Genomic DNA, 115343 nt, shown 5'->3' with positions numbered 1-115343 from the left:
CATTTGTGGCAGATTTCGATGCCGCGAAGATCGCAAGTTTCGACGATATGCACGAGATCGTCCAGGAGGGCACGAGGCAGATAGCCGATGCCCGGGCCGCTGCGCGCTTTACCGGAGTTCAGGCGGAGCCACGGGCGGGATTGCGATCCGGCCATATGCCAAATGCACGCAATGTTCCCTCATCAGTTCTGGTCGATAATGGATACTTAAAAGATATCAATGGGTTAAAGCAAGTGCTCGATGATGCGGGTGTTGATCTGTCGCGCCCCATCGTGACCACTTGCGGCTCAGGTATTACCGCTGCTGTCATTACGCTTGCGCTCGAATCTTTAGGGCACGAGAATAACGTGCTTTATGACGGGTCATGGACGGAATGGGGCGGTGCCAAGGATACTCCCGTAGCCACCGGCGAAGCTTAACAATGCCTACGCTCAAGACACGCGTTACCCATCTCGAAATGACGGATCGCCCCACCGCTGCGATCCCGACGCCAGCCAGCTACAAGCTGGCAATTATGCGGGCAACGAAGATCTCGCTGCCCTTCTATCGATTTTTGTATGAACAAGTGGGCAAGCCACACCATTGGTCAGTCCACCGCAAGCTTGATGACGAAGCGCTTTCTGCAATCATCCATAGAGACAATGTCGAGATCCATGTTCTGTATGTCGAAGGTTCCCCTGCGGGGTTTTTCGAGCTGGTACTAGATCAGGAGCGGGGTGTCGCTGAAATTCTCTATTTTGGCCTTGTAGCAGAGTTTCAAGGGCTTGGACTTGCGAAGTTCTTCCTGAATGAAGCCATCTCCACAGCTTGGATGAGCAGCCCGCAGAAGGTGATTATCGAAACAAATACGCTTGATAGTCCACGAGCGTTGCAAATGTATCAAAAAATGGGGTTCAGGCCAGTGAGCTTTGCTGAGGCTGAAATCGAAACCTGGGATTGATTGCATATTCTGCCGCGAGCATGAATCGGGTGGTTTGACGCTAATCTAATGTGTTTTCTTTGGCATCAAAGGAGACAGTTATGATCACAATTCGATTTATTGCAATGACGACAACAATGGCGCGGCACTATCAAGCCGGTGGTGCCGACGCCAATGGCCAAAAGCCTGAAACCCACCTATCGGATGGGGATGGAGTGCCTTGCAGGCATTGTTTGCATAATGTGAGGGCCGGCGACAAATATCTCATCCTTTCGCTTCGGCCGTTTCCTTCGCCGCAACCCTATGCGGAAACCGGGCCGATATTTCTGCATGCGGATGAATGCGAGCGATATGCGCAGACAGATCAGCTGCCTGAAATGTTCAATAAAAGCAGTGACTTCATCCTTCGCGGCTATTCTTGTCAGGACCGGATTGTTTACGGCACCGGCGGGGTAGTCAAAACTGGCGGGATCGCTGACCGGGCTGCGGAATTATTGAAAAGGGACGATGTCGCCTATGTTCATATGCGCTCGGCGAAAAATAACTGCTTCCAGTGCCGGATAGAAATGGCATGAAAAAATCCCGGGTCACTGACCCGGGATTTTCATTATAATCAATAAAATCAAGCTGCTAGAACGGCTTTTGCTTCGAACATTTCAAGACCGAGCGCCTCGGCAACAGCACTGTTTGTAATGCGGCCCTTATGCACGTTCAAACCATTGCGCAGGTGCGGGTTGTCGATCAAAGCCTTGACGCCACGATCAGCCAATTGCAGTCCATATTGCAGGGTCGCATTGTTGAGCGCGTGGGCAGAAGTCACGGGAACTGCACCCGGCATGTTGGCGACGCAATAATGGATGACGCCATCCACTTCGTAAGTTGGCTCGGAATGTGTAGTGGCATGGGAGGTTTCAAAGCAGCCGCCCTGATCAATGGCAACGTCAACGATAACAGCACCTTTTTTCATGCCGGAAAGCATTTCGCGGGTTACCAGTTTGGGCGCAGCAGCGCCTGGAATGAGAACGGCGCCAACGACGATATCGGCAGAAAACACTTCTTCATCAAGGGCTTCGATGGTGGAGTAGCGTGTATGGATACGCCCGCGGAACAGATCGTCGAGCTGACGCAGGCGGGGAATCGAGCGATCCAGAATTGTAACGTCTGCACCAAGTCCAGCAGCCATTTGCGCCGCATTGATGCCGACAACACCTCCGCCAATGATGGTAACTTTGCCGGGCAGAACGCCGGGAACACCGCCGAGAAGTATACCGCGACCGCCATTTGCTTTCTGCAAAGCAGTAGAGCCAGCCTGAATGGCAAGGCGGCCAGCAACTTCTGACATAGGTGCAAGCAGCGGCAACCCACCACGCTCGTCTGTCACAGTTTCATAAGCAATAGCCGTCACACCGGAATTCAGAAGACCTTTGGTTTGCTCGGGGTCGGGAGCAAGGTGAAGATAAGTATAAAGAAGCTGACCTTCACGAAGCTGACTCCATTCGGATGGCTGTGGCTCTTTAACCTTTACGATCATGTCAGACTGCTGAAATACTTCTTCTGCAGTCTTTACTACTTTGGCACCGGCGGCCTGATAGGCTCCATCATCTGCGCCAATTCCTGTACCAGCTCCGGACTGGATTATGACCTGATGGCCATGGGCAACATATTCGCGTACGGCACCCGGAGTCAGGCCGACGCGATATTCATGGTTTTTAATTTCCTTAGGGCAACCAACGCGCATAATGCCTCCTCATTGTTCTGCTTTGCTTATTGGGGAGCAATATAACACCACATCTCCCATCGCATGTCCTTGCCAAATGGCCTCGACGGTTGGTGGTTATTCGCGTATTCTTGCGTAGTAATTGCTATAAGTAATGGATTATTCGAACAATGTCGCTGGACAGGATTGATATCGCTATACTTGATAATTTGCAGAAAGACGGACGCATGTCGAATGCGACGTTGGCGGAAAAAATTGGCCTGTCGCAATCTGCCTGTTCGCGGCGCTTGGACATACTGGAAAAGTCCGGCGTTATTCGTGGATATCATGCACGTTTATCCAACAAATTGCTCGGTCATCCCGTCACGGTAATCGTCAATATTTCGCTTTCTGGACAGGCGGATAATCAACTTCGCGAATTCGAGACTGCAGTGCGGCGATGTCCGAATGTTCTGGTTTGCTATCTCATGTCAGGTGAATACGATTATCTGCTTCGTATTGCTGCGAAAGACCTTGAAGATTATGAGCGTATTCATAAATTTTGGCTCTCGGCCATGCCGCATGTCACCAAAATCAACTCATCTTTTGCTCTTCGTGAAGTCGCAGACCGAACCGGATTGGGAGTGGAGACGGGCTTGATAGAAATCTCATCGAACCCGTAACTCGCGTCATCACAACCATTTTTCTCTCCATGGTTGAAAATCTTCGGCAAAAATCGGAGGTTTTTCGGCAAAAGTTGCGGAAATTTCTGTGTTGGAGATGATTATTCGTCAAAACTCCCTCAAGATTCCATTGTTCCTGACCGTGGTGGTCCAAGAGGGCTTAAATTGACGTAATCGACTTTTTGAGTTTGGCAGGAGCCTTTGTGTGCCAAGCCAGTTTTATCCGATGGCTGAGCTCTTCGTCGGAAATGGCATCAAGGTGAATTAGTATATATGGCCATCCCTTATAATGGTCGGTTTCGAAATAGATGCTGGGTGCACTTTCCATAAGGAGAGGCTTTTCCTCCAGCGGACAATAAATTGCAAAGCTCGATTCATCCTTCAAGCGCCCCATGAATGAGGTTTTGACCTTCAACGAGGGCGTGCCGTGAGTTGTGCTTTTTATGAGCTCTGGTAAATGCAGGGCATCAGCCAGTTTCCAGATACGCTCAAACGCACGCTCGAGATTTTCGTCGGTCACGATTTATAGAAGACCTGGCGTACATCGATATATTCGGAGCGGAAGCCTGCCTCGCAATAGAACAGGTAAAATTCCCAAAGCTTTTTGAAACGACCGTCAAAGCCGAGATGGCGCAGCCGATCCCATGATCCCCAGAAACGCTCCCGCCACTCAGCTAAAGTTCGGGCGTAATCCTGCGGGAAGATATTTTCGCGGTACATGTCGAGACCAAAGTCCTTGCCGAGACTTTTCAGCTTTGTGGGCGTTGGCAGCATACCGCCCGGAAAAACATAACGCTGGATGAAATCCGGACGCTTACGGTAGCGCTCAAAGGATTTGTCATTGATGGTAATGATCTGAAGTCCAGCGCTGCCACCGGGATTCAAGCAATCCTTGACCTTTGAAAAGAATACGGGCCAGTATTTTTCGCCGACCGCCTCAAACATTTCTATAGAGGCAATGTGATCATACTTGCCGGTCTCATCGCGATAATCCTGAAATCGGATATCAACCTTTTCGGAAAGACCGGCTCGTTGAATGCGTTGGCTTGCATAGTCGAATTGCTCGCGGCTGATTGTCAGACCGGTGATCTTGGCTCCAATTTCGCGGGCGGCAAATTCGGCAAAACCACCCCAGCCGCAACCGATCTCCAAAACGCGCGAATCAGCAGTGATTCCAATATTGCGGGCGAGGGCGCTGTACTTTGCCGTTTGGGCGCTCTCCAGATCGTTTGCGCCTTCAGCAAACAAGGCGGATGAATAGGTCATGGTGGGATCCAGCCACTCACGGTAGAAGGCGTTGCCGAGATCGTAATGGGCAGAGATATTCTTGCGCGAACGGCTTCGGGTATTTTCGTTTAGCCAGTGACGTAAGCGCTGCACCGTATTGACGAACCAGCTTGAACCGCCGGCAATGTCTTCGCCAACCTGTTCATTGACAACAAAAAGTTCAAGAAAAGTGGTGACATCAGGACTGTCCCAATCGCCGTCCATATAGGATTCGGCAACCCCAATTGTTCCGCTGGATAGAGCGCGGCGGGGCAGGTTCCAATTGTGCAGAACCAACGAAGCATCAGGACCTGTCTGTTTGCCGCCTACCTTGAATATCTGCTTGTCGGGCGTTGTTATGGTCAATGTACCACGGGGCAGATGGACCGCAGCCCGCAGTGCAGCCTGTACTTTTAACGGGAATCCCTTCAAAGCCGCGCCGACATTTTCCGGTGTCAGCAACTTCAATTGGGCTAGACTATCGGTGGAAAGGGTCTTTTTAATATTGGTCATCGGTCCAGACTTTCCGTTCGCTGACTTAATATTTCCCCCAAAGGACAATAGTTCAAGAGAATTTTCTCATCGTAGCTTGCGCGGGATGATTGCATTTCTCTGATCGGCAACTCTCAGCCTAGGACAAGAATTATGGGTGTCGGGCAAGCTGCACCAGGCAAAAAGGATTGGCTTCCAGCGTAGACCATCTGGCCTTTGAAAATAGACAAAAAACGACAAAAATACATGAAGTTTAGACAGGAAGCGTCAATTGTATACATATGCGTGTGATAAGTAACATCTGTACATGCGATGATTCTGTTAAGCATTTACGGCAGTTTGGTTTTTATATGTGCAGTAAGTATTTAAAAATTTACGGAAGTTTTTTGCTCCAGTCTGTAAATTATGAAACTATCATTTGCAAATAAATGCCTGATAAACAACATCAATAACCAATATTATGAATTCTGGCTTTCCGCTAAGTAAAATTAAAGGTATAAGAATTATCGTAATGGAATGTGGTCCGGGGGATCAGTTCGTGAAAACTGCAGGTTGTATTTTTTAATACGATCATGAGGAGGATGAATGAGTTCTGGGAATCGAGTAAACCAAGTCGTTGCGGCATCGATTTTTGCTGCGCTTGGGTTCAGCGCTCCAGCGGTTGCCGCTGTGGCGAACGGCAATCTTGGAGTGCAGATTCAGATAACGGCGGAATGCCGTGTCGTCTCAGCCAGCACGCTGGACTTCGGCTCTCACGGTCTTCTCGTAGCAAATGTTGATTCGAGCAGCGTCCTCACGGTTCAATGCACCAATGGCACACCTTATACAGTCGGGCTCGGCCTTGGCGCGGGTTCAGGTGCTACATTGGCATCACGCAAAATGACGGGCCCAGCCGGAGCAACCGTTAATTACTCGCTTTATAAGGATGCGGCCTATACCACGCTCTGGGGCAATGCGGTGCCGGCAGATCTGGTTTCAGGTACGGGGAATGGTGCGAGCCAAGCCATAACGGTCTATGGCCGTGTGACGGCTCAAACGACACCGGCCATCGGAACATACACCGATACAGTCGCGATCGAAGTTACCTACTGACCTTTTCACAAAGGAGAACAAAGTGCGATCCATGCTTTACAGCATTGGCGTCATGAGCCTCTGTGTGCTTTTTTCTGGCCCAGTCCATGCCGCTTCACTGCGTGTTTCCCCGACAAACATTGATTTGGTTGCGCCGGGCAGCGCGGGTGTATTGACGCTCACCAATGAGGCCAAACGGCCTATCAATGTGCAGATACGTATTTTCCGCTGGACACAGGCCAATGGCGTGGAGCGGCTTGAGCCGACGAATGATGTTGTGGTCAGTCCGCCTTCAACAAAACTCACCGGCGGCAAGGACTATGCTGTTCGTATTGTCCGCGTTTCGAAACAGCCTGTTGCTGCAGAGGAAAGCTACAGGGTTGTTGTTGATGAACTGCCCGACCCATCGCGCAAGCAAGGGGGCACGGTGACTTTGGTGGTACGATATTCGATCCCGGTATTCTTCAGAGGCCAGGACGCGTCTCCGCCGAAGGTCGCATGGGGGGTTGCAAAAACAAAAGGATCTTTGATGCTGACCGCCCGAAATACGGGTGATACGCGACTTCGATTGGCCGAAGTGCAATTGTCACAAGGCGGACGTGTCCTTGGCTCGCGCGGGGGGCTCGTTGGATATGTCCTTGGCGGCGCCAGCATGCAATGGCCCATTGGCGCAAGCAAATCAATCTCATCCGGTCGGGTAGCGCTTAAGGCTCTCAGCGACGCCGGACCTGTCAATGCAGATGTTGCGATCAGCGGCCGCTAAACTCGGCGGCATCCTTTGCATAAGTCTGTGCATGGTATCAATTGGACAGTCTCAACAACCAGAAGTTGATCCTGTTGACTTGTCTGTGTCCCCGAGCGGGGAAGCGCAGGATCTACATCTTGAAGTCTACATCAATGATGAACCGACGGGGTTGATCGGTAGCTTCAGACAATTGCCCGATGGTGATTTGTCAGCACAACCCGAGGAATTGCGGGAGGTTGGTCTGAAGCCGATGGACAATGCGCGGGATCAGGATGGATCAATTCGAATCAATCGTCTCGCCAATGTCGAATTTCGTGTCGAGGTCGAAACACAGCGCCTCTATATCTACACTGACAATGGAGCGCGATCCGCCAAAATTATCGATGCCAATCCACGGCCTGAAAGGGACACCCCCAAACCTCAATCGGGCTATGGCGCTGTTCTGAATTATTCTCTGTTTGCCAGCACAGATGATTTGATGTCGAGTAATGTAAAACCGTTTCAAGGCGTGTCAGGCGGGTTTGATGCTCGGTTCTTCAGTCCCTATGGGACGCTCAGCCAGTCATTCACCGCAAACTTATCGCAAGGAGAACTGGAAGGAGTTCGGCGGTTAAATACCACGTGGAGCTTTTCTGATCCTGAACGGCTCATTACTTACCGTGCGGGTGACTTTATTTCCGGCGGATTGCCATGGACACGCCCCGTTTTCCTTGGCGGCATGCAGATTCAGCGTAATTTTACCCTGCGCTCAGATTTGGTAACGCTGCCGGTGCCGGTACTTTCAGGAACCGCCGCGGTGCCTTCCACATTGGAAGTCTATACGCAGAACGTTCGAACCTATAGTGGCGACGTGGCTTCCGGTCCTTTTGAGGTCACCAATTTCCCGGTCTTTTCCGGACAAGGCGAGGCGCAGATTGTGTTGCGGGACACCTTGGGGCGAGAGACACGTACAACCGTACCATTCTATTCGTCGAGCTCGCTGCTCCGCAAAGGATTATGGGATTTTTCAGCCGATGTGGGCGTGGCACGGCGTAACTTTGGCACGGAATCGAACGATTACGATGATGATGTCATGGGCGCTCTTACCACGCGTTACGGCTTGACCAACTGGCTGACGTTGGAAGGCCATCTTGAAGGGGGGGCCGATCTGATGAATGGCGGACTAGGCGTTGCGTTTCCGCTGGGTGCATATGGTGTCACCTCATTGGCAGCTGCCGGCAGCCACCATGACGGCGATACGGGATTGTTGCTCAACGGCTCAATCGAAATGACCTACAAGAACAGATACACGATTTATGGCCGCGTCCAGCACACATTCGGAAACTACGACGATATCGCTTCGGTGACGGCGAGCGACCAGTTCAATTATATTTACGGCGTTTCCGGACTGCCTGCTATCAGCACACGGGTGCCGAAATCACTGGTGCAAGCCACGCTTTCAATGCCTGGACCGTTTGAAGGCAGCAGTATGAACTTTTCCTATACACAGCAAACGCTGGAATCCCGAGATAAGAGTACTATTGTCAGTGCCTCCTACAACCAGCAGCTCTTCAAGAGCAGCTCGTTTTTTGCCACTGCTTTCACTGATCTGGAGGATAGCGGCAGTTTCGGTATTTTCGCCGGGCTGACCATTCCGTTTGACAATAATATCTCCGTTTCGACCGGCTACGAACAAACAAATGATGGCCCATCAGGATTTGCCGAGATTGCCAAGTCGGAGCAGCGCGTGGAAGGCGGTTATGGCTGGCGTTTGCGCACGAGAGAGGGCGAAACACCGGATCGCTATGCCTCTGCCAGCTATCGTGGCAGGCATGCTCGCGTTGAAGGCAGCGTACAGCAATATGATGACAATGTGCGCGCCACGGCTCAGATCGAAGGCGCGATTGCAGTTGCCGGTGGCGGCGTATTTGCCACTAACCGCATTGATGATGCTTTTGCGGTGGTCGATGCGGGCGCGCCCGGCGTCGATGTCAGCTATGAGAATCGCCCGGTCGGCCGTACCAATGGACGGGGCAGAATATTGGTGCCTGACCTTCGGGCTTATGAGCCCAACACGCTTGCTATTGATCCTGCGAATTTGCCCGTCGATGCCAGTATAGGCTCTACGCGCGATATTGTGGTTCCCGACGATCGCAGCGGCGTTGTGGTGAACTTCAACGTGGCGCAGACCACGGCCTCAGCGCTTGTCAGCCTGATGGACGCAGCTGGCAAGCCGCTGGATGCCGGATTGAGCGGGCGGGTCGGCGATGCGGGAGAGGAATTCGTCGTCGGCTATGATGGCGAGGCCTATATTTCAGGTCTGGAAGCGAAAAACAGCGTTTCCGTCGAACTTGCCGACGGCAGCACCTGCACTGCCAGATTTGCCTATCAAGCTGCGCGCGGGACACAGGTCAAAATAAAGAATGTGGTGTGCCAATGAAGATTTTCGTTTTGAGAATGCTATTTGTCTTCGGCTTGGGACTGGCTCCGGCTTCCGCACTAGCGCAGTCCTGTACATTCACCACCACGGCCATGACATTTTCCGGATCGCCTTTGCAAGGCGGTGCGATCGATGCCACTGCAACCCTCACATCAACCTGTACGGCCGTGCTGGGTTTGTTTCGAGAAGTTTTGGTCTGCCCAAATATTAATGCCGGAACGGGTGGCACGGTTGCTTCCGGTGCCCGCACAATGACAGGGCCAACTGCATTGCAGTTCCAGCTCTATCAGGACTCAGCGCGACAAGTTGTTTGGGGTTCGTATAATTGGGCATTCGCCACCAGACCGCCTGCCATCCTGGTCGGTATTTTTCCGATCTTGGGCACTGGCACCACTACGACGACGATCTATGGACGAATATTGCCCAACCAGACGACAACACCACCCGGCGCTTACAGTTCTGTGTTTTCCGGGGCGCAAACGCCATTCCGATATCGGTTTGATGATGGCAACGGATGCGGAAGTGGTGCAGGAACAACTGCAGCGACAAGCTTTACCGCCAGCCTGAATGTTGCCAAGGATTGCCTAGTCTCTGCCACTAATGTCAATTTTGGCTCACGGGGTATTTTGAGCTCGAACGTTGATGCAACCGGCGCAGTGAACGTAACCTGTTCAGCAACAACGCCTTACTCCGTCTCTCTAGGAAATGGTTTGAATGGCACTGCTCCGACCGCGCGGCGCATGAGGAAGGGCGTGGGGACAGAATATGTAACTTACGGGCTTTATCGCGATGTAAACCGACTTTTGCCGTGGGGTGAGACTATTCCTACCAATACGGTCGCCGGTACCGGAAATGGCTTGGCACAAAACATCCCCGTTTATGCAACGGTTCCACCACAGAACACGCCATCACCGGGGACTTATACAGATACGGTGGTTATTACTGTAACCTATTGAGCAGTGGGAGCCTTGAAAAAGCAAAAGGCCGGGAGCTACCCGACCTTCCTAAACTTATCTCAACATCAGTGCCAGTACATCCGTGGTCAAAAATGGAAATAAGCTATTCGCTATACATAACCATTACCCTCTCATTGCGACAGAATAATGACATTCTCCAAGAAACTTGAGCGCGTACGCAGTACAAATCGCGCTTGAGACCAAGGTGGACGATCAAGGTAAAGACAGGGTTAATGGAAATCAGAAAGTGGTCTGGTTTGCGAGCAACTTGCCAATAATTTTCCCCGCGGCAGCCGGGAGATCCTCGGCGATAAGGCCAAAGCCGAGATGATGGGCGGCCGCACCATGAATGAAGACTGCGACACAGGCTGCCTCAAAGGCTGGCATGCCTTGCGCCATCAAGCCCGCAGTCAGGCCAGCAAGCACATCGCCTGAGCCTGCCGTCGCCAAAAGCGGCGTGCCATTTGTGTTGATTGCAGCACGACCGTCAGGCGATGCAATAATTGTGTCGGCTCCCTTATAGATGACGATTGCACAAGCGAGCTTTGCCGCAGCACGGGCACGCTCGACCTTGGACGGCATGCTGGTTTCCGTTAGCTCTGGAAAGAGGCGCTTGAACTCGCCTTCGTGCGGTGTTAGCACCAGTCTGATGGCACCGGGTCCAGCTGCAGCATTAAACAGTGTTTCGCGCTCATCCTTGAACGATGTGATCACGTCTGCATCGAAGACGACACCGGCCTTGGTTTCGCTGAGAAGAGCCAGTGCAAATTCCCGGGCTTTCCGCCCTACACCGAAAGCTGGCCCGAGTACAAACGCCGCAACTTTGCGGGTTTCCGTGAAAGTTGCGAGATCGCGCCGGTTCTCGCATTTATGCAGCATAATCGATGTGAGGTGCGCGGCATTGGCCGCAAGCGCTTCTTCTGGTGCGAGCAATGTGACAGCACCAGCTCCACTGCGTGCCGCTGCCAAGGCCGACAAACGCGCGGCGCCTGTCGACGTGGCATTGCCGGAAAACACGGCGACATGACCACGGGCATATTTATGGGTGTTTTCTTCCAGAACCGGCAGCCGCGCTTTCCATAAGGCGGGCGTGTTTTCAAAACACTGAGGCCTGATGGCGGTCAAAACATTATCGGCGATACCGATATCAGCGACAATAACTTCTCCACACAGAGTGCGTCCGGGATAAAGCAGATGGGCGGGTTTCTTGCGGAAGAACGTGATCGTCGTGTCTGCCTGAAAAGCCGTACCAAGAACCTGACCGGTCAACCCGTCCAACCCTGAGGGTATGTCGATGGCAACGCGATGGCAGGTGGAGCCGTTTGCAGTGCTGATGGCAGTGGCGGCCGGGCCGCTCACCGCGCGATTGAGGCCCGCGCCGAAGAGGGCATCGACAATCACGCCAGAAGGTGCGGATTTGAAATCGGCAATGTCCTGCACTTTGATCGGACAATGCTTCGCAGCTTGCGCGGCATCGGTTCCGTTCTTTGGCTCGCCATGCGTCCAAAGGTTTACCGAGGCACCGCTTGCGCCGAGAATGCTGGCCACGACATAGCCGTCACCGCCATTGTTGCCCGGCCCGCAAAGAATATGAAACGCGCTGGCATCGCCATGATGGCGCAGGAGATGGCGTGCAACAGCGTTGCCGGCATTGAGCATCAGGTGATAGCCGTCATGAATACCGGCCTTGATCGTCGATTGATCGGCCTGGGCCATTTCGGCGGGAGTTAAAATCTCATTTGCCATGTCGCGCGCGTTTCCTGCCGTTGTCATTCGAGCTTAATCGCTAAATTTTTATGGTGAAAGACTTTGCCGTGACAATGCATCCAAACTGCGCGTCGCGCGTTAGTGATCTATCACGCCAGGAGTAAATCATGACAACAAGTATCAAAGAACACATGGAAGTCATCGGTGCCGATGGGATTCACGTTGGAACGGTGGACCGCGTAGAGGGTGGCCGCATTAAACTGACCAAGAAAGACAGCGGTGAGGGCTCCCATAAAGGCCATCATCACTATATTTCAACAGCACTCGTAGCGGAGGTCGAAGGCGACAAGGTACGTCTTTCCGCAAATTCCGATGTTGCGGTCATGTTCGAAGAAGAGGCTTCGGACGACAGGTAAACCAGAAACCGACTGTATTTTTCGCAAGGAGAATCGCTTTGGGTGATCCACCGCAAATTCCCGATCCGGGTCCGGATACGAACCGGCCCGTTGATCCGGTGCCTGGTCCGGGTCCGGACGAAACACCGCCGCTACCGAATCCGCTGCCCGGCGAAATTCCGATAGAAGAACCGCCACCGCCGGAGCAATTGCCGGATGAGTTGCCTTTGCCCAATCCGGACGAAGTACGCGAGCCGCCTCAGCACGTATGAGAAAAAAGCAAAACGGTCGCTCAATGAGCGACCGTTGCATTTGTGCTGAGCGGATCAACCTTTCGAAGGCATGTTCTTGTCATGATGTCTTTGGCCATGGTGCTTCTTGTGGCCATGGCGCATTTCGCTTTTGTCAATTTTCCCGTCTTCATTGCGATCCATGAGGGCGAAGCGTTTGGCCTTCTGCTTTTCGACTTCGGCAATCGTAACCACGCCGTCGCCATTTACATCAAGGCGCTTGGTCATGCGCTGAGCTTGCCGCTCAACCAGACGTTTCATCGCCATGGCTTCAATTTCCTGTTTGGAAAGGGTGCCGTCCTTATCGGTGTCTGCTTCCTTCAGGCGATCAATATTGGTAAATTCTGCCTGATCCAAGGCGCCGTCGTCGTTCGCATCGAGCCGGGCATTTCTCTTATGTTCATGGCCCGGAGTTTTAGTCGCTTCTTTGGCCACGGGAGGCTGGTCGGGTGTTTGCGTCTGGGCAAACGCGCCGCCGAGAGCAAAGACCGTCAAAAAGGTTCCGGACAAAGCGAGAGCGATAATTCGTTTCATTTTTTTCTCTCCTGTAGCGCGAGCGGATTGTCCGCTCCGTGTACAGACCGTAGCGTTGCCAAAATGAACGGGAGATGATCGACGAATTAATATTTTGTAATGCAAAGGCTGTGGCACAGCGGAAATAATAAAGACGGCCACGTTACTTCGCGGCGGCAGGAGAGACGTCAATCAGCCCGCCCGACCCTATCCTCAATTTGATAGCAGTCGCGCCTTGCCCTTGCGGGCAGATGGCTTGTGACAGATTTCAAAGGGAATTGATATCGTAATCTCAGGCTATTTAAGCGGCCAAAACAGCATCAGAGCAGGAACGGCGGTCAGCACGATGATCAGCGACAGGGGCAAGCCAAGCTTGGGGTAATCGTTGAACTTATAGCCGCCTGGGCCCATGACCAGCGTATTGCACTGATGCCCGATAGGGGTGAGAAAATCGCACCCGGCGCCAATTGCCACCGCCATTAAAAAAGCCTCTGGCCGGAAGCCAAGGCCGGTTGCAAAGCTTGTCGCAATGGGAGCCATGACCAGCACTGTCGCCGCATTATTGAGAAATGGCGTCACGGCCATTGCGGCAATAAGGATCAGCGCCAATGCCGCGAAGGGCGGTAATTGATGAGCGATCTGCGTGAGGAAATGTCCGATCAAATCTGTTCCGCCGGTCGTTCTCAAAGCGTCGCTGACGGGAATAAGCGCTGCGAGCATAACGAGGATCGGACCGTCAATTGCCGTATATAAATCGCGCAGCGGTATGGCCTTGAACAAGACCATGGCAACCGCAGCCGCAAAGAAGGCTATAGATACGGGCAGGAGGCTAAAAGCCGTAACGCCAATAGCTGCCAGCAGAATGAGCAGCGGCACTAGCCCGCGGCGGACGCTTCCCAGCAATATGGTTCGCTTTGCCAGGGGAAGGCAGCCAAATTCACGCAGCAGATTGGGAAGCACGCTATCGCGGCCTTGAAGCACAATGACATCGCCTAGTTGAAATCTGACTTCGCCCAAGCGATCCTTGATCCTTTCACCCTGCCTGCTGATGGCAAGAAGATTGACATCATAGCGATCAAACAAGGCCAGTTCCCGCGCCGAAACACCAATCAATGGCGACGTGTCTCCCACGACGGCTTCGATGGAATCGATTTCGGCCAAACCGCCCGACTCCGAATGGGATCGGTCGCGCGATAGCTGGAGCTTTCCACTCGTGACGATAGCGTGGAGGGCTTTCGGATCTCCCTGCAAGATGAGTACGTCTTCCTGGGCAAGCTTTGTATCGGGCAGGGGGGTAACGCGCCGCTCGCCGCGAATAATGGAGGTGACGATCGCCCCACCTTCGGCTGGCTTTACAACATCCGTCATGCTCTTGCCTATGACGGTCGATTCCTTGGAAACGGTTGCTTCCGACACATAATTCAATATTTCAATTGCCTCTTCGGCTGAAACATCTTCGCGGGTTCGCGTTGGTACTAACCAATAAAACAAAACCAGATAGACTATACCGACCGCAGCAAGCGTTGCTCCGACGGGCGTAAAATCAAACATGGTAAAGCTTTCGCCAACCATTTCGGCGCGGATGCGCGAGACCACAATATTTGGCGATGTGCCGATCTGGGTCATCAAGCCGCCAAGCAGTGCACCAAATGACATAGGCATCAGAAATACCGAAGGCGATACGTTGGAGCGGCGGGCAAACTGGAAGGCGATAGGAATCATGATTGCCAGAGCGCCGATATTTTTAACAAAAGCTGCCAGAATGGTGACGACAATCACGAGAATGGCAAGCTGCGCCCGGACCGATGATAGGCTTGGCACAAAGCGCTGAACCGCTGCTTCCATGAGTCCGGACCGTGCTACCCCCGCGCTGACCACCAATGCGCTGCCAACAATAATCACAATCTCGTCGCTGAAGCCGCGAAACGCATCTTTATAAGGCACGACACCGACAAGCACAGCCACAAGCAGCGAACACATTGCCACGACGTCATAGCGGAAGCGTCCCGATATGAAGGCAGCCATCATGAGAGCGATGACCGTAAAGGACAGGATTTGTTGAGTGGTCATAAGAGTCTCGTTTTGTACCGAATTCGCGATAAGGCAAATTTGTTCCGCCCCAGCTCGGAAAACAGGAAAAATCGTTCTGCATTCGTAGGAGAACTAAGAGCGTGATTCCCTGGCGGAGTAAAACAGTGTCTGACAAGTTTGAACAATGCGCCGTGTATCGCACCCATGCAGGACCACAAACTGCATCTGAGCGACAGCCACGCAAAGTTGGGCACGCGCACCAGCTAAGCGTTATTTCGACGGAGGTATCGGGGCAGAAAGACTGTCGGTTTGAGATTGAACCGGGGAAACATCGTCTTTGGAAAGGAGGGCCACAGCGCCTAAAAGGCAAAATAAACCGATAAGAACGGCAGTTACAATACACTGATGTCTCATTAAACAGTCCCGTATGCGAAGGAAATATAAGCTAACCAATTTTTTTGACCATAATCGGGCCGTTTAAAAAAAGCGACATTCGAATGTCTTATTAAACAGATTTGATCGCTATACATATAGTTTAAAAGTAATTCTAAAATATTCCATGCGATGAACGATTCTAGTCTTGCGAAACCTTGCTGATGCGTTCTTGACTATAGCGGTGAGGGGATAACGGGCGCTTGCGCCCGTTATCCCCTTTTCATTAATCCATCTGGACGTTGGCGTCTTTAACGACCGGCGTCCATTTGGTGATCTCAGCCTTGACGTGGGCGGCCAGTTCTTCTGGAGTGGAGCCAACGATATCGGCGCTGAATTCCTTCATTTTACCGACCACGACAGGGTCTTTCATGGCCTCCACAGCTGCCTTGTTTAAGGTTGCGACCACTTCCGGTGGTGTTCCGGCCGGAGCAAACAGAGCATTCCAGCTATAGGTTTCATAGCCGGGGATTGTCTCGGCAATGGTTGGTACATCGGGGAAGGAAGCTGCTCGCTTAGTCGTTGTCACGCCGAGCGCCCGTAGAGTGCCACCCTTCATATGGGAAGAAGAAGAAGGAAGATTGTCAAACATGATCGGCACCTGATTGCCAACCACGTCGTTCAGAGCGGGGCCAGCACCTTTATACGGAATGTGCTGCAGGGAGACACCGGCCATTTTCTTGAACAACTCTCCGGAAAGATGCAGCGGCGTTCCGTTGCCCGAAGAGGCATAGCTGTACTTATCCGGATTGGCCTTCAAGAGGTCGACCAGTTCCTTGACATTCTTTACAGGCAGCTCCGGATTGACGACCAGGACATTCGGCACGATGACCAACAGCGAAATCGGCGTGAAGTCCTTTTCAGCATCATATGGCTTGGTTTTCAGGATGAGCGGATTGAGCGCGTGCGTTGCAACCGTTCCCATAAGGATCGTATAGCCATCCGGATCAGCGCGAACCACATTGCCTGTACCGAGGCTGCCGCCAGCGCCGCCGACATTCTGAACCACGATCTGCTGCCCAAGTATGTCGGACATTTTATTGGCGATCACGCGTCCGACCACGTCGGTCGACCCGCCGGCTGCGAAAGGAATCACCAATGTTACGGGGCGATCGGGGAAGGCCTGTGCCTGGGCGGAGCCTCCAAGAGCTGTTGCTGCCAGCAGTGAAAGGCCGAGGGCGAGACTAGCACGCCGGGTGATCGCAGATAGTGACATTCATTTTCCTCCCTGATGTCGCTTAGGTGATGAGGTTAGTAAAGCACGCGAAGCTGCCTGACGGAAGCACGTTAGGTCGAATGTTCGATTGGAGGCGCAGCATTGTTGAATCAAGTAAACGCAATCAGCATTTTTTTGGCGTCGTCATTTGCCACACGGGCCGCTGATGCCACGACACAATCAGGTGTCTTACTCAAAATCCGAATCGTCGATAGGAGCCTTGCGTCCCGGGACCGTAGCCCCGGTCGTCAACTCATTGCCAAGTTCACGATCAGCGGCAAGGGAAGCAATTTCCTCCGGATCGCGTAATCCTTGCGCAAAAAGCGTCATGACGATTCTGGCGAGCCTGCTTGAATCGGGATGAAGCCGGCGATCCCGGCCAAGAATAGTGGAGGCTGTTTCATGAGCGCGGTCCATAATGTCCCACTCATGCGGCGTGAACTGCGTTTCTTTGCGTGATCCGAATGGCATCGGCCTCTCTCAGAGCGGAGCTTAAGATGACACAAGCTTATATTGGTTTTTCTCTATGTCCACGTGATTATGAGGTGGTTTTCCCGCGGCAGAACGCCAGAAAAGCAAAAGGCTTAGCGATTTCTCGCCAAGCCTTTGAAGTGACTGGCTCCCCGGGCCGGATTCGAACCAGCGACCAACCGGTTAACAGCCGGTTGCTCTACCACTGAGCTACCGGGGAATAGCTTTTCAGTCATCAGCGAGGTGGCCTATAGCAAAAGGGTTTCGCTTTTGCAAAGGACCATTTCACTTTTTTTCACTTAATGTGCACAACAAAACGCTGGCATCAGCAAAAACACTTCCTACATCAGAGCTATCCCGTCCAATGAAGCAGAAGGATTTTGAGTGTCCTACGGACCTAAACAGACCGATAACCTTGGCGATCACGCCGAAAAGCCTCACAGGCGACGGCATATCCGCATTCTCGGACGGCACATACCCGTGCCGCAATCGGTGGCAATGCGTCGCACGCTTGGCGGAGGGTTGGTTGCGGGGGGCATATTGGGCTTTTTGCCCGTGCTTGGATTTTGGATGGTTCCTTTAGGCCTCGTTGTGCTCTCGCAGGATTCGGCCATCGTCAGGCGCAAACGCCGCCAGCTCGAAGTCAAAATTCTGCGCCGCTGGAAAGCCAGCCGGTTTGGCACAGACAAAGACAAAAATTGATGCTGCTTACGGGCACTCTGTGCCGAAGTTGTGCTGTGTGACAATTTCCATTTGTTAAGCAGAATGCGGCCTGTCTGTGAATGAGTGATTTTAGCTGTTGCAGCACAAAACAAAAACGACTATTCAGAACGCCGCGAGTGACCGAGTTCAGAATGAAAATGCGTCACTTTTATAAGTAGTTAATTTCATTAGCTATTTGCAGTTGAGGCCTCGTGGCGGAGTGGTTACGCAGAGGACTGCAAATCCTTGCACCCCGGTTCGATTCCGGGCGAGGCCTCCAAAATCAAATCCACCCACCATAATTGGTTGTTTTTTATTAGCTTCCGCAGATTCGTCTCCGAATCTACAGCAGTCCATGATTTGCGGTGTGACGCAAATGTGCCGGAGAACAGGACGCGGTGTGCGGCCTGTTCTCCTTGACGCAAATCAGCTTTTTAGCCGTGAATTGCAGAGGCTGTAATATCCTCCGCCTTTCTGTATCCATTTCAGGCTGCCAAGAGAATTTCTCTGCTTGTTGGCGTAATATTGGTCCAGACAGGTATGCATACGTGCCTTGCCTGGGCTTTCCGTAGAATATTTCGTGGAAACGGCGCTCGGAAAAGCCACGCCGCGCGGAGCCCTTGTCGTTGGGGCGGGCGGATCATCTGTATAGGTGGCATTGTCCACGGATGGCGCAGAATCATCGTCATCATCATTGGCTGCGGTTGCTCCGGCGGCGCATTGTGCCTTGCGGAAGTCGTTCCACTTCAGGCCGCCCAGCGTTCCAGCGTCTTTGGCAGCCTGATATTTCACGCTGCATTCCTTCATCGTCAGGCCGCTACCTGAATCATCATTGTCGTTGGCTTGTGACTTTGCCGTCTTGGTTTTTGTGACCGGCGCTGCAGCAGCACCTGCGCTGCATTGCGATTTGCGGAAATCATTCCATTTGACATCGCCAAGTGTGCCGGCGCTCTTTGCCGCCTGATACTTGGCGCTGCATTCTTTCATCGTCAGTCCGCCACCGGAATCATCGTCGTCATTGGCTTGCGACTTCGCTGTCTTGGTCTTTGTAACCGGCGCAGCAGCAGCGTCCGCACTGCATTGCGTTTTGCGGAAATCGTTCCATTTGACATCGCCAAGTGTACCCGCGCTCTTTGCTGCCTGGTACTTGGCGCTGCATTCCTTCATGGTCAATCCGCTGTCGTCATTACTGGCTGCAGCGGTCGTTTTTGCTTTTTTCGCGGTTGTTGTCTTTGTACTAGCCGCAGGCGAATCGTCCGAAGCGCACTCCGCCTTGCGGAAGTCGTTCCACTTCAGGCCGCCCAGCGTTCCTGCGTCTTTGGCAGCCTGATATTTCACGCTGCATTCCTTCGCCGTCAAGGCATAGGCAGGCGCAACGGCAAACGATGCCGAAGCCAGCACACCCGCATATAAAAGATTTCGCATCATTGACATGCTTCGCTCCCTCAAGTGGTTGAATATTTGCAACCATACAACCTTGAGTACATTCCATTCATCATGCCGGGTCAATTGAAATCTGCCGGTGCAAATATGGCTGGGTGGGACAAAAGCCCCTGGGATCAGTGAAATGACCAATCGGTGAGGCATGAAGGCGTAGGGGTGCCGATGACCGTGATTGATGACGGTAAGCGGATTTGGCCATACTGGAACCAAGCTATAGTATTGATTTAATTTGGCTCTTTGGATCAATATGCCGGGTTCTATCGTGAAAATAATACTCTTGGTAGCCGGCATATTGCAGGTAAATTACGAATTCATGTTGCATGCCGGTGCAATATGATATCGTTGGTACAATTTGGAAAACAGCTTTCCAATCGGCTGATTTCTTCACATAAAACACTTCATGGCCAATCTATAAGAGATTGGTTTATTTGGGATTTTCTTGCTTCATGTTTGAATTGGCTGTCGTCGGGTTTCTTATTATCCTCAATGGCGTATTTGCGCTTTCGGAACTGGCGGTCGTTTCGGCCAGGAAGGCCCGTCTTGAGATGTTGGCAGACCGTGGTATTGCCGGAGCCCGTGCGGCGATTGCCCTTTCGGAAAACCCCGGAAAGTTCCTGTCCACCGTGCAGATCGGCATTACGCTTGTTGGCATTGTTGCTGGTGCGTTTTCGGGCGCCACGCTAGGCGCGCGCATGAGCGGTTTTCTGGTTGGCATCGGCGTTCGCCCGGATATTGCCGATATAGGCGGCTATGCGTTGGTTATTGGCATCATTACCTATCTGTCAGTCATCATCGGGGAACTTGTGCCAAAACATTTGGCGCTGAAAAACCCTGAACGCATCGCCTGTTTCATCGCGCGGCCCATGAATATCCTGTCACGGGTGGCGGCACCTGCCGTCTGGGCGCTGGACGCATCGACAAGGGGTGTGTTCCGGCTGCTCGGTATTTCCACCGCATCGGAAAGCTCAATTACCGATGAGGAGATACTGACAATTGTAGCAGAGGCGGGAAATACCGGCGTGATCGAAGAGGCCGAGAGGTCCATGATTTCCGGCGTTATCCGGCTGGGCGATCGAAGCGTGCGGGCCGTCATGACCCCGCGCACGGAAGTTGAAATGGTTGATATCGATGAAGATGCCATAGCGCTGAAGCGCAAATTGATATCCGCAAACCATTCCTGTCTTCCAGCTTTTGAAGGCGACCGCGACAATGTCATTGGCGTCATCATGCTCAGAGACATGATCGAACCCATGCTTGCCTCGTCAATAGTCGTGATCCGCGAGCATGTCAGGCACGCGCCCATCATCCCGGATACGCTTGATGCGCTGGCTGCGCTCAAAGTCTTGCGTGACTCTGACGTTCCCATGGCACTCGTCCATGATGAGTACGGCCATTTTGAAGGCCTGCTGACGCCCGCCGATATTCTTGATGCCATCGCAGGCGCGTTCGCCTCGGATGAAGATCAATCAGAGCCGGAAGCGGTGAGGCGGGAGGATGGTTCCTGGCTTCTTGCAGGCTGGATGCCGGTTGATGAGATGGCGGATCTCTTGGGAATAGACCTGCCCGCGACAAGGCCATATGAAACGGTGGCCGGTTTTGTCATTGACCGTTTGCAGCGAATTCCAATGACGGGCGAATCCATGGAGTTTGATGATTGGCGTTTCGAGGTTGTCGATCTTGATCATCGCCGCGTCGACAAGGTTTTGGCGTCGCGCCTCTCCTAGCCAGAAATTGCTCCCAATTCGAGGCCTCACCAGATGACTGATCAAGATTACGCTATGCCATCCGTATGGGAGGAGCGGCTAGCGAAGTACAATTGGATAACGCAAACCATCGGAGAATCCGGAGCGCTGGTATTTCGTCTCGAAGCGGCAGAGCTTCCGACCTTATTCGTAAAAAGCGAGCGGATTGGAGAGTTCACCGAACTATTCGATGAGATAAAGCGGCTTCAATGGTTGGCAGGGCAAGCTATTGCAGCACCGCGCGTTCTGGATCAGGCAGAACAGGGCGATCGCCTCTGGTTGCTGATGAGCGCGGTGCCGGGGCGCGATCTTGCATCAAATCCGGAGATTCTCGCCGAAGCTGTCATCAGAATTGTTGTCCGGTCGCTTAAAGCTTTACACCAGCTTGATATAACGGGCTGTCCGTTTAACCATAGTCTTGAAGATCGAATTCCAATTGCCCTTTCCCGAGTGATTGGCAATCAGGTGGACGAAACTGATTTCGATGAGGTTGGACCCACTGCTGCTGAACTTTTCGAGAGACTTGTAGCAACACGTCCAAGCAATGAGGATTTGGTGGTAACGCACGGCGACGCGTGCCTGCCGAATATATTGTGCGATGGCTCGCAATTTACCGGTTTTGTTGATTGCGCACGCCTTGGGATCGCAGATCGGTATCAGGATCTTGCTCTGGCCAGCAGGAGCATTGAGGATAATCTGGGCGCTGAATGGGTCGAACCATTTTTCAAGCTATATGGTGTTGAGGCGGATTCTACACGCGTAACTTATTACCGGCTGCTTGATGAGTTCTTTTAGCTGGAACGACGCTCGGAATAACGACGATAGATGCCTTTGCCTGCCTTCTTGGCAATATAAAGGGCTGCATCTCCGCACCAAAGCAAGCTTTCCGGCGTATCGCCATCACGTGGCGCAAGAGCTGCTCCAATGGTAACCGTGATAGCTGCCGAATCCGCATTGGCAAGATCATAGGGCTGAGAAACGCTGCCGATGATACGGTCTGCCACGCTTGCAACTTCATTGGCAGTGACCTGAAGCAACACGACGGCAAATTCGTCACCATCAATGCGGTAGACGACATCATTCTTGCGCATGCATGTTTGAAGGCGGTCAGCGACAAGCTTTAAGACAAGATCACCTTCGGCGCGTCCGTATTTTTCGTTGAATTGCTTGAAGCCGTCCAGATCAATGCAGAGAATCGCAAATTGCAGCCGGTCGTCAAAGTCGCTATCAGCGTAGGAGCCGAACAGACTATCGAGATGTTCTTCCAGTGCAGCGCGGTCGGCGAGTCCCGTGAGCTCGTCCTGGCTGACAGGAAAATCACCAAATCCCTTGGTTTCAATCATTCGCCTAAAGTTCCCATCGTTCACTTGAACGACTCCATTTTTGCTGTGTGTAGAATGACAGGTGCCGACATTGGATACAATACAGGAAGATTCATAGGGTTAAGAAGGTTTTATCACAAACCGAAAGTAACCGGTACTGGAAAGTCAGTAGAAATATTTTGCACTGTCGCGCTCAATTGACGTGCCCTTCATTTTTTGACACACCCCTTGTGGGTTGGCGTTCTGGTTCCAATATGCTTTCGAGTTCACCGGATCCGTGCCCAACTGGCATAAACATGTTTTGCATGGTCGAAGTGTTCTGCATAACCTCATACTGGAATCGCTTTCCGGAAAAGGTTATACGGAGTCTCATAATGCTTTTGCGCATTGCGCCTTTGTTGGATGCATAACGCGATCGCACTGCTCGTGCTGTTAGGAAAGCTTGGAATATGGTGCTGAATTTCGAAGATCTGCGGACCAAGATGGTCGATAACCAGTTGCGGACAACTGATGTGACGGACAAGCCTCTGTTGCAGGCGTTTCTGGATGTCCCACGCGAGAAATTCGTACCAAGTGTTCGTGCACCGCTCGCTTATATTGATGACGATGTCATGGTCTCAACGCCGACGGCCGAGGCAGGCGCGCGCTACATCATGCAAGCTTCGCCTTTTGCCAAGCTCGTTCAGCTTGCCAATATCCAGCCTGAAGATGTTGTTCTCGATATCGGTTGCGCGACAGGATATTCGGCAGCCATTCTCTCGCGAATCTCCAGCTCGGTTATCGCCGTGGAGGCTGATGCAAATCTCGCCGGTCAGGCTACTTCAATCCTGTCGTCCCTGGGCTATGATAATGTCGTGGTCTTAACCGGGCCGCTGGAAAAGGGCTACGCGTCTGAAGCACCTTTTGATGTAATCATAATTGAGGGTAGCGTTGACCACGTTCCTGTTACATTATTCGATCAGTTGAAGGATGGGGGGCGACTCGTTGCCGTTGAAGGCAGCGGAAACTCCGGAAAATCAATGATTTACGTGAAGAACGAGGGAATCGTATCAGGACGTCGCGCTTTCAATTCGGCGGTAAAGCCTCTCCCAGGCTTCGGCAAAGTTCCTGAATTCGAATTCTGAGCGTGTCGCACGTGAGACATAAGTGCAACGGTTGACCACTTTGTTTGCGAATTGGGGTTTGCAACTGTGGTCAATTCGGAAATTGGCTTGTATTGAAGTTACAACGTCGAACCGATTGGTTCGGTCTGAATATTGAGACATGAAGGGGTTTATAGTGTTCATAGCGGGTAAGCGATTACTGACCGCAGCGCTGATGTCAGCCACGGTACTAGCCTCTACGCCTTCAATGGCTGAGACGATCTTTGGCGCAATGGCCAAAGCCTACAACAACAACTCCACTCTTAACGCCACAAGGGCAGGCGTTCGCGTTACTGATGAAGGCGTGGCGATTGCCAAGTCGGGCTACCGGCCGACTATCTCTGCTTCCGCAAACCTCACATCGACCTATACCAGACTGGATGGACGGGGCCGATCGACAGGCACGGGGTTTGTGAATGACGGCACCTCAAATACCGCCGTGTTCGGCGTTACTGTCAATCAGATGCTCTTTGACGGGTTCACCACCAAGAACACGGTCTCAGCCTCAAAAACCCAGGTTCTGGCCGCCCGTGAAAACCTGCGCAACACGGAGCAGAATCAGCTTTTCGCTGCGGTGCAAGCCTATATGGATGTCTATCTGACCCGTCAGATCGTCGTTCTTCGCCAGCGGAATATCGAAGCGCTTGACGAACAGCTTCGTGCTGCGCGCGCTCGTTTTGACGTGGGTGAGGGTACGCGTACCGACGTTGCACAGGCAGATGCCCAGAAAGCAACGGCCATTGCGCAGCTGAACCTTGCCAAATCAAACGAAAAAACCGCCGAGGCAACCTATATTCAGGTGGTCGGCGAAGCACCGGGACGACTTGAGCGCGCACCAGCTGCCAAAAAGTCATTGCCGCGCAATATGGACGAAGCCTATGCCATAGCCGAGAATACGCATCCTGCTATTCTGTCGACACGCTATGCCGTGGATGCCGCTGGCTATACGGTCAAGGCAACAGAAGGCGAATTGCTTCCTCAGGTGAATTTGAGAGGCGAGATCAGCCGCGACGAAATATGGGGCGAGCCAAGCGATCTTTCTACCAGCAGCAATAATTCGACAAGCGCGTCGGCTGGGATTCAGGTTACCGTTCCGATTTACAGCGGTGGCCGCACATCGGCTCGTGTTCGCCAAGGCAAGGAAACCGTGGCGCAGCGCCGGATCGAAGTTGACGTAGCGCGTGACGATGTTCGTCAGGCTATCGCCAGCGCTTTTGCCGAAATGGAAGCCGCCAAGGCATCCATTGTTGCTCAAAGGACTGCTGTCGCCGCTGCTCAGCTCGCATTGAACGGCGTTATTGAAGAACGTAAAGTTGGTCAGCGCACGACACTCGACGTATTGAACGAGCAGACCAATGTTCTGACAGCGCAAATCAATCTTGTGCAGGCTGAGCGCGATGCGGTTGTTACCAGCTATGCTGCTCTGTCGGGAACTGGCCGTTTGACGGCAGCTCAACTTGGATTGCAGGTGGCTGAGCACCGGCCGGAAGAGCATTACGAAGCGGTCAAGGACAAGTGGATCGGCCTTCGCACGCCTGATAGCCGCTGATCGATCCTGCTACGATAAAATAGAAATTTGGCCGCTGGATAAATCCGGCGGCCAATTCATTTCAGCGGGGCGAATCAAAAGTCTGTGGGTTAGCCCGAAACATTGCTCTGAGGGATTCTCAAATAGACAACCAGCCTCTACACTGCATGCAGATTCGTTGCACCGCACCGAAACAAGATGTAGTAGGCAAGTTGATCATGGCACAATCACCAATCGGGGCATCCGCAGGCTTATCAAGCGCGACGCGCGAACCTTCCATGGAAGAGATTCTGGCCTCGATACGCCGCATCATTGAAGAGAGCGACACGGCACGGCCTGATGATGTGCCGCCAACGGCTGTAAATTCCGATATGCCAGCTCAAACTACTTCCAATTTACAGGTCGAAGATAATCTGGAAAGCGACGAGGCCGAACTTGCTCCGCGGCAAGGTATTGCTGTTACGCCGCCTGTCCAGAAAATGCCTGAGGCGATGTTTTCGCCTCGTTTGCCCGACGTGGAATCAAAGCCGCTTGAGACGAGCAAGCCTGAGGCGGAATCGCCCGCCGAAGCTGTTGCCCCAGCTCCACAGATTCTTGCCGAGGAAGAATTGCTCGTTGCGGAGCAGGTTGCCGAAAAGCCGGCAGCACCCTCGCAACCTGATACAAGCGCTTATATGCGCTTTGCTGAGCCAGCGAGCGTCCCGGAATCTGGTCCGGCAGTAAAGTCATCGACGCCTATAGCTCTCGATGAATTCGAGACGAATATGGAGGAAGAAGTGTCGCTTGATCTGACGCAGGCGCTGGAGCCGATTCTTTCTGAGAGCACTGAGCGCCAGGTTAGTGCTGCGTTTGACGATCTGTCATTTGCCGTCCGCAGCGAGCAGCGGCGTTCCTTTGATGAAATCGCACAGGAAATCATGCGGCCTTTGCTGCAGGATTGGCTGGACAATAATTTACCGACCTTGGTGGAGCGCCTTGTTCGCGAAGAAATTGAACGCGTTGCGCGCGGCGGCAAGCGTTAGAGCTCAGAAATACCTCGTCGAGCTTGTAGGGCCGCCAGATGGCGGTCTTTTCGTTTCAGGCGTACGATATCATTGACTTGAGCCTCGCCATTGGGTTTACACCCTAACAATCCTTTTTTTCCGCAAAATGACGGACAGTTTTATGCTTGAGAAGACTTATGACGCCGCGGCCGTAGAGCCAGAGATTGCAAAACGCTGGGAAGAGGCGGGTGCCTTTAAGGCCGGTGCCGGTTCCAAGCCGGGCGCAGATCCCTTTGCGATTGTCATACCGCCGCCAAATGTGACTGGCTCTCTGCATATGGGACATGCACTGAATAATACCATTCAGGACATTATGGTCCGCTTTGAGCGGATGCGTGGCAAGAATGTCTTGTGGCAGCCGGGCATGGATCATGCCGGTATTGCAACGCAAATGGTTGTCGAGCGGCAATTGATGGAGCGTCAACAGCCGGGTCGCCGTGAGATGGGCCGTGAGAAGTTTGTCGAGCGTGTGTGGGAGTGGAAGGCGGAGTCTGGCGGGATTATTGCCGGACAGCTGAAACGCCTGGGTGCGTCCTGCGATTGGTCGCGCGAACGCTTTACCATGGATGAAGGCTTGTCGAAGGCCGTTCTTGAGGTTTTCGTTACACTTTACAAGCAGGGGCTCATTTACAAAGACAAACGTCTGGTCAATTGGGACCCCAAGCTGCTGACTGCGATTTCGGATATTGAGGTCGAGTCGCGCGAGATGAAGGGGCATTTGTGGCATTTCCGCTATCCGCTGGAGAATGTCGCCTTCGATCCGGAAAATCCGCATACATATATTGTTGTCGCAACAACCCGGCCAGAGACAATGCTTGGCGATACGGGCGTTGCCGTCAATCCTGACGATGCCCGCTATCATGCGCTTATTGGCAATAATGTTGTTCTGCCGCTCATCGGTCGTCATATTCCTATCGTTGCCGATGATTATGCTGATCCTGAAGCCGGATCCGGCGCTGTGAAGATTACGCCTGCGCACGATTTCAACGATTTTGAAGTGGGCAAGCGCAATGATCTCCGGCAGATCAACATTCTTAATACGAATGCATCGATTTTCCTCAAGGAAAACAATGATTTCCTGGAGGGTTTGGAGAAATCGAGTCATCTGGATCAGTTTATCCACGCACTGGACGGCAAGGATCGTTTTGCAGCACGCAAGCTGATTGTCGCTATGATGGACGATGGCGGTTATCTTGAGAAGATCGAGGACCACACCCATTCCGTACCCCATGGCGATCGCGGTGATGTGCCGATTGAGCCTTATCTGACAGATCAGTGGTATGTGAATGCGGGCGAGCTCGCCAAGCCAGCCATTGCCAGTGTTCGTGAGGGCCGGACCAATTTTGTGCCGAAAAACTGGGAAAAAACCTATTATGACTGGATGGAAAACATCCAGCCTTGGGCGATTTCACGGCAATTGTGGTGGGGGCATCAAATTCCCGCCTGGTATGGACCGGATGGTCAGGTTTTCGTCGAGCGCACAGAAGAAGAAGCGCTCAGCGCAGCCGTTCAGCATTATCTCGCCCATGAAGGACCTATGAAGGCGCATGTGCAGAACCTTCTGGAGAACCTGAAGCCCGGAGAAATCCTGACGCGCGATGAAGATGTGCTCGATACATGGTTCTCTTCGGCGCTCTGGCCGTTTTCAACGCTTGGCTGGCCCGACAAGACACCGGAGCTTTCGACCTATTATCCAACCAGCGTTCTGGTGAGCGGCTTTGATATCATATTTTTCTGGGTTGCCCGGATGATGATGATGGGCCTGCACTTTATGGATAAGGAGCCGTTTCACACCGTCTATATGCACGCGCTTGTTCGCGACAAGAACGGTGCGAAGATGTCGAAGTCCAAAGGCAACGTTATTGATCCGCTGGAACTGATGGATGAATACGGCGCTGATGCGTTGCGGTTTACCCTTGCCATCATGGCCGCTCAGGGCCGCGACGTGAAACTGGATACCAGCCGTATTGCCGGATATCGCAATTTTGGTACCAAGCTTTGGAACTCAACGCGCTTTGCTGAAATGAATGGTGTTGCGCGCAACCCGTCTTTCAAGCCGGACGATGCCAAGCTGACGGTTAACCGCTGGATTCTGACAGAGCTCACCAATGCTGTGCGTGAAGTTACCGACGGTATCGCCACTTATCGCTTCAATGAAGCTGCAAGCGCGGCCTATCGTTTTGTATGGAACCAGTTCTGCGACTGGTACATCGAGCTTTTGAAGCCTGTATTCAATGGTGACGATGCCGAGGCAAAGGCGGAAGCACAAGCCTGTGCAGCCTATGTGCTTGATGAGATCTACAAGCTTCTGCATCCGTTCATGCCATTCATGACGGAGGAGCTCTGGGCGCATACGGCGGGCGAGGGTGCGAAGCGTGAAACCCTGCTGTGCCATGCTGAATGGCCAGTGTCATCATTCGTTGATACCGATGCCGCCTCAGAGATCAATTGGTTGATCGATCTGGTAACCGGTATCCGTTCCGTTCGGGCCGAGATGAATGTCCCTGCTTCCGCTGTGGCTCCGCTCGTCGTCATCGGTGCCAATGAAGCCACCGAGGCGCGCTTGCAGCGTCACGAAGCTGCGATCAAGTGGCGGGCGCGCGTAGACACGATTACGCTGGAAAGCGAGGCCCCTAAGGGTTCGGCACAATTTGTCATCGGCGAAGCTACAGCCTGCCTGCCACTGGGCAGCCTTATTGACGTCAATGCTGAAATTGCGCGACTGACCAAGGAGGCCGGTAAGATCGCCGATGAAAGCGACAAGATCGGTAAAAAGCTCGGCAATGAGAAATTCGTTGCCAATGCCAAACCGGAGATCGTGCAGGCAGAACGCGAACGACTGGCCGAGCTTCAGGAGGCCGCTGGTAAAATCGAAGTGGCGATACGGCGCGTTCGCGAGGCGAGCTGATTCCGGAGTTTTATTGCCGATAATGAAATTTGGAGTGGCTCGTCCCTTGAAATATGCGGCGAGCCACCCCATTTTCGTCGATCAAAAGCCCCAATTTTGTCATTTTTGAAGTGCGTTGCATTTGCGCAACAATGACGTTTTTTGGCTAAAAAACCGCTATTTCCCCCATAATGCTTTGTGACTAGTGGGAAACCCGCGATAATTTTGAACTGATTTTCGAAAAAAGTCAGTTTTTGAAGAATCTCCCGTTTTTCTCCCATAACGGGGCGCAATCAAAGATATTGCACTCAATAAGATTGCTTTGTTACCTATTACGTATTGGTAATATTTCCCGAATTAGGCTGACATTCGGGGCACATTATAAAGCTTTCGGGGAGGAATTAATGTCTAAAGCTATTTCGACAATGTTGGGCGGGGCACTATTGTTGACTGGTGTGGCCTCTGCTGCGCAAGCCGGGGGGCTTGAGCGCGGAGGCTACAATTACGATCTGCTGTTCAGCGAAGATCGTTTCGCCTCTGAAGCTGGCGTGATCTATGTCATGCCTGATCGCAAGATCAAGAATGCACAGGGTCTTAATGCAGGTGGCAAATCTTCTGTCAGCGAGACCGAAAATTACACCATTCCTCGCGTCGGCGTTAAAGTTGGCATCACTGAGGATTTCGATTGCTTGGCTCAGTATAGCCAGCCATGGGGAGTTCATACCAACCCAGGTGACGATTGGAAGGGCTCCAACCAGAACATCGAAACCAAGATCGAAAGCCATGATTATGGTTTGACTTGCTCTTACAAGTTCGATGTTGGCAAAGGCTTCCTCCGCGCACTCGGCGGTGTTTCTTACCAAAAGGTCGAAGGTTTCAAAGAGCGGATGGTTACACCCGCGTTCCGGCGGCTTGGTTTTGACGGTAACGGCCTGCTTGAACTCGAAGGTGATGGTGTAGGCTGGCGTATCGGTGCTGCTTACGAAATTCCAGAAATCGCATTGCGCGCAAGCTTGATCTACAATGCCGAAGTTGATCTCGGTGACGTTGAAGGCACTCTCGATCTTACTGATCTGCCAGCAGGAATTCCTGGCACCCCGGCACTCTTTGGCCGTGTGACCGATGTTTACGGCACGGCAACCATGCCGCAATCTTTGGAATTCAAAATCCAAACAGGTATTGCGCCCGATTGGCTGGCTTTCGGTTCGGTTAAGTGGGTTGACTGGAGCGTTCTCGAAGTCGTGTCATTCTGCCCAATATCCACAAGGGGTGCAGTTTCCTGCGGACCTAACTCACCTGCCAAGGCGACATCGATCGATCTTATGTTCCGGGATGGCTGGACGGTTGCTGCAGGTGTTGGTCACAAGTTCAACGACCAATGGAGCGGTCAGGTTCAGGTTTCCTGGGACCGTGGAACTTCGACAGGCTTGACCACTCAGACAGACACATGGTTGCTGTCGAGCGGCGTTTCCTGGTCGCCTAACAAGAATGTTGAACTGCGCGTAGGCGGTGCAGTTGGTATGCTCACTTCCGGTTCGTACGGTCCGACAAAGTGCACCGTCAACACTGGCTGCGGCAATGATGCCAAGTATGATTTCGGCGATGACTTCGTGTCAGCGCTGTCGATCTCAGGCAAGCTGAAGTTCTGATCACTGCTTAACGAAATAGCGAAAGAGCCCGGCAAAGATGCCGGGCTTTTTTATTGGTACCGTGGCTTCCTTGGTCAATGCCTGCATTTGATCGATGGCCACCTGTGCCCGGGGGAAACCGTAGCGGCAGACAGCGTCCGGCATCCATGCCGGTTTGTGTTTAGGCATCACTTTTTGTGACGATTCGGCAACAGTGTGGCCAGGATGATTCACACAGCGCTTTCGGCAGCCAAATTTGCCCATTTTGCGCCACAAACCCGGAGCACCTCGATAAGGCGGTAACCTTTTAGAGGTATAACGTCAGGCAATATTGCTGGCGTACCGTTTTGGGGTAATGATGGACGCGACACTACTTTCGCATGAAGCTTCGAAAAGCCACCACGCAGTGGCATATCGCAATTCTATTTTAGAGTTGCGATCATCGGCCATTAATCCAGACCTTGAATACTGGAACAATTCTGCAAAGCGCAGCCGCACTATTGCCGGAAATCTGCCCAACCATGGCTCAAATGATCTGAAATATTCTACAATTCCGTTGCGAGCCGCCATAAGGGTGTTGACTGGCGGTGTTGAAATCCGGTCTGCCGTTACGGCGCGCCTAGCGGCTGCGACAATGGCGAGCCCGAGCGAAGGAATTAAGCTGCCATGCTGATTGCTGATCGTTTTCTCGCTCCCATTGTGGGAATTGGTCTTTTTCTGAGCGCCATGACTCTGCCCTGCATGGCTTTTGATACCAAGAATGAGATGAACGAGGATTCCAGCCCTTTTGCTCTCTTCAAGTTTGGTTTTTCTGCCTACAAAAACGGTCACAAGGATGAGGCAGTCAAAGCCTTGCGTTTTGCCGCTGAAAAAGGCCATCAGGGCGCAAACTGGAAACTCGGACGGATGTATGCCGAAGGCGACGGCGTAAAAGAAGACGATTACGAAGCCTATAAGATGTTTGAGCAAGTCATCCAGGAAGGCGCTGATCAAGGCACCGAGAATGAGAGTTATGTTGCAGATGCGCTTGTAGCTCTTGCCGGATATGTAAAACGCGGCATCCCAAATTCACCCATCAATTCCAACCCAAGTGCCGCCCGCGACCTTTATCTGCAGGCAGCGTCGAATTTTGGTGATCCGGACGCACAGTTCGAACTCGGCAAAATGCTGATGCGCGGCGAGGGTGGCAGTGCAAGCCCCAATCAGGCAGCACGCTGGTTCCGGCTCTCAGCACAAAAGGGCCATGCCGGTGCTCAAGCGATGCTTGGCAATCTGTTGTTTCAGGCTGGCAAGACCGTTCGCGGGCTGGCAATGATGACGGCAGCGCTTGAACACGCAACCGGCAAGGATCGCATCTGGATCGGTGATATTCAGGAACAGGCATTTTCGATTGCGGATGAAGCGGATCGCCGCACGGCCATGGTTCTGGCTGGCGATATCGTAAAGACTGGCGATTTCTAATAGCTGTCAGCGCAAACCAAGTTCGATGAACTTGGCTTGAACCCATCGCCGTATCCGCATAGCGTTAAAATCCGCTCTAGACGATAATTATCGCGACCGGGACGTGATCCGAAGGCTTTTCCCAGGCACGGACATGTTTTTCTATGCTGGCAGATTCCAGACGATTGGCCGCTTCCGGTGACAGCATGAGATGGTCAATCCGAATGCCATTGTTCTTTTGCCAGGCGCCCGCCTGATAATCCCAGAATGTATAAGTTCCAGCCGCATCGGTCACGCTGCGCACCGCATCGGTGAAACCCAGATTTTCCAAACGGCGGAAAGCCTGTCGCGTTTCAGGTTGAAAGAGCGCATCATTTACCCAGGCTTCGGGATTGCGCGCATCGATAGGCTCAGCGATGACATTATAATCGCCGGCCAGGATCAGCGGCTCTTCGAGGCTCAAACGCTCCTCAGCCCATTTTTCCAAACGGGCCATCCAGCGCAGCTTGTAGGGGAATTTTTCCGTATCGATCGGATTGCCATTGGGCAGATAGAGCGAGACGACGCGCAACATGCCCTTTTCCGTTGAGAAAACCGCCTCGATAAAACGCGCATGGTCGTCCTCGTCTTCGCCGGGAAGTCCTCGCGTTACTTCTTCGGGCGAGGTTTTCGACAAGATAGCGACGCCATTGAAGCCCTTTTGTCCATTCGTCTCCACATGGTAGCCAAGCGCTTCAATTTCTTCGCGGGGAAAACCCTCGTCGACAGATTTGATTTCCTGCAAACAAACAATATCCGGATCGGACTCCCGCAACCAAGCCTTGAGAACCTCGATGCGAGCTTTGACGCCGTTGATGTTCCAGGTGACAATTTTCATGGGAAACACTTGGCTTTGCTGAGTTTTCGGTTGCGCAACGACCAATATAGGTCATTCTCATTAGTGGGGAAAACGATACTCGTCCGGTCATCAACCGGTCAAGCCATTGGGGGTATTTATGAGCAGTCCTTCACATATTCATGATGTTGATGCGGGCTTGCCCGTGCCCCGTCTTGCAGCCTTGGGCATTCAGCACGTCCTCGTCATGTATGCGGGGGCGATTGCGGTGCCTTTGATCGTAGGCCGCGCCTTGCAGTTAGCGCCTGCAGACGTTGCTTTTCTGATCTCCGCCGATCTCTTTGTCTGCGGGATCGTGACGATCATCCAGTCGCTTGGCGCAACCCAGTGGTTTGGGATAAAGCTGCCGGTGATGATGGGCGTAACATTCGCTGCCGTAGGTCCCATGGTCGCCATGGCCAATGCCGATACGGGGCCGGACGGAGCGCGGCTGATTTTCGGCGCCATTATCGGTGCAGGGTTTGTAGCAATGCTGCTGGCACCGCTTATGAGCCGTCTGCTGCGTTTCTTTCCGCCGGTGGTGACAGGCACGATTATCCTGGTCATCGGGGTTTCGCTGATGCGGGTCGGTATCAATTGGGTTTTCGGTAATCCCTTTGGCCCCACGGCTCCTAAAATTGTTTCTCCCGAACATGCGGCATGGCTTAAAACGATTACCGAGCTGGCCGCCGCGCCGGGTTCTGCTTTACCGGCATTGCCGCAAAAGCTGGCGCTTGCACCTTCGCTGCAAAATCCTGCTTATGCGCCGCTTTCAAATATTGCGATCTCCGCTGTTGTGCTTGTCTCGATCCTGCTCATTGCGCGCTTCGGCAAGGGGTTCATCTCAAACATTGCCGTGCTCCTCGGTATCGTCATTGGAGCGCTCGTGGCAACAAGTCTGGGCATGATGGGTTTCGAGAAAGTTGCTTCCGCCGGCTGGTTTGCAATCATCACGCCGTTTCATTTCGGCATGCCGATTTTCGATCCTGTGCTGATCATCACCATGAGTCTTGTCATGATCGTTGTGATGATCGAATCTACGGGCATGTTTCTGGCGCTTGGCGATCTGACGGGAAAGAAAATAACGCGGCCAATGCTATCAGCCGGACTTCGCACAGATGGTCTGGGAACAGTCATTGGGGGTATCTTTAACACGTTTCCCTATACGAGCTTCTCGCAAAATGTCGGGCTCGTAGGCGTGACCGGCGTCAAAAGCCGCTTCGTATGCGTGGCGGCCGGTCTGATACTGCTCATACTCGGGCTGATGCCCAAAATGGGCGCTCTTGTTGAATCATTGCCGCAATTTGTTCTTGGCGGGGCAGGGCTGGTGATGTTCGGCATGGTGGCAGCGACGGGCATACGCATATTGTCGAAGGTGGAATTCCAATCAAGCCGCAACAACCTTTTCATTGTGGCAGTGTCGTTGGCTTTGGGAATGATCCCGCTGGTGGCCCCCGACTTCAAAATGTGGATGCCGCACGCCGTTCATCCCTTGATCGAATCCGGCATTCTTCTGGCATCGGTCTCGTCAGTTTTGCTGAATTGGTATTTCAATGGGGCTTTGGGGAGTGCCGACGATTTGCGTGAGGCGGCAAAAGGCGCTGAAGCTTGAGGGGAAATAAAAAAGGCTGTCGCGAGACAGCCTTTTGAAACAGCTTGAGAAGAGGCGAGCAGCCTAGACGGAGAAACTCGTGCCGCAACCGCATGAGGATGTGGCATTCGGGTTGCGGATTTGAAAAGACTGGCCCATCAGGTCATCGACAAAATCAATCTCCGACCCGCCAATATAGGGCAGTGAAATCGAATCGATCAAAACCTTTGCTCCCAATTTTTCGATTACGATGTCATCTGCATCCTGTGCATCGACCAGATCGTACTTATAGGAAAAGCCTGAGCAGCCGCCACCTTCGACAGAGATGCGCAGGGCGGTTTTGTCAGGGTCGGATTTCAAAATTGCCGAGATGCGCTTGGCCGCAGCGTCGGAGACAGAAACATTTACAACTTCGGTCATTCTTCACATTCCTTCGCGGGAAACATCCGCCCGGCTCCAAAGACAGAACATCATCATGTCACGCCTTGCCATTCATTATACACCATAGCTAAGAATTGGCGACGGTGAAGTCAACGGCATGCGTGTTAATGGGTGGTACTGCCGTGCTCGCATGTTCCGAAGCATGCACAAGAAGGCGGGAAGTGAAATAATGTCGATGCAGGATGTGGGTTTTGGTTACAGGGAACGGGCATCTTATGCCAGCGATCCACAGCATAGCCGTGGGCGGCTCGTAGCTGAGAGCGAAAGTCCAACGCGCACCGTATTTCAGCGCGATCGCGACAGAATTATTCACTCGACGGCGTTTCGCCGTCTGAAACATAAAACTCAGGTTTTTATTGCCCATGAGGGCGACCATTACCGCACGAGGCTCACGCACACGATTGAGGTGGCGCAGATTGCCCGAGCCCTGGCTCGCTCAATGCGTCTTGATGAGGATTTGGCTGAAGCGATTGCCCTGGTACATGATTTTGGTCACACGCCCTTTGGCCATACCGGCGAAGACGCGTTGGATGAAAAGATGCGCGATTTTGGCGGCTTTGATCATAATGCGCAATCGCTGCGGATCGTAACCAGTCTTGAAAGGCGATATGCCGAGTTTGATGGTCTAAACCTGACCTGGGAGACGCTGGAGGGGCTTGCCAAACATAATGGCCCGCTAATGGATACCCAAGGGCGAGGCATTGGTCATCCTGTTCCGGCGGCGATCCTTGAGTATAATGCCCAGTTTAATCTGGAACTTGGGCATCATGCCTCTCTTGAAGCGCAATGCGCCGCAATAGCAGACGATATCGCTTATAATGCTCACGACATTGACGATGGGCTTCGTTCGGGCCTCCTATCCTTGGACGCTCTGGAAGATGTGGCAATAATCGGCGATATTTTGCGGGCTGTAAGGACAAAATATCCCAAACTTGATGAAGTTCGCACGACACATGAGATTGTCAGACGCCAGATAACCCTGATGGTTGAGAACGTTATAAATCAGTCACAAGCCAATCTTGATCGCATCCAACCTCAAAAGATCGAAGACATACACAATGCTGGGCAAAACATTGTTGCCTTCACCGAGGCTATGAGATTGCAAGAGAAGGCCCTGAAGACATTTCTCTACGACAATCTGTATTTTCACGAAAGTGTTCTAAGAGTGCGCAAATCGGCTGACAAGATTGTGAGAGATCTTTTTGAAGCCTATATGAATGACGCTCAAGCAATGCCGGAAGGCTGGAGGAACGAGCAAGTTCAGGCAGATATGCCCGCCCGCGCTCGCCTGGTTGCCGATTTCCTGAGTGGTATGACCGACACTTATGCTGTGCGCGAGCATCGCAGGCTGTTTGACCATACGCCCGAATTGTCCTAGAGCAGGCTCAACTTTGGCCATGAGGCCCCAGACTTTTCTATAAACCTCGAATGAGAATTACGTCATGAACATCTTCGCGGACTTCGATGCGCGGATTAAGAACGCCCTGCAAGCACTTGATTTGAAAACAACTGATGGTGCAGCAGTCGATCTGTCGCGCGTTGGCGTCGAGCCACCTCGCGATGCAAGTCATGGCGATATTGCAACCAATGCAGCGATGGTGTTGTCGAAAGCCGTCGGTCAGAATCCACGCGAACTTGCCGTTAAAATCGGTGATGCGCTGAAGAATGATCCTGATGTCGGCTCAGTCGATGTTGCAGGTCCGGGCTTTATCAATTTGAGGCTGAAAGACAGTTACTGGCAACAGCAACTCTCCACCATGCTTGATGCCGGACTCGATTATGGCCGGTCAAAGCTCGGCTATGGCCATAGGGTCAATGTTGAGTATGTTTCAGCCAATCCGACAGGTCCAATGCATGTCGGGCACTGCCGCGGCGCAGTGGTGGGTGATGCGCTGGCCAATCTTCTATCTTTTGCCGGTTACGAAGTTGGCAAGGAATATTACATCAACGATGCCGGCGCGCAGATCGACGTGTTGGCAAATTCTGTCATGCTCCGGTACCGCGAGGCTTTGGGAGAACAGATCGGTGAGATTCCTGCCGGTTTATATCCGGGCGACTATCTCGTTCCTGTCGGCAAGGCGCTGGCCGACGATTACGGTACGAAATTGCTCGAAATGCCGGAAGAAAAAAGCCTTGCGATCGTCAAGGACCGGACTATCGACGCAATGATGGCAATGATCCGTGACGATCTGGCTTCGCTCAACGTTCATCACGACATCTTTTTCTCCGAGCGGACGCTGCACGCCAATAATGCCAAGCTCATCCGCTCGGCCATCAATGATCTGACGCTGAAGGGGCATGTCTACAAGGGTAAGCTTCCTCCACCCAAAGGCCAAGTGCCGGAAGATTGGGAAGACAGGGAACAAACCCTGTTTCGGTCCACAGATGTGGGTGATGATATCGATCGGCCATTGGTGAAGTCGGATGGTCAGTTCACTTATTTTGCGGCGGACGTTGCCTATTTCAAAGACAAGTATGACCGGCATTTCGATGAGATGATCTATGTGCTTGGTGCAGACCATGGCGGCTACGTCAAGCGGCTGGAATCACTGGCGCGCGCAGTTTCGGGCGGCACGGCAAAGCTGACGGTACTGATTTGCCAGCTCGTCAAGCTTTACCGCAATGGCGAGCCGGTGCGAATGTCGAAGCGGTCCGGCGAATTTGTGACCCTGCGGGATGTGGTTGAGGAAGTTGGCCGCGATCCCGTCCGGTTCATGATGCTGTACCGGAAGAATGATGCACCCCTTGATTTCGATTTTGCCAAAGTAACGGAACATTCGAAAGATAATCCTGTGTTCTACGTTCAATATGCGTCCGCACGGTGCCATTCGGTGTTCCGGCAGGCGATTGAGCAGCTTGGCATTGGCGAAGTGGATCTGGCGGCGAGCGCGAAGCATTTCAATTTGCTGACCGACGAGAGTGAAATTGCGCTTATCCGCAAGCTTGCCGAATATCCGCGCATGATCGAAACAGCTGCGCTTCATCAGGAGCCGCACCGGGTCGCATTTTACCTTTATGACCTTGCAAGTTCGCTGCATGGACAGTGGAATAAAGGCACTGAAAATCCGGACTTACGTTTTATTAAGGTTAACGATCCAAACTTGTCCCAAGCCAGGCTAGGGCTGGTTCAGGTTGTTTCGAAGGTTTTGGCGTCCGGTTTGTCAATTATTGGTGCGGACGCTCCGACTGAAATGCGCTAATAAGCGTAGAAATCCTGTCAACTTTTGCCCACATTGCGCTGGTATGGCCAATGCGTGACGTTTTCGGACGTCCCACAGTTGAGAGTACAGGATTAACGCCATGGCGGAAAACTATCTTCAGCGTTCTAACCGGCAGGATGATTCGCGATTCGGTATTGATGATCCTCTGATGGAGCTATCCCGCATTATGGGAACTCCGGAGCAGGATGAGTCACCTTCCGGGTCCAATGATGATTTTGCTCTGGATCTTGAACGCGAACTGATGGGAGGCTTCGATGACGAAGTCACCTCACAGTCCGCTTCGGCTGAATCAGATCGCAATCAGCAGAATGACGAGCCTGACGCTAGCGAATTTCAGGAGTCAATCGAGCGCGAGCTTTCGGCCATGCAGCCTGAGCAGCCTTACGACATTCCTGCGCAACCCGTCGCCGCTTACGAAGAGCCTGACTATGCGGATTATGAGCCGGAGACGGCTTATGCCGACAATGAAGCAGGCGAGGGTGTAATTTCAAATACAGGCGTTGAAGCTCCCGCTGCGCCAGTTGCAGCCGCGCCGGCGATCAGCCTTGAAGATGAATTAGAAACACTGCTTGCCGGATCGGCAAGGCCAGTTGTGCAGAGGTCTGCGAATGCATCCTGGGGATACGGTTCCCGTTCCAATGTAGCCGGTCGCACGGAGGCAGCGCCGATTATCAGCCGCTCAACTGCCTACCAGCAGCCAGAAGCAGCGCCAGCGCCTGCTTCGGTCGCTTATGCACCAGCATCGCCCGCTGCTGCGTATGAGCCGCCTGTGGAGGAGATTGCTGCGCCGGTTGCTTATGCTGCACCAGAGCCTTCTTATGAGCCGCAGGTTTCCTATGCCGAGCAGGAAAATTCCGACACGGAAATCGAAGATGCTTTCGATGATCAGGAGCTGATGGCAGCGCTTGATGATTTTGAAGTGCCGATGGATGCCGAGCAAGAGCTTGCGCCAGTGCGGGAACAGATCGCCGTTCCAGTTGCTGCTCCTATTGCCGGGGTGCCTAAGGTTCCAGAAGTTCATGCCTTGAGCGATTATGCGGATGAACTCGATCGCGCCGCCAAGCCGGTTCAAGCACCTGATGTGGATACTATCGCCGTTACCGAAAGTCGGGTTGACTACACCGAGTCACTCGATCTTCCGATGGTGAACTACGAAGATGATGCTCCCCAGAACAATGGTCTCAACGAGCTGGAGAGCGAGTTTGCCGAAGTATTCGGCTCGATCGAATCCGACACACAGCACAATGATTTTGCTGCAACGCCCAAGGAACAGGCACAGCCGGAACCTGCAAAGGACGAGTTTGCTGAAATCTATGCCGATGTCTTTGGCAATGAAGCCGAACAAAGCCGTTACAATGAAGCTGGCTATGCGGCTGCCGGTGTCGCTGCGGCAGGTATAGCCGGAGCAGCATTGCAGGCTCCTGCTGCCTCGGCCCGTTATCAGCACGGTCCTGAGGACGATGCTAATTTCGGTTATGATCCGCGTCAGGATGATGTCGACATTGCTGCTGGAGCCTATGCGCAGAACGAAAACAGGCCGCGCCGTAATCCTCTGTTCGTTCCGGGTGTGGCTGCTGCTGTGGTTCTGGTCGCTGTTGCGGGTGCGCTCGCATATAAGTGGACTGGCTCGACGGGTGGTGAACCCGTGGTCATCATGGCCGATAAGACGCCGATGAAGGTTCAGCCAGAAGCAACGGCGAGCGCTGTCGTTCCCAATCAGGACAAGGCTGTTTTCGATAAGGACGCAACCGCTGCTCCGGTAACGCCTAAACAGGAGCAATTGGTAACAACGCGCCAGGATCCTGTTGATCTTGCAGCCGATGAAGACGATGAAGTGCCAATCGCCGACAAGGTTGATGCGCGTATCGACCCTGCGGATCAAGATCTGGCGGCAAATGAGCCAGCTCCGGAACGCAATGGTGCACTTGCACCGCGTAAGGTTCAGACAATGGTCGTCAAGCCGGACGGAACGATGGTTGCCTCCATTACTCCTGACGCGCCGCCGGCAGGCACTGGTGCCGCCGCTGCTCCCGTGGAACGTCCCGGCAACACAGCAACGGGGCCTGTCTCAGCGGATGATCCTGTTGCTGCACTTGCAGGAGGAGATCCGGTTGAGCCGGAACCAGCGCTTGCGCCAGAAGCGCCAGCCGCTGCGGCACCTGCTGCTCCAAAAGCTCAAGTTGCGGCCAAGCCGGTAGAAACGAAGAAGATCACACAGGACACAGTCGCCTCGGTTGCGCCGAAAAACGTTCCCGTGGTGGAGTCGCGTCCTGCGGAACAGCCGCTCGATATTGTTGATCGCGTGCCAGCCAAAAATGCTCCTGCACAACAGGTGGCTTCGGCTGCACCTGCTGCTGGAAGCTATTTCATCCAGGTTGCTTCGCAGCCAAGCGTTGAGGGTGCGCAGAAGACCTATGCATCGCTGTCGCAGAAACATGCGGGCGTTATTGGCGGACGCGGTGTCGATATCAAGCAGGCCGAGATTGCAGGAAAGGGCACATTCTATCGTGTACGTATCCCTGCCGGCTCGAAGAGCGACGCGGTGAATTTGTGCTCCAAGTACAAATCCGCAGGCGGAAGCTGCTTTGTGACGCAATAGACCGAACAGACAAAAATAAGAGAAAAGGCGGCCAGTGGCCGCCTTTTCTTTTTGTGCATTGAAGCAGTAGACTCCCAATATGAGCGAATCAAAAGCATGGATTGCCGGTACCACCGGCCTGAAACTGACTCCGGATGAGATTGCGTTTTTTCGCGATGAACGTCCTTGGGGTTTTATTCTTTTTGCACGCAATGTGAGCGAAGCTGCACAGATCGAAGATTTGTGCGCGCATTTGCGTGATCTGGTCGGGCGCAATGATGCGCCTGTGCTAATCGACCAGGAGGGTGGACGTGTGCAACGTTTACGCCCGCCATTGGCCCCTGATTATCCATCGGGTTCGGCGCTGGGCGCTCTCTACCGCGAAAATGAGGAGAAGGGGCTGCGGGCGGCTTGGCTTTTGTCCCGCCTGCATGCGTTTGATCTATTGAAGCTTGGCATTGACGTGGATTGCCTGCCAGTGCTGGACGTGCCGGTGGAAGGTGCCAATGATGTGATCGGTACGCGCGCCTATGGCAAGCATCCGGACATTGTAACAGCCATGGGCAGTGCGGCAGCAGAAGGATTGCTGGCGGGCGGTATGCTGCCGGTCATGAAACATATTCCCGGTCACGGCAGGGCCTTTGCTGATACGCATCACGAGCTACCGACCGTTGCGACCGGGCTGGATGAACTGGCTGAGCATGATTTTGCGCCCTTCAAAGCGCTATCGCATCTGCCAATGGCCATGAGCGCTCATGTGATCTTTTCGGCAGTCGACCCTAAATATCCGGCTACGACGTCTGGTAAGGTGGTCGAAGAGATTATCCGTGACTATATAGGCTTTGACGGGCTTTTGATGAGCGATGACGTCTCCATGAATGCACTTTCTGGGGATTACTTCGACCGAACCAAAGCAATCTTTGCGGCAGGATTGGATATGGTGCTTCATTGTCACGGGATTATGGAGCAAATGACGGCGGTTGCCTCATGCACTCCGGAGCTGCAAGGCAAGGCACTTGAACGGGCGGTAAAGGCCATAAAATACAAACGGAAACCCGACGCTTCCAGTGAAGAAGAGCTCAGGGACGAATTCCGCAGCATGTTCGAGGCGGTTGCATAAAGTGCGATAACAGGGAAGCGAGACAGGTTTGGCAGTTAGCGAAAAAAACATGAATGGCAACAAAGCAGCTCCAATGGAGGCGCTTTGGGAGAGCCAGGTTGATCGCGCTGCCAGCGAGCCTTCCCTTGTCATCGACATTCAAGGGTTTGAGGGGCCGCTTGATCTTTTGCTGCATCTTGCGCGAAATCAGCGTGTCGATCTGGCGCGAATCTCTGTTGTTGCCCTTGTTGAACAATATCTCGTGTTTATCCGGCAGGCACAGGCCCTTCGCCTTGAACTGGCGGCTGATTATCTGGTCATGGCCGCCTGGCTAACATATTTGAAATCGAAGCTGCTCATCCCGAAAGCTCCAGGCGAAGAAGGTGAAAGCGGCGAAGAACTGGCCGCCACTTTGCAATTCAGGCTGAAACGGCTTGAGGCAATGCGCGACGCGGCGATGAAGCTTATCAACTGCAATCGTCTTGGCCGCGATGTCTTTCCCCGTGGCATGCCGGAAGCTGTTATTGTTGATCAGACAAATGCTTACTCAGCGACGCTATATGAGCTTCTGACTGCCTATGCCTCACAAAGGCAAAAGCGCGCGACCTCGCATGTGCAGATTGCGCGGCGTTCCGTCTGGTCGCTCAAGGATGCTCGGGAAATATTGATGCGTCTCGTTGGCGAGATGAAAGACTGGACCGCGCTGGACCAATATTTGCTGGAATTTATTACGACTCCGGCAGAACGTGCTTCGGCAATAGCAAGTTCTTTTGCTGCAAGTCTTGAAATGGTCCGCGAGGGACATCTGGAAATCCGCCAGACGGGCGCTTTCAAACCGATCTACCTCCGCAACCGGCCGGAAGAACCAATGAAGGATGTGGTCAATGGCTGATCCTGCAACTGACGATGTCAAAATTGACAGGCAAGAGGCTGAGGACAACTGGAATACGGCAGTCAAAACATCAGACGCGTTGCGAATGGTTGAGGCGATCCTGTTTGCATCGGCGCAGCCTGTAACAGAAAAAGCCCTCAAAGAGCGCCTGCCATCGGATGTTGACGTTGCGATGTTGCTGGGAGAGTTGCAGGAAATATACTCCAATCGCGGTATAAATCTGCGGCAGGTTGGTGGTGCGTGGGCATTCCGCACTGCCGCAGATCTTGCATTCCTGATGAATCGCGAGGCTGTACAGCTCAAGAAATTGTCGCGGGCAGCTCTCGAAGTGCTTGCTATCATTGCCTATCACCAGCCGGTAACGCGTGCGGAACTCGAAGATATTCGCGGTGTTGAAACCTCCAAGGGCACGCTTGATGTGCTGATGGAAACGGGCTGGATCAAATTCCGGGGGCGTCGCCGCACGCCCGGTCGCCCCATAACTTATGGAACAACAGCCTCGTTCCTCGATCACTTCGGGTTACAGGAAGTACGCGATCTGCCCGGCATAGATGAGCTGCGCGGGGCAGGGCTGCTTTCCGCCCGCATGCCAACCAATTTTGCAATTCCTGTGCCTTTCAACGATCCGGACGAACTGACCGAGGATGAAGATCCTTTGACAGATATCGATCTGGAAGAACTGGGCCTTTTGACACCTAAGGTTGAGCAGGAGTGACATTATTTCTCGCCACATTTGCGGCGGATAGTCCCTTAAGGCAAAATTCGTACCTCGCAAATCAATTCGGGCTTGCGCTGGGTTTACGCGAATGTGAAAGAACAAAAGCGACTTGTGTTTGAAAAGCACGGGGAAAAAGCTTAGATCAGCTCAAACCACTGGGCGAATGTGAGGGTAAAATGGGTAGTTTTTCAATCTGGCACTGGCTTATCGTGCTTGCGGTCGTGTTGCTTCTCTTCGGACGCGGCAAAATTCCTGAGCTGATGGGCGATGTTGCCAAGGGTATCAAGAACTTCAAAAGCGGCATGAGCGACGAAGATGCTGCGGACGCCAATAATTCCAAGACCATTGACAACACGACAAGTGAGCCAGTGAATTCAGTCAAGGAAAAGACCAAGAAGTCTTGAACGGTAAGGGCGGGAGCCTTGCCCTGCGCGTGGCTGAATGGCCGCGTTGTGGCTGGAGCATGATAAATGTTTGATGTTGGTTGGTCGGAAATACTGGTCATCGCGGTCGTTCTGATTGTGGTTGTAGGTCCGAAAGACTTGCCCAAAATGCTGCGTGCGTTCGGCAAAGCGACGACTAAGTTTCGGGCAACTGCAGGTGAGTTTCGCAAGCAGTTTGATGAAGCTCTGAAAGAAGCCGAACTTGATGATGTTCGTGGCATTATAAATGATGCAAAGAGCCTCGACCCGCGCAATGACATACGCAAAGTATTCGATCCCGTCAGAACAATAGGCGAGGAAATACGCTCTACATTGAAAGATGCGACGGATACGGCGAAGGATAATGTGGCCATTCCCGACCCATCAGCGCCTGGTGCCACGCAGGCGCAACCTGTGGTGATGGAGCCATTGCCGCCTGTTGACGAGCCAAAGAAAAAGCCGAGGGCTGCGGCCAAGCCAAAGGCAGCCCCCAAAACCACGACGACCGCTAAACCCGCCAGCGCGGGGCCTGCAAAGGCAGTCGCTGTTAAGCCAGGCACAACAAAACAGACTGTCACAAAACAGACTGCTGCCAAAGCAGCCGCAGCGCCGGTCAAAAAGACGGCTAAGCCACGTGCCAAGAGCAGTGATACGGGGACGAAATCTTGAGCAATACCGACGATGAAATCGACAAGAGTTCAGCGCCGCTGATAGAGCATCTGATTGAGCTGCGCCGTCGTCTTATCTGGGCTCTGCTGGCTTTTTTCGTCGCGTTCCTGGGGTGCTTCCATTTTGGCAAGCAGCTTTTCAACCTGCTGGTTATTCCCTATCAATGGGCAGTGGGCTGGGCAGGATTTGATCCGGCAAAGGCGCAGCTGATTTACACCGCGCCACAGGAGTTTTTCTTCACGCAGGTCAAGATTGCCATGTTTGGCGGTATCGTCATTGCCTTCCCTGTTATTGCTTCCCAGATTTATAAATTTGTTGCGCCCGGGCTCTACAAGAATGAGCGCATGGCCTTCTTGCCGTTTTTGATCGCCTCGCCAATTCTGTTTCTCATGGGCGGCGCTCTGGTCTACTTTTTCTTCACTCCGATGGTTATGTGGTTTTTCCTTGCCATGCAGCAGACCGGCGGGGCCGGTGAAGTGCAAATTTCCTTGCTGCCCAAGGTTTCCGAATATCTCAGCCTTATCATGACGCTGATATTCGCGTTCGGACTCGTTTTTCAATTGCCGGTCGTGACAACCCTTTTGGCCCGGGTTGGGTTGGTCGGCTATGAAGGTCTCAGATCAAAGCGCAAATATGCGATTGTGATTGCTTTCATCGTTGCCGCGGTGATCACGCCGCCCGATCCTGTCAGCCAGATCGGTCTTGCGCTTCCCACCATCCTTCTCTACGAGATTTCCATCTGGATGGCGCGTCTGATCGAGAAAAAGCGTGCGGCTGAGACAGAAGCACAGTCGAGCGAAATCTCGTCCTGACACTCTCCAGTTCGCCGGGGTTCGCCCCATAAGATATAATTATTCCAGTACGGCTTTACTCTCATGCATGACATTAAATGGATCGTCCAGAATCCGCAGGCTTTCGACGCCGCAATGGCCAAGCGCGGAATGGAGCCGATTTCGTCGCGCTTGATAGAGCTAGACGAAAAGCGGCGGCAATCCATTGCAAAATCTCAAGGACTGCAGGAGCGTCGCAATGCCGCTTCCAAGGAAATTGGCAAGGCGATGGCCGCCAAAGATCAGGTAGCGGCCGATCAGTTGAAGGCGGAAGTCGCCGACATCAAGCAAGCACTAACTTCCGCCGAAGAGGAAGAGCGCCAGCTAGAGCGCGCGCTCAATGAGGCGCTTGAAGTGCTGCCCAATATTCCGCTGGATAGTGTGCCTCTGGGCAAGGATGAAAGCGGCAATGTGGAAACGCGCCGCGTCGGCCATCTGAAGAACTTTTCGTTTGAACCGAAAGAACATTTCGAAATAGGCGAGAAGCTGGGATATATGGATTTCGAGCGGGCTGCGCGCCTGTCCGGCAGCCGTTTTACCGTATTGAAGAGCCAGCTTGCGCGGCTGGAACGGGCTCTTGGTCAGTTCATGTTGGACATGCACACGACGGAGCACGGCTATATGGAGGTCAATCCGCCGCTATTGGTCAATGACGATACGCTTTATGGCACCGGGCAATTGCCGAAATTTGCCGAAGATCTCTTCAAGACCACTGACGGCCGCTATCTCATCCCCACTGCCGAGGTGCCGCTGACCAATCTGGTGCGCGACGAGATTCTCGATATTCGTGATCTGCCAATCCGTATGACCGCGCTGACCGCTTGTTTCCGTTCCGAGGCAGGTTCCGCTGGACGCGATACGCGCGGCATGCTGCGCCAGCACCAATTCATGAAGGTGGAACTGGTTTCGATCACCGATGCGGAACGCGCTGTCGAAGAGCATGAACGCATGACTGCCTGCGCGGAAGAGGTGCTTAAGCGCCTTGATCTGTCATTCCGCACCATGACGCTTTGCACCGGCGATATGGGGTTCGGTGCGCAAAAGACCTACGATCTGGAAGTTTGGCTTCCGGGACAGAAATCTTACCGCGAAATTTCAAGCTGTTCTGTTTGCGGTGATTTTCAAGGCCGGCGGATGAATGCCCGTTACCGGCCAGAGGGCGAGAAATCCACGCGTTTTGTCCACACATTGAATGGTTCGGGCACTGCTGTTGGCCGCGCTTTGATTGCAGTTGTCGAAAATTATCAGAATGAAGACGGCAGCGTTACAGTTCCTCAAGCACTTGTGCCTTATATGGGTGGGCTGACACGGATCGAAAAAGCGGCTTAAACAAACGGGGTAGGGCGATGCGGATTCTCTTGACCAACGATGACGGAATTCATGCGGAAGGTCTGAGTGTTCTTGAACGTGTCGCCCGCCAGCTTTCTGACGATGTTTGGGTCATTGCGCCTGAGACGGACCAGAGTGGACTTGCTCACTCGCTGACGCTTTCCAACCCATTACGGCTGCGCAAGATTGATGACCGCCATTTTGCAGTGAGCGGCACGCCGACCGATTGCGTCATCATGGGCGTCAAGCATGTGATGCCCGAGCCACCTGATCTTGTGCTTTCCGGCGTCAACTCCGGATCAAATACTGCAGATGACGTAACTTATTCGGGTACGATCGCCGCAGCCATTGAAGGCACTTTGCTGGGGATCAAATCCATCGCTTTATCACAAGAGTATAATCTCAACGGTGGCGCTCGCGTCCTGCCATGGGAGATTGTGGAAGAGCGCGCTCCGGATGTGCTTCGAAAAGTGCTTGGTGTTGAATTGAACAAGGGCGTTCTCGTCAACATCAATTTCCCCAGTTGCCAGGCTTCCGAGATCGCAGGCACCCGCGTGACGGTACAGGGAAAGCTTTCGCACGGGTTGACGATTGAAGAGCGTCACGATGGGCGCGGTTTGCCCTATTACTGGCTTCGATATGGACGGGGTAAGGATGTGCCTGCCGAAAACAGCGATGTCGCTGCGATCCGCAACAACTACATTTCCATTACGCCATTGCAGCTTGATCTGACCGCGCATGAGATGCGAGCCGTTCTTGAGGAAACATTTATATGAAACCGGCCATGTCCGAGCGTGAAGGTTTTGCGGCTTTTGTGCTGCGTATGCGCAGGTTGGGCCTAAGCGACCAGAGATTGATGAGCGCTCTTGAAGCCACGCCTCGCATGAGTTTCGTGAGCGGTAACCTTGGCAATGTCGCTTATAGTAAGGGTGTATTGCCTATTGAGTGCGGAGAATTCATTGAAGGCCTGGACCTCCAGGCTCAGTTGATCAAGGCGCTCGAGCTGGAACCATCGCACCGGGTTTTGGAAATTGGAACGGGTTCCGGTTTTACCGCCGCAGTCATGGCCCGGCTTTCAGGACGTGTCCTATCACTTGAACGCTATCGCACACTGGTTGAGCTTGCGCAGCAGCGTCTTCAGGCTTTGAAAATTGAAAACTGTATTATCAAACATGCAGACGGCCGGTTGGGGCTCGCAAGCGATGGCCCCTTTGACCGGATCATCGTCTGGTCTGCGTTCGACGCTATGCCAAGGCATTTTGTCGATCTCCTTTCGTCCAACGGTATTCTGGTGGCGCCTATCGGCCCTGTTGACGGGGAGCAGACAGTTGCACGTCTAACAAAGATTGGCAGCCGTTTTGACCAGCAGGAGTTGATGCGCGTAAGGTTCCTGCCCTTGGCCGAAGGGGTTTCCTCGGCGCTTTAACCTGACTGCGACCGAGCCAAGCGTTTACGAGCTTGGTGAATTTTTTGCAAATTTTCGAAAGTTTTAACGGTCGGGTAACATTAACGCGATCTAATGCGTCTAATATTCTTGTATGAGTACGGGCGGGATTAAGCGATGCGTTTGAGTACACTAGACAAAGCGTCACGGCGGTTGGCTCTCAATGCCGCCATTCTCACAGTTGCCGGCATTGCTGCCGGTTGCAGCTCCGGGGTGTCACGTTTCTCCAGTGCAGATTTCAGCTCTGGTTACAGTGATAACCAGAGATCGATCATGCAGACCCAGAACAGTGGTTCGGTGGCGCCGGTCGATTCAACCTACACTGCTTCGGTCAATAATGCGCCGATCCGCTCATCGGGCGGTGTTCAGCGCGGTAGTCTGCCGCCCGTTGGCAGCCAAAGCGCTTCTTCATTGCCGCCGGTTTCCTCGCAGCCTTCGCGCCCGGCTCTCGCTCCCGTTGCGAACAATGCGCCAGTACGTCAGCAGCAGGTCGCCATGGCGGCACCCATGCAGACAGCGCCCGCAGGGTCTGCAACTTTGAAGACACCAGATGGACGCGAAGCCAGAATGCCTGCCGCTACTGCGCCGGCGCAGGCCGCAGCAAAACCCATCGCGACTTCAACGGTAAGCGGCACCTATAAGGTTCAATCCGGCGATACGCTTCATGCCATTTCGCGCAAGACAGGCGCGAATGTCGATGCGATCAAGCAAGCCAATAATATGCAGGACGGAACAGTCCGTCTCGGGCAATCGCTGATCATTCCGCCGTCCAATTCATCGCTGGCACAAAATGTTGCCAATACGATGAAGCCCAAGGGCGGCACTGACCAGGTGAAAACTGCTGCTACACCGCCTGTCGAACAGCCTAAGGTTGTTGCAAGCGTACCTGCTGCGCCTGCGCCTGCTACAGCCGCCGCCGGATCGGAAGCCAAGCCCTATACCCCGCCGCAAGCGAGTGAAAAGGCTGCAGGCGAAGCGGAGAAGGAAGTCGCATCAATTCCATCGGCTTCGGGTGCATCGCAATTGCGCTGGCCTGTGCGTGGCCGCGTTGTCGCCAATTACGGCAAAGGTAGTGACGGCATAGACATTTCGGTTCCGGAAGGCACCCCAATCAAGGCCGCCGAAAGCGGTGTCGTGATCTATTCGGGCGATGGACTGAAGGAATTCGGCAATACGGTTCTGGTCCGCCACGATAATGGCTTGGTCACCGTTTACGGCAATGCGAGCAAGCTGAACGTTCAGCGCGGCCAGAAGGTCAAGCGTGGCGAAGAGCTGGGCGCATCCGGCATGACTGGCAATGCTACAACGCCGAAGCTTCACTTCGAAGTTCGCAAGAATTCGACGCCTGTCGATCCTACAAAATATCTCGAACTATAGTCAGTTCATTGATTTCCAAAAAAGCCCGTATTGTTTCGATACGGGCTTTTTTATTTTAAAGCTTTTTGCCAAGGCGCCCGGCAAGATCCTGTATGAACTGCCACGCAACGCGACCGGAGCGCGCGCCACGCGTGGTTGACCATTCAAGTGCCTGCGCATGAAGCTGATCTTTTTCCATAGCCAGATCAAAATGTGCGGCGTAGCCGTCGATCATTGCAAGATAATCATCTTGGCTACACTTGTGAAATCCAAGCCAAAGACCAAAGCGGTCCGATAGAGACACCTTTTCTTCTACGGCTTCCGATGGATTGATGGCTGTTGAACGCTCGTTCTCGATCATATCCCGCGGGAGCAGATGGCGGCGGTTCGATGTCGCATAAAAAATCACATTGTCCGGGCGGCCTTCGACACCGCCCTCGAGCGCGGCTTTCAATGATTTGTACGACGTATCATCATGGTCGAAAGAAAGATCATCGCAGAACAGGATAAACAGGTAGGGCGTATTCTTGATGATGCCCATCAAGGCTGGCAGGCTATCAATGTCTTCGCGGTGAATTTCAATGAGTTTGAGCGGGTGAGCGATGGCCGGAGCTTCAGCATTTACCGAAGCGTGCACGGCTTTCACAAGCGAAGACTTGCCCATGCCACGCGCACCCCAAAGCAGAACATTATTTGCCTGCATGCCATCGGCAAACCGTTTGGTATTATCAAAGAGAATGTCGCGAACCGTATCAACACCTCTGATCAAGGAAATGTCGACGCGATTGACCTTATTGACGGGATCGAAACCGAGACGGGAAGGGTTCCATACAAAACAATCGGCAATTTCCAGATTGACAGGCTGCGGGGTTGGCGGCGCCATGCGCTCTAGCACAGCAATCAAACGGTCAAGTTTTTCGCTCAGTAATTCCTCAGTCATACCAGACATGCCCTTACATTCTTCAGTTTGAACGTCACTATCATGTTGACTGATAATGGAAAAGCAGTCGTGGTGGTTTTGTACTGTTGCTTTTGCCAGCTTAAACATTGTATTGCGCTGGTTCTGACTGTTTCAAATTTGATCTATCTGGAGGTTCTATGTTCGTAACTCCCGCATATGCACAGGCAACGGGTGCCGGTGGCGCTCCGGAAATGCTGATGAGCATTCTTCCCTTCATTTTGATCTTCGTGATCATGTATTTCCTGATCATCCGCCCGCAGCGTACAGCCGCGAAGAAGCGTGAAGAGCAGCTGAAGAATATTCGCCGCGGCGACACCATTATTACCGGTGGTGGTTTTATCGCCAAGGTTACGAAAGTTTATGAAGACACTGGTGAGCTCGACGTTGAAATCGGTGATGGCGTAAAGGCTCGTGTTCTTCGTGGCATGGTTGCAGATGTTCGCGTTAAAGGCGAACCGGTTGCCGACAACAAGAAATAAAGCTTAAGTGATGGGCGGCCCTGGAGCCGCCCTTCTGATTCTTGAGGTTGCGACCGTATGCTTTACTTTAGCCGCTGGAAGACTGTTCTCATCTGGACTGTGGTCCTTGCCGGACTGATACTTTCGCTTCCCAATGCCTTTACGCAGAGCCAGCTGGACAGTTTGCCGGACTGGCTACCCAAGAAACAGCTTGCTCTCGGGCTTGATCTTGAAGGCGGCTCACGCATGCGCCTGCAGGTGGATAAAGAACATCTGCCTGATACCGATGCCACCGTTGCAGTTCTTACGCGCCGTCTCAGCGAGCTTGGCTACGCCAACCCGCATGTTGTGACTGAACGCAATGGCCGGGTGTTGATTGAAGTGCCTGGTCTTTACGATTCCCAGCTACTCAAGGACATTCTAAGTCTCACAGGCGAATTAAGTTTCCGCATGGTCGATTCTTCCGTGCCCGTGCAGCAGGCGATAGACGGCACGCCGCCCGAAGGCGATGAGGTAGTCTACTCTTTTGACGATCCGCCTGTTGCCTATCTCGTCAAAAAAGAGCCGCTCGTTACCAACGAGAATTTTGTCGATGCACAAGCGGGAATTGACACGGCCACGCAGCAGCCGGTGATTACATTCCACCTCGACAGTGTCGGTGCGGATCGCTTCTCCAAGGCGACAAAAGCCGGTATCGGACAGTCATTCGCCATTGTTCTCGATAATCAGGTTCTCTCGGCTCCTGTTATTCAGGAAGCGATACCCGGAAATACGGGGCAAATTGCCGGAAATTTTGATCTTTCAGGTGCCAGCAATCTCGCACTCGTCATGCGCGCCGGTTCGCTGCCTGCCAGTGTAACTGTCATTGAAGAGCGCACCGTGGGTACTGACCTTGGTGCTGCCTCCGTCTCCTACGGGAAAATCGCTGCCCTTGTTGGTGCAGCATTGGTTATCCTGTTCATGCTTTTGACTTATGGGTTGCTGGGTGTGATCGCCAGCATTGCTCTGGTTGTGAACGTCATTCTCATCTTGGCCGTCCTGACATTGTTCGGTGCGCCGCTCACGCTTGCCGGCGTTGCCGGTATCGTTCTCACCATCGGAATGGCTGTCGATTCCAATGTACTTATTTATGAGCGTATTCGCGAGGACAGGCGGGCTGGTTTCTCGGTTATCCAGGCTATAGATTCGGGCTTCGCCCGTGCTCTTGCGACTATTGTCGATGCCAATGTCACGACATTGATCGCAGCTCTGGTCCTCTTCACACTTGGCAGCGGCCCCGTGCATGGATTTGCGCTGACGGTTACCATCGGCATTGTCACGACATTGTTCACCACGTTCACTTTGACCCGATTGCTTGTTTCGGTTTGGGTGCAACGCTCCAAGCCAAAAGAAGTACCTGGCGCGCTGCTCAAGCTTGTTCCTTACAATACCAAGATCGCCTTCATGAAGCTGCGGAGTTTGACGCTGGGCTTTTCCGCCCTTTCAAGCATTGCAGCGATTGCGCTTTTCCTGATCATCGGGATGAATTTCGGCATTGATTTCAAGGGTGGAACGATGGTCGAAATGCAATCGTCGGAAGGTGCAATCGATCTTGATGACGTCTACAGCCGCCTCGATGAACTCAATATCGGTGACGTGAAGATCGAACGCTTCAAATCCGACGACCGGGCGTTGATTACTGTGGGAAGTCAGGGCGAGGGCGAAGATGCGGAACAGACCGTGGGCGTCAAAATCCGCGGCGAGTTTCAGGACGAGTATAATCTTCCACGGGTAGACGTCATTGGGCCGTCCGTATCATCGGAATTGTCTCAAGCAGGCATTTTGGCTGTGGGCCTTTGCCTCGTCTTGATCTTTGCCTATGTCTGGTTCCGATTTGAGTGGCACTTTGCTCTCGGTGCTATTCTCGCAACGATCCACGATGTGCTGCTTCTGCTTTTGATGTTCATTGTCTTCAAGATGGAATTCAATCTCTGGAGCATTGCCGCCTTGCTGGCGATTGTTGGCTATTCGCTGAACGATACAGTGGTCATTTATGATCGGGTACGCGAGAATTTGCGCAAATATGGCAGCAATGTTTCGCTGTCCAGCATATTGGATGCGTCTATTAATCAAACGCTATCACGTACCATTCTCACGTCTCTGGCGACCTTTCTGGCCCTCATTGTGCTTTACCTCTATGGCGGCGATGACGTGCGTTCCTTCGCGTTGACCATCGGTGTGGGCATTATTGTTGCGACATACTCCTCGATCTTCGTTGCTGGCCCGCTATTGATGCTCTTCGGGCTGAAGGGCCGCGACGTCATGGATGAGCAGCATCCTGCGCCAATTACCGACGAAAGCAGGATTTAAAAGTGGCAAAAGGCATAGAGATTAGGGATGCGCATTTTCCAGGGCGCGCACCCATTGACGCTTATGGCAATGGCGGTTTTCGGTTTGCCGATATGTCACATCGCGGCTCGATCCTGTGCCTTCCTTCCGGGATACATGGCTGGGAGCCAAAAACACCGCCCGTACCGACTGCGACTGATTTGGCCCTAGTTCTCGAACAATCTGCGGAAATTGAAATCCTGCTGGTCGGCACTGGTACAGAACTGCGCCGTTTGCCGGAAGAGTTGCGGGAAATATTGCGCAAGCACCGTATTTCATCCGATCCGATGAGCACCGGCGCGGCGGTGCGTACCTATAACGTGCTCTTGGCTGAAAACCGCGCCGTGGCTGCGGCGTTGTTTGCGGTGGATTAATTCTCCGGTCCGGCTATATCTCACCCCATGAATGTCAATGAAACTCACTGCATCCAGTTGCTGCGGGACGCCGATCCTGATCGCTATCTGTCTGTCTTATATGCACCGGAAGTCAAGCGGGGCGCTTTAGCGGCTCTTTACGCGTTTAATGTCGAAATCGCGCGGATTCGCGATTTGATTCACGATCCTTTGCCGGGCGAAGTGCGGCTGCAATGGTGGCGCGATCTGATCAATGGCACAGAGCATGGTGCAGCAGCAGGTAACCCGGTTGCCGCCGCCCTTGTGGATACTATTCAAACATACAATCTGCCCCATGCGGCTTTCGACAATTATTGCGAAGCGCGGATTTTTGACTTTTACGATGATCCCATGCCGAGCCGAAATGATCTGGAAGGTTATTGCGGAGAAACGGCTTCAGCTATGATCCAGCTTGCATCGCTGATCCTTGACACGGAGCAGGCGGCAAAGCATGCCGATCTTGCAGGACATGCCGGTGTTGCCCAAGCCATCACAGGACTTTTGCGGAGTTTGCCGCTACACCGCCGTCGCGGCCAAGTTTATATACCTGCTGATGTACTTAGCGCTGTGGGGTGTACCTCGCAGGTCCTGCTGGATGGCACTGACCGGCAAGCGACCGAGCGTGCTGTCGCGGCCATGATCGCGCTGGCTGAGGATCATTTTTCCAAATTTCAGGCAGGTTCTGAAGGGTTGCCGAAATCTTTGCGCCCCGCTTACCTGCCCGTTTGGCTGACGCCGGTCTACTTGAAGCGGTTGAAAGCGAAGGGTTTCAATGCGTCGACCGAGATCGCAGAAATCTCACCTCTGCGCCGCCAATGGACGGCGTTTAGAGCATCGATAGGTTAGATTATTCGACTTGGCTGCAAGACTATTCTGCGTGATTCGACAAGCTCACCATGAGGAAGGTTGAAGTTTGCAGGGAGTAGTTCTGCTAACTCACAGCTATCTATGCAGCCAAACCACCTTCCTCATGGTAAGCATTCCTGAGCTTGTCGAAGGGCGAACCACGCATGAAGCTCATGCCACCTTGCTCTAAATATCCAGCTCTTCAACAAAGGCAGCGCGATCCTGAATGAACCGGAAGCGCGCGTCAGGACGCGTTCCCATCAGATCGTCGACTGCAAGGCGCGTTTCATTGGCCCACTCTTCATCAATCTGAACGCGAAGCAGCGTGCGCTTCTTGCGATCCATCGTGGTTTCTTTGAGCTGATCGGCGCGCATCTCGCCCAGTCCCTTGAACCGGCCGATTTCGATCTTTCCACGACCCGTGAAAAGCGTCTTCATCAACTCGTCCTTATGCGCGTCGTTGCGCGCATAGGCCACTGTTCCGCCTTGAGCGATGCGGTAAAGTGGCGGGACGCCAAGGAACAAATGGCCATTGCGGATAAGGTCGGGCATTTCCTGATAAAAGAATGTGATCAAGAGCGATGCGATATGAGCGCCGTCAACGTCAGCATCGGTCATGATGATGATGCGATCATAGCGCAGATCTTCATCGCGATATTTTGACCGGGTACCGCAGCCAAGCGCTTGTATAAGATCGCTAATCTGCTGGTTGGCCGTCATTTTTTCCCGGCCGGCGCTGACAACATTCAAAATCTTGCCGCGCAACGGCAGAACAGCCTGCGTCGCACGATCCCGCGCCTGCTTTGCGGAACCGCCAGCGGAATCACCCTCAACGATAAAGAGTTCTGCACCGAGCGCTCCGGTTTGACTGCAATCAGCCAGTTTGCCCGGCAGACGCAGTTTTTTCACCGCTGATTTACGGTTGACCTCTTTTTCCTGACGGCGTTTTACCCGCTCTTCCGCGCGGTCCACCACCCAATCGAGCAGTTTCGATGCTTCTTGCGGCGATGCAGCAAGCCAATGGTCGAACGGGTCGCGAATGGCGTTTTCGACAAGGCGCTGTGCTTCCACCGTTGCAAGCTTATCCTTGGTTTGGCCGACAAATTCAGGTTCGCGAATAAAGACGGAAAGCATGGCAGCAGATGAAATCATCACGTCGTCAGTGGTGATGATCGATGCCCGCTTGTTGTTCGTCAGTTCCGCATAGGCTTTCAACCCACGGGTGAGGGCGATGCGGAGTCCCGCTTCATGCGTTCCACCTTCGCCTGTGGGAATGGTGTTGCAATAGGAGTTGACGAACCCATCGCCGCCATACCAGGCAACCGCCCATTCCATTGATCCATGCCCGCCGGATTTTTCCGTCTTACCCGCAAACATTTCGCGGGTAACTTGAAAATCCTTGCCCAGCGAAGCGGCCAGATATTCTTTCAGACCTCCGGGAAAATGGAAAACTGCTTTGTCCGGTGTCGGATCCTTGGGATCGAGCAGCGAGGGAGCGCAACTCCAACGAATCTCAACGCCGCCGAACAAATAAGCCTTGGAACGGGCCATCTTGTACAGGCGCGCGGGATCGAACTTTGCTTCCTGCCCGAAGATTTCTGCATCCGGATGGAAAGTTATGCGCGTGCCACGACGGTTTTGCACTTCACCCACTTCTTCAAGCGGGCCAAGCGCTATGCCGCGTGAGAAACGTTGGCGATAAAGGCGTCGATTTCGCGCAACTTCTACCTCAAGATGGTCGGAAAGCGCGTTGACCACTGATACGCCGACACCATGCAGACCGCCGGATGTTTCATAGACTTTGGAATCAAACTTACCGCCCGCATGCAATGTCGTCATGATGACTTCGAGGGCGGACTTATCCTTGAACTTCGGGTGAGCATCGACCGGGATACCACGACCATTATCCGTTACTGACAGATAGCCGTTTTCATCCAGATCAATGTCAATAAAATTGGCATGACCGGCAACGGCCTCATCCATGGAATTGTCGATGACTTCAGCAAAAAGGTGATGCAGCGCCCGCTCATCCGTGCCACCGATATACATGCCGGGGCGACGCCGAACCGGCTCTAGACCTTCGAGAACCTCAATGTCCGACGCGTTATAATTACCGCTCGTTTCCGGAACGGCACGCGCAGGAGCGCGAGCCGGAACTGGCTTGGTCGGCGTAACAGGCAAAGCCGCAGCAACCTGTGAAGGTGCTTCGGTTTTTTGGGCCGGTGCTATTGCTTCCTGCCGCTCGCGTGCAGTCTTCACGATTGCTGAAAATAGGTCGTTAGTATCATCCATGGCAGGCCAGTATTTTATGGTTTCGAATCACTTTTAATCTTTGCATGGTTCCGGTTTAAACGCGATGGGCGTTCGCCATATGTTCCAAGGTTCGCCGCTGAACATAACGGTGAATCCCCATATTTTACGCAGCTTTGAGCGCTGCTATACGATCTTCCAGATTGGAAATCCGATTGCCGAGTTTTTCATGATGGTTCTTGAGTATGCTTATTTCGGCATTGATGGTCGCCGCATCTTCAGCGGTATCCACAGGGGCCTGACCAATACCGTGCATCAACCATGTTGGCGTAACACCGAGAAACCCGGCAAGCATGACAAGCCTATTGGCCCGCGGCTCTGACCGGTCCGACTCCCATGCAAGGATTGTCTGGGTCTTGACGCCAATGCGCTCGGCAACTTGCGAAACACTCATGGATTTGGCATCGCGAGCCCGTAGCAGCCGTCCACCCATGGTGTCCATGTCAGGCGTTTCGGTCATGATATTCGAGCGAAAATTCATGGAATTCTCCAGTTTTTCTTATTTTTTCAGTCTTGGGAGGGCTCGTTGCACCATTTACGGCCCCAAAAGTCAAATTTTGCAGCTATTGCGCGAGATTGTTTAGGCGCCGAGATTGCTTTTTCTGGTGGAGCAGATATGCCAAAATTCCTACCAGCGGACTTTCTTCAGAAAGGTATTGGCGATGGAAAATACGACCTCACAACAGGTGCGGGGCGTTTCTGCGATGGCTGCCGCCATGTTCTTCCTGCCTATGATGGACGCTATAGCCAAATGGCTTTCGGTCTTTGACGGCCTGCCGCCTGCAACAGCTACGCTTTTCAGGTTTGTTGTCCAAACCATTTTGACCATGATGATCATTGTGCCCATGACGGGCTTCAAATCCCTGATACCTGTGAAACTGTGGGGAAATCTGTTTCGCGGCTTCCTTATGGGTATTGGCAGCCTGTGCTTTTATGCAGCCGTCAAATATATGCCGCTCGCAGACGCAATGGCGGTGTTTTTCGTTGAGCCACTGATGTTGACCGTCTTGTCGGCGCTTATTCTAAAGGAGCAAGTTGGTTGGCGACGCCGGGTTGCAGTGGCAATCGGCTTCATTGGAACATTGATCGTCATACAGCCAAGCTGGGAGCTGTTTGGGTGGGTATCGTTGCTGCCGCTTGGAACAGCAGCGGTCTTTGCAATCTACCTTATCCTCAATCGCCGCTATGGCACTGTCGATACGCCGCTTGTGATGCAGCTTTATGCCGGGATTGGCGGAACGATTACCGTTTTGATTGCCCTCATACCTGCTGCATTTCTGGGTATTCAAGACATGACATTCGCCATGCCAGGAAATGCCATGTCGTGGTTTTTGCTGTTCATGATGGGATTGATAGCCACAATCGGACATCTCCTGATCACACATGCCTCACGACTTGCACCGGCTTCCCTGCTGGCATCATTCCAATATCTCGAAATTGTCATGGCAGTTCTCATCGGCTTATTGGTTTTCGGTGATTTTCCAACGCCGTCTAAATGGGTCGGGATCATCATCATCGTTGCATCAGGCGCCTATCTGATCTGGCGCGAGGGCAAGAAGCGAGAGACCACGGAACCGGCGTACAATTAATTGACAGCTGTTGAGCAAAGTTGTGTTTCACAATAGAAACAAAGATCTGTTGGGAGGTCTAAGTGTTTAAAAAAATTCTGATTGCCAATCGTGGTGAGATTGCGTGCCGCGTTATCAAGTCTGCACGGAAAATGGGAATTGCAACAGTAGCGGTCTATTCTGACGCTGATCGTGATGCTGTGCATGTTGAGATGGCGGATGAGGCCGTGCATATCGGACCAGCTGCGGCATCCGAAAGCTATCTCGTCCCTGAAAAGATTATCGCTGCTTGCAAGGAAACCGGGGCAGAGGCTGTCCATCCCGGTTATGGCTTTCTTTCCGAACGCGCCTCTTTTTGCGAAGAGCTGGAAAAGCAGGGCATTATATTCATTGGTCCGAAGCCCCGCGCGATCATCGCGATGGGCGACAAAATCGAATCGAAAAAATTTGCCAATGAGGCAAAGGTCAGCACTGTGCCCGGTTCACCCGATGTGATTATTGACGTTGCACATGCTGAACGGATCGCCGGAGAAATCGGCTATCCCGTCATGATCAAGGCTTCCGCTGGCGGCGGCGGTAAGGGCATGCGCATAGCCTGGAACAAGGCTGAAGTGCGCGACGGATTTGAACGCGCGACCTCGGAAGCGCGTAATTCCTTCGGAGATGATCGCATCTTCATCGAAAAGTTCATTGTCGATCCGCGCCACATCGAAATTCAGGTTCTTGCAGATAGCTTTGGCAATTGCATTTATCTTGGCGAACGGGAATGTTCCGTACAACGGCGCAACCAGAAGGTCGTCGAAGAGGCACCATCACCATTTTTGGATGAGGCAACTCGCAAAGCAATGGGCGAACAGGCTGTGGCACTGTCCAAAGCCGTTGATTATCAGAGCGCCGGCACCGTCGAATTTATCGTAGACAAGGACCGCAACTTTTATTTCCTTGAGATGAATACACGCTTGCAGGTGGAGCATCCTGTAACCGAGCTGATTACCGGCATCGATCTGGTTGAACAGATGATCCGCATTGCCGCTGGGGAAAGGCTTGCAATCAAACAAAACGAGGTGAAGCTCAATGGATGGGCCGTTGAAAGCCGTCTTTATGCAGAAGATCCATATCGTAATTTTCTGCCATCAATCGGGCGGCTGACGCGGTATCGTCCGCCGCTGGAGGGTCCTGTGGGCAAAGCTGTCATCCGGAATGATACGGGCGTGACGGAAGGGTCCGAAATTTCGATGTTCTATGATCCTATGGTGGCAAAGCTTTGCACCTGGGCACCGACACGACTGGAAGCTGTCGATGCGATGGCCGATGCGCTCGACAATTTTGTCGTCGACGGAATTGAGCATAATATTCCATTTCTCGCGGCGCTGATGCAGCACCCCCGCTGGAGGGAAGGCAGGCTTTCAACGGCTTTTATCGCCGAGGAATTTCCGGACGGGTTCCAGCCGATATCCCCAACCGCAGATGACCTTGATGTTCTGGCGGCAATTGGACTTTCTGCCGAGCTTGTACGCAAAGAGCGCCTGGACCGTCTGGGTGACCGGCTGCGCCCGCATTCCGGCAGGATTCACGCGGAATGGGAGGTGCGGATCGGTGACGATTACGTGCCGGTGATTATTCGCAGCAGCGCAGCCAAACCTCCCGTCAAGCTTGAGCTCTCCTTGCGGGGTGGGGACTTTGTCACCGTTCGTAGCGATTGGCGTCCGGGCGAGGCCGTTTGGGATGGCTATGTCAACGAGCGCCCTGTCAAAGCCCAGTTACGCCCCGTTTCCAACGGTATGCGAATTGACTGGAAGGGGATGTCGATCATCGCCCATCCCATGCAAAAGCATGTTGCGGCGCTGGAAAAGCTGATGCCGGTCAAGATTCCGCCGGACACGTCAAAATTGTTGCTTTGTCCTATGCCGGGATTGCTCGTCTCGGTAAATGTGAGTGCTGGGCAGGAGGTCAAGGCGGGCGAAACACTTGCTATCGTTGAAGCCATGAAGATGGAGAATGTGTTGCGCGCCGAGCGCGATCTGACCGTCTCCGTCATCAATGCAAAGCAGGGTGACAGCCTTGCCGTGGACGCTGTCATTATGGAGTTTGACTAAGCCGGCTCGATAGGGCCAAAGACGCTTTCAAAAGATTCTAGCAGCGCGCGGTCGAGATCATGCATTTCGACCGGCAACCCCAGATCAACAAGGCTGGTGACGCCATGGCCGCGCACGCCACACGGAACAATTCCGTCAAAATGTGACAGCTCCGGCTCGACGTTGATGGAGATGCCGTGAAAACTGACCCATTTACGCAAACGAATGCCAATGGCGGCGATTTTGTCTTCCGCAGGCGAGCCATCTGCCAGCGCTGGGCGTTCCGGTCTGCTCACCCAAACGCCGACGCGATCTTCACGCCGTTCGCCCTTCACATTGAATGAAGCGAGCGTGAAAATGATCCATTGTTCGAGCGCTGTCACGAATGCACGGATATCTTCGCGCCGCTTTTTCAGGTCCAGCATGACATAAACTACGCGCTGGCCAGGTCCGTGATAAGTATATTCGCCGCCGCGACCGGTTGCATAGACCGGGAAGCGGTCGGTTGCCAGCAGGTCTACCTCCTTGGCGCTCGTGCCGGCCGTGTAAAGCGGTGGATGCTCGACGAACCAGACCAGTTCGGACGCTGTTCCATCTCTGATGGCTGCGACGCGTTCTTCCATGAAGGCGAGGGCGAAATCATAATCAGTGAGGCCGTCGGCAACTGCCCATGCCACCGGTGATGATCCCTCGAGGGGTAAAAAGGCGGGAGCGAGTTCATCGCGGCTGGACTTCATAGAGCGGATAATTCCAATTAAGACTGCCTGTCATGCTCCGCGCGCGGAGATCAAGGATGGGTCCCGCGCATATGGACTTTTTCGCGGATTATTTCCAGTGGGATGCGACAAGAGCGGCTTTTTGACAAGTTTATGAAAAACTATCTGAGATAAAGCGTGATAGGGCTTGTTTCCCCGAAACCTATTTGCTACTAGCGCCAAGCCGACATGTTCGGCTTCTACCACAGTGCGGTCGTGGCGGAATTGGTAGACGCGCAGCGTTGAGGTCGCTGTGTCGCAAGACGTGGAAGTTCGAGTCTTCTCGACCGCACCATAATACTTTTCCAAGTATTTGATTATAAAGCAGAATACGGCGCTCATCGGGCGCCGTATTGCTTTTTGTGCTTGTCGTGTTCGGGAATGTGCCCTATCGGCGAACCAAAAAAGCGATAGCGTTTTGAAGTCGATCAGATGGTGCCAAAAGTGTCATCAACAAAAATCCGGCTAGCTTTGTATTTTCAAATGCCTTATGCGCGACTCTAAACCATGGAGCTCCAACGATAATGACCAAGCGTGCAGCAGTTGCCTTTTTTTACGACGAAGACGGGGTTGTAGACAAATATATGTTGCACCTTCTTCGTTCGATGAAGGAGCATGTAGATTATCAAGTTTTTGTCTCCAATGGTCCTCTGTCAAAGGAATCTGAGTTATCCTTGGTTGATATCGTCGATGATGTTATTATTCGAAAGAACGAAAATTTTGACGTCTGGGCATACAAGGAGGGTATCGAGCATATTGGCTACGATAGGCTTAAACAATTCGACGAATTGATCCTTTACAATCACACGTTTTATGGCCCAATTTTTCCGTTCAGTGAAATGTTCGACAAAATGGGAACGCTGCTTGTCGACTTTTGGGGCATATCGATCCATGGGAAGCTTGATCCCAACCCTTTTACGAACACCGGGATTCTTCCCGCTCACATAAACTCACATTTTATTGCCGTGCGGCATCCCCTTCTGTCCTCCAAAGCATTCAAGCACTATTGGGACGAAATGGAGCCAATAAACTCATATAATGACTCAGTGCTGAAGCATGAATCGAGATTTACCAAGCATTTTGCGGATTTGGGCTACAGCTTCGACGCATATGTAAAGCTTGAGGATTATGGTTCTCCTTATCCGGTCTTTATCGACATTGCGGAAACAATTGAGAACCGTAGTCCAATTCTGAAGCGCCGTATTTTCTTTCATACGCCTTTGTTTCACGACAACCAAGCTATCGATTTGCCACGGGCATTGAGAATTATCGAAGCAGAGAGTGATTACGATACCGATCTGATCTGGGAGAATATTTCCCGAACCACTAAACCTCGGGAACTAAGCGCCAATGCTGGGCTTCTGAAAATTCTGCCAAAAGACTCTGCAATAAAGAAGCCGTCAAAATTGAGAATTGCGGTTTGCGCGCACGTTTATTACGTCGATCTACTGCCGGAACTTCTTGCGTTTGCAAATAATATTTCGGGAAAATTTGATTTCATCTGCACGACTGACAGTGAAGACAAGAAAATTCTAATTGAAAAAGCGCTCGGAAAAGAAATGGCAATAGCCCGATTTGACGTGCGTATAGTGGAAGAGAACCGTGGGCGCGACATGTCAGCCCTGTTCATCACTTGTCGAGATATTTTCCTTGAGGATCGCTATGACCTCGTTTGCAGATTACATACCAAGAAGTCCCCACAGGTCGGACAGACACAGAGTTTGATATTTAAGCGGCATCTACTCGAGAATCTTTTGTATTCAAAAGGATATGTGTCGGAACTAACTCGAATGTTTGAACAAAACTCAAATATTGGAATGGCCTATCCACCAGCAATTCACATCGGCTATAGCACTTTGGGGAATGGATGGTTTGCCAATAAGCCGACGGTCGAGCAAATAATGTTAGACTTGGACATTCATGTTCCGTTGGACGACGACACACCTGTGGCCCCTTATGGTACCATGTTCTGGTTTCGACCGGACGCATTGAAAAAACTCTTCGAACACAAATGGAAATGGGGCGATTTCAATGCCGAGCCAGATCATGTTGATGGAGGGCTTGCTCACGGACTTGAACGATCGATGAGTTATGTTGCAGCGGATAGCAGATTCATAACAATGCAAGTGATGAATCCGGATCAAGCGGCATTCAGTTATGGACTGCTTGAGTACAAACTGCAGACACTGTTGGCTCATGCACCACGGGTTCATTTTCTAGGCGTAGAAGGATTTATGAAATCTTGGAAGGCGGCAGGGCATCCGACTGTCAGGTGGGGTCTGAAGACAACAGGCAAAGAGTTTCTCTTGGCATTCAAGCGCTCGTTGTTGTATCGATTCCCAAGACTCTTTTACGTGTTGCGCCCGCTGTACCGGCTAGGTCGATCCACGGCCAAAGTGCTTCACATTCGGTAACAGAGAACCAACATTTTGATTCCGCAGATGTCATAGTAAATTAAAACTAGATAATTGACATTATTGTTTCTGAATGGAATAGGCATCTCAAGATCCATGAAGGTTTGCTAAATCATGAAATTTCTTGTTACCGGCGCCAATGGCTATGTTGGACGCTATGTCACCAAAGCTTTGGTTCGCCGCGGAGAAGAAGTTGTCGCCGCAATTCGGAGCAGAACAGACGGTCTCGAGGGCGCTACAATATATTCAGGTGATATTTTGCAGTCGACCTCGGATATATTTGATGAAACCGGTAGGCCAGACGTAGTAATTCACCTTGCTTGGGAAGACGGGTTTATTCATCAAAGCCCGAAGCATTTAGAGAATTTGACGGCACACACATCGTTTATTGAGAATATGTTGAAAGGCGGGCTCAAGCAGATACTTTCAGTCGGCACGTCCCATGAGATAGGCTTCCATACTGGGCCCGTCGATGAAAACACGCCGACACGTCCGTTACATCCCTATGGAGTCGCCAAAAATCATTTGAGGCAAGTGCAATCTTTGTTATGTCAGCAGTATCAGGCCGTTGATCAATGGGCGCGATGCTTCTACATATGGGGCGATGATGCACGAAACAATTCAATCTTTACAAAGCTTCTCAAAGCGGAAGAAGAGGGAAAAGCAGAATTCCCGTTGAATTCAGGAGAGCTCTTGTATGACTTCGTTCATGTTGCGGAGCTTGGAGAAATGATCGCTGATGCAGCAAGCCAAAAAGATGTGACGGGCATCATCAATTGTTGTTCTGGCGATCCGGTTTCGCTAAAAACCATGGTTCTTAATTTCATTGAAACCCATGGACTTAAAATTAAGCCAGTTTGGGGTGCCTTTCCACTGAGGCCGTATGATTCACGAGCCATTTGGGGAGACAATAAGAAGATTATCTTATCACGCAAATCGCTGGAAACTTTAAAGGTTGCGGCCTAGCCTTGCAGTTCTCACAAGCTACGCCTACTAGATTTGCTTATCTCAACGCATTGCGTGGACTGGCAGCTCTTTGGGTGCTTCTGGTACATGTCGCGAAAATGCCCCAACCCATAATGGCTTTGCCCAGTTGGTTTGACATCTACATTGCCAACGGAACGATGGGTGTTGAGCTCTTCTTTGTTGTTAGCGCGTTTTCGTTATGTCTAAGTATGCCGGGCCACGTTGCTGAAGAAAGGCCATGGCTGGGATTCGCGCTGAGACGTTTCTTTCGTATAGCGCCGTTATTCTATGTAATGATCCTGGTGACCGCATTTTTTAATCCCGCTGGTTTTTTATATAATGTTAAAACGGTTGCCGCGAATCTTTTATTTGTTTTCAATTTTTTCCCAGGTCATGGTTTCCAAACATCGGTTGTTTTGGCTGGATGGACTATTGGCGTTGAAATGGTGTTCTACCTTATCTTCCCAATGTTGTATGGAGTGACCAAAAGTCTCCCGCGGTCAATTGTTGCGCTACTGGTATCTCTTGCTGTCGCCAAAATATTTGTGACGTTATTGCCGATATTAGTAAGCGATGTGAAGAGCTATTTGAATTATTCCGTATTCTATCGATTGCCGATCTTCATGTGCGGTCTTGTAGCCTTCTATGTAACACCTTTGCTGAAAGAGCATTCGCGCAAACAGGAGATTGGAGCGATCTTATTAGCTTCTGTGCCTGTCCAATTTTTCGCTGTAACATCTAATTCCGTATCATTCATTGATGCATATCATTGGTATGGCATCATGTTCGGCTGTCTCGTCGTTGGACTAGGCTTGTGCCCAATTCGTTTTCTCGTAAACGATGTAACTGAGTGGATTGGGAAGATAAGTTTTTCTGTTTACTTGGTTCACAGTCCGATTATTGTTCTGTTGTTTCCGATTTACAAAGAGATTCAGAATTCCGAATTTAGCCGCATTGGTGGGTACCTCGTTGCAGTTGGTATTACATTAATTTGCGTACTACCGGTGGCAGCCTTGAGCTTCTATCTATTCGAGAATCCAATAAATATAAAAGGCAAGCAATGGGCAACCCGATTGGCGGGCCGATCCAAAATGCTTGGCGTACCATCTCCAGCGGTGGAATAGCCGATCGTCGCACGGCCAAAATTGCAAATCGTGGCGCATTGCATCCACCAAGCAGGTTTGGCCAAGACCAAGCTAGCGAAGTGCAATTCGGCTAGCCCATTGCTAATCCACGACACTATATCGCGGCATTCCCGCTGCGCTCTCGGCAGTCCGCGCTCTATTGAGTGCCGCACTCTATTGAATAAGGTGGAAGCGCAATTGCCCTAACGCGATATCTCGGCTTACGCTCGATCAAGCAATAGAGATCCAGAGCAATAGACGCAGCACCTAGTCTTGCTGCGGCCAGAAATGAGACCAGATACGACTGAGGTAAGGTCTCATCTTCGAGTCCATGTTCTCATTCTTGGTCGACCAATTTCGTAGATAACTTGGAAAATCACTATAAACTGACGGCAGAAATTTTCCCGGGATCGCTATTGCGCCCGCCAGGCTGGGGCTGGCGCCGTTGGGAACATATCCACGTTGCTCAAAAGCTTACAGCGTTGTCATCACGAGATATGAGACCGCCGGCGATTACATCGCCCGGTGGCTGCGGTCTGCAGGTGCAGCGTCAGCAACTTCCGATTGCAAAGGAATCTGTTTTATTGCAATGCTTTTTAGTGATATTTAAAATATGGGCTGGGATCGTATATGTGTATGCTTTGCAAAATCGGACTGAAAAGGTTTCACCCATCTGCGGACAACTTGGACTATGATTCTGCAAATCTAATTGCAGCAGGCACAGCCATTGGACAGTCAAGTAATTTGACTGCCAATACACTTGATCCGTCTTTTGATCACTATATCGAGTACCTTCGAAGTGGTTTTTGGCAAGCAAAGAACCTGCCTATTCAGCAGCAACCTGATCTTATAGTGCAGGTAGATTTGTCTGGGTTGATGGGCAGTGATTCCGCAACACAACTGGCGGATACACGCGCGGCTATGGCCGTATGGTCAAGCACCATGCCCATAACATTTGAGGAAGTCACCGAAGGCAGCCCATTTGACATTAAATTCACTAATACAGATTCGGGCGCTTATTTTGACTCATATTCCAAGATCATTAATGTCAATAAATACTGGAACTCGGGTAGCGGCGGCTTCTCCCTCGGCCGGTATGGTTTTCAATCTATTATTCACGAGATTGGTCACGCACTAGGACTTGGTCACGGCGGAAGTTACAATGCTCTCGGCATTTGGAATGAAGAGTTCAATTACGACCGTTCTGCTGAATACACATACGATTCATGGCAATATTCGATAATGTCGTACTTTAGCCCCAGTCAGGCCCACCATTCGCCATATGATTACTTCCTCACTACCCCTAGAATTGCTGACATCGAAGCCCTGAGCCGAAAGTATTTTATGAATACTAGTGGAGTCTTCCAGCAAGTCAGCGCAAATACTTCCAATGACGTTTACGGTTTTGGTGGAAAGAGTGGTTTTGCGTTAGCCGGCAGCGGATATCTCCATAATGTTGGCTTCACTATTCATGATACGGGCGGTTGGGATAGTCTTGATTTTTCCGGTTCAACAACTGGAACAACTTTAAACTTGAATCCAGGCGCTTTCTCTAGCGTCAATGGCTTTTTTTACAATGTCAGTATTTACAATGGCCACAACACGAACCAGACCGATTACTTTATAGAGATTGGTGCCGGAAGTGCTTTCAATGACTTCATTACCGGTAATGAGGGCCGCAATGGCCTTTACGGAAATGCCGGTGACGACTGGATGAGTGCGAACGGAGGTAATGATGTACTTATTGGATGGATCGGTAATGATGCCATGGATGGAGGCAATGGTGACGATTTTCTAGATAGTGGTCCGGATAATGATGTGTTGTATGGAGGATCTGGTAATGATCAGCTTTATGGCGGCGCTGGAAATGATGTCTTAAATGGTGGGTTAGGTTGGGACCGATTTGAAGGCGGGACAGGCGCCGATACCTTTCAATTCACCAATGACATTGAGTACGGCGTGACCGAAGCTATTGCTGATTTTACTGCTGGCCAAGACATTTTTGCACTCTCATCAACCTATATTGGACGGACGTTTGTGCAGGATACCTCCAATGGTGTTATGATCTCCGTTCCTGTCGGTAATGGTTATTGGAATGCTTTAATCTACGGAACCCGTGATGTATTGGCAGTCCAACACAGTTTTTCCTATGCATAAGGTTGAGTCGTCTTCTTCCCGGCAGATTTGACGGAAGAATAAATTTCTCATCCGAGAGCAACTATCCAGTGTGGCCCAGGCTTGTGTTTTGCGGCAAACATACGGAACTATATATGATCGCTGGCTCCAAGCATTGAAGGATATAGCTAGCATAAAATGTGACTTGAACGATTGGCGTTGCCGGGATCTTTATGACAACTGGAGAAACTGCCCGAATGTGCAATGGTCGACACTCAACCAATAGAAAAAATGTCTATGTCCGCACAAGTTGAGCAAACATATCAATCTCACCTGGAGGCGTTTTCGTGACTACACCTAGTTTGTAAGGAATAAGGTTTTCGTCAATGAGAGTCTGGATTTCGTCATAAAAAGTTTCTGTTGTGAAGACCCAGCAATGAGCATCGACATAATCGCTAATAGATTTTCTTGCCATTTCAATCGAATATTCAAGCGTGTGAACAAGGGAGCCGTTTCTCTCGTGCCAGCGATAGTAGTCGAACACCTGAATCGGTGATGGCTTCGTTTGACGTAGTATATTGGCTGCGAAAAAGTCCTTTTGTTCAGAAATGGAACGTCTGCTGTCGAAAGTATGCTCCTTATTAGGAACAATCAGTGACAAGATGCCGCCTGGTTTCAAAACATGTCCAATATCCTGAAGCCAGGAAATAATGTCAGGGACATGTTCGATTACGTGGGATGCAATCACATAATCAAACTTCAAACTGTCCGGCACAACATCTCGCAAATAGCCACCATTTGTCACGAAATCAACATCAACAATACTATTGATGTCCACCGTTGGCGTGTTTACGTGATTTCGTCGCAAATCCGCCGTAGAGCAGTAGTCAGCATAAAAAACTTGGCCAGCAGTTGGCCTGGCAATCGGATTGTCCAACGCGCCGATTTCGAGGCCGACCATGCTCCGTTGGTCAATGTTTTGAAAGACTTGCTCTACCCTGGATAGTGTGCGGTCTATGATCAATTTGGTTTCTCCCCTAAATGGCCGCTAACACAGGTTGGCGTTTGGAAAAAGTGCTTTCTAACCTCTGCTGTTGCAATACAATCGACTTGAATGTGAAGGCTTGACCAGATCGTAGAGGTAAAGCGGCAAGACGCTATCTCGACTTCCGACGGCAAGATTAACCGCCTTGTATTGTGCTGGTTTGTTTTTCATTGGTGCGCTGCCCTGCGGCGCCAAGGGCAAGTCGGCAATGGTAATTTGCAATGTATTGATGCTGTGGATGTCGCCGCCTACTTTCCATCTACTTCCAAAGCCAAGAAATATCAGAAGTACTCAAGCCTCCTTTCCCTGGCTAATACCGGCGATAGCTCTTTTTCACAGCCTGCTTCCAGCAATGTCCAGCCTTGGGAGTGCAGTGCCATCGGTATGGCGCGCTCCAAAACATGGCCGTAAGTGCCATCCCGCTCACCACCCTCGCTTTCGAATTGCGCAAAGTCCACAGACTCCAAAATTTCGTTCGCACATTGGGAGCGAATCCAAAACATTGTTCCCGCGTAAAAGCCTAGATCGTCTGAGGTGGGGATGGCATAACCTCCGCGCTCCATAAACTCGCATACTCGTCTTTCGTTTGCCCCCCAATATCCGAGGTCGCTGACGTAAGAACCTTGAGCACCAATCATTGCCAATTTAGGGGAGGTTTCAAATTGCCGAATAATATCGTCAATACCGCCAAAATCTGGAAGTAATTGATCCAAGAGATCCCTACGCCACTTCTCGCCGAGTGGTGAATAAAGGCTGCGTTTGCCATGTATCTTGAGGATAGGAATGTTGTCAGCTAATCCCAGAAGCCGAAGAGCAACAAAGAATGGTAATACATCTCGACCTTTGTTCTCTGTTGCTAATACGTTCAAATAAACTTTCTTTCGCTTCCATCTCGTCTTAAATGCGGAGAGTATGGACGAATTTGACGATGTGACATGGATTTCACAGCCATCGGGCAGGCGTTCGAGTTTTAATATAAGTTCGTCCACCACTTCTTCGTAGTGGCAATGACAAATGACGACTGCCGGCGGCTCTGGTTGTGGCACCTGCACGGGCAATCCGGCTGTTGTTGTAGCGGCTTCTAATGCGATTGCGGCCATGCGTGGCGTTTCGGCCAGCCGCAACGGATTCTTGACGAGGCGTTCATATTTTACAATGCCGCAACGATCCTCAATCTCTTCAGCGTAATCATGGGTAGGGTTGATACCCCTTTTGCGCTGTTCACTCGAGATATGACCGGAGAGCTTGCTGGTATCGACAAGCGACGAAAATGATACATTCAGATCATTCAGACAGTGCGTTAGACCAATTTCGTAAGCGAAAATAACGCTTAGGCGTGTGGGTTGCGGTCGCACGCCACTTAGAAATTCATGGAATAATCGCTGTGAAAAAACCTTTCGGTCGATAGCGAATAAATAGCTTTGTCCGTGCCTAATGATTTGTGACGAACAGGTCAAAAATGCTGCACCATCTTTTGCAGATACCAGCTTTAACAAAGTATCGGCGAACTTCTTCTCATCGGAAATAAAGTAACTATCGTTTGTGAATAGAATTTTGTCAGCTCTCGTGTCGCCTTGGAGAACATCGACGCCGACCGCATAACTCATGAAATCGTAACCGACATTGTCACGGGCTATGACGGAAAAACCTAGTTGTTTGGCGATCTCTGAATCTTGTTGTGATATCCCTGTTGAAACGACCACAGCTTTTTGGACGTGGGGCCTGATTGCAGTCAACAATTTGTGCCAATTTTTCGATCGCTCGCTATAGGGATCGAAATGAGCAATGACGGCATTCACAATCATATCACCGGCCTCTAATTTTTCCTATCATACGATATAGGATCTGAGCTGCTCGATAAAATGGAGGATGATTTTTCAGCTTGTTTGCAATCACCCAGGCGAGCGGAACGTCGGTTTTGCTGCGACGGGCTCTAAGAGATTGTATCTCACTCAGAGCGGCCTTGTATTCGCTTTCTACGCCAGTCAGATATCGAAAGTTAGCGATGTCATAGGACTTTATTGCAGCCAACGCCCCCATAGTTGTATCGTGAGCAGGCATATTTGTAATGTATCGCTCAACATTGGTACCACGTCGAACCGCTTCTAGATGTTGGTGGCCATACTTCAGGCAAGGCTCCAGATGGGCGCCTTCCGCCCACTCGTTCCATGCATTGATAAATACAAACTTCTCTTTATTTTGAGTATCCTCAAGTGTCTTTAAACTTTGATTGCGTAGCCAAAACTCAAATAATTCTGGCGAAGAGTTTTTGAATATAAATGGGTCGTTTTGCCTTCTTGCTGTGTTGTCCCAAGAAGGCATAGTCCCATGAAAAAATAAAAAGTCATTGTGAACACGATCGATGGATGCAGACATTACGGCTCTATAATCCATTACGTTGCCGCAAAACTCAGGATTAGTGAATTTCGGCACATCAGAAGCAAAAGAATTTTGAAGATACTGGTGCGGTGGAAATTCTACGAGCGCGTCGCATCCCCAGTCAGAAGGATGAAAAATATCATAAAATGCCACAGACGCTATGAATAAGCCTGGAAGGCCAGCAGCTTTCGCCTGTTTCCGCCAATGCGCAAAAGTTTTCTTAGAATCCGCGAGTATGTCCGGACGATAAACGATTATGAGGGGCAATCCGTCATAACAAATATACCGATCATCCTGCATGGTGGGGATGATGTCATCAATGATGTGATTGTCATTTTCTACGCTGTGCTCGTTAGACAGCAAAACCTCATTGTTGCCGCCATCCCACCGCTTTGTCCAATTTTCGTTGGCCCAGCAAAAACAAAAGGGCATATCGATTTTGTTTTTAATAAAGACATCAATCGGTTTTTCGAGAATACGACGACCGGAAAACCAGTAATAGTAGAAACAGAATCCGTATATGCCATATTCTTTTGCGAGCGTCGCTTGAGCGGCTAAAGTCTCCGGCATGCGGAGATCATAAAAACCTAGGTCCTTCGGTATCTGCGGTTGATAGTGCCCCTCATAGTTCGGTTTTGCCTTGGCTACGTTGGTCCATTCCGTAAAACCTGCTCCCCACCATTCGGAGTTTTCTTTCACGGGATGGAACTGCGGAAGGTAGAAAGCAATGGGCTTGATCATGAATCTCAGCTTCTGATTGCATTAACTAGAGGTGTATTGAAGGCCACTTTGGTGGCCTGTCAAACTTTAATTCACATTCGTCAGCGAGCATGTGAATTGCTGATATCACCCACGAGGAGCGATTAACCCAGCGAGAAACTTTGCTGCGCCTGTCAAAAATGGGGTTCTGCGGATGATGCTAGTTAACCGAATTGCCAGCCGCCATGTCGTGCTAGAATGAACGTTGTGAAGTTGCTCTCTCAAACTATCGAGCGTATCTGACAATCTGTTTATGCGAGCCAATCTGGTCTCATTTTCTAATCGAGTGGTCTCAAAGGCATTGGCAAGCTTCGCGTGTTCTTCTTGCGCTATTTGCAGCGAGGACCTAAGCGAGCTGATTTCTACCTTGTGACTGTGGAGAGCTTGGTTGGCTGCCTCAAGCAAGTCATCTTGTTCCTGGCGATCATTTGCGCAAGCACTTAAATCGTTTTGTGTTTTGCGTAGAAGGAATTCATCATCAATTACTTGCCAGTCGCTCGCATCGAAAAATCCGTAATATTGAATCTTTAGGTCAATAATGGTGTTGGAGCAAATTGCTAGAAAATACATTGGAGTGGCGGTGACACCGTCAAGTCTTTCCGTCCATTTCGGGACGTCTGCATAAGTCATCTTAAAGTCGTTGTTTGGCATTTTCCATTCTCCATGGCCGTCGATTTCAACGACATGCGAGGATGCTCCCGAAAATTGACCAAACAATTTGGTATGCTTAAACGTATTATTCAGCGCATCCTGAAATTCGGAAAATGCCAATTCTTTCAGATGATATGGATTATCATAGTTGAAGCGATTGCTATAATTCTCCTTATTTGGAGTGGATATTATCAACAAGCCGTTGCTCTTTAGCACTCGCTGCAATTCATTGATTGCGGCAATTGGGTCATCGACATGTTCTACTGTTTCAAAGCAGACGATTACGTCAAATGTGTCTGTATCGAAAGGCAAATGCGCAAGATCGCCAACTTCAAATTGAACATTGCGAATTTTTGCGTATTTGCGTTTCGCATAGGCAATCGCGTTGGCGGCAAGGTCCATGCCAATGATGTTTTTTGCCTTCTCGGCCATAATGGCGGTGCCATATCCTTCGCCAGATGCAATGTCCAACACTGCTTTCCCGCGTATAAATTGTGTCGCAAATGCGTAGCGGGCTAAGTGCTCCGCTGCGATACGTCCGCCCATGCCGGGTATATATCGCTCGCCATCGAATGGAAGCTCGATAATTTCTTCGACAGCTTGTTTAGAATCGCTTGAATTATTGCTTTTAGACATGGCGAAATTCCCATTTTTTCGGCTTGCTCAAGCAACTTTCATCTTGTGACGCGCTATAACGTTTTCGAGATACTCAAACAACTCTGCAGCTTGGTTGTCGAAACTTTGAATATTATCCTTATAGGGATTGGAATAGGTTTTGAGAAATTCTTGCTTCTGAATGACGTTTTCCATGGCGTTTTTCAAATGGATACTGTTATTTGAAATGGGGATAATGTCGCCATTTTCTCCAGGAACTATGTCTTCAGTTGCTCCCCCGGCTTCAGTTACAATCACCCAGACATCGCGTATCAGTGCTTCTCGAACGGTTAGTCCGAAGCTTTCTTTCCATTGTGACGGAAATAGAAGAACGTCTATTTGGGAAAAGAACTCATCGATTGTTTCTTGGGTGTAGGCCGGAACTACACGCACCGGATTCGAAGCGTTTAGTCCTTCTAAATCCACCGTGCTACGGCCTTGATTAAGGGTATTGTCTACAAGCACCAGCTCAACGTTGCATGGTGGTAAGTCCGAAAAAGCCTTTCGAACCAATTCATAACCTTTAATCGGAGTAGCTCCCCCGACGTAGCCAAATCTAATGCGGTCAGATGGGTGGCGCTTATAAGTTTGAAGTGGTTTTTTTATTCCGTTTTTATTTACCGAAATTCGCTCGGGCTCAAATCCATTTTGGATGTGAAGTTCTTTGAAATAAGCGCTTGGCGAGATTATCCCATCCGCTCGGTGGAGACACTCCAAGACAATTGCGCTGCGATCTCTGTTAAATTGGCTGTCCTGAACGCAGCTGGAGCAGATTTGGGGATCAATCCATTGTTGATTACAGAACTTGTTGTCACCGGTCACCATGAACTGCCGCTCACAAAGCCACCATGCATCGTGAAGGGTAACCGTATATGGGATATCAAAATCACTACAAGCGGTTGCCAACTCAACGCCCAGAGTTTGGATTGAATGCAGTTGTACGATGTCAGGTTTGATAGATTTCAGGACCTCTTTGAAAACCTGGCCCATTGTATAGTCCTTGATATCCATAAGACGGTTTCGGACTATTGGCACCTTTGCGGCAAAAACTGTGGCTCCCTTGGCGCTATATCGCACTAGGTCGTAGTCGCCTGCACTGGTATTTGACCAAGATGTGAAGATGTACACTTCAACATTTTTGTTAGCTGCGAAACGTTGCGCAATCTCCTCAACAACTATGGTCGCTCCTCCATACGATTGAGGAGAGAAGTAAATATTCGCAAGAAGTATTCTTGTAACATTTGGATTGGGACTGGCAAAGGTCGATACAAGTGAGGCCAATTGCTGGTTTGCGATGTTTTCCGGCGCGTATATCTGGCGGACCATGCGATAGGCATTTTCACCAATCTGAGAAGCTCTTACAGGATCATCCACGAGCGAGAGCAGGGCTTGTTCCCATTCAGTTGGACTTGAGGCTAGAAGGCCAGTTTCACCGTCGACGATAACAGAAGAGAAGGCCTCGGCGGGCGAGCATACAGTCGGAAGCCCCACAATCGACGCCTCAAGAAACTTAATGTTGCTTTTCGCGTTGTTGAAAATACTATTTTCTAGCGGGGCGATCGAAATATCCGCACTGGCGATAGTCTCTAAATAGCCTTCGAAGGTAGTGAACGGGATTCGCTCAATCCTATGGGCAAACCTGCCAAATCTGGATTCGATGTTTAGTTCGCCGATGATGCGAAGCTTGACGTTGGCACGCTTCGCAAGAACGTTATAAATAGCTTCACTGGCACACAAAAAGTCGACATCATGAGTTTTTGTGCCGGAACCATAGACGATGGTTACCCCGTCTTCGAAGGGCACCCGTTTTGTAACCTTGTCGCGGATATTTTCTGCTATTCTTATGGTGTCAGCATCCAACGCGTTTTCGATAACGTATGCCGGTCTGCCCGTAGTTTCGGTCATCACTTGGGCAATGACTTTCGTCGATCCTATTCCTTCATCGCAGAGAAGTAGCGCCTCGCGATATAGCTTCATCCCGTCCAACAGGCTGTTTCGGCTGTGAGAATCTAAACGCTGTAAATTCGTATTGGACGAATAGCCTTCCGGATCGAAGATTAGGTCATCAACTTCCCAAAATGTTCGTATCCCGAGGCGCTTACACTCGTTCGCCAGTAAGATGACATCCGGCACCGCAGGCACTCTATAAAATATTACTATCGGGTAGCTCTGAAGAAGGTTTCGGACTTTGTCGAAGTCCGTCCAATTGACAATCTTGGTTTCAATATCAAGTTCGGCAAACAATTCGGCTTTTTGGTCCACCCGATATTTTTTGCATTGGGGAATGGACATTTCCGCAACTATTAAAACGCGCCGAGTCATGAATTCAGATGCGCTGGGGCCTTCCGACACAGGATAAAACGTTGACAGGGCGGCTTTGCTTTCATCGGTAGCCGAGGACAAAAGCGACGCCCGTCTTTTTGCAATTAGGGACCATAATGTGCCATTTATTGCGAACCCGAAAATCCTCAACAAGGTTTTTCGTATGCCAAAGATGCGAACAGATTCTAACAGTTTTCTGCCGGCAAAATGCAGCACATTTGTTGCGCGTCGAATGTGCCCGGAAATTCCTTGCAAAGAATTCATCCCATTACCGGTAATGCGCGAACATATGGACTATTGGTGTGCTCCAATCACTGATGGCCAAAGTAAGCGTCTGCAACAGTTTGTGAATCCCCATCCATCTTTATCTTTCCGTGTTCCAACCAAACAATCCGGGTGCAATTTTTAAGGAGAAGTTCCCGAGAGTGACTAGCAATGATAAGAATTTTCGTCTCGTTGACGAGTCCCCGCAACCGCTCGTTTGCCTTGTTTTGAAAACTCTCGTCTCCTGCAGCGAGCCACTCGTCCATGATCAATATTTCGGGCTTGATGACTGTAGAAATCGAGAACGCTAGTCGCAATTGCATACCTGTCGAGTATGTCCTGACGGGCATATCCAGAAAGCTTCCTAATTCGGAAAACTCTTCGATCTCATTTTGCTTCTCGGCCATTTGTTTTTTTGAGAAGCCAAGAAGCGCCCCGCGTATGCCGATATTTTCCCTGCCAGTTGCCTCAGGATCGATACCCAGCGAAATATTAATTAAAGACGTGCATTTGCCGTTGATAGATATGCGGCCACCCGAAGGGTAATATACACCGCTCATCACCCGCAAAAGTGTGGTTTTTCCTGAGCCGTTGTGGCCGATAAGTCCAAGCCGATCGCCTTCTTTGAGGCTTATATTTATCGAATCCAAGCCTCGAATGACAACATGTCCTTCCGAGTTCGAGCCGATTGTCCCCCCGGTTGCCAGGCTCATAACCTGGTTCTTAAGTGATCTGCTTCTCGCGTTATAAATAGGGAAATCTACAGTAACATCTTCAAGAGACATGGAAGTCATGTTTACCTTCACAATTTCATTCATAGTTCTGATTAGAGCCAGTACGTCACGCGTGAGCGAAACCGGTTCAGGAATAACATCGCAACTGCCCAACCTATGACAGCCATGGCGGACACAACGCCCCAGTTTAATGCGCTACCGGTACTTCCGAGCAACGGCTCACGTATGACGCTGATGAGGTGATAGAAGGGATTGAAGTCCAAAATGAGTAGCGATTTATCGGCAGGCAGTTGATGCGGTTGCCACATGATGGGGGTAACATACATTCCCACTTGCATGATGTTTTGTATGATTTGCGTCAGGTCGCGATAACGGGTGCAGACTATTGACAGGATTACCATCATCCAGAGCAGATTTATCGAAACGAGTGCGAATCCTGGAATCACTAGAAGCGCTTCCCATCCAAAGAATTTTCCGAATATTAAAAGGATGACCGGAAGAATTATGATATTGTGGAAGAGGATTATGGAGTTTCGCCACCAGGTTCTGAGAATATATGTGAAGAACGGCAGGGGCAACTGCAACATCGTGTCGGAGTTTGATATGAAACTGACACAGCCTTCGTTGATGAGCTGAGAATAGTATCCCCACATAATCAGGCCCACGCAGATGAAGGGCAGAAACTCCGACATCGGGGATCGGAAGATTGTGCCGAAAACCAGGCCAAGAGCTGCGATTAACACGCCCATATTGATGGTTAGCCAAAAGGCGCCCACACTTGATCGTCGATAACGTTGAGCGACATCCTGCCAACCTAATAGTGCTGCAAGCCGAAAATTGCCGACGGCGCTGGTTATGTCTTCCCAGGCCGTTATCTTCTGCGAATTGGCTATAGTCATATGGAAGCGCGTCTTTCTGTCATTTAAAGCGAGGGTAGTGGCGCTGGCTATATACCGAAAATCACGGCAATTCCATGAGGAGATTAAATTTCTAAATGCTCGTGGCAACTGTTCCCACTTGGAGTGTGGCCCTGAAGCCTCCACATTTTGTGCTGCTTCGCGGGTGTCAAAGTGTTGGTGCCGCGGCGGATGCGTGTCAAAAGAGGTCGCGGGCAAGAAACTCATAGGCCGATTGCTGGATTAGGATGAACCCAAATAAAAGGGGACTGGTCCATTGCCGTCACATGATGATCCGCTTTTGCAACCCTATCAGCTGAAACATTTGCGGCTTAAAAACCGCATCATGTCGACCAGTCATGAGCCTGCCTATTCAGAAGATGGCATGCCGAAGCAGCGGTACAGGCTTTATCATACGGAAAAGGCAAAGGGCGGCATTGCGCTGACGATGACCGCTGGTTCGGCTGTCGTGTCGCGGGAATCGCCGCCTGCTTTCGGTAATCTGCACGCCTATAACGATGAGATCGTGCCGTGGTTGCGCGAATTGACAGATGATTGTCATGAGCACGGTGCTGCCGTGATGATACAGCTTACACATCTTGGCCGCCGCACCAGCTGGAACAAGGCCGATTGGCTGCCCGTCATATCAGCATCACCCATACGCGAGCCAGCCCACCGCGCTTTTCCCAAAGAGGCCGAGGACTGGGATATTGAACGGATCATCATGGATTATGCTTCTGCGGCGCAGCGCATGCAGGCAGCCGGATTGGATGGCATTGAGTTCGAGGCATATGGCCATCTTATGGATGGTTTCTGGTCGCCCGCCACGAATAAACGAGGAGACGAATATGGCGGTTCGCTGGATAATCGTCTGCGTTTTACATGGTTGGTGATCGATGCTGTACGCAAAGCTGTCGGATCGGATTTCATCGTCGGCATTCGCATGGTTGCGGATGAAGATTGGGAGCAGGGGCTTTCAAAACAGGAAGGTATGGAGATTGCCCGGCGTATCGCAGCATCGGGAAAGTTTGATTTTCTGAATATTATTCGTGGTCATATCGATACGGATGCGGCGCTGAATGAAGTGATTCCCATTCAGGGCATGCGCTCTTCCCCGCATCTCGATTTTGCCGGAGATGTTCGCGAGGCGACAAAGTTTCCTGTGTTTCATGCGGCCAGAATTGCCGATGTTGCCACTGCCAGACATGCGGTTGCCGAAGGTAAGCTGGATATGGTGGGGATGACACGTGCTCATATCGCTGACCCGCATATCGTACGTAAAATAATGGCAGGCGAAGAACATCGTATAAGGCCGTGTGTTGGAGCGACCTATTGCCTTGATCGCATTTACGAGGGCGGAGAGGCGTTGTGTATTCACAATGCTGCAACAGGCCGCGAGATTTCAATGCCGCATATGATTTCCAAAGCCAGCCAAAGCAAGTCGGTGGTTGTCGTAGGAGCAGGTCCCGCAGGACTTGAAGTGGCACGCGTTGCAGCTGAGGCTGGCCACAGGGTCGAAATACTCGAGGCTGCTGATAAAGCGGGCGGCCAAGTGATGTTGGCTTCAAAAAACCCCCGCCGTAAGGAAATGATCGGCATTGTTGATTGGCGTCTTGCCGAGCTTGAGCGCCTCGGTGTTCCGCTGCAATACAATATATGGGCTGAGGCTAATGATATTATATCTCTTGATCCGGATATTGTCGTTATCGCAACGGGTGGACTGCCACAGAACCCGCCACTTGCTGCCGGGGACGATCTGGTTACGTCGAGCTGGGATATTTTGGCTGGATCCGTGAAACCCGGTGAAAATGTCCTGCTCTACGACGATAATGGCGGGCACCAAGGTATGAGTGCGGCTGAAGTCATCGCGCAAGGTGGTTCAAAGCTGGAGCTGGTTAGTCCAGAGCGCTTTTTCGCGCCAGAGATGGGAGGCATGAATCACGTGCCCTATATGCGCGTGTTTCAACAGCAAGGCGTGCGCGTGACGATCAATACTCGGCTGTTGTCGGTTAAGCGCCTTGGCAATCAACTCATCGCCATATTGGGCTCTGATTACGCACCAGACTATCGGGAAGAAAGAACGGTCGACCAGGTGGTTGTCGAACATGGCACATTGCCCATTGATGATCTCTACCGCGAATTGAAGCCGCTTTCGCGCAATGGTGGTGCGGTTGATTATGACAGGCTGGTCAATGGCGGAGCGATTTTCCCGGTTCGTTCGGAGGGGCAATTCGATCTTTTGCGCATTGGCGATGCCGTTCATGCCCGCAACATTCATGCGGCGATCTATGACGGCCTGCGTTACGCAACACGCTTTTAGGGTCCGGACCCTAGAATGGAGGGCAGCGACCAAGCCGCTGCCCCCTATTTTCTGGGTTAGTTGATTTCAGCTTTTACCTTTTCGGCCACTTCAGCGCTGACCCATTTGGTCCAGATCGCTTCATTGTTCTTCAGGAAGTGCTTTGCACCATCTTCGCCTGTCGCCTGATTGTCTGTCATCCAGGCGAGCAGTTCGTTGACCGTTTTGTTGTCCCAGGAGCGGGCTTTCAAATAATCCATGATGGGGCCGGCATTTTCGCTGAACTTCTTGGTAACGACTGTGTCGACCTCGGCGATTTCCCAATCATTTTTCTTCGGGTCAGGACAATCGGCAACCGTGTTGCAGCGCTTCCATTCGGCAGCATCAAATTTCACGCCATGATCCAGTTTGACCATCGCATATTTGCCAAGAAGGGCTGTCGGTTCCCAGTAATATCCGACCCAACCTTCCTTGCGTTCATATGCCTTAGCCAGTGAGCCATCAAGACCGGCGGCCGATCCTGTGTCCACGAGCGTGAAGCCTTTCTTTTCGGCATCATAGGCCTTGAAGAACTGGGCGGTTGCCACAGTACCGCCCCAGCCGGGAGGTCCGTTGAATACCGCGCCTTTTGTCTTGTCTTCGGGAGCGGGGAAAAGTTCCGGATGCTTAAGCGCATCATCGATTGTTTTAATATCGGGATGAGCGTCAGCCAAATATTTTGGAATCCACCAACCCTGCACGCCGCCATCCGATAGCGACTTGGAAGCATAGACAAGTTTGCCGTCGGCTACGGCCTTGTCCATGATATCGCGCATGAAATCGATCCAACCTTCGGGCGCAATGTCCGGCTGTCCCTTTTCCGTCATGGAAGTGAGGGTTGGAATAGTGTCGCCTTGCACAACGTCTGCGTTGCACCCATAGCCAGCATTGAGGATGATCTTGTCGAGATTAGCGAGAACCTCCGCCGACTGCCAGTTCATGCTGGCAATGGTGACATCGCCGCATTCCGCAGCGGATGCGTTGCTGACCGCGCCGAGTAGCGCCAATCCCATAACGCTGCTCAATAAGAGTGATTTCATCAAAGTACCCCTTCATTTTTTATTTTAATTCTGGCTTGGAAATTATGGGCATTCGCCATTGACCGGATGCTGTGAGCAGCGCCCGGTTGTGATTGCACGTGCTCGATGCAGGAATGAACCATAGGGCGAGGATAGTACCGCAACACACAGCCAAGAAGCTTGGATGCGGCAAGTCGTATATTGTCTGCGACATCAAATATATTCAGCCACAGCGGGCCTTGCCATCGTCTGATTGATGGTCAGAATGGAGAAAAGTTCGGTTAGCAGGAGGATGATCTATGCTCGACAAACGCAAATTCTATATCAATGGTGAATGGGTCGATCCGCTGCAACCAAATGATCTGGAAGTGCTTAATCCGGCAACGGAAAAGCCGATTGCCGTTATTTCAATGGGGACTGCGGCGGATGTTGATCGTGCAGTCGCAGCGGCAAAGAAAGCCTTTGAAAGTTACAGCCGGACGTCGGTAGAGGAACGGCTGGCGTTACTCGAAAAACTGCTGGCAGTTTACCGACGTCGTTATGATGAGATGGCACGGACGATCACGCTGGAACTGGGCGCTCCGATTACAATGAGCACGCAGCAGCAGGCCGATGTTGGTGTGGGACATCTTCAGGGCTTTATAGATGCCCTCAAAAGCATTCATATGCGAGAGGATTTGCCCAATGGCGACCTGCTGGTACGTGAGCCAATCGGCGTTTGCGGGCTGATTACGCCATGGAACTGGCCGGTGAATCAAATTGCATTGAAGGTCATTCCAGCTCTGGCGACAGGCAGCACCTGCGTATTGAAACCAAGTGAGTTCACGCCGCTTAATGCGATGCTCTATGCGGAAATGGTGCATGAGGCAGGATTTCCGGCCGGAACTTTCAATCTCATCAATGGTGATGGGCCTTCAGTCGGTGCTGCGCTTTCAAAGCACAAGGACGTCGACATGATGTCATTCACCGGTTCCACGCGCGCTGGCATCGCCGTCAGCAAGGATGCGGCAGATACCGTAAAGCGTGTCACGCTGGAACTGGGGGGCAAATCTCCCAATATTGTATTTGAGGATGCAGACCTTGAAGACCGGGTTTCCAGTAGCGTGTTTGAGTGCTTCAACAATAGCGGTCAATCATGTGATGCGCCGACGCGTATGCTCGTGCAGCGCTCGGTCTATGACAAGGTTGTGAAAATTGCGGAAGAAACCGGAAAGCAAGCACGCGTTGGCAATCCGGAAGAGGAGGGCGACCATATCGGCCCACTTGTCAGCAATGTTCAGTATGGCCGCGTCCAAAGTCTGATCGAGGCCGGTATTGCAGAAGGCGCTCGTGTATTGGTTGGCGGCGCTGGCAAGCCGAAAGGATATGAGACCGGCTATTTCGTGCAACCAACCATTTTTGCCGACGTGAATAATGACATGCGCATCGCCAAGGAAGAAGTGTTCGGTCCGGTTCTGGCGCTAATCCCGTTCGACACGGAAGAAGAAGCTATCGCGATTGCCAATGACACGCCCTATGGCCTTGCGGCCTATGTGCAGACGGGAGATGCAAAGCGGGCGGAACGGGTTGCGTCACGCCTCAAGGCGGGAATGGTGCATATCAATGGTGGCCCCCATCGCTATGGCAGCCCGTTTGGTGGCTACAAGCAATCCGGTAACGGGCGCGAGGGTGGAAAATTCGGGCTTGAGGATTTTCTGGAAGTCAAAACAATCCACAGGCCATAGGCAAATCGGGTTGGCTGGTAGGACATCCTTCAGCCAACCAGTTTTTCATCTATTTCAATGAGATAGGGCTTTTCGCTCTCTTTTGCCGCTAAAAGAGCGGAAGGCAGCTCATTGATATTGCTGAGCCGCTTTGAAGGCAGACCATAGGCTTCAGCGATCTTGATATAATCTGGAGCCGAGGGGCGGACGCCAACCGGATTGATATTGACCTCAACCATTGCGCGTTCGATTTCTTGATAGCCCTGATTGTTCCAGACGATGAATATAACGGGGACTTGTTCGTCAATTGCAGCGCCAAGTTCGCCGAGAACAAACTGAAACCCCCCATCGCCGACAATACAAATCGTCGTGGTGTCTGGCTTGCCTAATGCCGCACCAATTGCTGCGGGAGGACCGAACCCAAGCGCGCCAAAGCCTGTAGCTGCATTGAACCAGCCGCCTACGCGGTCGTGGTCGTAATACATATTGCCGGAATAGATGGTCTGGGTGGAATCACCCACGATCAATGAATTGGGCAATGTATCGCGCAGTATATTCAAAAACCGCACTTGGCCTTGTGTGCGGGTACCAATGTCAGCCCATGCACTCTCGCGGGCCTTGCGCGCGCGATCTTCACCGGATTGAGCATTGCGACGTTCCGGCAATGCCTCAGCCAATTTCTCAACCGTTTCCTTGGCTGAGGCTTCTATTGGCAGAAATGCCGGCCAGCGATCGAGCTGGCTCGCATCAATATCGATACGGACAAAGCGCGTCAGTTCGGGAAAGCCACCGTCGCCATACATGTCATAATCGGTCGGACCCATTTCTGTGCCGATGGCAATCACAAGGTCACTGTCGGCGATAAGCTCCCGCACTGCCTTAAGGCTGGGGCTGGCAGGGATAAGCAAAGGGTGATCATGCATGATGCCGCGTGCATTGGTCGTCGCGACGACCGGCGCATCGAGCTTTTCGGAAAGTTCTACCAGGCCGTCCGCAGCTGCTTTCGCGCCGCCGCCTATGAGGAGTACCGGACGCTGTGCATTGAGACACAGGCGGGTTAATTCCACCATTGTCTCAGTAGATGCCTGTGGAATTGGAGCATCGGAGAGCAGGCGTGACGCATTTTCCAGCGGAAGGGCCATGATATCGAGCGGAATTTCGATGTGAACAGGGCCGGGCCGTCGGGATGCGAACAAGGCAAAAGCCCTTGCCAGAACAATCGGAAGCTCGTCCGGCTGTTCAATGCGATGCGAGAACATGGCGACGGTTTGCAACATGGCGCGTTGATTGGGCAGTTCATGCAGAAAACCCATGCCCTTGCCGAGCGATTCGCGCTGATTTACCCCGGAAATGACCAGCATCGGAATGGAGTCCGCCCGTGCCTGTCCCATCGCCGTGATCGTGTTGGTGATGCCAGGACCGGTGATTACAAATGCAACGCCCGGTTTGCCCGTAGCCCGCGCGTAACCATCGGCCATAAAGCCAGCACCTTGCTCGTGGCGCGGTGTGATATGGCGTATTTTGGATCCGGCAAGCCCACGGTAGAGTTCTATCGTATGGACGCCAGGAATGCCGAAAACCGTGTCGACATCATAAGATTCGAGCAGTTGAACCAGAGCTTCACCGACAGTGGTCATGCGGATTTCCGTTGTTGCAAGCGGGAAGCGAGGCGGACAATACCGGCGCAAGCAGCGTCAATCTTGTCTTCAGCAACGCTGAGGCTGAGGCGAAGATAGCCGGAAAGGTTTTCGCCAAAGGATTCACCCGGCATGACAGCAACAAGCTCTTCTTCCAGCAAGCGCATGGCAAAATCTTGCCCTGAAAGGCCCGTTGCCCGGATGTCGACCAGAATGAACATGCCAGCTTGTGGTGGTTTGGCGAAGATTCCTGCTACCCCATCGAGACGCTCGGAAATCATTTGCGCGCGGTGCAAAAAGTTTGCCTTCATGATTGCGGCAGCAGCTGCCGGTTGGCTGAGCGCATAGGCTGTCATGTCCGCGATGAATGGCTGAACGCCAAAAAGGATCGATTCCGACAATGGCAATAGCTTTTGCGTAAACTCTTTTGGTCCAACACACCATCCACTGCGGAAGCCGGGGGCCGCATGCGATTTGGAGATCGATGCGACGGCAACTGTCCGGTCTGCCAGCTCTGGTCTATCCAAGGGAGAGGCGAATTTGCCGTCGAAAATCAGCAGCTCGTACACCTCGTCGGAGACGATCCAGAGATTGTGCTTGCGGCAGACTTCACCAATTTCTGCAACTTCCTTCTCGCTTAATACAGCTCCAGTTGGATTATGCGGCGTATTGAGCAAGAGGACTTTGGCGTTTGGCGTAATCACCTTTTCAAGATCAGACGCCTGCATGCGAAAACCTTTTTCCGGACGAAGCGGCACTGAAACACGAGTGGCGCCGGTGGCGCGCACCACGCCGTCATAAGTCGCATAAAGGGGATCACCGGTGATAATCTCGTCGCCTTCTTCAGCCAGTCCCAGCATGACCAGCGAGAGCGCTGTCTGTGTGCCGGGAAAGCACATGATATTATCCGGATTAATCTGCCGACCAGTGCGGGCGGTATATTTTTTTGACAGTTCAGCAAGAACCGCAGGCTCGCCGCGGCCATTCGAATAGCCGGTGCGGCCCGAACGCATCGCGCTTTCGGCCACGTCCATCATGTCGGTTGGAGTAGGAATATCAGGTTCACCAATGGTCAATTCGATGATCTCGGCACCGGCGTGTTTCATCTCACGCGCACGCATATGCACGGCCCATTTATCTGAGCCTAATCCGGCCAGACGATCAGTAACAGACGCAAAGCGCATCATATCGCGCCTCCTTTGGTGCTAAGTGAAATTCCAAGAACCGCCTCGATAGCGGCAATGCCGGTTTCCGCCAACTCCCCGTCGGCAAAAATATCGCCGGCCAAACATCCTTCAAGCCATAACCCGTCGATGATGGCGTTGATAGCTATAGCATATCGCCTTGTTATCGAGCCGTCGGCAGGCTTGGAGGTGGCAAGCAAGGCGTCACGAATAAGCGCTTCCAGCTCATCGCGAAACCCCAAATAGCCGTCACGGTGTGCAGCTGCCATTGCGGGATCTGCGTGAACGAGACCGATAAAGCCGGCCCAGAGCGACAGATTATGGGGGTCCATAATTGGCGTGCCCAGATTGGCGGTCACGAATGCACTAAGACGGGCGCGGGGGTCCGAGTCCGCGTTCTTCAGCGCATCGCTAGCCTGCACAGTCATGCGACTCATCACCGCCCTGTACGCCGCGCCGATCAAATCATCTTTGACCGGAAAATAATAACGGATCAGCCCCGGAGTAACATCAGCACGCAATGCAATTTCACGCACCGTCGCACCGGCAAGTCCACGTTCCGCCACACATTCGAGCGTTGCCGCGATAAGGTCCTCGCGGCGTTTGTCTTCACCCTCGCGGCGAAAGCTCTTGCGTGTGGCGCTCTGTGTTTTCATTGACGCCAGACAGGGCGGGTGAGGCAAGTAGGGCCGCCTTCACAGGCGATGCACAGTGCATCCGCGTCGAATGTCGTAACGGTGCAACCGGCAGCTTCCATTGCGGCCTTGGTCTTCTCAAATCCGGCCACTGCTATTACTTCGTAAGGAGCGGTGGGGAGGACATTGAGATTAAGACCATTGCTTGCCGCAAACTCTTCTTCCGGTGCCACAACGAGACGAATGCCGCGCTCTTTCAGGAGCTGGTAGAATGCGGCTGGCAAAAGAGGCAAATGGACCAACGCCAAATCTTCCGCGAGCGGTGAAATGATCGACATGAGATGCAAGCAGGCTTCCTCGCCCTGCCAAAGTGGCAAGTCAAAGCCCAGAACAGCAATGCCTAGCGGCTCAAGAATTGCACGAAGCTGATCAATACCCGACTGATTGGTGCGAACGCCACGGCCGACTGCAAGCGTTTTGCTATCCACCCACACGCAATCACCACCTTCGACGGTGCCCGGCGCTTCAATACGGCCAAGGACCGGCACATTCATCTCGCGATAGGTTTCCTCGTGAAGATCGGTTTCATCTAGCCGCAGACTTTTACCCATGCGCAAGAGAACAGCACCCTTGTCGGTTACGAGCGATGGATCGTGGGTGAAGATGGAGTCTGAAAGCCCGTCATTGCCGTCACGAATCCAGGTAATATCGGCACCTGATTTTGCGACCAGATCTGCAAACACACTGTGCTGCTCAGACGCCTTGCGTGGATCAAACTGAGGTCCATAGTGCCAGACATCGCGCTCGGCACCGGCCATAACGCGATCGGGCAGACGCATGATGACGCGTTTCAAGGGAAGGGCCATGGATTGGGAACCGAATGCGCTCATGCCGGATGCTCTCAAAAAATTGCAACTTCCAGTATTTATACGCTTGCATAATTAGAGCGCAAGTGGTGTGATGCGGTTAATTCAGGCAAATTAGACCTGTGCTGACAAAAGAGGCGGATTGAGATTGTCATGAGTGATTCTGCACGACCAAGACAGACTGGAGCTCCCGCATGACGGTGAGCGATGCGGTTTTAACGGACCCGCTCCAACCGCAGTCAGCTGAGCAGGCTGAAGCCATTCATGTGTGGAATTTACATAAGCGCTTTGGTTCGCTTGAGGTACTCAAGGGCGTTTCCATGACTGCCAGAGATGGCGATGTCGTTGCATTGATCGGTGGTAGCGGTTCCGGCAAATCCACCTTTCTGCGCTGCATCAATTTTCTCGAAAACCCCACAAGCGGCGTTATACGCATCAATGGCGAAGACATTGAAATGGTCAGCGACGGGGTGGGTGGGCAATATCCTGCCAATCGCCGCCAGATCGAGCGTATTCGTAGCCGTCTGGGAATGGTCTTTCAAAACTTCAACCTCTGGCAGCATATGACACTGTTGCAGAACGTCATCGAAGTGCCAGTGCATGTGCTTGGCGTGAAACGCGATGAAGCGATTGCCGTGGGCGAACAACTTCTTGAGCGTGTTGGGCTGTCTGCCAAACGTGATGTTTATCCTGCTTATCTGTCCGGCGGCCAGCAGCAACGCGGCGCTATTGCCCGTGCGTTGGCTATTCAGCCGCGTGTCATGTTGTTTGACGAACCAACCTCAGCGCTTGATCCCGAACTTGTCGGCGAAGTCCTGAAAGTGATTGCGGATCTGGCCAAGGAAGGCCGGACAATGCTTCTCGTTACGCACGAGATGAAGTTTGCGCGCGAAGTGGCAAGCCATGTCATGTACCTGCACAACGGCATTGTCGAGGAAGAGGGACCACCGGAAGATTTGTTCGGATCACCAAAATCAGAACGTTTAAAACAGTTTATCCGAACTGTCTCATAAACTGAATCAATAATACGGGGAATAATCCCGGGGAACAGCAAGAGTGGAGATAATGATGAAGACACTATTGAAATCAACAGTTGCGGCCTTTGTTATTCTGGCCGGATTGGGCGTGGCAAATGCTGAAACAATCAAGGTTGGCATTGCGGCAGAGCCATATCCGCCATTCGCCTCGCCGGACGCATCGGGCAAATGGCAGGGCTGGGAGGTCGACATTGCCATGGCGCTTTGTGAAGAAGCGAAACTGGATTGTGTTATTACTCCGGTCTCGTGGGATGGCATTATTCCGGCTCTGACGACCAAGAAGATCGACATTATCACCGCTTCAATGTCGATCACGGCTGAACGCGAAAAGACAATCGATTTCTCGGATAAATATTACAACACGCCGACTGTTATCCTGGGCTCAAAAGACATCAAGATGGAGCCTACGCCGGAAGGGTTGAAAGACAGGATTATCGGTGTGCAGGTTTCGACAGTACACCAGGTCTACGTGAAGAAGCATTTCGCTGGCACGGCAGCTGAGATCAAGGAATATCAGACACAGGACGAGGCCAATCAGGATCTTGCGGCCGGTCGTATTGATGCGACACAGGCAGATGCGCTGGCACTGGAAACCTTTGCGGCAACGGATGCCGGAAAAGCGTGCTGTGAAATCAAAGGCAAGGTTGCCGACGATCTCGAAGTGTTGGGACCTGGCGTCGGTGTTGGTTTGCGTAAGGGCGATACGGCACTCAAGGAAAAAATGAATGCCGCGATCAAAGGCATTCGCGCTAATGGCAAATATGACGAAATCTCAAAGAAGTATTTCAACTTCGATATGTATGGTGGCTAATATGCCTTTGGCCGGGCGGGTATGACCCGCCCGGATTATCTTGCAGAACTGCGCTGATAGCGCTGAATCGAGGACGGCTTGGCCGACGTGTCGATTATTCCTGAAACACTATCGCAGATGCTGACATTGCTTTCTCCCAGCCCACCCGGCTGGGGTGGTAATCTGCTCCGCGGGCTTGTGCACTCACTGCAGATCGCATTGGGAGCATTTGGTATGGGGCTGATAATCGGCACTCTGGGTGCATATGGGAAGCTTTATGGATCGCCCTTGGTTCGGGATCTGGCCGGGATTTACACAACCATCGTCCGGGCAGTGCCGGAACTCGTATTGATCCTGCTGCTCTATTATGCGGGTACCGACCTTATCAATCGCATTCTTGAGATGGCCGGATATCAACGTATTGATATTAGCGGCTTGGTGGCCGGCATAGTCGTGCTTGGTTTCGTGCAGGGTGCCTATGCTACCGAAGTGTTGCGCGGTGCCATAAAGGCGATTCCTTATGGGGAGATAGAAGCAGCTCGCGCCTATGGCATGTCTCCAATATTGATGATGCGCCGCATAACGCTTCCCTCAATGCTGCCTTATGCTTTGCCAGGTCTGGCCAATCTCTGGCTGATAGCCACCAAGGATACGGCGTTACTTGCTGTTGTCGGTTTTAGTGAATTGACGCTGGAAACCCGGCAAGCCGCAGGAACGACCAAAGCATATTTCCTGTTCTTTATGGCTGCGGGGGTGCTCTATCTGCTCACCACGCTTTTCTCCAATCTCATAGTTGGGCGAATTGAGAAATGGGCGCGGCGTGGTATGCCGTCGGTCAGGGAGGCAGGGTAATGTCCAACCTGACTGTTGATACGAAAATTGAAATCCCCCTTGAGACCTTTCCCATTCATAAGGATGCGGACCCCGATCGACCGCGTGAGTGGATGCAGCCGCACCGGATTGTTCTGATATTGATCGGTCTGGCGCTCGTGGCATCCGCGATATTCTTTCTGCGCTGGGATTGGTTGCCCAATTATGGCGGACTTATTCTCCAAGGATTATGGCGCACCATCTGGATATTATGCGTCACAGTGTTTCTCGGCTTTCTGCTGGCGGTTCCGCTGGGTCTCGCGCAAGCTGCAGGGCCTGCCATTCTCGCTGTTCCAGCACGCTGGTTTTGCACGATCATTCGCGGAACGCCGCTTCTCCTGCAGCTTTGGCTCCTTTACTACGGATTGGGGTCACTTTTCCCTCAATATCCCTGGATACGCGGATCAGAGCTTTGGCCGTATTTGAGGCAGGCATGGCCCTATGCGGTGCTTGCCCTTACGCTGTCTTATGCGGGCTATGAAGGTGAGGTCATGCGCGGTGCTTTTGCCGGTGTGCCCAAGGGACAATTGGAAGCTGCACGGGCGTTTGGAATGCGCCGATTCACGATATTAAGGCGCATCTGGCTTCCACAAGCTATTCATCGTGCTCTGCCAACACTTGCGGGCGAGGCGGTGTTGCAGCTGAAATCCACGCCTCTTGTAGCAACGATTACCGTCGTGGACCTTTATTCGGTGGCGTCGCGGATTCGCCAGGATACGTTCATCACCTATGAACCGCTGCTTTTGCTGGCGGCGGGCTACCTGATCATAACCGGAATAATTGTCTTCCTGTTCAGGCGTTTGGAACGGCTTGTTCCCTCTCGCCTTGGCTGACGAATATACTGATGTTTGACGCAAATGGCGGGACTTATGTCGCAAGTGTTTGGTGTGTTGTCGTGAGCAAATGCGCATAGTGTGAGCATAAGGGAACGCCTCGCAAAGACGAGAAAATGGGATTGTATCATTCGCGGGCGCTCCGCCCGGTATGCATCGCCATTTTCGTATCCATGTGAGGGCGAAAGGTGGTAATGCGAACAGTCGAAACTTTTCCGCATAAGATCACAGAGCAAGCCGATATGGGCATCGTCATGCCCGACGGCTGCCGCCTTTCAGCGCGGGTCTGGATGCCCGAGGAAGCTGACGAAAATCCTGTTCCGGCCATTCTTGAATTTCTGCCATATCGCAAACGTGACGGAACGACCGCGCGCGATAATCTGACCCATCCTTATTTTGCCGGGCATGGCTATGCCTGCTTGCGTGTTGATATGCGCGGGAATGGCGATTCCGAAGGATTGATGGAAGACGAATATTCCGAACAGGAATTGCAGGATGCCTGCGATGTCATCAAATGGATTGCGGCTCAATCCTGGTCGACCGGCAAGGTTGGCATGATGGGCATTTCCTGGGGCGGTTTTAACTCGCTTCAAGTGGCGGCAATGCAACCGGATGCACTCAAAGCCATCATTACGCTTTGTTCGACCGATGATCGTTATGCCGACGATATTCACTATAAGGGCGGTCTTCTGCTGAATGAAAATCTGGGTTGGGGCGCAACGATGCTGTCCTATTCATCCAGAGCGCCTGATCCGGCCTTGGTTGGGGAAAAATGGCGGGATATGTGGCTCGAGCGCTTGGACAACGAGCCATTTTTGCCTGCTGTCTGGTTGAATCACCAGACACGCGATGGCTATTGGCAGCGCGGCTCCGTTTGCGAAGATTTTTCGAAGATAAAGGCCGCGACACTTGCGATCGGCGGCTGGGGCGACGCTTACAAGAATGCGGTATCCAGATTGATGACGGGAATTACGGCGCCGGTAAAAGGCATAATTGGGCCTTGGGTGCACAAATATCCGCATTTCGCGGTGCCGGGGCCGCGTATCGGCTTTCTCCAAGAGGCTCTGCGCTGGTGGGACCGATGGCTTAAGGACATTGAGACCGGCGTTGAGAATGATCCGGTCTATCGCGGCTATCTGATGGATTCTGTACGGCCTAAAAGCTGGTATACGGAGCGGCCTGGTCGCTGGATTGCAGAAGAACAATGGCCATCGCAAACTATTGGAACTGCGCTGTTTCATCTTCGCGACGACAAGAGCCTGTCAAGGCAGCCTTCAGATGCCTTTTCGCATCTGGTGTCATCGCCGCAGGATTGCGGGATGATGGGAGGCGAATACTGCGCGATCTGGCTGGGTCCGGAAATGCCAGGCGATCAGCGCCGCGATGACGCTCTTTCCGTTTGCTATGATATGCAACTCGACCGGTCGATGGATATTGTCGGTGCGCCCGAAATTACGTTGACGCTGACGAGCGACAAGCCTGTTGCCATGGTTGCCGTGCGGCTTTGCGATGTGCATCCGGACGGCGCCTCAACACGCATCACCTATGGTGTTTTCAATCTTTGCCATCGCAATAGTCACGCTGTACCCGAAGCATTGGAGCCGGGCAAAAGCTATGAAATCAGCTTCAAGCTTGATGATATCGCTTATCGCCTCCCTGCGGGGCATAAGTTGCGGGTTGCCGTATCCTCGTCATACTGGCCAATGGTCTGGCCTTCACCGGAACCCGTCAGTCTGACAATTCAATCTGGAACAGTTGCTGTTCCGTCGCGGGCAATGGCTGAGGGTGACGAGTGGACCTTCGCCGAGCCGGAAGCAGCATCGCCATGGCAATTGGAGACGTTGCGCGACAGTGCCAATAGTCGCTCAATTGTCCATGATCAGGTCAGTGGAAAGATTGTACTGTTGATCGAAGATGATTTCGGCGAAGCGCGAGACAAGGACCACGGTCTGATCCATGGCGGTGTGGCGCGTGAACGCTGGGAAATTCAGGCCGATGATCCGCTATCGGCGCGGGGTGAAACCCATTGGACCGAGATTTCGGGGCGTGACAATTGGCGTATCAGAACTGAGACTTTTACGAGCATGCATTCTGACAAGCACAAATTTTATCTCACGGGCCGGATCGAGGCCTATGAGAATGACAATGTCGTATTCGAGCGTGATTTTGCGGAAACAATTGATCGAAATTTCATATGAGAATGTCCGGCATTCGCACATGAGAAGTATCTAAAGGTTGAAATACATAGCTATCAGGTCGCATAATTAGAGAAAACCAGAAGGCGCAAAGCGTCTTAGACAAGAAGGGGAATTCAATGTCTAATGAACTCGACTATCTCAGCCGCAGGGTTGCACTTGGAAAGCTTTCGCGCCGGGATTTCCTCGGTCGCGCCGCTGCGCTCGGCGTAACCACAGTTTTTGCCAATTCACTCCTGACCAGCGCAGCCTTGGCTGAGGGGCCGGTCAAAGGCGGTACGCTTAAAGCCGGTATGCAGGGTGGCGCATCGACCGACAGTCTTGATCCAGCCACCTGGCAAAGTCAGGTTCCCTACAAGTTTGGGCGCCAGTGGGGTGAGCAACTTGTTGAAATCCAACCGGATGGAACGCTGCAACCCAAGCTTGCCGAAGAGTGGGGCTCATCGGACGACGCCAAAGTCTGGACATTCAAGATCCGCAAAGGCGTTCAGTTTCACGACGGCAAGGACATGACGCCGGACGATGTTGTGGCAACGATGGAACGCCACTCCGACGCGAATTCCAAGTCCGGTGCGCTAGGCGTCATGGGTGGTATCTCCAATGTGAAGAAAGACGGCGATACCGTTGTATTTACACTGAAAGAAGCCAATGCTGATCTGCCATTCCTGATGGACGACTACCATCTCATGATTCAACCGAATGGCGGCAAGGACAAGCCCACAGCCGGTATTGGCACGGGTCCCTATAAGGTCGTGACTGACGAGCCCGGCGTTCGTCATATTGGTTCCAAGTTCGAAAATTATTGGAATGGCGACAAGCGTGGTCATGCCGAGCAGATCGAAATTATCGTGATCAATGATGCGACTGCGCGCACATCAGCGCTGCAATCCGGTCAGGTGCATATGATCAACCGCGTCGAGCCGAAGATTGTCGATCTGGTCAAGCGCGTGCCGGGCGTCACCATTCAGAACGTGGCCGGTAAGGGACACTACGTTTTCATCGCTCATTGCAACACGGCGCCGTTCAATAATAACGACCTGCGGTTGGCGCTTAAATATGCGATGAACCGTGAGGACATGGTGCAGAAAATTCTGCGTGGTTACGGTTCGGTCGGGAATGATTTCCCGATCAACAAGGCCTATCCATTATTCTCTGACGATATTGAGCAGCGCGCATACGATCCTGATAAAGCCGCCTTCCACTTCAAAAAGTCGGGCCATGACGGGCCAATACTGCTTCGCACATCCGACGTTGCCTTCCCGGGCGCTGTGGATGCGGCTCAGCTTTATCAGCAGAGCGCTGCAAAGGCCGGTATTACCATTGAGGTCAAGCGTGAGCCCGGCGATGGCTATTGGTCAGAAGTGTGGAACAAACAGCCATTTTCCGAATCCTATTGGGGCGGGCGTCCAACGCAAGATCAGATGTATTCGACGGCCTACCTTTCTACCGCTGATTGGAATGACACGCGCTTCTTCAATGAAAAGTTTGACAAGATGCTGATTACGGCACGCGGCGAACTGGACGAAGCCAAGCGCAAGTCGATGTACCGCGACATGTCAGTCATCGTGCGCGATGAGGGTGGGGTGATCGTGCCAATGTTCAACGACTTCATTGATGCGACAAGCGCAAAGGTGGGCGGTTGGGTACCAGATGGCAATCAGGAGATGAGCGGCGGTTACGCATTGTCGCGTTGCTGGCTGAACGCCTGATCGGCCGCGTGAGATGAGTACACCTGTCCTGAAACTGGTTGCCCAACGCATCGCGATGGGCATCCTTCTTCTCCTTGCAGTTTCCGTGCTGATTTTTGCAGGCACCCAGATTCTGCCTGGAGACGTTGCGCAATCCATACTCGGGCAATCAGCCACGCCGCAAGCGCTTGAAAACCTGCGACGTGATATGGGCCTGAATGATCCAGCCTATATCCGCTATCTCCATTGGCTTGGCGGCATATTGACCGGTGATTTGGGAACGGCCCTCTCAAGCGGGCAGGACATTGCAAGCTCACTGAAAGGAAGGCTGTGGAACACCTTGTTCCTTGCTTTCTGGGCGGCAATTGTTTCCATTCCATTGGCTATTGGTCTGGGACTGTTGGCAGTGCGCTATCGCAATGGTTTTGTGGACAAGCTCATTTCCGGCCTCGGTCTGGCCTCAACTTCGTTGCCCGAGTTTTTTACCGGATACCTGCTGATCTACTTTGTCGCCGTTCGTCTGCAATGGTTTCCAAGTGTTTCAACGGTTTATGAAGGCATGCCGCTGGGTGAAAGGCTCAGCGCCATCGCCTTGCCGGTGACCGTTCTGACACTGGTTGTGCTGGCGCATATGATGCGCATGACACGCGCCGCCATTTTAAACGTCATGCAGTCTGCCTATGTGGAGACAGCGGAACTAAAGGGGCTTTCGCCCTTGCAGATCATCACGCGGCACGCATTTCCAAATGCCATCGCGCCGATCGTCAATGTGGTCATGCTCAATCTGGCATTCTTGGTCGTCGGCGTTGTCGTAGTCGAGGTTATCTTTGTCTATCCCGGCATGGGACAGTACCTTGTGGACCACGTGGCCAAACGCGATGTGCCGGTTGTTCAGGCATGTGGGCTTATTTTCGCAGCTGTATATGTCAGCCTGAATATTATTGCTGACATCGTGGCGATTGTTTCCAATCCCCGCCTCAGACACCCGAAGTGAGGCCCACGCAATGTTGAATGTAAAAAATATTCCTATCAGTGCGTGGATCGGACTTCTCGTCACTGCTGTATTCGTCTTCGCAGCGGTTTTTGCGCCGTGGGTTGCTCCTTATCCTGTGGGGGAGACGGTTGGTGACGTATGGGAACCGATGTCGGCCAAATATTTGCTTGGCACAGATAATCTGGGTCGCGATTTGCTCTCACGCATGATTTTTGGCGCACGCATCACCATCTTCATTGCGGCCACAGCAACGGCACTATCGTTCATTTTGGGTTCTGTTCTAGGTTTCGCCGCAGCCGTAATCGGAGGCTGGTTTGATCAACTCATGTCGCGGTTTGTCGATCTGATCATGGCTATTCCGACCCTGATTTTTGCGCTTGTCGTGCTTTCGGTTTTGCCGGCAAATATAATGACATTGATCCTCGTCATGGGGCTATTGGATGCGACGCGCGTTTACCGGCTGGCCCGGGCAGTAGCCGTTGATATTAACGTTATGGACTTTGTCGAGGCTGCGAAACTTCGTGGCGAGGGCCGTATCTGGATTATTTTCCGGGAAATATTACCCAATGCCCTGACACCTTTGATCGCAGAGCTTGGCCTGAGATTCATATTTGCAGTTCTTTTCCTTTCGGCACTTTCCTTCCTTGGCCTCGGTGTCCAGCCACCTGACGCTGATTGGGGTGGAATGGTGAAGGAAAACAAGGAGGGTATCGTCTTTGGCATTCCTGCAGCTTTGATACCTGCTGCGGCCATTGCTGTGCTTGCGATCTCGGTCAACCTTGTCGCGGACTGGATATTGAACCGAACCACCAGCCTGAAGGGAGGTCGCGGATAATGGTTAAAGCTCCATTGAAAGACAAAACAGGCCTTCTTCTCGACATCCGCAATCTGCGTATCGAAGCAACCAGTTATCCGCCTGGAGAACCGCCCAGGAATATTATTATTGTCGACGATGTGTCGGTAAAGCTTGAGCGGGGCAAGGTGCTCGGACTTATAGGCGAATCCGGTGCGGGCAAATCGACAATCGGGCTCTCCAGCATGGGCTATGGCAGGGGTGGTGTACGCATTACCGGTGGTGAAGTGCTGTTGAACGGCCGAGATATTCTGAAAGGCGGCGCCAAGATTTTGCGGCAGATACGGGGCCGCGAAGTTTGCTACGTGGCGCAATCGGCTGCTGCGGCCTTCAATCCTGCGCGCAAATTGATGGATCAGGTGATTGAAGCCGCGCTGCTTCACAAAATATGCACCAAGGCCGAGGCAGAAAAGCGCGCGGTCGGACTTTTCAAAAAGCTGGGTCTTCCAAATCCTGAAACTTTTGGCCAGCGCTTTCCGCATCAGGTGTCGGGCGGACAGCTACAACGTGCCATGACAGCCATGGCTCTATGTTCGGAGCCGGATCTGATTGTCTTTGATGAGCCAACGACGGCTCTTGATGTGACCACGCAGATTGATGTGCTGGCTTCTATCAAGGATGCAATCCGCGATACGAATGTCGCCGCACTCTATATCACGCACGATCTTGCTGTGGTTGCACAGGTCGCTGACGACATTCTCGTCTTGCGCCATGGCAAACAGGTCGAATACGGAGATACACAACAGATAATCAAAGCGCCGCGCCAAGCCTATACAAAACAGCTTGTGTCCGTGCATCACATTCCGCACGAACAAAAAAGTCCCGCCGACAAGCCAATTCTATCGGTGAGGAACATCACCGCTGCCTATGGCGGCGGATTGGTCAAAGTGCTCAAGAACGTTTCTGTCGATATACATCTCGGTCAGACCTTGGCTGTGGTCGGTGAATCCGGTTCTGGTAAATCAACACTTGCTCGCGTCATCACTGGGCTTTTGCCGCCGATGGAAGGGGCGATTACCTTTGAAGGCAGAACATTATCGGCGCGACTTGCTAATCGCACGCGCGACGATCTGCGTGAATTGCAGATGATCTATCAAATGGCTGACACCGCGATGAATCCACGCCAAACGGTCGGTACCATTATCGGCCGTCCGTTGGAATTCTATTTCGGTATGGGTGGCAAGGAACGCGACAAGCGCGTTGCCGAATTGCTGGAAAAAATGGAACTGGGCAAAAATTTTGCTGGCTGCTATCCGGCAGAACTGTCCGGCGGGCAGAAGCAGCGTGTTTGCATCGCGCGCGCACTGGCTGCAAAACCCAAGCTCATCATCTGCGACGAGGTAACCAGCGCGCTTGATCCCTTGGTTGCTGACGGTATTTTGAAACTGCTTTTGAATTTGCAAAAGGATGAAAACGTCGCTTATCTTTTTATCACGCATGACCTTGCGACAGTGAAATCCATATCCGACTCCATCGCAGTCATGTATCGGGGCGAGGTGGTTCGCTACGGTCCGAAGTCGGACGTGTTGAAACCGCCATTTGACGATTACACGGATTTGCTCTTGTCGTCGGTTCCTGAAATGGAACTCGGCTGGCTGGAAACGGCTATGAAGACAAGGCGAATGGCAAGCGCTGGAAACTAAGTTAAATCTGGCCGGGCCAACGGCCTTGGCCGAGCAAATGTACGGCGGTTGTGATCCGGCGAAAGCTCGCTCGCGCACGATCAACGCTGTGGCGCGCACGAAGGTAACCATGAACAAGACCGGGTTCATTGTTCCAGAGCGCCTTTCCCCCGGCAGCGCTGATTTTGTTGCAATAGTCGCGGCCATCGTCGGATAGTGGGTCACATTCCGCCGAGATGGCGATCGTATCGGGCAATCCGTTGAAATCCTGATCATTCAAAGGTGCAAAGCGCGGATCGTTTGACCAATTAAAACCACCACCGCGAATTTCAGCATAGTAGAGCGTATCGCGCGTCGTCAGCATTGGTGCTTGAGCATGGGTGAGATACGAGCCTTGATCTGTTTCACCACCCAGCCCGGGATAGATAAGAACCTGACCAACGGGAGCACGTTCGTGACGGCGCACATGATGTGTGACCGCGGCGGCGAGATTTCCGCCAGCACTGTCACCGCATAAAATGATCGGCAATTCGCAGGTGGATGCGACGTGTTCAAACGCCGCGAGGCAGTCAAGGAATGCTGCTGGATGCAAATGTTCAGGCGCTAAACGATAATCAACCGAGACGATACGAAAGCCGGTAGCATCGCAAAGCTCAGCACAGACATCATCATGGCTCTCAAGCCCACCCACGACAAATCCGCCACCATGGAAATAGAGGCATACAGCCTCTGGATCGCTATCAGACTTTTCGTAGACCCGGATCGGTATCCGCTGTTCTGCGGTATGAACGAATTTGTTAGTCGAGGAAACCGATCCTGGATATTGCGAAAAGAATGCCCGGCACATGGTGTTGTAGATTTCGCGTTGCCGGGCAATGGAATGATCCGTAGAATCCGGCGGATAAAAACTATTGGTCCGCTCAATGAAAGCCCAGGTCTGCTCGTCGATCAGGGTGGAGTAGTCAGTGGTCATTTTCCCTTCCAAACGGGATCGCGTTTTTCGGCGAATGCCTTGAACCCTTCTTGCCCATCTTCCGAAGCATAAAGTGTGTCGACTGTACGGAATTTCCGCTTTGTGATCCAGTTCATGGCTTCCTGAAAGCCCATGCTTTCCGCTTCGCGCGCGACTTCCTTGATGGCAGCGAAAACCAATGGAGGTCCGCTTTCAAGCATGCGGGCAATTTCCCAAACGCGTGCCATGAGATTGTCTTTCGGCAGCACCTCGTTGACCAGCCCCCAACGATGGGCTTCAGCAACATCCATCCAGCGGCCAGTCAGGAGCAGGTCCATTGCAACATGGTAGGGAATGCGTTTTGGCAATTTTACAGTCGCGGCATCTGCCAGCGTACCAGCGCGTATTTCCGGCAGTGCAAAACTCGAATGATCGGAGGCATAAATCAGATCGCAGGAAAGGGCGAGTTCAAAACCACCGCCGACCGCCATGCCATTGACCGCAGCAATAACCGGCTTGTTAAGATCCAGTAACTCTTGCAGGCCGCCGAAGCCCCCAACACCGTAATCACCATCCACAGCATCGCCGCTGGCAGCTGCCTTCAAATCCCAGCCGGCGCAAAAGAACTTGTCGCCCTCGGTTTGTACGATTGCCACACGTAGTTCCGGATCATCGCGGAACTTTTTGAATGTTTCGCCCAGCAGTCTGCTGGTTGTCAGATCAATGGCATTGGCCTTTGGCCGATCAAGCGTAACTTCGAGAATGCCTCCCTCGCGCCGCGTTCTGACAACATCATTCATGAAAGTTCTCCCTTTGTAACCAGCAGCGCATCGGCGATCCAGGCACCTTGTGCCACGCCACAGATCAGCAGCGGATTAATATCGAGTTCAACAATTTTTCCTGCATTTTTGACCGCAAATGTAGCGATCCCCATAATAGCGTCCAAAGCCGCATCCAGATCAGCCTTGGGCTTGCCGCGATAGCCATCAAGCAATGGGAACATACGCAGTGAACGCAAAGCGGTTTCAATATCGCTGCGGCTTGATGGCAGAAGCAGCGTTACCGTGTCTTGCAGCAATTCTACCATGACCCCGCCAGTACCCAGCGTCATAACAGGGCCGAACTGCGGATCGTCGATAATGCCGACAATGAGTTCTGCCACTGTACCTGTTACCATGCGCTCGACATAAATGCCGGAACCAAGATCAATCAGGTCGTCCGCCGCTGCTTTGACTGCATCTGCATTCTTTAGATTCAGCCTGACGGCATTTTGCTCTGACTTGTGGGAAATGCCGAGCGCCTTGAGGGCGACCGGATAGGCCAGTTTATTGGCGACGTCTACTGCTTCAGCAGACGTCGTACAGCGGTGACCTTCAGGAACCGGCAAGCCTGCGGCTTTCAAAATGGTTTTGGCTTGAGCTTCATCAGGTGCTGCCGTGTTGCCAGAGTTTTTACCGGGAGTAGCCACCGGCAGAGCAATTTCTGTGACCCAAGCCTTGCCGATGAACGCCGCCGCCTCAGCAGCGTCAAAAGCTTCGACAATTCCGCAAAGTGGGGCGATGCCTTTGGCGATGAGCTGCGCCATATATTCTTCCGGAATGTTTTCAGGCAATGAGGCCACGATAGCGCCTCTAGCATTGTTCGTGCGCAACGCATTTTCAAAGCCGCGAACAGTTGACCACCAATCAACATCCGAGCAGCGGTCCTTGCGCGGAAAATCGAGGACAAGACAGCTTAACGAAAAACCGCCCGAAACCATTGCTGTGAATGTATCGGTCAATGCCGGTTCATTGTTCCAGATGAAGGTGTGGTAATCGAGTGGATTGGCGACTGCGACCAGCGGTCCGAGCGTCGACTTCACTTTGGCGCGATGTTCCGGCGTCAAAGCAGGGAAGTGAACCAGGCGGTCTTCAGCACTGTCAGCCATAACAGAGGCTTCACCGCCCGAACAACTCATTGAACAGAGCGTGTTTCCATCAAGTGGTCCATGCACATGCAACAATTTGAGCGTCTCGAGGAACGATGCGATTGAATTGACACGAGCAATGCCCAGCCTTTTCAGAAATGCATCGGAAGCAGCATCCGAACCAGCCAGCGAAGCCGTATGGGAAACTGTCGCAGCTCGTGCTTGTTCTGAGCGTCCAACTTTCATCGCAACGATCGGCTTGCCGAGTTCACGGGCGCGCTTTGCCAGTAGTTCAAATTTAGATGCCGATTGAAAAGCCTCAATATGCAGACCGAGCGCTGTGACGCGTTCATCCTCAAGCAGGGCAATCGCCATGTCAGGCAAGCCGGTTTGGGCCTGATTTCCCGCCGTCATGACATGGGCAATCGGCAACCCACGGGTCTGCATCGTCATATTGATGGCGATGTTGGACGACTGCGTGATGATGGCTACGCCCCGTTCGTCCGGCTCCAGCCGTCTGCCGCCATGTTGATCGGGCCAAAGCAGAGCGCCATCACAATAATTAATAAGCCCATAGCAATTAGGCCCGATGATCGGCATTTCACCCGCCGCCTCGATCAGTTCTTCCTGAAGTCTTGCGCCGTCGGCGTCATCCGCGCCTGCTTCGAGGAAACCCGATGCATAGCAGACTGCCACGCCCGTTCCGATCGCGCGCAGTTCACGCACAATATCGAGCGTTAGAAAGCGATTAACTCCGATAAATGCGGCGTCAGGACCTGCCGGTAAGTCGGCAACGGAGCGGTAGACTTTCAATCCGTATATTTCATCATGTTTGGGATGCACCGGCCATATCTCACCGGAAAAACCCATTTTTTGCGATTGCTTTATGACTTCGGCAGCTTGAAGGCCGCCGAAGACAGCAATGGTCTTGGGTCGAAGCAGGCGATCCAGTTTATGCGCCATCAAATACTCCGTTACGCGCCATGCGGACGGAGCAGGGCGCGCGATATGATATGCCGCTGAATCTCGGACGTGCCTTCCCAGATGCGCTCGACCCGGGCGTCGCGCCAAATTCGCTCCAGCGGCAGATCATCCATCAATCCCATTCCGCCATGAATCTGGATCGCTTCATCGGCAACGAAAGCCAGCATTTCAGTGGCTTTGAGCTTGGCCATTGCCATATCCTGATCCGTAACGGTGCCTTGGTCGAATTTCCAGCCGGCTTCAAACGTGAGCAGATCCGCCGCTTTCAGCTCCGTTGCCATGTCTGCCAATTTGAACGACACACCCTGAAACTTGCCGATCTGCTGACCGAACTGCTGACGCTGTGCAGCATATTCAATTGCGTGAGCGAGTGCGCGTTCAGCACGACCCAAACAGGTCGCTGCAACCTGCAAACGGGTAGCGCCCAGCCAGGTATTGGCCACTTCAAAGCCTTTATGCACTTCACCCAGAATAGCATCTTGCGGCAAGCGGCAATCATCGAACTCGATAATCGCATTGCTATATCCACGGTGCGAAACATTGCGGTAGCCTTCGCGGATGGTCATGCCCGGATGACCTTTATCGACAAAGAATGCCGTGATTTTCTTTTTCTTGCCGCGCGGCGTGTCTTCCTCGCCTGAAGCCACGAAAAGAATAACGAAATCGGCCTCAAGCGCGTGGCTTATGAAGTGTTTCGTGCCGTTCACCACCCAATCGCCATTATTCTCGACGGCAGATGCTTTCATGCCGCGCAAATCGGAACCAGCGCCGGGCTCTGTCATGGCCAGACAATCGGATTTCTCGCCCCGAATACATGGATAGAGATATTTCTCTTTTTGTGCGTCAGTTCCCGCGAGCAATATATTCGACGGACGTCCGACGCAGGTCCAGTGCAGGGCATAGTTTGCGCGGCCGAGTTCTTTTTCATAGAGCAGCCAGGTAACAGTATCGAGACCAGCACCGCCCACTGATTCCGGCATGTTGGCTGCATAAAGGCCTGCTTCAATGGCCTTTTGCTTCAACTCGTCCGCGAGTTCTTTTCGCAGGATGCCAGTGCGTTCGACTTCTGCCTCATGCGGATAAAGCTCATTCTCGACAAAAGCCCGCGTCGTATCAACGATCAGGCGTTGTTCTTCCGAAAGACCAAAATCCATTGTTTCAGCCTTTCTTCTTTTTGGGCTTACTCGTCACGGCCTTTGCTGCTGCCTTGGACAGAGCGGGTTTTTGTGCCAGTTTTGAAAGGCGCTTCGTATAGTCCTTATAGAGCGCACCAGCACCCCATCCTTTGCCCTTATTCTGCTTGGAAAGAGCATCCATGATGGCCACGAGATTGTCGTCACGTATGCGTTCGAGTTCACGAATAGAAAGTCCATGAGCCTGCTCGTCAGATTGGTTGGCAATCTTGTCGACCAGTTCTTCGGTCAGTTCCGGCACATCCATGAGCTTGGTCCATGGCCATGACAGGCACGGACCGAACTGGGCAATGAAATGACGCATCCCGGCTTCGCCTCCAGCAACGCGGTAGACCTGGAACATACCCATTTGCGCCCAGCGAATGCCGAAGGAGTAGCGCATGATGTCGTCAAGTTCTTCAACGGTCGTGATGTCATCTTTGATGAGCCAGAGAGCTTCGCGCCAAACAGCTTCAAGCAGACGATCACCGACAAAAGCCTCAATTTCCTTGCGAATGACCACAGGTTTCATGCCAATAGACGCGTAAAGTTCCCGCGCTTTTTCGACCGCTTCCGGAGATGTCAGTTTGCCTCCGACAATCTCCACCAATGGCAAAAGGTAGACCGGATTGTAGGGGTGGCCAACAACCAGACGTTCCGGGTGTTTCATTGATGTCTGCATGTCAGAGGGGAGAATGCCGGAAGTCGAAGACCCAATGATCGCGGTCACATCGGCATATTTGTCTATCTCTGCCAGCACTTTGTGTTTCAGGTCGAGACGTTCGGGAACGCTTTCCTGGATGAAATTTGCACCAGCAACGGCTTCCTCAATCGACTTGGCAAAAGTTAGCTTGCCTTCTTTAGGCAGCCCATCCGGCAGCATCGTCTTATAGGCGCGACGCGAATTCTTCATCACCTCGCTGACTTTGCGTTCTGCTTCCGGATCGGGATCGAATATTGAAACATCAATTCCGTTGAGAAGCAGGCGGGCTACCCAGCCAGCACCAATAACTCCGCCACCGACAGCGGCTGCCTTGCGAATGCTTGCCATGATTTTACCAGCCCTTTGTCAATTTCATGCGTTCACGAACTTCTTGAGGACCGAGAATACGGGCTCCCATGCCTTCGGCAACTTTTACAGCGCGTTCTACCAATGGGCGGTTTGTCGCCAGCACGCCTTTATCGAGCCAGATATTATCTTCCAGGCCGACGCGGATATTTCCGCCCGCAAGCATCGCCATTGCCGCATAGGGCATTTGGTTGCGACCAATAGAAAATGCGGAAAAGGTCCAGTTGGAGGGCAGGTTGTTGGTCAAGGCAAGCAATGTACCAATATCGTCTGGCGCACCCCAAGGAATACCCATGCAGAGTTGAACCATAACAGGATCATCGAGCAGACCCTGACCATAGAGCCATTTGGCGAGAAGGAGGTGACCCGTGTCGAAGATTTCGACTTCAGGGCGAACGCCCAGCGCCTGAATCTGTGCTGCCATTGCTTTCAGCATGGCTGGCGTATTGGTCATGACATAGTCGCCTTCACCAAAATTCATGGTGCCACAGTCGAGCGTGCAGATTTCGGGGCGAAGTTTAGCCACATGTTCCAGACGCTCCGTCGCGCCGGCCATGTCCGTTCCATCTGCGGAAGGCGGCATAGGCTGCTCGACACTGCCGAGCGTCAGATCCCCGCCCATGCCTGCGGTCAAATTGAGCACCATGTCCACGCCAGAGGCCTTTATGTGCTCAACGACTTCCGTGTAGAGAGTTATATCGCGTGAACCCTTACCAGTTTTCGGGTCGCGTACGTGAATATGAGCAATCGCAGCACCCGCATTGGCAGCGGCAATACACTCATCAGCGATCTGGCGGGGAGTTACCGGCACCTTGTCCGAACGGCCTGTCGTGTCGCCAGCGCCAGTAACGGCGCAAGTGATAAATACTTCGCGATTGGGGGTAAGTCCCATTTGTCTGCTCCCATTATTTATTGACCTGATCATGCCCCCATTGCCAAGGAATGCTTTGCGATATACGAATTGAAATTGATGAATAACGAAATATCTCCACTGTTTTTGCCCAATACCGAGCCGTTAAATGTAACGGTTCTCGTATTCAGTGGCGCTTCCCTGATGTGTGTTGCCTCGACAATTGACCCCATGCGAGCAGCGAACCGGGTTTCAGGCGCATCATTGTTCAAATGGCAAGTCGTTTCCCTTGACGGTAAACCCACCATGACGACCTGTGGCTTGCCTATCGCTGTTTCCGGTCAGTTTAATGCATCGGAAAAGGGCGATATGCTGCTGGTCGTCGGGGGCTTTGGCACTGCGGACATTGCACGCACGACATTCACCGCCAATCTTCGGCGGGCAGTACACAATTATCAAATGATCGGCGGCATCGAGGCAGGTTCATGGTTGCTCGGGCGTGCCGGACTATTGACCGGGCGTCGCGCAACCACCCATTGGGAGGATATGGAGGAGTTTACCGCAGAGTTTCCTGATGCGGACATCAGACCGGATCGCTATGTCATTGATGGCCCGGTTTTCACGAGCGGCGGCGCATCGCCGACTTTCGATCTCATGCTGCATTTGATCCGCTCGCGCTACGGCATGTCGGTCGCGCTCGATGTTGCAAGCGTGTTCATCTATGACGAGGCCCATGCGTCCAATGATGCACAGCCTTTGGTCTCACTCGGAAGACTGGACAATGTGCATCCAAAGCTAGCGGTCGCTATCCGATTGATGGAAGGTCATATCGAGCAGCCGCTGACGGTTGGAGCAATCGCCAAACGATGCGGACTTAGTGCCCGAAGCCTTGAGAAGATATTTGCAAAAGCTGTCGGGGAAGGGCCGGGGCGGTACTATCTGCGCTTGCGCTTGAAAGTCGCGCGCCGACTAATCACCGATACCAAGTCGCCGCTTGCCGATATTGCTGCACGAACGGGATTTTCCTCTGCAGCAGCGTTCACCCGCACATTTCGGAGTTTTGAAGGCAAGCCGCCAAGTGCGTTTCGACCTATTCAATGAGAGTCGCTTTTGACAAAGCGATGAATTGCCCATCCATGCTTCAAGCTAAAACATCAATTTCCAGAGTCAGGAGCACTCGATGCTAATCAATCATCAGTCCGGAGAATTATACAGGTCAGCACCGATCTCCATGGAAAAGGAGTGGATTGACTATAATGGCCATCTGAACATGGCTTATTACAATGTAGTGTTTGATCGTGGTGGTGATGAGTTTCTGGCCGAGCTGGGCTTTGGGCCCCAATATGCCGCCGCACGCAGGCTTACGATATACACGGCGGAAGTGCATATTTGCTACGTTCAGGAAATTCATCTCGACCATCTCGTCACGGTTACAAGCCAACTCATTGATTTCGATGGCAAGCGCCTTCATACCTATAATGAGATTGTTCATGTTGACGGATGGCTGGCGGCGACCGCGGAAGTCCTGTCATTGCATGTTGATATGAATGGTCCAAAAGTGGTGCCGTTTCCAGACGATGTTTTGCCAAAGCTTGAGTTTTACAAAGAGGCACACGAGAAATTGCCAAGGCCTGAGCGCGTAGGCCGGGCAATAGGCATCAAGAAGAAGTGACGCGGCTGAATTGATCAGCCAGCCAGTTCTCGAACTTTTTTATGCGTGCTTCGCCAACGCGCTCTTTGCGGCAGATCATATACCAGGCACCGGGCTGCGGCACCTTCAACGAGAACGGGGCGACCAGCCTGCCAGCCTTGATATCTTCCTGGACCAGAAAGTCAGGGGCAACGACAACTCCCTGACCATCGAGCGCCGATTGTAACGCCGCAAGATAGGTGTCGAACTTCAAAGTATCAGTTCTTGCCGTGTCGGTGATACCAGCAGCATCGAGCCAGGTGCCCCAGTCCTCCGGCGCAGTGTAAAGTGCCAGGCGGGGTACTTTTCCAAGAGCTTTGGCATCGGTATCCCCGGTAATGCGCTCAGCAACTGCCGGACTGCATACCGGACACATTTGGGCTTTTACCAATTGGCGATAATGCAGATTCATGCGCTCCGGACGTGTGGTATGGATAATGCCAATATCAGAACTATCGATGTTCAATTCCCAATCCAGTTGGCTTGTGCCGATGCGGATGGCAAGATTTGGATTGATCTTCCGAAAGTCAGTCAAGCGCGGAATGAGCCAGCGAATGGCGAAGGTCGCATAGGTCTCGATGGCGAGATCGTCTGCAGTGCCGATACGGTTTATAAGTGCCGTGCCGCGTGCAATCTTTTCGAATGCGTCGCGCATATAGGGATAATACAGCGTTCCGGAATCTGTGAGCGAAACGCCGCGTGGCAGCCGCTCAAACAGCTTGACGCCAAGGATCGTTTCAAGCTCTGCAATGCGGTGGCTTATCGCAGACTGCGTCACCCCAAGTTCATCACCTGCAAGCCGAAAGCTCAAAAGCCGCGCTGATGCCTCAAAGGCTCGGAGCGAACCCAGCGGCGGTATTCTTGGCTTGGACATCATTGGTGAAAACTTTCACATTGAGACGGGTGAGAATAATTCATGTCTTTATGAGTAACCATCGCTTGAATGCTGCGCAATGCGGAATCATTCTAAACTGAGACGCGCACTTTGAGAAAACAAGCGTCCGGGAACAATGCTTTCGGAGAATAAAATGGGTGCAGAACAGGCATTTGCAGAAATTGCGCCGCCTCTGGAGAAGATTGATCGGCTAATCGCGGAACATAGAGCGGGTCATGGTCTCGTTCGGGCCTTCTACATGGACCCGGATATCTATGCGCGGGATATGGAACGTGTGTTCCGCCGCCATTGGCATTGTATCGGGCATGCCAGCATTATCCCGAATGCCGGTGATTTTGAGCTGTTCAAGATTGATACGGAAGCTGTCATTGTTTCGCGCACGGAAGACGGTTCCATCCACGCATTTCTGAATGTCTGCCGCCATAGAGGCGCAGAGGTTTGCACAAAATCCAAGGGCAATGCGCGCTTTTTCGTCTGCCCCTATCATGCCTGGACCTATACCAATGATGGCAGCCTACGAGCTGCACGGCTTATGCCGAGAGATTTTGACCGCAACGCTCATGGATTGAAAAAATTGCATGTGCGTGTTGCTGAAGGTTTGATTTTCATCTGCTTTGCCGACGAACCTCTAGATTTTTCAGTTGTAGAGCAGTCACTGCGCACGACTTGTGGGCAATATGGCTGGGCGGATGCCAAAGTAGCACATCGGGAGACCTATCCAGTTGATGCCAACTGGAAGCTGGCCGTTGAAAATTACGTCGAATGCTATCATTGCGGTCCGGCTCATCCGGAATATTCGCAAACCCATGCGCTGGAGCAGCCCGCAGAGAAAATCGTAGAGCTTAATGCGCGTATGGAGCAGCGCACCTGCGCACTCGGTATAGATATTGCTACGGGAGATCATTGGCAAAGTTCAGCGCAGGGATATGAGGCAATCCACACTTTCCGCTATGCGCTTTATGACGGCGTTTCGAGCGGCAGCGAGGATGGATCGCCAGTTGGTCCGCTAATGGGCCGCTTCACCCAATTTGATGGCGGGGTAACATCCATCCACCTTGGAGGCACGAGCTTTCTGGTCTGCTATCCAGACCATGGCATGATCTATCGCTTCATTCCGAAAACAGTCGATACGTGTGAAATGGAGTTGATCTGGCTGGTGCGAGGCGATGCCGAAGAAGGCAAGGATTACGATCTCGAAAAGCTTACCTGGTTGTGGAAAGTAACCACCGCCGAAGACAAGACGATTATCGAGCATACCTCGCGGGGTGTTCGTTCGCATTACTTTGTGCCGGGGCCAATCGCACCAATGGAATATAACGAGTTGCGGTACATCCAGTGGTACCTCGATGAAATCGCACGGGCTTGAAACAGCATGATAATGCGGGAGACTATGTATGTCTGATTTTCCAACATCGGCGCGCGTCGTCATCATAGGCGGCGGGGCGGTCGGTGTTTCTTCGCTTTATCACCTCGCAAAAGCAGGCTGGACGGATTGTGTGCTGCTTGAGAAAAACGAGCTGACATCAGGTTCCACTTGGCATGCGGCGGGCAACGTACCCACATTTTCGGCTTCGTGGTCCGTAATGAATATGCAGCGTTATTCAGCCGAGCTTTATCGGGGGCTCGCTGCCGAAGTTGACTACCCAATGAATTATCATGTCACCGGTTCGTTGCGCCTTGCTCACACCAAGGAGCGCATGCGCGAGTTTCAGCGCGTCAAGAGCATGGGCCGATATCAAGGAATGGATATTGACGTGCTGGGCGTTGACGAAATCAATGGCCGCTATCCATTCATTGCGACGCATGAGCTGGCCGGTGCACTTTACGATCCCAATGATGGAGATATTGACCCGGCACAGCTCACGCAGGCTTTGGCAAAAGGCGCGCGTGATTTGGGCGCCAAGATTATTCGGTTCTGTCCCGTTACAGGCGCGCGGCGCGAAAATGAAGAGTGGATCATTATAACCCCGCAAGGCGAAATTCGCTGCGAATATGTAGTCAATGCAGCTGGCTATCGCGCGCAAGAAATTGGAAAATTGTTTGGGCGCGATGTCCCTATGATGGTGATGAGCCATCAATATTTGCTCTTTGATGAAATTCCGGAAATTGCAGCATGGTCTAGGGAGCATGGCCAAAAGCTACCGCTTCTCCGCGATGTCGATTCCTCTTATTACCTTCGACAAGAAAAGAACGGTATGAATCTTGGGCCTTATGAGCGCAATTGCCGTGCGCATTGGGCAACAGCAGACGATCCAATGCCGGACGATTTCTCTTTCCAGCTTTTCCCGGATGATCTTGAGCGATTGGAATGGTATCTCAACGATGCGATCGCCCGGGTTCCGATCCTTGGAACAGCGGGGCTTTCGAAAATCATCAATGGTCCCATTCCTTATGCTCCAGATGGCAATCCGCTGATCGGACCTATGCCCGGTGTTCCTAATGCGTTTGAGGCATGTGTATTTACATTCGGCATTGCACAGGCCGGAGGAGCAGGAAAAGTTCTCGCAGAATGGGTGATGGAGGGCGCTACCGAGTGGGATATGTGGTCCTGCGATCCACGCCGCTTTACCGGCTTTACGGATAAGGACTACTGCGTTGCCAAGGGCATGGAAGTCTACGGGCACGAATATGCCATTCATTTCCCCCGTCATACTTGGCCAGCAGGGCGCAATAAAAAGCTTTCGCCAATCCATGATCGTATTGCAGGATTGGGCGCGCAGTTCGGCGCATATAATGGTTGGGAACGGGCAAACTGGTATGCGCAACCCAGCGACGATATTTCCGAAGAGGCGACACAGACTTTTACGCGGGAAGGGCCATGGCAAAAGCGCATCCGCGAAGAATGCCACGCGGTTCGCGATGCGGTCGGCATTCTCGATCTGCCGGGATTCTCGCGTTTTAAAGTGAGCGGTGAGGGTGCGCGCGCCTGGTTGACGACACTCGTCACAGGGATTGTGCCAAAGCCGGGCCGTATTGGACTCGGATATTTCTCGGATGACAAGGGCCGCGTTGTCACCGAAATGTCCATCATGGCCATTGATGAGGATGTATTCTTTCTCATTACTGCGGGTGTTGCTGAGTGGCATGACCGCGATTGGTTGATGAATCATCTTCCAAAAGATAGCGCCATTACGATCAGCAATGTTACAGATGATTTTTCCTGTCAGATCGTCACGGGGCCAAAAGCACGCGCATTGTTCAGTGATATTTGCGATGCGGACCTTGAGAAATCCTGGCTGTCGCATCAGACGACACAGATCGCCGGGCGCTATTGCCAATTAGTACGCGTGTCTTTTGCCGGTGAACTTGGCTGGGAAATTCATACGAAAATTGATGATACTGCGGCGATTTTCGACGCGGTTTGGGAAGCCGGCCAGAAATACGGGATCAAGCCATTCGGCATGTTTGCACTTGATTCATTGCGCCTGGAAAAAGGTTATCGCGCTTGGAAGGGTGATCTTTCGACCGACTATACGCCCCTGCAAAGCGGTCTTGAGCGCTTTATCAAATGGGAGAAGCCAGAATTTCGCGGCAAGAGCGCGCTTGAAAGTGAAAAGCAGCAGGGAGTGAAGAAACGCTTTGTTACACTCACGGTGGAAGCCGGAGATTGTGACGCGCCCTATATGTCCACGCTCTGGCATAATGGGTCAATCGTGGGTGAAACCACGTCCGGTGGCTGGGGTCATCGCATTGATAAATCCATTGCCCTCGGCATGTTGAAAACTGAATTGACTGAACCTGGAACCGAAGTCGAAGTGGAAATCTTTGGCGAACGATACAAAGCAATGGTCCATCCGGACGAACCTCTCTGGGACCCAAAGAACGAAAGAATCCGCGCATGAGTTCTCTACCGGCCAAGGCCCGGGCCGTTATCATCGGCGGCGGTATTTCCGGCTGCTCTGTTGCATATCATCTGGCAAAGCTGGGGTGGACGGATATCGTCCTTCTCGAACGCAAACAGCTGACTTCCGGCACGACATGGCATGCTGCCGGGTTGATCGGGCAGCTTCGTGCTTCGCAAAACATGACGCGTCTGGCGAAATATTCCGCCGATCTTTACGTCAAGCTCGAGGCCGAAACGGAAGTCGCCACCGGTATGCGACAGGTCGGATCAATTACAGTCGCATTGACCGAAGAGCGCAAGCACGAAATATATCGGCAGGCGTCACTGGCGCGAGCATTTGATGTGGACGTTAGGGAAATATCTCCTAATGAAGTCAAGGAGATGTATCCGCATCTTAATATCGCGGATGTAGTTGGCGCTGTGCATCTGCCGCTGGATGGACAATGTGATCCTGGCAACATCGCCATGGCCTTGGCGAAAGGTGCGCGTCAGCGCGGCGCGAAGATTGTTGAGAATGTGAAGGTCACCGAGGTTCTCAAAAAGAATGGCCGGGTTGCGGGTGTGTCTTGGGCCAAGGGCGAGGAACAGGGAACAATCGAGACGGATGTTGTGATCAATTGCGCGGGAATGTGGGCGCGTGATCTGGCTGCGAGTTCCGGCGTCACTGTGCCACTGCATGCCTGCGAGCATTTCTATCTGGTTTCCGAGCCGATTGAGGGATTGGGGCGGTTGCCTGTACTTCGTGTCCCGGACGAATGCGCCTATTACAAAGAAGACGCCGGCAAGATGATGCTTGGCGCGTTCGAGCCCGTTGCCAAGCCATGGGGCATGAACGGCATTTCTGAAGATTTCTGCTTTGACCAGTTGCCGGAAGACTTTGAGCATTTTGAACCCATCCTCGAAATGGGTGTCAACCGAATGCCGATGCTCGGCACTGCTGGCATTCATACGTTTTTCAACGGCCCAGAAAGCTTCACGCCTGATGATCGGTATTATCTTGGTGAAGCGCCGGAATTGGGCGGTTATTGGGTTGCAGCGGGTTACAACTCGATCGGCATTGTATCTTCGGGCGGTGCTGGAATGGCGCTTGCGCAATGGATACATGATGGCGAGGCGCCATTCGATCTTTGGGAGGTTGATATTCGCCGCGCGCAACCATTCCAGAAAAACCGACGCTATCTGAAAGAGCGCGTTTCTGAAACGCTTGGGCTGCTCTACGCCGATCATTTTCCATATCGCCAGATGGCAACATCGCGCAATATTCGTCGCTCTCCAATCCATGAGCATCTCAAGGCGCGAGGCGCGGTTTTCGGCGAGGTAGCAGGTTGGGAACGGGCGAACTGGTTTGCCAAAGAAGGGCAGGAGCGCGAGTATCGCTATTCGTGGAAGCGGCAAAACTGGTTTGATAACCAGCGCGATGAACATTTGGCCGTACGCAACGGCGTCGGTCTGTTCGATATGACGTCATTCGGTAAAATCCGCATCGAGGGCCGCGATGCGCTTGCATTTCTGCAAAAGCTTTGTGCCAACCAGCTTGATGTGGAAGCCGGTCGCATCGTCTACACGCAAATGCTCAATAATCGCGGAGGGATTGAAAGCGACCTGACAGTCACGCGGCTTTCCGAGACGTCATTTCTGGCCGTCGTGCCAGGGGCTACTTTGCAACGCGATCTGGCATGGATGCGCAAACATCTCAAGGACGAGTTTGTTGTCATCACAGACGCAACCGCCGCAGAATCGGTGCTTTGCCTCATGGGGCCAAAATCGCGCGAGCTGATCCAGAAAGTCAGCCCCAATGATTTTTCCAATGAAGCCAATCCATTCGGTACGGCGCGGGAAATCGAGATTGGCATGGGGTTGGCGCGTGCACACCGCGTAACTTATGTCGGGGAACTTGGCTGGGAGCTATATGTCTCGACCGATCAGACGGCACATGTTTTCGAGCAGATCGAAGAGGCAGGGCGAGAACTCGGTTTAAAGCTCTGTGGGCTGCATACGCTTGATTCTTGCCGTATCGAGAAAGCCTTCAGGCATTTCGGCCACGACATCACCGATGAAGATCACATTTTGGAAGCAGGATTGGGCTTTGCGGTAAAGGTCGACAAGGGAGGCTTCATCGGTCGTGATGCTGTGTTGAAGAAGAAGGAGGTCGGGCTTGACCGGCGGCTTGTGCAGTTTCGCCTCAGTGATTCAGAACCATTGCTGTTTCACAACGAGGCAATCATACGCGACGGCGCGATAGTCGGGACGATTACATCGGGCAATTATGGGCATCATGTTGGTGGAGCAGTCGGCCTCGGTTACGTCCCCGCAAAGGGTGAGACTGCCGATCAAATATTGGCTTCCTCCTATGAAATCGAAATTGCCGGAACGCGCGTCAAGGCGGAGGCTTCGTTGAAGCCGATCTATGATCCGAAGGCAGAACGGGTGCGAATGTAAATTAACGAATAGGGGCAGTTTCGCGTTTGGAAAAGCTTAACCGAAGACGTTTGTTACTTGCCTGAAAATCCAGCAAAACGGGCATAATTCAGCCCGTTGCGCTGCAGTTTGCCTTACTGGTTAAAGCTAATTTTTCATGAATTCAGATGATTTTAACCAAATGCGTTCAGGAGCCGTTCATCTTTTTAAGTTAAGTTTTAGCTAATTGATCGCTATCCGGCTTTGTCCGGTGAGCATGAGCATGAACCAAGGCACACGACAATGACGATGATTTTCCAGCTGCGCGATACGCTTCGTATCGTCCGTGAATTTGTTGTTCCAAGCTATCGGCCAGAGCGCCATTATATGCGTGGTCCTGGACCCGCTTGCGCACAACGCAATCACGGATCCAGCGTTCAGGCGTGATGATATACTCTCGCATCAGGCGGAGCCTCATCACGGGCACGCAATCCATAGTCGCGCATAACGGACGCGATCCTCAGCCGATAATCAGCAAAGATTCCGGCTCTGCCATCACTTTGGGCCATTCGATGTTCTTCGGTGTTGCGCCAAGCCGCAACTGATTCCTCGTCGCGCCAGAATGACAGTGACAGATAGCGGTTTTCATCCGATAGGCTGCGAAACCTTTCCACGGAAATAAATCCATCCATTGTTTCGAGTATTGGCCGCAGATTTGCGGCCCGCTCAAAATAGTCTTTGCCGCGTCCCTCTGCTGGCTCGACTTCGAAAATCACCGCTATCATTTGACTAATCCTCCATTCGTACTGGTCACACGACGCAGAAAGGTTCGATCCTCGCGGCGAATAAAGCGTTTTTCCCTTGCGAATTCATAATTTGCTCGCCCAACCGGATCGGCCATAAGCCGGGAACGATATTCTTCATATGCGGCGAGATTTTCAATATTATATACCCCATAGGCCAGCGTAGATGACCCTTCATGTGGTGCATAATAGCCGATCAGGTCGGCTCCGCAGCGAGGAATCGCTTCATTCCAATTGCGGGCATATTCCTCAAATGCATCTTTCTGAAACGGGTCTATCTCATATTGGATGATACAGGTGATAGGCATTTTCGTTGCTCCTTTGTGACTGTCTTCACTATGAGCGTGCAGAACTATTGATGCTTCGAGGATGATCGAAGTGTTGCAGCCTTTTGAACCTGTCAGGAGACTTTGCGATGCGTCTTGATAGTTCGACCATTTCCGAAGCAACATGGCCTTGCTTCGCTCAATGTCTCCCAAGTGACAACACGGAACCGCACCATGCCCAACAATGCACGATTTGCAGAAATAGCAGCCCTTGCCGGAGATCCGGGGCGCGCCAGCATGCTCACCGGCCTTATGGACGGGCGTGCGTTGACCGCATCTGAATTAGCGCAGTTGGCCGGGGTTACAGCGCAGACTGCAAGCAGTCATTTGATGCGCATGACGGAAGCGGGCCTGTTACAGGTCGAAAAACAGGGCCGTCACCGCTATCATCGCCTTGCTTCCCCGGCAGTGGCGCAGATGATTGAAAGCATCATGCGACTGGCCGCACCTGCCGCATGCGGCAAGTCGGTCAGAACCGGGCCTCGTGATGCAG

Annotated in this window: 98 protein-coding genes, 3 tRNA genes and 1 pseudogene (2 of these 102 cut by a window edge); 63 read left to right on the top strand and 39 right to left on the bottom strand. The window is 52.2% G+C overall.

Annotated elements, in window-relative coordinates; translation table 11 throughout:
• The 3 genes from sseA to V9K95_RS01940 form a co-directional block, all read left to right on the top strand.
• On the top strand, window positions 1–419 hold the final stretch of the coding sequence (sseA, locus tag V9K95_RS01950) for a 3-mercaptopyruvate sulfurtransferase (RefSeq protein WP_336439995.1). The gene continues 433 nt to the left of window position 1, outside the view; only the last 419 of its 852 coding nucleotides appear in the window; its start codon lies off the left edge, out of view; it ends in the stop codon at window positions 417–419.
• A 2-nt stretch (window positions 420–421) separates the two neighbouring features.
• Window positions 422–940: a GNAT family N-acetyltransferase gene (locus V9K95_RS01945; RefSeq protein ID WP_115052829.1), complete on the top strand. Its 519-nt coding sequence runs from the start codon at window positions 422–424 to the stop codon at window positions 938–940.
• Between the two features lie 83 nt (window positions 941–1023).
• Entirely contained in the window at window positions 1024–1494 is a 471-nt protein-coding gene (locus V9K95_RS01940; RefSeq protein ID WP_336440214.1) for a DUF1203 domain-containing protein, read from the top strand.
• Between the two features lie 47 nt (window positions 1495–1541).
• Here V9K95_RS01940 and ald read toward each other — a convergent pair whose 3' ends face one another.
• Entirely contained in the window at window positions 1542–2657 is a 1116-nt protein-coding gene (gene ald / locus V9K95_RS01935; protein ID WP_336439996.1) for an alanine dehydrogenase, read from the bottom strand.
• Between the two features lie 149 nt (window positions 2658–2806).
• Between ald and V9K95_RS01930 the strand changes: the two genes are divergently transcribed.
• The gene (locus V9K95_RS01930; RefSeq protein ID WP_115052832.1) at window positions 2807–3298 is read left to right on the top strand and encodes an Lrp/AsnC family transcriptional regulator; all 492 of its coding nucleotides are present in this window, start codon (window positions 2807–2809) and stop codon (window positions 3296–3298) included.
• A gap of 160 nt (window positions 3299–3458) precedes the next feature.
• On the opposite strand, the gene V9K95_RS01925 is transcribed toward V9K95_RS01930, so the two are convergent.
• Together V9K95_RS01925 and V9K95_RS01920 are read right to left on the bottom strand one after the other, a co-directional pair.
• Window positions 3459–3818, bottom strand: a complete 360-nt coding sequence (locus V9K95_RS01925) for an MmcQ/YjbR family DNA-binding protein (RefSeq protein WP_115052833.1) — start codon at window positions 3816–3818, stop codon at window positions 3459–3461.
• The gene (locus tag V9K95_RS01920; protein WP_115053282.1) at window positions 3815–5068 is read right to left on the bottom strand and encodes an SAM-dependent methyltransferase; all 1254 of its coding nucleotides are present in this window, start codon (window positions 5066–5068) and stop codon (window positions 3815–3817) included. The genes V9K95_RS01925 and V9K95_RS01920 overlap by 4 nt, the downstream gene beginning before the upstream one ends.
• Window positions 5069–5641: 573 nt before the next feature.
• Here V9K95_RS01920 and V9K95_RS01915 point away from each other — a divergent pair.
• From V9K95_RS01915 to V9K95_RS01900, 4 genes are read left to right on the top strand one after another with little or no spacing between them, the layout of a single operon-like run.
• Window positions 5642–6148: a Csu type fimbrial protein gene (locus V9K95_RS01915; protein WP_115052834.1), complete on the top strand. Its 507-nt coding sequence runs from the start codon at window positions 5642–5644 to the stop codon at window positions 6146–6148.
• 22 nt (window positions 6149–6170) lie between these two features.
• On the top strand, window positions 6171–6890 hold the full coding sequence (locus V9K95_RS01910; protein ID WP_442958522.1) for a fimbrial biogenesis chaperone: 720 nt from the start codon (window positions 6171–6173) through the stop codon (window positions 6888–6890).
• Window positions 6862–9291: a fimbria/pilus outer membrane usher protein gene (locus V9K95_RS01905; RefSeq protein WP_442958523.1), complete on the top strand. Its 2430-nt coding sequence runs from the start codon at window positions 6862–6864 to the stop codon at window positions 9289–9291. Before V9K95_RS01910 ends, V9K95_RS01905 begins: the two co-directional genes overlap by 29 nt.
• On the top strand, window positions 9288–10247 hold the full coding sequence (locus V9K95_RS01900; RefSeq protein ID WP_307285501.1) for a Csu type fimbrial protein: 960 nt from the start codon (window positions 9288–9290) through the stop codon (window positions 10245–10247). The genes V9K95_RS01905 and V9K95_RS01900 overlap by 4 nt, the downstream gene beginning before the upstream one ends.
• 240 nt (window positions 10248–10487) lie before the next feature.
• Here the strand turns inward: V9K95_RS01900 and V9K95_RS01895 are convergent, their stop codons facing one another.
• A complete protein-coding gene (locus tag V9K95_RS01895) occupies window positions 10488–11993 on the bottom strand; it encodes an NAD(P)H-hydrate dehydratase (RefSeq protein ID WP_336439997.1) in 1506 nt (501 codons plus the stop codon).
• Between the two features lie 128 nt (window positions 11994–12121).
• Between V9K95_RS01895 and V9K95_RS01890 the strand changes: the two genes are divergently transcribed.
• Together V9K95_RS01890 and V9K95_RS01885 are read left to right on the top strand one after the other, a co-directional pair.
• The gene (locus V9K95_RS01890; protein ID WP_115052837.1) at window positions 12122–12370 is read left to right on the top strand and encodes a DUF2171 domain-containing protein; all 249 of its coding nucleotides are present in this window, start codon (window positions 12122–12124) and stop codon (window positions 12368–12370) included.
• A gap of 38 nt (window positions 12371–12408) precedes the next feature.
• Window positions 12409–12621, top strand: a complete 213-nt coding sequence (locus V9K95_RS01885) for a hypothetical protein (protein ID WP_336439998.1) — start codon at window positions 12409–12411, stop codon at window positions 12619–12621.
• Window positions 12622–12675: 54 nt separating this feature from the next.
• On the opposite strand, the gene V9K95_RS01880 is transcribed toward V9K95_RS01885, so the two are convergent.
• The 5 genes from V9K95_RS01880 to V9K95_RS01860 form a co-directional block, all read right to left on the bottom strand.
• Entirely contained in the window at window positions 12676–13173 is a 498-nt protein-coding gene (locus V9K95_RS01880) for an EF-hand domain-containing protein (protein ID WP_336439999.1), read from the bottom strand.
• Window positions 13174–13449: 276 nt separating this feature from the next.
• Entirely contained in the window at window positions 13450–15222 is a 1773-nt protein-coding gene (locus V9K95_RS01875) for an SLC13 family permease (protein WP_115052840.1), read from the bottom strand.
• A 619-nt stretch (window positions 15223–15841) separates the two neighbouring features.
• A complete protein-coding gene (locus V9K95_RS01870) occupies window positions 15842–16831 on the bottom strand; it encodes a Bug family tripartite tricarboxylate transporter substrate binding protein (protein WP_115052841.1) in 990 nt (329 codons plus the stop codon).
• 189 nt (window positions 16832–17020) lie between these two features.
• Window positions 17021–17302, bottom strand: a complete 282-nt coding sequence (locus V9K95_RS01865; RefSeq protein WP_336440000.1) for a hypothetical protein — start codon at window positions 17300–17302, stop codon at window positions 17021–17023.
• A 145-nt stretch (window positions 17303–17447) separates the two neighbouring features.
• A tRNA-Asn gene (locus V9K95_RS01860) sits at window positions 17448–17522 on the bottom strand.
• A gap of 164 nt (window positions 17523–17686) precedes the next feature.
• Here V9K95_RS01860 and V9K95_RS01855 point away from each other — a divergent pair.
• The gene (locus tag V9K95_RS01855) at window positions 17687–18004 is read left to right on the top strand and encodes a hypothetical protein (RefSeq protein ID WP_336440001.1); all 318 of its coding nucleotides are present in this window, start codon (window positions 17687–17689) and stop codon (window positions 18002–18004) included.
• Window positions 18005–18210: 206 nt separating this feature from the next.
• Window positions 18211–18284 (top strand) — tRNA-Cys (locus tag V9K95_RS01850).
• A 146-nt stretch (window positions 18285–18430) separates the two neighbouring features.
• On the opposite strand, the gene V9K95_RS01845 is transcribed toward V9K95_RS01850, so the two are convergent.
• Entirely contained in the window at window positions 18431–19438 is a 1008-nt protein-coding gene (locus V9K95_RS01845; RefSeq protein ID WP_336440002.1) for a hypothetical protein, read from the bottom strand.
• A gap of 455 nt (window positions 19439–19893) precedes the next feature.
• Here V9K95_RS01845 and V9K95_RS01840 point away from each other — a divergent pair, with 455 nt between their 5' ends.
• Both V9K95_RS01840 and V9K95_RS01835 read left to right on the top strand, forming a co-directional pair.
• A complete protein-coding gene (locus V9K95_RS01840) occupies window positions 19894–21171 on the top strand; it encodes a hemolysin family protein (protein WP_336440003.1) in 1278 nt (425 codons plus the stop codon).
• Between the two features lie 33 nt (window positions 21172–21204).
• Window positions 21205–21984: an APH(3') family aminoglycoside O-phosphotransferase gene (locus V9K95_RS01835; RefSeq protein WP_336440004.1), complete on the top strand. Its 780-nt coding sequence runs from the start codon at window positions 21205–21207 to the stop codon at window positions 21982–21984.
• On the opposite strand, the gene V9K95_RS01830 is transcribed toward V9K95_RS01835, so the two are convergent.
• Window positions 21981–22532 (bottom strand): GGDEF domain-containing protein, encoded by a 552-nt coding sequence (locus V9K95_RS01830; protein WP_307285463.1) that lies wholly within the window; start codon window positions 22530–22532, stop codon window positions 21981–21983. The genes V9K95_RS01835 and V9K95_RS01830 overlap by 4 nt on opposite strands.
• Before the next feature lie 428 nt (window positions 22533–22960).
• On the opposite strand from V9K95_RS01830, the gene V9K95_RS01825 reads away from it, so the two are divergent.
• The 5 genes from V9K95_RS01825 (at window position 22961) to V9K95_RS01805 (ending at window position 30760) form a co-directional block, all read left to right on the top strand.
• A complete protein-coding gene (locus V9K95_RS01825) occupies window positions 22961–23635 on the top strand; it encodes a protein-L-isoaspartate O-methyltransferase family protein (RefSeq protein ID WP_115052906.1) in 675 nt (224 codons plus the stop codon).
• Window positions 23636–23774: 139 nt separating this feature from the next.
• Window positions 23775–25202 (top strand): TolC family outer membrane protein, encoded by a 1428-nt coding sequence (locus tag V9K95_RS01820; RefSeq protein WP_115052907.1) that lies wholly within the window; start codon window positions 23775–23777, stop codon window positions 25200–25202.
• Window positions 25203–25399: 197 nt separating this feature from the next.
• A complete protein-coding gene (locus tag V9K95_RS01815; protein WP_336440005.1) occupies window positions 25400–26203 on the top strand; it encodes a DUF2497 domain-containing protein in 804 nt (267 codons plus the stop codon).
• 142 nt (window positions 26204–26345) lie between these two features.
• Window positions 26346–29132 carry a valine--tRNA ligase gene (locus V9K95_RS01810; protein ID WP_336440006.1) on the top strand — a complete coding sequence of 929 codons (2787 nt, stop codon included), beginning with the start codon at window positions 26346–26348 and terminating at the stop codon, window positions 29130–29132.
• Between the two features lie 383 nt (window positions 29133–29515).
• Window positions 29516–30760 (top strand): OmpP1/FadL family transporter, encoded by a 1245-nt coding sequence (locus V9K95_RS01805; protein WP_115052910.1) that lies wholly within the window; start codon window positions 29516–29518, stop codon window positions 30758–30760.
• Here the strand turns inward: V9K95_RS01805 and V9K95_RS01800 are convergent, their stop codons facing one another.
• Window positions 30761–31003, bottom strand: coding sequence for a hypothetical protein (locus tag V9K95_RS01800; RefSeq protein ID WP_336440007.1), 243 nt, complete (start codon window positions 31001–31003; stop codon window positions 30761–30763). It abuts the gene before it with no gap.
• Window positions 31004–31097: 94 nt separating this feature from the next.
• On the opposite strand from V9K95_RS01800, the gene V9K95_RS01795 reads away from it, so the two are divergent.
• Together V9K95_RS01795 and V9K95_RS01790 are read left to right on the top strand one after the other, a co-directional pair.
• Window positions 31098–31412: a hypothetical protein gene (locus V9K95_RS01795; RefSeq protein WP_336440008.1), complete on the top strand. Its 315-nt coding sequence runs from the start codon at window positions 31098–31100 to the stop codon at window positions 31410–31412.
• The gene (locus V9K95_RS01790) at window positions 31406–32200 is read left to right on the top strand and encodes a tetratricopeptide repeat protein (protein ID WP_115052913.1); all 795 of its coding nucleotides are present in this window, start codon (window positions 31406–31408) and stop codon (window positions 32198–32200) included. The genes V9K95_RS01795 and V9K95_RS01790 overlap by 7 nt, the downstream gene beginning before the upstream one ends.
• Window positions 32201–32276: 76 nt before the next feature.
• Here the strand turns inward: V9K95_RS01790 and xth are convergent, their stop codons facing one another.
• Window positions 32277–33056: an exodeoxyribonuclease III gene (xth, locus tag V9K95_RS01785; protein WP_115053287.1), complete on the bottom strand. Its 780-nt coding sequence runs from the start codon at window positions 33054–33056 to the stop codon at window positions 32277–32279.
• A gap of 118 nt (window positions 33057–33174) precedes the next feature.
• Between xth and V9K95_RS01780 the strand changes: the two genes are divergently transcribed.
• A complete protein-coding gene (locus V9K95_RS01780; protein WP_336440009.1) occupies window positions 33175–34665 on the top strand; it encodes a nucleobase:cation symporter-2 family protein in 1491 nt (496 codons plus the stop codon).
• Window positions 34666–34728: 63 nt separating this feature from the next.
• On the opposite strand, the gene erpA is transcribed toward V9K95_RS01780, so the two are convergent.
• Window positions 34729–35064, bottom strand: a complete 336-nt coding sequence (gene erpA, locus V9K95_RS01775; protein WP_115052915.1) for an iron-sulfur cluster insertion protein ErpA — start codon at window positions 35062–35064, stop codon at window positions 34729–34731.
• Between the two features lie 190 nt (window positions 35065–35254).
• Here erpA and V9K95_RS01770 point away from each other — a divergent pair, with 190 nt between their 5' ends.
• The 13 genes and pseudogenes from V9K95_RS01770 (at window position 35255) to V9K95_RS01710 (ending at window position 49664) form a co-directional block, all read left to right on the top strand.
• Window positions 35255–36463 carry a deoxyguanosinetriphosphate triphosphohydrolase gene (locus tag V9K95_RS01770; protein WP_336440010.1) on the top strand — a complete coding sequence of 403 codons (1209 nt, stop codon included), beginning with the start codon at window positions 35255–35257 and terminating at the stop codon, window positions 36461–36463.
• A gap of 64 nt (window positions 36464–36527) precedes the next feature.
• A complete protein-coding gene (gene argS, locus V9K95_RS01765; RefSeq protein WP_115052917.1) occupies window positions 36528–38285 on the top strand; it encodes an arginine--tRNA ligase in 1758 nt (585 codons plus the stop codon).
• 2143 nt (window positions 38286–40428) lie between these two features.
• Window positions 40429–40905: pseudogene (locus V9K95_RS23655) on the top strand (SPOR domain-containing protein); the annotation flags it as partial.
• A 79-nt stretch (window positions 40906–40984) separates the two neighbouring features.
• Entirely contained in the window at window positions 40985–42004 is a 1020-nt protein-coding gene (gene nagZ, locus V9K95_RS01755; RefSeq protein ID WP_115052919.1) for a beta-N-acetylhexosaminidase, read from the top strand.
• Window positions 42005–42032: 28 nt separating this feature from the next.
• Window positions 42033–42875, top strand: coding sequence for a segregation and condensation protein A (locus tag V9K95_RS01750; protein WP_370878827.1), 843 nt, complete (start codon window positions 42033–42035; stop codon window positions 42873–42875).
• Window positions 42859–43590, top strand: a complete 732-nt coding sequence (gene scpB / locus V9K95_RS01745) for an SMC-Scp complex subunit ScpB (protein WP_442958524.1) — start codon at window positions 42859–42861, stop codon at window positions 43588–43590. Before V9K95_RS01750 ends, scpB begins: the two co-directional genes overlap by 17 nt.
• 179 nt (window positions 43591–43769) lie before the next feature.
• Window positions 43770–43997 carry a twin-arginine translocase TatA/TatE family subunit gene (locus tag V9K95_RS01740; protein WP_115052922.1) on the top strand — a complete coding sequence of 76 codons (228 nt, stop codon included), beginning with the start codon at window positions 43770–43772 and terminating at the stop codon, window positions 43995–43997.
• Window positions 43998–44063: 66 nt separating this feature from the next.
• Window positions 44064–44684, top strand: coding sequence for a Sec-independent protein translocase protein TatB (gene tatB, locus V9K95_RS01735; RefSeq protein ID WP_115052923.1), 621 nt, complete (start codon window positions 44064–44066; stop codon window positions 44682–44684).
• Window positions 44681–45496 (top strand): twin-arginine translocase subunit TatC, encoded by an 816-nt coding sequence (tatC, locus tag V9K95_RS01730; RefSeq protein WP_307285424.1) that lies wholly within the window; start codon window positions 44681–44683, stop codon window positions 45494–45496. The genes tatB and tatC overlap by 4 nt, the downstream gene beginning before the upstream one ends.
• A 63-nt stretch (window positions 45497–45559) precedes the next feature.
• On the top strand, window positions 45560–46843 hold the full coding sequence (gene serS / locus V9K95_RS01725) for a serine--tRNA ligase (protein WP_336440012.1): 1284 nt from the start codon (window positions 45560–45562) through the stop codon (window positions 46841–46843).
• Window positions 46844–46860: 17 nt separating this feature from the next.
• Window positions 46861–47619, top strand: coding sequence for a 5'/3'-nucleotidase SurE (surE, locus tag V9K95_RS01720; RefSeq protein ID WP_336440013.1), 759 nt, complete (start codon window positions 46861–46863; stop codon window positions 47617–47619).
• Entirely contained in the window at window positions 47616–48269 is a 654-nt protein-coding gene (locus V9K95_RS01715; protein WP_115052927.1) for a protein-L-isoaspartate(D-aspartate) O-methyltransferase, read from the top strand. The genes surE and V9K95_RS01715 overlap by 4 nt, the downstream gene beginning before the upstream one ends.
• Window positions 48270–48404: 135 nt before the next feature.
• Window positions 48405–49664 carry a M23 family metallopeptidase gene (locus V9K95_RS01710; RefSeq protein ID WP_336440014.1) on the top strand — a complete coding sequence of 420 codons (1260 nt, stop codon included), beginning with the start codon at window positions 48405–48407 and terminating at the stop codon, window positions 49662–49664.
• Between the two features lie 55 nt (window positions 49665–49719).
• Here the strand turns inward: V9K95_RS01710 and V9K95_RS01705 are convergent, their stop codons facing one another.
• Complete coding sequence (locus V9K95_RS01705; protein ID WP_336440015.1) at window positions 49720–50592, bottom strand: ATP-binding protein; 873 nt, start codon at window positions 50590–50592, stop codon at window positions 49720–49722.
• A gap of 149 nt (window positions 50593–50741) precedes the next feature.
• Here V9K95_RS01705 and yajC point away from each other — a divergent pair, with 149 nt between their 5' ends.
• The 4 genes from yajC to V9K95_RS01685 are packed head-to-tail and all read left to right on the top strand — an operon-like array spanning window position 50742 to window position 54667.
• Complete coding sequence (gene yajC, locus V9K95_RS01700) at window positions 50742–51083, top strand: preprotein translocase subunit YajC (protein ID WP_106663125.1); 342 nt, start codon at window positions 50742–50744, stop codon at window positions 51081–51083.
• A gap of 57 nt (window positions 51084–51140) precedes the next feature.
• Entirely contained in the window at window positions 51141–53411 is a 2271-nt protein-coding gene (secD, locus tag V9K95_RS01695) for a protein translocase subunit SecD (RefSeq protein ID WP_307285405.1), read from the top strand.
• 2 nt (window positions 53412–53413) lie between these two features.
• Window positions 53414–53803 (top strand): Mth938-like domain-containing protein, encoded by a 390-nt coding sequence (locus V9K95_RS01690; protein WP_115052931.1) that lies wholly within the window; start codon window positions 53414–53416, stop codon window positions 53801–53803.
• A 27-nt stretch (window positions 53804–53830) separates the two neighbouring features.
• Window positions 53831–54667, top strand: a complete 837-nt coding sequence (locus V9K95_RS01685) for a phytoene/squalene synthase family protein (protein ID WP_336440016.1) — start codon at window positions 53831–53833, stop codon at window positions 54665–54667.
• 186 nt (window positions 54668–54853) lie between these two features.
• On the opposite strand, the gene parE is transcribed toward V9K95_RS01685, so the two are convergent.
• Window positions 54854–56959 (bottom strand): DNA topoisomerase IV subunit B, encoded by a 2106-nt coding sequence (gene parE, locus V9K95_RS01680; protein WP_307285395.1) that lies wholly within the window; start codon window positions 56957–56959, stop codon window positions 54854–54856.
• Window positions 56960–57083: 124 nt separating this feature from the next.
• The gene (locus V9K95_RS01675) at window positions 57084–57458 is read right to left on the bottom strand and encodes a helix-turn-helix domain-containing protein (protein ID WP_115052934.1); all 375 of its coding nucleotides are present in this window, start codon (window positions 57456–57458) and stop codon (window positions 57084–57086) included.
• Between the two features lie 181 nt (window positions 57459–57639).
• Between V9K95_RS01675 and V9K95_RS01670 the strand changes: the two genes are divergently transcribed.
• Together V9K95_RS01670 and V9K95_RS01665 are read left to right on the top strand one after the other, a co-directional pair.
• Window positions 57640–58566 (top strand): DMT family transporter, encoded by a 927-nt coding sequence (locus V9K95_RS01670; RefSeq protein ID WP_336440017.1) that lies wholly within the window; start codon window positions 57640–57642, stop codon window positions 58564–58566.
• Window positions 58567–58628: 62 nt separating this feature from the next.
• The gene (locus V9K95_RS01665) at window positions 58629–60641 is read left to right on the top strand and encodes an acetyl/propionyl/methylcrotonyl-CoA carboxylase subunit alpha (RefSeq protein ID WP_336440019.1); all 2013 of its coding nucleotides are present in this window, start codon (window positions 58629–58631) and stop codon (window positions 60639–60641) included.
• On the opposite strand, the gene lipB is transcribed toward V9K95_RS01665, so the two are convergent.
• Window positions 60638–61357 carry a lipoyl(octanoyl) transferase LipB gene (lipB, locus tag V9K95_RS01660; RefSeq protein ID WP_115052937.1) on the bottom strand — a complete coding sequence of 240 codons (720 nt, stop codon included), beginning with the start codon at window positions 61355–61357 and terminating at the stop codon, window positions 60638–60640. The genes V9K95_RS01665 and lipB overlap by 4 nt on opposite strands.
• Window positions 61358–61585: 228 nt before the next feature.
• On the opposite strand from lipB, the gene V9K95_RS01655 reads away from it, so the two are divergent.
• The 5 genes from V9K95_RS01655 (at window position 61586) to V9K95_RS01635 (ending at window position 68036) form a co-directional block, all read left to right on the top strand.
• Window positions 61586–61670 (top strand) — tRNA-Leu (locus V9K95_RS01655).
• 229 nt (window positions 61671–61899) lie between these two features.
• Window positions 61900–63789 carry a rhamnan synthesis F family protein gene (locus V9K95_RS01650; protein WP_336440020.1) on the top strand — a complete coding sequence of 630 codons (1890 nt, stop codon included), beginning with the start codon at window positions 61900–61902 and terminating at the stop codon, window positions 63787–63789.
• A gap of 114 nt (window positions 63790–63903) precedes the next feature.
• Window positions 63904–64755, top strand: coding sequence for an NAD-dependent epimerase/dehydratase family protein (locus V9K95_RS01645; RefSeq protein WP_115052939.1), 852 nt, complete (start codon window positions 63904–63906; stop codon window positions 64753–64755).
• Between the two features lie 2 nt (window positions 64756–64757).
• Window positions 64758–65879, top strand: coding sequence for an acyltransferase family protein (locus V9K95_RS01640; RefSeq protein WP_336440021.1), 1122 nt, complete (start codon window positions 64758–64760; stop codon window positions 65877–65879).
• A gap of 684 nt (window positions 65880–66563) precedes the next feature.
• The gene (locus tag V9K95_RS01635) at window positions 66564–68036 is read left to right on the top strand and encodes a M10 family metallopeptidase C-terminal domain-containing protein (RefSeq protein WP_336440022.1); all 1473 of its coding nucleotides are present in this window, start codon (window positions 66564–66566) and stop codon (window positions 68034–68036) included.
• A gap of 253 nt (window positions 68037–68289) precedes the next feature.
• Here the strand turns inward: V9K95_RS01635 and V9K95_RS01630 are convergent, their stop codons facing one another.
• From V9K95_RS01630 to V9K95_RS01600, 7 genes are all read right to left on the bottom strand, one after another.
• Complete coding sequence (locus tag V9K95_RS01630; RefSeq protein ID WP_162802486.1) at window positions 68290–69018, bottom strand: methyltransferase domain-containing protein; 729 nt, start codon at window positions 69016–69018, stop codon at window positions 68290–68292.
• A gap of 302 nt (window positions 69019–69320) precedes the next feature.
• On the bottom strand, window positions 69321–70844 hold the full coding sequence (locus V9K95_RS01625) for a rhamnan synthesis F family protein (protein ID WP_336440023.1): 1524 nt from the start codon (window positions 70842–70844) through the stop codon (window positions 69321–69323).
• A 1-nt stretch (window position 70845) separates the two neighbouring features.
• Window positions 70846–72159 carry a glycosyltransferase WbsX family protein gene (locus tag V9K95_RS01620; RefSeq protein ID WP_336440024.1) on the bottom strand — a complete coding sequence of 438 codons (1314 nt, stop codon included), beginning with the start codon at window positions 72157–72159 and terminating at the stop codon, window positions 70846–70848.
• Between the two features lie 105 nt (window positions 72160–72264).
• The gene (locus V9K95_RS01615) at window positions 72265–73464 is read right to left on the bottom strand and encodes a class I SAM-dependent methyltransferase (RefSeq protein WP_336440025.1); all 1200 of its coding nucleotides are present in this window, start codon (window positions 73462–73464) and stop codon (window positions 72265–72267) included.
• Between the two features lie 27 nt (window positions 73465–73491).
• A complete protein-coding gene (locus V9K95_RS01610; protein ID WP_336440026.1) occupies window positions 73492–76068 on the bottom strand; it encodes a glycosyltransferase in 2577 nt (858 codons plus the stop codon).
• A 47-nt stretch (window positions 76069–76115) separates the two neighbouring features.
• Window positions 76116–76862: an ABC transporter ATP-binding protein gene (locus tag V9K95_RS01605; RefSeq protein WP_115053288.1), complete on the bottom strand. Its 747-nt coding sequence runs from the start codon at window positions 76860–76862 to the stop codon at window positions 76116–76118.
• A 32-nt stretch (window positions 76863–76894) separates the two neighbouring features.
• Window positions 76895–77926, bottom strand: coding sequence for an ABC transporter permease (locus tag V9K95_RS01600; protein WP_336440027.1), 1032 nt, complete (start codon window positions 77924–77926; stop codon window positions 76895–76897).
• Between the two features lie 49 nt (window positions 77927–77975).
• Here V9K95_RS01600 and V9K95_RS01595 point away from each other — a divergent pair, with 49 nt between their 5' ends.
• Window positions 77976–80018, top strand: coding sequence for an NADH:flavin oxidoreductase (locus V9K95_RS01595; RefSeq protein WP_336440028.1), 2043 nt, complete (start codon window positions 77976–77978; stop codon window positions 80016–80018).
• 56 nt (window positions 80019–80074) lie between these two features.
• Here V9K95_RS01595 and V9K95_RS01590 read toward each other — a convergent pair whose 3' ends face one another.
• A complete protein-coding gene (locus V9K95_RS01590) occupies window positions 80075–81076 on the bottom strand; it encodes a glycine betaine ABC transporter substrate-binding protein (protein ID WP_115052948.1) in 1002 nt (333 codons plus the stop codon).
• A gap of 278 nt (window positions 81077–81354) precedes the next feature.
• On the opposite strand from V9K95_RS01590, the gene V9K95_RS01585 reads away from it, so the two are divergent.
• Window positions 81355–82779, top strand: coding sequence for an aldehyde dehydrogenase family protein (locus tag V9K95_RS01585; protein ID WP_336440029.1), 1425 nt, complete (start codon window positions 81355–81357; stop codon window positions 82777–82779).
• A gap of 29 nt (window positions 82780–82808) precedes the next feature.
• Here V9K95_RS01585 and V9K95_RS01580 read toward each other — a convergent pair whose 3' ends face one another.
• Genes V9K95_RS01580 through V9K95_RS01565 form a run of 4 tightly spaced genes read right to left on the bottom strand, consistent with a single transcriptional unit; the run spans window position 82809 to window position 87104 of the window.
• Window positions 82809–84395, bottom strand: a complete 1587-nt coding sequence (locus V9K95_RS01580) for a 5-guanidino-2-oxopentanoate decarboxylase (protein WP_336440030.1) — start codon at window positions 84393–84395, stop codon at window positions 82809–82811.
• On the bottom strand, window positions 84392–85579 hold the full coding sequence (locus V9K95_RS01575) for a pyridoxal phosphate-dependent aminotransferase (RefSeq protein WP_336440217.1): 1188 nt from the start codon (window positions 85577–85579) through the stop codon (window positions 84392–84394). Before V9K95_RS01575 ends, V9K95_RS01580 begins: the two co-directional genes overlap by 4 nt.
• Window positions 85579–86235 (bottom strand): TetR/AcrR family transcriptional regulator, encoded by a 657-nt coding sequence (locus V9K95_RS01570; protein ID WP_115052952.1) that lies wholly within the window; start codon window positions 86233–86235, stop codon window positions 85579–85581. Before V9K95_RS01570 ends, V9K95_RS01575 begins: the two co-directional genes overlap by 1 nt.
• Window positions 86232–87104: a dimethylarginine dimethylaminohydrolase family protein gene (locus V9K95_RS01565; RefSeq protein WP_307285351.1), complete on the bottom strand. Its 873-nt coding sequence runs from the start codon at window positions 87102–87104 to the stop codon at window positions 86232–86234. The genes V9K95_RS01570 and V9K95_RS01565 overlap by 4 nt, the downstream gene beginning before the upstream one ends.
• 170 nt (window positions 87105–87274) lie before the next feature.
• Between V9K95_RS01565 and V9K95_RS01560 the strand changes: the two genes are divergently transcribed.
• The 9 genes from V9K95_RS01560 (at window position 87275) to V9K95_RS01520 (ending at window position 97983) form a co-directional block, all read left to right on the top strand.
• On the top strand, window positions 87275–88093 hold the full coding sequence (locus V9K95_RS01560; RefSeq protein WP_115052954.1) for an ATP-binding cassette domain-containing protein: 819 nt from the start codon (window positions 87275–87277) through the stop codon (window positions 88091–88093).
• Window positions 88094–88145: 52 nt separating this feature from the next.
• Window positions 88146–88928 (top strand): transporter substrate-binding domain-containing protein, encoded by a 783-nt coding sequence (locus tag V9K95_RS01555; protein WP_370878825.1) that lies wholly within the window; start codon window positions 88146–88148, stop codon window positions 88926–88928.
• A 117-nt stretch (window positions 88929–89045) separates the two neighbouring features.
• Window positions 89046–89759, top strand: a complete 714-nt coding sequence (locus V9K95_RS01550; RefSeq protein WP_162802511.1) for an ABC transporter permease subunit — start codon at window positions 89046–89048, stop codon at window positions 89757–89759.
• A gap of 92 nt (window positions 89760–89851) precedes the next feature.
• Window positions 89852–90610 carry an ABC transporter permease gene (locus tag V9K95_RS01545; protein WP_115053290.1) on the top strand — a complete coding sequence of 253 codons (759 nt, stop codon included), beginning with the start codon at window positions 89852–89854 and terminating at the stop codon, window positions 90608–90610.
• A gap of 194 nt (window positions 90611–90804) precedes the next feature.
• Complete coding sequence (locus V9K95_RS01540) at window positions 90805–92808, top strand: CocE/NonD family hydrolase (protein ID WP_336440032.1); 2004 nt, start codon at window positions 90805–90807, stop codon at window positions 92806–92808.
• Window positions 92809–92924: 116 nt separating this feature from the next.
• Window positions 92925–94514, top strand: a complete 1590-nt coding sequence (locus V9K95_RS01535; protein ID WP_336440033.1) for an ABC transporter substrate-binding protein — start codon at window positions 92925–92927, stop codon at window positions 94512–94514.
• 13 nt (window positions 94515–94527) lie between these two features.
• On the top strand, window positions 94528–95487 hold the full coding sequence (locus V9K95_RS01530) for an ABC transporter permease (protein ID WP_115052959.1): 960 nt from the start codon (window positions 94528–94530) through the stop codon (window positions 95485–95487).
• Between the two features lie 10 nt (window positions 95488–95497).
• Window positions 95498–96322 carry an ABC transporter permease gene (locus tag V9K95_RS01525; protein WP_115052960.1) on the top strand — a complete coding sequence of 275 codons (825 nt, stop codon included), beginning with the start codon at window positions 95498–95500 and terminating at the stop codon, window positions 96320–96322.
• Complete coding sequence (locus V9K95_RS01520) at window positions 96322–97983, top strand: ABC transporter ATP-binding protein (protein WP_336440034.1); 1662 nt, start codon at window positions 96322–96324, stop codon at window positions 97981–97983. Before V9K95_RS01525 ends, V9K95_RS01520 begins: the two co-directional genes overlap by 1 nt.
• Before the next feature lies 1 nt (window position 97984).
• On the opposite strand, the gene V9K95_RS01515 is transcribed toward V9K95_RS01520, so the two are convergent.
• The 6 genes from V9K95_RS01515 to V9K95_RS01490 are packed head-to-tail and all read right to left on the bottom strand — an operon-like array spanning window position 97985 to window position 104937.
• Window positions 97985–98935 (bottom strand): alpha/beta hydrolase, encoded by a 951-nt coding sequence (locus V9K95_RS01515; RefSeq protein WP_336440035.1) that lies wholly within the window; start codon window positions 98933–98935, stop codon window positions 97985–97987.
• Entirely contained in the window at window positions 98932–99714 is a 783-nt protein-coding gene (locus V9K95_RS01510; protein WP_307285331.1) for a carnitinyl-CoA dehydratase, read from the bottom strand. Before V9K95_RS01510 ends, V9K95_RS01515 begins: the two co-directional genes overlap by 4 nt.
• Entirely contained in the window at window positions 99711–101783 is a 2073-nt protein-coding gene (locus V9K95_RS01505; RefSeq protein ID WP_336440036.1) for an acetate--CoA ligase family protein, read from the bottom strand. Before V9K95_RS01505 ends, V9K95_RS01510 begins: the two co-directional genes overlap by 4 nt.
• An 11-nt stretch (window positions 101784–101794) precedes the next feature.
• A complete protein-coding gene (locus tag V9K95_RS01500; protein WP_336440037.1) occupies window positions 101795–102958 on the bottom strand; it encodes an acyl-CoA dehydrogenase family protein in 1164 nt (387 codons plus the stop codon).
• A 4-nt stretch (window positions 102959–102962) separates the two neighbouring features.
• Window positions 102963–104027, bottom strand: coding sequence for a carnitine 3-dehydrogenase (locus V9K95_RS01495; protein ID WP_307285322.1), 1065 nt, complete (start codon window positions 104025–104027; stop codon window positions 102963–102965).
• 4 nt (window positions 104028–104031) lie between these two features.
• Window positions 104032–104937 carry a 3-keto-5-aminohexanoate cleavage protein gene (locus V9K95_RS01490; protein WP_336440038.1) on the bottom strand — a complete coding sequence of 302 codons (906 nt, stop codon included), beginning with the start codon at window positions 104935–104937 and terminating at the stop codon, window positions 104032–104034.
• 78 nt (window positions 104938–105015) lie between these two features.
• On the opposite strand from V9K95_RS01490, the gene V9K95_RS01485 reads away from it, so the two are divergent.
• Together V9K95_RS01485 and V9K95_RS01480 are read left to right on the top strand one after the other, a co-directional pair.
• Complete coding sequence (locus V9K95_RS01485) at window positions 105016–105996, top strand: GlxA family transcriptional regulator (protein WP_336440039.1); 981 nt, start codon at window positions 105016–105018, stop codon at window positions 105994–105996.
• A 79-nt stretch (window positions 105997–106075) separates the two neighbouring features.
• Entirely contained in the window at window positions 106076–106567 is a 492-nt protein-coding gene (locus V9K95_RS01480; protein WP_307285313.1) for a thioesterase family protein, read from the top strand.
• Here the strand turns inward: V9K95_RS01480 and V9K95_RS01475 are convergent.
• On the bottom strand, window positions 106554–107462 hold the full coding sequence (locus tag V9K95_RS01475; protein WP_336440040.1) for a LysR substrate-binding domain-containing protein: 909 nt from the start codon (window positions 107460–107462) through the stop codon (window positions 106554–106556). The two genes, V9K95_RS01480 and V9K95_RS01475, sit on opposite strands and share 14 nt — an antisense overlap.
• A 151-nt stretch (window positions 107463–107613) precedes the next feature.
• Between V9K95_RS01475 and V9K95_RS01470 the strand changes: the two genes are divergently transcribed.
• Genes V9K95_RS01470 through V9K95_RS01460 form a run of 3 tightly spaced genes read left to right on the top strand, consistent with a single transcriptional unit; the run spans window position 107614 to window position 113763 of the window.
• Window positions 107614–108846: an aromatic ring-hydroxylating oxygenase subunit alpha gene (locus tag V9K95_RS01470; RefSeq protein WP_115052971.1), complete on the top strand. Its 1233-nt coding sequence runs from the start codon at window positions 107614–107616 to the stop codon at window positions 108844–108846.
• 28 nt (window positions 108847–108874) lie between these two features.
• Window positions 108875–111322 carry a GcvT family protein gene (locus tag V9K95_RS01465; protein ID WP_336440041.1) on the top strand — a complete coding sequence of 816 codons (2448 nt, stop codon included), beginning with the start codon at window positions 108875–108877 and terminating at the stop codon, window positions 111320–111322.
• A complete protein-coding gene (locus tag V9K95_RS01460) occupies window positions 111319–113763 on the top strand; it encodes a GcvT family protein (protein ID WP_336440042.1) in 2445 nt (814 codons plus the stop codon). The genes V9K95_RS01465 and V9K95_RS01460 overlap by 4 nt, the downstream gene beginning before the upstream one ends.
• A 395-nt stretch (window positions 113764–114158) precedes the next feature.
• On the opposite strand, the gene V9K95_RS01455 is transcribed toward V9K95_RS01460, so the two are convergent.
• Window positions 114159–114506: an antibiotic biosynthesis monooxygenase family protein gene (locus tag V9K95_RS01455; RefSeq protein ID WP_336440043.1), complete on the bottom strand. Its 348-nt coding sequence runs from the start codon at window positions 114504–114506 to the stop codon at window positions 114159–114161.
• Window positions 114503–114832: an NIPSNAP family protein gene (locus V9K95_RS01450; protein WP_336440044.1), complete on the bottom strand. Its 330-nt coding sequence runs from the start codon at window positions 114830–114832 to the stop codon at window positions 114503–114505. The genes V9K95_RS01455 and V9K95_RS01450 overlap by 4 nt, the downstream gene beginning before the upstream one ends.
• Before the next feature lie 192 nt (window positions 114833–115024).
• Here V9K95_RS01450 and V9K95_RS01445 point away from each other — a divergent pair, with 192 nt between their 5' ends.
• A protein-coding gene (locus tag V9K95_RS01445) for an ArsR/SmtB family transcription factor (RefSeq protein WP_336440045.1) crosses the window boundary here: on the top strand, window positions 115025–115343 show its start. Its footprint extends 377 nt past the window's final position; the window shows 319 of its 696 coding nt (coding positions 1–319); the start codon lies at window positions 115025–115027; its stop codon lies beyond the right edge, outside the window.

This window comes from Phyllobacterium sp. CCNWLW183 (assembly GCF_037203775.1).
GTDB classification, from domain to species: Bacteria; Pseudomonadota; Alphaproteobacteria; order Rhizobiales; family Rhizobiaceae; genus Phyllobacterium; species Phyllobacterium ifriqiyense.
Note: the sequence above shows the minus strand (reverse complement) of the source record. Positions and strands in the feature narration are given on the sequence as shown.

Coding starts and splice junctions, on each gene's coding strand:
- V9K95_RS01535 (WP_336440033.1), top strand. CDS start 92,925: ATGTCTAATGAACTCGACTATCTCAGCCGCAGGGTTGCACTTGGAAAG.
- V9K95_RS01705 (WP_336440015.1), bottom strand. CDS start 50,592: ATGTCTGGTATGACTGAGGAATTACTGAGCGAAAAACTTGACCGTTTG.
- V9K95_RS01540 (WP_336440032.1), top strand. CDS start 90,805: ATGCGAACAGTCGAAACTTTTCCGCATAAGATCACAGAGCAAGCCGAT.
- V9K95_RS01895 (WP_336439997.1), bottom strand. CDS start 11,993: ATGGCAAATGAGATTTTAACTCCCGCCGAAATGGCCCAGGCCGATCAA.
- V9K95_RS01520 (WP_336440034.1), top strand. CDS start 96,322: ATGGTTAAAGCTCCATTGAAAGACAAAACAGGCCTTCTTCTCGACATC.
- tatB (WP_115052923.1), top strand. CDS start 44,064: ATGTTTGATGTTGGTTGGTCGGAAATACTGGTCATCGCGGTCGTTCTG.
- V9K95_RS01600 (WP_336440027.1), bottom strand. CDS start 77,926: ATGAGTTTCTTGCCCGCGACCTCTTTTGACACGCATCCGCCGCGGCAC.
- V9K95_RS01570 (WP_115052952.1), bottom strand. CDS start 86,235: ATGAAAACACAGAGCGCCACACGCAAGAGCTTTCGCCGCGAGGGTGAA.
- V9K95_RS01870 (WP_115052841.1), bottom strand. CDS start 16,831: ATGTCACTATCTGCGATCACCCGGCGTGCTAGTCTCGCCCTCGGCCTT.
- V9K95_RS01525 (WP_115052960.1), top strand. CDS start 95,498: ATGTTGAATGTAAAAAATATTCCTATCAGTGCGTGGATCGGACTTCTC.
- V9K95_RS01555 (WP_370878825.1), top strand. CDS start 88,146: ATGATGAAGACACTATTGAAATCAACAGTTGCGGCCTTTGTTATTCTG.
- yajC (WP_106663125.1), top strand. CDS start 50,742: ATGTTCGTAACTCCCGCATATGCACAGGCAACGGGTGCCGGTGGCGCT.
- V9K95_RS01620 (WP_336440024.1), bottom strand. CDS start 72,159: ATGATCAAGCCCATTGCTTTCTACCTTCCGCAGTTCCATCCCGTGAAA.
- V9K95_RS01740 (WP_115052922.1), top strand. CDS start 43,770: ATGGGTAGTTTTTCAATCTGGCACTGGCTTATCGTGCTTGCGGTCGTG.
- V9K95_RS01875 (WP_115052840.1), bottom strand. CDS start 15,222: ATGACCACTCAACAAATCCTGTCCTTTACGGTCATCGCTCTCATGATG.
- V9K95_RS01675 (WP_115052934.1), bottom strand. CDS start 57,458: ATGAATTTTCGCTCGAATATCATGACCGAAACGCCTGACATGGACACC.
- V9K95_RS01835 (WP_336440004.1), top strand. CDS start 21,205: ATGACTGATCAAGATTACGCTATGCCATCCGTATGGGAGGAGCGGCTA.
- V9K95_RS01450 (WP_336440044.1), bottom strand. CDS start 114,832: ATGCCTATCACCTGTATCATCCAATATGAGATAGACCCGTTTCAGAAA.
- V9K95_RS01770 (WP_336440010.1), top strand. CDS start 35,255: ATGTCGATGCAGGATGTGGGTTTTGGTTACAGGGAACGGGCATCTTAT.
- V9K95_RS01800 (WP_336440007.1), bottom strand. CDS start 31,003: ATGGGCAAATTTGGCTGCCGAAAGCGCTGTGTGAATCATCCTGGCCAC.
- parE (WP_307285395.1), bottom strand. CDS start 56,959: ATGGATGATACTAACGACCTATTTTCAGCAATCGTGAAGACTGCACGC.
- V9K95_RS01900 (WP_307285501.1), top strand. CDS start 9,288: ATGAAGATTTTCGTTTTGAGAATGCTATTTGTCTTCGGCTTGGGACTG.
- V9K95_RS01455 (WP_336440043.1), bottom strand. CDS start 114,506: ATGATAGCGGTGATTTTCGAAGTCGAGCCAGCAGAGGGACGCGGCAAA.
- secD (WP_307285405.1), top strand. CDS start 51,141: ATGCTTTACTTTAGCCGCTGGAAGACTGTTCTCATCTGGACTGTGGTC.
- argS (WP_115052917.1), top strand. CDS start 36,528: ATGAACATCTTCGCGGACTTCGATGCGCGGATTAAGAACGCCCTGCAA.
- V9K95_RS01485 (WP_336440039.1), top strand. CDS start 105,016: ATGAATAACGAAATATCTCCACTGTTTTTGCCCAATACCGAGCCGTTA.
- V9K95_RS01880 (WP_336439999.1), bottom strand. CDS start 13,173: ATGAAACGAATTATCGCTCTCGCTTTGTCCGGAACCTTTTTGACGGTC.
- V9K95_RS01470 (WP_115052971.1), top strand. CDS start 107,614: ATGGGTGCAGAACAGGCATTTGCAGAAATTGCGCCGCCTCTGGAGAAG.
- V9K95_RS01510 (WP_307285331.1), bottom strand. CDS start 99,714: ATGAATGATGTTGTCAGAACGCGGCGCGAGGGAGGCATTCTCGAAGTT.
- surE (WP_336440013.1), top strand. CDS start 46,861: ATGCGGATTCTCTTGACCAACGATGACGGAATTCATGCGGAAGGTCTG.
- V9K95_RS01780 (WP_336440009.1), top strand. CDS start 33,175: ATGAGCAGTCCTTCACATATTCATGATGTTGATGCGGGCTTGCCCGTG.
- V9K95_RS01790 (WP_115052913.1), top strand. CDS start 31,406: ATGCTGATTGCTGATCGTTTTCTCGCTCCCATTGTGGGAATTGGTCTT.
- V9K95_RS01905 (WP_442958523.1), top strand. CDS start 6,862: ATGCAGATGTTGCGATCAGCGGCCGCTAAACTCGGCGGCATCCTTTGC.
- lipB (WP_115052937.1), bottom strand. CDS start 61,357: ATGAAGTCCAGCCGCGATGAACTCGCTCCCGCCTTTTTACCCCTCGAG.
- V9K95_RS01550 (WP_162802511.1), top strand. CDS start 89,046: ATGCTGACATTGCTTTCTCCCAGCCCACCCGGCTGGGGTGGTAATCTG.
- V9K95_RS01615 (WP_336440025.1), bottom strand. CDS start 73,464: ATGTCTAAAAGCAATAATTCAAGCGATTCTAAACAAGCTGTCGAAGAA.
- V9K95_RS01490 (WP_336440038.1), bottom strand. CDS start 104,937: ATGGGACTTACCCCCAATCGCGAAGTATTTATCACTTGCGCCGTTACT.
- V9K95_RS01685 (WP_336440016.1), top strand. CDS start 53,831: ATGAATGTCAATGAAACTCACTGCATCCAGTTGCTGCGGGACGCCGAT.
- V9K95_RS01500 (WP_336440037.1), bottom strand. CDS start 102,958: ATGGATTTTGGTCTTTCGGAAGAACAACGCCTGATCGTTGATACGACG.
- V9K95_RS01480 (WP_307285313.1), top strand. CDS start 106,076: ATGCTAATCAATCATCAGTCCGGAGAATTATACAGGTCAGCACCGATC.
- V9K95_RS01465 (WP_336440041.1), top strand. CDS start 108,875: ATGTCTGATTTTCCAACATCGGCGCGCGTCGTCATCATAGGCGGCGGG.
- V9K95_RS01795 (WP_336440008.1), top strand. CDS start 31,098: ATGGACGCGACACTACTTTCGCATGAAGCTTCGAAAAGCCACCACGCA.
- V9K95_RS01625 (WP_336440023.1), bottom strand. CDS start 70,844: ATGATTGTGAATGCCGTCATTGCTCATTTCGATCCCTATAGCGAGCGA.
- V9K95_RS01545 (WP_115053290.1), top strand. CDS start 89,852: ATGCAGCCGCACCGGATTGTTCTGATATTGATCGGTCTGGCGCTCGTG.
- V9K95_RS01830 (WP_307285463.1), bottom strand. CDS start 22,532: ATGATTGAAACCAAGGGATTTGGTGATTTTCCTGTCAGCCAGGACGAG.
- V9K95_RS01945 (WP_115052829.1), top strand. CDS start 422: ATGCCTACGCTCAAGACACGCGTTACCCATCTCGAAATGACGGATCGC.
- V9K95_RS01890 (WP_115052837.1), top strand. CDS start 12,122: ATGACAACAAGTATCAAAGAACACATGGAAGTCATCGGTGCCGATGGG.
- V9K95_RS01805 (WP_115052910.1), top strand. CDS start 29,516: ATGTCTAAAGCTATTTCGACAATGTTGGGCGGGGCACTATTGTTGACT.
- V9K95_RS01610 (WP_336440026.1), bottom strand. CDS start 76,068: ATGAATTCTTTGCAAGGAATTTCCGGGCACATTCGACGCGCAACAAAT.
- V9K95_RS01670 (WP_336440017.1), top strand. CDS start 57,640: ATGGAAAATACGACCTCACAACAGGTGCGGGGCGTTTCTGCGATGGCT.
- ald (WP_336439996.1), bottom strand. CDS start 2,657: ATGCGCGTTGGTTGCCCTAAGGAAATTAAAAACCATGAATATCGCGTC.
- V9K95_RS01650 (WP_336440020.1), top strand. CDS start 61,900: ATGACCAAGCGTGCAGCAGTTGCCTTTTTTTACGACGAAGACGGGGTT.
- V9K95_RS01915 (WP_115052834.1), top strand. CDS start 5,642: ATGAGTTCTGGGAATCGAGTAAACCAAGTCGTTGCGGCATCGATTTTT.
- V9K95_RS01580 (WP_336440030.1), bottom strand. CDS start 84,395: ATGACCACTGTCGGTGAAGCTCTGGTTCAACTGCTCGAATCTTATGAT.
- V9K95_RS01585 (WP_336440029.1), top strand. CDS start 81,355: ATGCTCGACAAACGCAAATTCTATATCAATGGTGAATGGGTCGATCCG.
- V9K95_RS01815 (WP_336440005.1), top strand. CDS start 25,400: ATGGCACAATCACCAATCGGGGCATCCGCAGGCTTATCAAGCGCGACG.
- V9K95_RS01475 (WP_336440040.1), bottom strand. CDS start 107,462: ATGATGTCCAAGCCAAGAATACCGCCGCTGGGTTCGCTCCGAGCCTTT.
- V9K95_RS01565 (WP_307285351.1), bottom strand. CDS start 87,104: ATGAGCGCATTCGGTTCCCAATCCATGGCCCTTCCCTTGAAACGCGTC.
- serS (WP_336440012.1), top strand. CDS start 45,560: ATGCATGACATTAAATGGATCGTCCAGAATCCGCAGGCTTTCGACGCC.
- V9K95_RS01505 (WP_336440036.1), bottom strand. CDS start 101,783: ATGGCGCATAAACTGGATCGCCTGCTTCGACCCAAGACCATTGCTGTC.
- V9K95_RS01930 (WP_115052832.1), top strand. CDS start 2,807: ATGTCGCTGGACAGGATTGATATCGCTATACTTGATAATTTGCAGAAA.
- V9K95_RS01575 (WP_336440217.1), bottom strand. CDS start 85,579: ATGCGCTTTGCGTCTGTTACTGATCGTCTGGCCGGATTAGGCTCAGAT.
- V9K95_RS01645 (WP_115052939.1), top strand. CDS start 63,904: ATGAAATTTCTTGTTACCGGCGCCAATGGCTATGTTGGACGCTATGTC.
- xth (WP_115053287.1), bottom strand. CDS start 33,056: ATGAAAATTGTCACCTGGAACATCAACGGCGTCAAAGCTCGCATCGAG.
- V9K95_RS01710 (WP_336440014.1), top strand. CDS start 48,405: ATGCGTTTGAGTACACTAGACAAAGCGTCACGGCGGTTGGCTCTCAAT.
- V9K95_RS01605 (WP_115053288.1), bottom strand. CDS start 76,862: ATGACTTCCATGTCTCTTGAAGATGTTACTGTAGATTTCCCTATTTAT.
- V9K95_RS01495 (WP_307285322.1), bottom strand. CDS start 104,027: ATGGCAAGCATTCGCAAGGCAGCCGCTGTCGGTGGCGGAGTTATTGGT.
- V9K95_RS01825 (WP_115052906.1), top strand. CDS start 22,961: ATGGTGCTGAATTTCGAAGATCTGCGGACCAAGATGGTCGATAACCAG.
- V9K95_RS01810 (WP_336440006.1), top strand. CDS start 26,346: ATGCTTGAGAAGACTTATGACGCCGCGGCCGTAGAGCCAGAGATTGCA.
- V9K95_RS01560 (WP_115052954.1), top strand. CDS start 87,275: ATGACGGTGAGCGATGCGGTTTTAACGGACCCGCTCCAACCGCAGTCA.
- nagZ (WP_115052919.1), top strand. CDS start 40,985: ATGAGCGAATCAAAAGCATGGATTGCCGGTACCACCGGCCTGAAACTG.
- V9K95_RS01845 (WP_336440002.1), bottom strand. CDS start 19,438: ATGTCAATGATGCGAAATCTTTTATATGCGGGTGTGCTGGCTTCGGCA.
- V9K95_RS01840 (WP_336440003.1), top strand. CDS start 19,894: ATGTTTGAATTGGCTGTCGTCGGGTTTCTTATTATCCTCAATGGCGTA.
- V9K95_RS01865 (WP_336440000.1), bottom strand. CDS start 17,302: ATGCCATTCGGATCACGCAAAGAAACGCAGTTCACGCCGCATGAGTGG.
- V9K95_RS01460 (WP_336440042.1), top strand. CDS start 111,319: ATGAGTTCTCTACCGGCCAAGGCCCGGGCCGTTATCATCGGCGGCGGT.
- V9K95_RS01820 (WP_115052907.1), top strand. CDS start 23,775: ATGAAGGGGTTTATAGTGTTCATAGCGGGTAAGCGATTACTGACCGCA.
- V9K95_RS01590 (WP_115052948.1), bottom strand. CDS start 81,076: ATGAAATCACTCTTATTGAGCAGCGTTATGGGATTGGCGCTACTCGGC.
- scpB (WP_442958524.1), top strand. CDS start 42,859: ATGTGGTCAATGGCTGATCCTGCAACTGACGATGTCAAAATTGACAGG.
- V9K95_RS01530 (WP_115052959.1), top strand. CDS start 94,528: ATGAGTACACCTGTCCTGAAACTGGTTGCCCAACGCATCGCGATGGGC.
- V9K95_RS01515 (WP_336440035.1), bottom strand. CDS start 98,935: ATGACCACTGACTACTCCACCCTGATCGACGAGCAGACCTGGGCTTTC.
- erpA (WP_115052915.1), bottom strand. CDS start 35,064: ATGACCGAAGTTGTAAATGTTTCTGTCTCCGACGCTGCGGCCAAGCGC.
- V9K95_RS01715 (WP_115052927.1), top strand. CDS start 47,616: ATGAAACCGGCCATGTCCGAGCGTGAAGGTTTTGCGGCTTTTGTGCTG.